This window comes from Leptothrix mechoopdaensis (SeqCode), assembly GCF_053893855.1.
Window position 1 is genome coordinate 2,270,292 of sequence record NZ_CM132699.1, and the last position, 115,343, is coordinate 2,385,634.

The 115,343-nt window shown below is 67.0% G+C and carries 81 protein-coding genes, 5 tRNA genes and 3 pseudogenes (2 of these 89 cut by a window edge); 41 read left to right on the forward strand and 48 right to left on the reverse strand.

What is annotated here, in order from left to right; all coding sequences use genetic code 11:
- From ACWA7K_RS09980 to ACWA7K_RS10010, 7 genes are all read right to left on the reverse strand, one after another.
- A protein-coding gene (locus ACWA7K_RS09980) for an Ig-like domain-containing protein (RefSeq protein WP_456168094.1) crosses the window boundary here: on the reverse strand, positions 1-12,826 show its 5' portion. Its footprint begins 8,444 nt before the window's first position; 12,826 of the gene's 21,270 nt are visible here — the first part of the coding sequence; its start codon is at positions 12,824-12,826; its stop codon lies off the left edge, out of view.
- A 265-nt stretch (positions 12,827-13,091) separates the two neighbouring features.
- Positions 13,092-15,284 (reverse strand): glycoside hydrolase family 31 protein, encoded by a 2,193-nt coding sequence (locus tag ACWA7K_RS09985; protein WP_456168096.1) that lies wholly within the window; start codon positions 15,282-15,284, stop codon positions 13,092-13,094.
- Entirely contained in the window at positions 15,281-16,321 is a 1,041-nt protein-coding gene (locus tag ACWA7K_RS09990) for an ABC transporter ATP-binding protein (protein ID WP_456168098.1), read from the reverse strand. The genes ACWA7K_RS09985 and ACWA7K_RS09990 overlap by 4 nt, the downstream gene beginning before the upstream one ends.
- Positions 16,322-16,376: 55 nt before the next feature.
- Positions 16,377-17,453, reverse strand: a complete 1,077-nt coding sequence (locus tag ACWA7K_RS09995; RefSeq protein WP_456168100.1) for a carbohydrate ABC transporter permease — start codon at positions 17,451-17,453, stop codon at positions 16,377-16,379.
- Between the two features lie 10 nt (positions 17,454-17,463).
- Entirely contained in the window at positions 17,464-18,438 is a 975-nt protein-coding gene (locus tag ACWA7K_RS10000; RefSeq protein ID WP_456168102.1) for a carbohydrate ABC transporter permease, read from the reverse strand.
- Positions 18,439-18,475: 37 nt separating this feature from the next.
- Positions 18,476-19,741: an ABC transporter substrate-binding protein gene (locus tag ACWA7K_RS10005; protein WP_456168104.1), complete on the reverse strand. Its 1,266-nt coding sequence runs from the start codon at positions 19,739-19,741 to the stop codon at positions 18,476-18,478.
- Between the two features lie 117 nt (positions 19,742-19,858).
- A complete protein-coding gene (locus ACWA7K_RS10010; protein ID WP_456168106.1) occupies positions 19,859-20,992 on the reverse strand; it encodes a Gfo/Idh/MocA family protein in 1,134 nt (377 codons plus the stop codon).
- A 515-nt stretch (positions 20,993-21,507) separates the two neighbouring features.
- Here ACWA7K_RS10010 and ACWA7K_RS10015 point away from each other — a divergent pair.
- From ACWA7K_RS10015 to ACWA7K_RS10025, 3 genes are read left to right on the forward strand one after another with little or no spacing between them, the layout of a single operon-like run.
- Positions 21,508-21,807, forward strand: a complete 300-nt coding sequence (locus tag ACWA7K_RS10015; RefSeq protein WP_456168108.1) for a hypothetical protein — start codon at positions 21,508-21,510, stop codon at positions 21,805-21,807.
- A 26-nt stretch (positions 21,808-21,833) separates the two neighbouring features.
- Entirely contained in the window at positions 21,834-22,277 is a 444-nt protein-coding gene (locus ACWA7K_RS10020) for a lytic transglycosylase domain-containing protein (protein ID WP_456168110.1), read from the forward strand.
- 9 nt (positions 22,278-22,286) lie between these two features.
- Positions 22,287-23,663 carry a hypothetical protein gene (locus ACWA7K_RS10025; RefSeq protein WP_456168112.1) on the forward strand — a complete coding sequence of 459 codons (1,377 nt, stop codon included), beginning with the start codon at positions 22,287-22,289 and terminating at the stop codon, positions 23,661-23,663.
- A gap of 569 nt (positions 23,664-24,232) precedes the next feature.
- On the opposite strand, the pseudogene ACWA7K_RS10030 reads toward ACWA7K_RS10025, so the two are convergent.
- A pseudogene (locus ACWA7K_RS10030) lies at positions 24,233-25,430 on the reverse strand (IS256 family transposase).
- A gap of 58 nt (positions 25,431-25,488) precedes the next feature.
- Here ACWA7K_RS10030 and ACWA7K_RS10035 point away from each other — a divergent pair.
- The gene (locus ACWA7K_RS10035) at positions 25,489-25,893 is read left to right on the forward strand and encodes a hypothetical protein (protein ID WP_456168114.1); all 405 of its coding nucleotides are present in this window, start codon (positions 25,489-25,491) and stop codon (positions 25,891-25,893) included.
- A 198-nt stretch (positions 25,894-26,091) separates the two neighbouring features.
- Here the strand turns inward: ACWA7K_RS10035 and ACWA7K_RS10040 are convergent.
- The 14 genes and pseudogenes from ACWA7K_RS10040 to ACWA7K_RS10105 form a co-directional block, all read right to left on the reverse strand.
- Positions 26,092-27,198, reverse strand: a pseudogene (locus ACWA7K_RS10040) (IS5 family transposase).
- An 88-nt stretch (positions 27,199-27,286) separates the two neighbouring features.
- A pseudogene (locus ACWA7K_RS10045) lies at positions 27,287-27,391 on the reverse strand (IS30 family transposase); the annotation flags it as partial.
- A 414-nt stretch (positions 27,392-27,805) separates the two neighbouring features.
- Positions 27,806-28,912, reverse strand: coding sequence for a S8 family serine peptidase (locus tag ACWA7K_RS10050; RefSeq protein WP_456210435.1), 1,107 nt, complete (start codon positions 28,910-28,912; stop codon positions 27,806-27,808).
- Between the two features lie 261 nt (positions 28,913-29,173).
- Entirely contained in the window at positions 29,174-31,081 is a 1,908-nt protein-coding gene (locus ACWA7K_RS10055) for a helicase HerA domain-containing protein (protein ID WP_456168118.1), read from the reverse strand.
- Positions 31,082-31,085: 4 nt separating this feature from the next.
- Positions 31,086-31,589: a TcpQ domain-containing protein gene (locus ACWA7K_RS10060; protein ID WP_456168119.1), complete on the reverse strand. Its 504-nt coding sequence runs from the start codon at positions 31,587-31,589 to the stop codon at positions 31,086-31,088.
- A 10-nt stretch (positions 31,590-31,599) separates the two neighbouring features.
- Positions 31,600-32,238 (reverse strand): hypothetical protein, encoded by a 639-nt coding sequence (locus ACWA7K_RS10065; RefSeq protein ID WP_456168121.1) that lies wholly within the window; start codon positions 32,236-32,238, stop codon positions 31,600-31,602.
- Positions 32,216-33,667 carry a type 4b pilus protein PilO2 gene (gene pilO2, locus ACWA7K_RS10070; protein WP_456210437.1) on the reverse strand — a complete coding sequence of 484 codons (1,452 nt, stop codon included), beginning with the start codon at positions 33,665-33,667 and terminating at the stop codon, positions 32,216-32,218. The genes ACWA7K_RS10065 and pilO2 overlap by 23 nt, the downstream gene beginning before the upstream one ends.
- Before the next feature lie 61 nt (positions 33,668-33,728).
- A complete protein-coding gene (locus ACWA7K_RS10075) occupies positions 33,729-35,327 on the reverse strand; it encodes a hypothetical protein (protein ID WP_456168125.1) in 1,599 nt (532 codons plus the stop codon).
- A gap of 78 nt (positions 35,328-35,405) precedes the next feature.
- Positions 35,406-36,485, reverse strand: a complete 1,080-nt coding sequence (locus ACWA7K_RS10080) for a hypothetical protein (RefSeq protein ID WP_456168127.1) — start codon at positions 36,483-36,485, stop codon at positions 35,406-35,408.
- Between the two features lie 2 nt (positions 36,486-36,487).
- Complete coding sequence (locus tag ACWA7K_RS10085) at positions 36,488-38,128, reverse strand: GspE/PulE family protein (protein ID WP_456168129.1); 1,641 nt, start codon at positions 38,126-38,128, stop codon at positions 36,488-36,490.
- Positions 38,129-38,142: 14 nt separating this feature from the next.
- Entirely contained in the window at positions 38,143-38,871 is a 729-nt protein-coding gene (locus tag ACWA7K_RS10090; protein WP_456210439.1) for a type 4 pilus major pilin, read from the reverse strand.
- Positions 38,808-39,485: a type 4 pilus major pilin gene (locus tag ACWA7K_RS10095; protein WP_456168133.1), complete on the reverse strand. Its 678-nt coding sequence runs from the start codon at positions 39,483-39,485 to the stop codon at positions 38,808-38,810. Before ACWA7K_RS10095 ends, ACWA7K_RS10090 begins: the two co-directional genes overlap by 64 nt.
- Before the next feature lie 19 nt (positions 39,486-39,504).
- A complete protein-coding gene (locus ACWA7K_RS10100; RefSeq protein WP_456168135.1) occupies positions 39,505-40,191 on the reverse strand; it encodes a type 4 pilus major pilin in 687 nt (228 codons plus the stop codon).
- A 427-nt stretch (positions 40,192-40,618) separates the two neighbouring features.
- On the reverse strand, positions 40,619-43,024 hold the full coding sequence (locus tag ACWA7K_RS10105) for a helicase C-terminal domain-containing protein (RefSeq protein WP_456168137.1): 2,406 nt from the start codon (positions 43,022-43,024) through the stop codon (positions 40,619-40,621).
- 56 nt (positions 43,025-43,080) lie between these two features.
- Here ACWA7K_RS10105 and ACWA7K_RS10110 point away from each other — a divergent pair, with 56 nt between their 5' ends.
- The gene (locus tag ACWA7K_RS10110) at positions 43,081-43,593 is read left to right on the forward strand and encodes an acyl-CoA thioesterase (RefSeq protein WP_456168139.1); all 513 of its coding nucleotides are present in this window, start codon (positions 43,081-43,083) and stop codon (positions 43,591-43,593) included.
- On the opposite strand, the gene ACWA7K_RS10115 is transcribed toward ACWA7K_RS10110, so the two are convergent.
- Both ACWA7K_RS10115 and smc read right to left on the reverse strand, forming a co-directional pair.
- Positions 43,586-44,782, reverse strand: a complete 1,197-nt coding sequence (locus ACWA7K_RS10115; RefSeq protein ID WP_456168141.1) for a cell division protein ZipA C-terminal FtsZ-binding domain-containing protein — start codon at positions 44,780-44,782, stop codon at positions 43,586-43,588. The two genes, ACWA7K_RS10110 and ACWA7K_RS10115, sit on opposite strands and share 8 nt — an antisense overlap.
- Positions 44,783-44,785: 3 nt before the next feature.
- Positions 44,786-48,298: a chromosome segregation protein SMC gene (smc, locus tag ACWA7K_RS10120; protein ID WP_456168143.1), complete on the reverse strand. Its 3,513-nt coding sequence runs from the start codon at positions 48,296-48,298 to the stop codon at positions 44,786-44,788.
- A gap of 143 nt (positions 48,299-48,441) precedes the next feature.
- Here smc and dapC point away from each other — a divergent pair, with 143 nt between their 5' ends.
- The 8 genes from dapC to ACWA7K_RS10160 all read left to right on the forward strand — a co-directional run bounded on the left by dapC (position 48,442) and on the right by ACWA7K_RS10160 (position 57,278).
- Complete coding sequence (gene dapC / locus ACWA7K_RS10125) at positions 48,442-49,662, forward strand: succinyldiaminopimelate transaminase (protein ID WP_456168145.1); 1,221 nt, start codon at positions 48,442-48,444, stop codon at positions 49,660-49,662.
- Positions 49,663-49,748: 86 nt separating this feature from the next.
- A complete protein-coding gene (gene dapD / locus ACWA7K_RS10130) occupies positions 49,749-50,573 on the forward strand; it encodes a 2,3,4,5-tetrahydropyridine-2,6-dicarboxylate N-succinyltransferase (RefSeq protein ID WP_456168147.1) in 825 nt (274 codons plus the stop codon).
- A gap of 35 nt (positions 50,574-50,608) precedes the next feature.
- Positions 50,609-51,832: a PilT/PilU family type 4a pilus ATPase gene (locus tag ACWA7K_RS10135; RefSeq protein ID WP_456168762.1), complete on the forward strand. Its 1,224-nt coding sequence runs from the start codon at positions 50,609-50,611 to the stop codon at positions 51,830-51,832.
- Between the two features lie 62 nt (positions 51,833-51,894).
- Complete coding sequence (dapE, locus tag ACWA7K_RS10140; RefSeq protein WP_456168149.1) at positions 51,895-53,049, forward strand: succinyl-diaminopimelate desuccinylase; 1,155 nt, start codon at positions 51,895-51,897, stop codon at positions 53,047-53,049.
- A gap of 19 nt (positions 53,050-53,068) precedes the next feature.
- Positions 53,069-53,980, forward strand: a complete 912-nt coding sequence (gene prmB / locus ACWA7K_RS10145) for a 50S ribosomal protein L3 N(5)-glutamine methyltransferase (RefSeq protein WP_456168151.1) — start codon at positions 53,069-53,071, stop codon at positions 53,978-53,980.
- On the forward strand, positions 53,977-54,225 hold the full coding sequence (locus ACWA7K_RS10150; protein WP_456168153.1) for an RNA-binding S4 domain-containing protein: 249 nt from the start codon (positions 53,977-53,979) through the stop codon (positions 54,223-54,225). The genes prmB and ACWA7K_RS10150 overlap by 4 nt, the downstream gene beginning before the upstream one ends.
- Positions 54,226-54,313: 88 nt before the next feature.
- Entirely contained in the window at positions 54,314-55,330 is a 1,017-nt protein-coding gene (locus ACWA7K_RS10155; RefSeq protein ID WP_456168155.1) for a Tim44 domain-containing protein, read from the forward strand.
- Between the two features lie 418 nt (positions 55,331-55,748).
- Positions 55,749-57,278, forward strand: a complete 1,530-nt coding sequence (locus tag ACWA7K_RS10160) for a DEAD/DEAH box helicase (RefSeq protein ID WP_456168157.1) — start codon at positions 55,749-55,751, stop codon at positions 57,276-57,278.
- Positions 57,279-57,413: 135 nt separating this feature from the next.
- Here ACWA7K_RS10160 and ACWA7K_RS10165 read toward each other — a convergent pair whose 3' ends face one another.
- From ACWA7K_RS10165 to ACWA7K_RS10175, 3 genes are read right to left on the reverse strand one after another with little or no spacing between them, the layout of a single operon-like run.
- Positions 57,414-58,952 (reverse strand): sensor histidine kinase, encoded by a 1,539-nt coding sequence (locus ACWA7K_RS10165; RefSeq protein ID WP_456168159.1) that lies wholly within the window; start codon positions 58,950-58,952, stop codon positions 57,414-57,416.
- A 3-nt stretch (positions 58,953-58,955) separates the two neighbouring features.
- Positions 58,956-59,648 carry a response regulator transcription factor gene (locus tag ACWA7K_RS10170; RefSeq protein ID WP_456168161.1) on the reverse strand — a complete coding sequence of 231 codons (693 nt, stop codon included), beginning with the start codon at positions 59,646-59,648 and terminating at the stop codon, positions 58,956-58,958.
- A 26-nt stretch (positions 59,649-59,674) separates the two neighbouring features.
- Positions 59,675-60,283 carry a Spy/CpxP family protein refolding chaperone gene (locus tag ACWA7K_RS10175; RefSeq protein ID WP_456168163.1) on the reverse strand — a complete coding sequence of 203 codons (609 nt, stop codon included), beginning with the start codon at positions 60,281-60,283 and terminating at the stop codon, positions 59,675-59,677.
- A 204-nt stretch (positions 60,284-60,487) separates the two neighbouring features.
- Between ACWA7K_RS10175 and ACWA7K_RS10180 the strand changes: the two genes are divergently transcribed.
- Both ACWA7K_RS10180 and ACWA7K_RS10185 read left to right on the forward strand, forming a co-directional pair.
- On the forward strand, positions 60,488-61,048 hold the full coding sequence (locus tag ACWA7K_RS10180) for a sigma-70 family RNA polymerase sigma factor (protein ID WP_456168165.1): 561 nt from the start codon (positions 60,488-60,490) through the stop codon (positions 61,046-61,048).
- Positions 61,049-61,056: 8 nt separating this feature from the next.
- Positions 61,057-61,299 carry an anti-sigma factor family protein gene (locus tag ACWA7K_RS10185; RefSeq protein ID WP_456168167.1) on the forward strand — a complete coding sequence of 81 codons (243 nt, stop codon included), beginning with the start codon at positions 61,057-61,059 and terminating at the stop codon, positions 61,297-61,299.
- Positions 61,300-61,301: 2 nt separating this feature from the next.
- On the opposite strand, the gene ACWA7K_RS10190 is transcribed toward ACWA7K_RS10185, so the two are convergent.
- From ACWA7K_RS10190 to ACWA7K_RS10205, 4 genes are all read right to left on the reverse strand, one after another.
- A complete protein-coding gene (locus ACWA7K_RS10190; RefSeq protein WP_456168169.1) occupies positions 61,302-62,267 on the reverse strand; it encodes an NAD(P)H-dependent flavin oxidoreductase in 966 nt (321 codons plus the stop codon).
- On the reverse strand, positions 62,267-64,057 hold the full coding sequence (locus ACWA7K_RS10195; protein WP_456168171.1) for an acyl-CoA dehydrogenase: 1,791 nt from the start codon (positions 64,055-64,057) through the stop codon (positions 62,267-62,269). Before ACWA7K_RS10195 ends, ACWA7K_RS10190 begins: the two co-directional genes overlap by 1 nt.
- 148 nt (positions 64,058-64,205) lie before the next feature.
- On the reverse strand, positions 64,206-65,135 hold the full coding sequence (locus tag ACWA7K_RS10200; protein ID WP_456168173.1) for an electron transfer flavoprotein subunit alpha/FixB family protein: 930 nt from the start codon (positions 65,133-65,135) through the stop codon (positions 64,206-64,208).
- A 1-nt stretch (position 65,136) separates the two neighbouring features.
- Entirely contained in the window at positions 65,137-65,886 is a 750-nt protein-coding gene (locus ACWA7K_RS10205; protein ID WP_456168175.1) for an electron transfer flavoprotein subunit beta/FixA family protein, read from the reverse strand.
- Positions 65,887-66,106: 220 nt separating this feature from the next.
- Here ACWA7K_RS10205 and murI point away from each other — a divergent pair, with 220 nt between their 5' ends.
- Positions 66,107-66,940 (forward strand): glutamate racemase, encoded by an 834-nt coding sequence (gene murI / locus ACWA7K_RS10210; RefSeq protein WP_456168177.1) that lies wholly within the window; start codon positions 66,107-66,109, stop codon positions 66,938-66,940.
- A 17-nt stretch (positions 66,941-66,957) separates the two neighbouring features.
- On the opposite strand, the gene ACWA7K_RS10215 is transcribed toward murI, so the two are convergent.
- From ACWA7K_RS10215 to ACWA7K_RS10265, 11 genes are all read right to left on the reverse strand, one after another.
- Positions 66,958-67,046, reverse strand: a tRNA-Leu gene (locus tag ACWA7K_RS10215).
- A gap of 86 nt (positions 67,047-67,132) precedes the next feature.
- Positions 67,133-67,208 (reverse strand) — tRNA-Gly (locus ACWA7K_RS10220).
- A 45-nt stretch (positions 67,209-67,253) separates the two neighbouring features.
- A tRNA-Cys gene (locus tag ACWA7K_RS10225) sits at positions 67,254-67,327 on the reverse strand.
- A gap of 74 nt (positions 67,328-67,401) precedes the next feature.
- Positions 67,402-67,477 (reverse strand) — tRNA-Gly (locus ACWA7K_RS10230).
- A 115-nt stretch (positions 67,478-67,592) separates the two neighbouring features.
- Positions 67,593-70,016 (reverse strand): endopeptidase La, encoded by a 2,424-nt coding sequence (lon, locus tag ACWA7K_RS10235; RefSeq protein ID WP_456168179.1) that lies wholly within the window; start codon positions 70,014-70,016, stop codon positions 67,593-67,595.
- A gap of 119 nt (positions 70,017-70,135) precedes the next feature.
- Complete coding sequence (gene clpX / locus ACWA7K_RS10240) at positions 70,136-71,404, reverse strand: ATP-dependent Clp protease ATP-binding subunit ClpX (protein WP_456168181.1); 1,269 nt, start codon at positions 71,402-71,404, stop codon at positions 70,136-70,138.
- 97 nt (positions 71,405-71,501) lie between these two features.
- Positions 71,502-72,110 carry an ATP-dependent Clp endopeptidase proteolytic subunit ClpP gene (clpP, locus tag ACWA7K_RS10245; protein WP_305747810.1) on the reverse strand — a complete coding sequence of 203 codons (609 nt, stop codon included), beginning with the start codon at positions 72,108-72,110 and terminating at the stop codon, positions 71,502-71,504.
- A gap of 253 nt (positions 72,111-72,363) precedes the next feature.
- Positions 72,364-73,677, reverse strand: coding sequence for a trigger factor (gene tig / locus ACWA7K_RS10250; protein ID WP_456168184.1), 1,314 nt, complete (start codon positions 73,675-73,677; stop codon positions 72,364-72,366).
- A gap of 38 nt (positions 73,678-73,715) precedes the next feature.
- Positions 73,716-73,802, reverse strand: a tRNA-Leu gene (locus ACWA7K_RS10255).
- A gap of 148 nt (positions 73,803-73,950) precedes the next feature.
- Complete coding sequence (locus ACWA7K_RS10260) at positions 73,951-77,142, reverse strand: efflux RND transporter permease subunit (protein WP_456168186.1); 3,192 nt, start codon at positions 77,140-77,142, stop codon at positions 73,951-73,953.
- A 24-nt stretch (positions 77,143-77,166) separates the two neighbouring features.
- Positions 77,167-78,351: an efflux RND transporter periplasmic adaptor subunit gene (locus tag ACWA7K_RS10265; RefSeq protein WP_456168188.1), complete on the reverse strand. Its 1,185-nt coding sequence runs from the start codon at positions 78,349-78,351 to the stop codon at positions 77,167-77,169.
- 110 nt (positions 78,352-78,461) lie between these two features.
- Here ACWA7K_RS10265 and hpnC point away from each other — a divergent pair, with 110 nt between their 5' ends.
- Genes hpnC through hpnE form a run of 3 tightly spaced genes read left to right on the forward strand, consistent with a single transcriptional unit; the run spans position 78,462 to position 81,506 of the window.
- The gene (hpnC, locus tag ACWA7K_RS10270) at positions 78,462-79,319 is read left to right on the forward strand and encodes a squalene synthase HpnC (protein WP_456168190.1); all 858 of its coding nucleotides are present in this window, start codon (positions 78,462-78,464) and stop codon (positions 79,317-79,319) included.
- A gap of 29 nt (positions 79,320-79,348) precedes the next feature.
- Complete coding sequence (hpnD, locus tag ACWA7K_RS10275) at positions 79,349-80,185, forward strand: presqualene diphosphate synthase HpnD (RefSeq protein WP_456168192.1); 837 nt, start codon at positions 79,349-79,351, stop codon at positions 80,183-80,185.
- Positions 80,186-80,201: 16 nt separating this feature from the next.
- Entirely contained in the window at positions 80,202-81,506 is a 1,305-nt protein-coding gene (gene hpnE / locus ACWA7K_RS10280) for a hydroxysqualene dehydroxylase HpnE (protein WP_456168194.1), read from the forward strand.
- A gap of 56 nt (positions 81,507-81,562) precedes the next feature.
- On the opposite strand, the gene ACWA7K_RS10285 is transcribed toward hpnE, so the two are convergent.
- Positions 81,563-82,144: a superoxide dismutase gene (locus tag ACWA7K_RS10285; protein WP_456168196.1), complete on the reverse strand. Its 582-nt coding sequence runs from the start codon at positions 82,142-82,144 to the stop codon at positions 81,563-81,565.
- 119 nt (positions 82,145-82,263) lie between these two features.
- A complete protein-coding gene (gene xseA, locus ACWA7K_RS10290) occupies positions 82,264-83,610 on the reverse strand; it encodes an exodeoxyribonuclease VII large subunit (protein WP_456210441.1) in 1,347 nt (448 codons plus the stop codon).
- 374 nt (positions 83,611-83,984) lie between these two features.
- Here xseA and ACWA7K_RS10295 point away from each other — a divergent pair, with 374 nt between their 5' ends.
- The 11 genes from ACWA7K_RS10295 (at position 83,985) to ACWA7K_RS10345 (ending at position 96,594) form a co-directional block, all read left to right on the forward strand.
- On the forward strand, positions 83,985-84,605 hold the full coding sequence (locus ACWA7K_RS10295) for a MotA/TolQ/ExbB proton channel family protein (protein WP_456168200.1): 621 nt from the start codon (positions 83,985-83,987) through the stop codon (positions 84,603-84,605).
- Positions 84,602-85,027 (forward strand): ExbD/TolR family protein, encoded by a 426-nt coding sequence (locus tag ACWA7K_RS10300; RefSeq protein WP_456168202.1) that lies wholly within the window; start codon positions 84,602-84,604, stop codon positions 85,025-85,027. Before ACWA7K_RS10295 ends, ACWA7K_RS10300 begins: the two co-directional genes overlap by 4 nt.
- Positions 85,024-86,100, forward strand: coding sequence for a tetraacyldisaccharide 4'-kinase (gene lpxK, locus ACWA7K_RS10305; protein ID WP_456168204.1), 1,077 nt, complete (start codon positions 85,024-85,026; stop codon positions 86,098-86,100). Before ACWA7K_RS10300 ends, lpxK begins: the two co-directional genes overlap by 4 nt.
- 10 nt (positions 86,101-86,110) lie before the next feature.
- Positions 86,111-86,317, forward strand: a complete 207-nt coding sequence (locus ACWA7K_RS10310) for a Trm112 family protein (protein ID WP_456168206.1) — start codon at positions 86,111-86,113, stop codon at positions 86,315-86,317.
- A gap of 7 nt (positions 86,318-86,324) precedes the next feature.
- Positions 86,325-87,095 (forward strand): 3-deoxy-manno-octulosonate cytidylyltransferase, encoded by a 771-nt coding sequence (gene kdsB / locus ACWA7K_RS10315; protein WP_456168208.1) that lies wholly within the window; start codon positions 86,325-86,327, stop codon positions 87,093-87,095.
- Positions 87,096-87,318: 223 nt separating this feature from the next.
- A complete protein-coding gene (gene adk, locus ACWA7K_RS10320; RefSeq protein ID WP_456168210.1) occupies positions 87,319-87,972 on the forward strand; it encodes an adenylate kinase in 654 nt (217 codons plus the stop codon).
- 101 nt (positions 87,973-88,073) lie between these two features.
- Positions 88,074-88,832 carry a 3-hydroxyacyl-CoA dehydrogenase gene (locus ACWA7K_RS10325; protein ID WP_456168212.1) on the forward strand — a complete coding sequence of 253 codons (759 nt, stop codon included), beginning with the start codon at positions 88,074-88,076 and terminating at the stop codon, positions 88,830-88,832.
- A 79-nt stretch (positions 88,833-88,911) separates the two neighbouring features.
- A complete protein-coding gene (locus ACWA7K_RS10330; protein WP_456168214.1) occupies positions 88,912-90,747 on the forward strand; it encodes a gamma-glutamyltransferase family protein in 1,836 nt (611 codons plus the stop codon).
- Between the two features lie 42 nt (positions 90,748-90,789).
- Entirely contained in the window at positions 90,790-92,826 is a 2,037-nt protein-coding gene (gene dnaG / locus ACWA7K_RS10335) for a DNA primase (protein ID WP_456168216.1), read from the forward strand.
- A 394-nt stretch (positions 92,827-93,220) separates the two neighbouring features.
- Positions 93,221-95,530, forward strand: a complete 2,310-nt coding sequence (rpoD, locus tag ACWA7K_RS10340) for an RNA polymerase sigma factor RpoD (protein WP_456168218.1) — start codon at positions 93,221-93,223, stop codon at positions 95,528-95,530.
- Between the two features lie 128 nt (positions 95,531-95,658).
- Positions 95,659-96,594: an adenylate/guanylate cyclase domain-containing protein gene (locus tag ACWA7K_RS10345; RefSeq protein ID WP_456168220.1), complete on the forward strand. Its 936-nt coding sequence runs from the start codon at positions 95,659-95,661 to the stop codon at positions 96,592-96,594.
- 18 nt (positions 96,595-96,612) lie between these two features.
- Here ACWA7K_RS10345 and ACWA7K_RS10350 read toward each other — a convergent pair whose 3' ends face one another.
- Complete coding sequence (locus ACWA7K_RS10350; RefSeq protein WP_456168222.1) at positions 96,613-97,317, reverse strand: HAD family hydrolase; 705 nt, start codon at positions 97,315-97,317, stop codon at positions 96,613-96,615.
- A gap of 75 nt (positions 97,318-97,392) precedes the next feature.
- Between ACWA7K_RS10350 and hemH the strand changes: the two genes are divergently transcribed.
- Positions 97,393-98,490 (forward strand): ferrochelatase, encoded by a 1,098-nt coding sequence (gene hemH, locus ACWA7K_RS10355; protein WP_456168224.1) that lies wholly within the window; start codon positions 97,393-97,395, stop codon positions 98,488-98,490.
- 30 nt (positions 98,491-98,520) lie between these two features.
- Entirely contained in the window at positions 98,521-98,997 is a 477-nt protein-coding gene (locus tag ACWA7K_RS10360) for an RNA-binding S4 domain-containing protein (protein WP_456168226.1), read from the forward strand.
- A gap of 52 nt (positions 98,998-99,049) precedes the next feature.
- On the opposite strand, the gene ACWA7K_RS10365 is transcribed toward ACWA7K_RS10360, so the two are convergent.
- Entirely contained in the window at positions 99,050-100,567 is a 1,518-nt protein-coding gene (locus tag ACWA7K_RS10365) for a DUF5666 domain-containing protein (protein WP_456168228.1), read from the reverse strand.
- Positions 100,568-100,630: 63 nt separating this feature from the next.
- Positions 100,631-101,518 (reverse strand): DUF6502 family protein, encoded by an 888-nt coding sequence (locus tag ACWA7K_RS10370; RefSeq protein ID WP_456168230.1) that lies wholly within the window; start codon positions 101,516-101,518, stop codon positions 100,631-100,633.
- Positions 101,519-101,731: 213 nt separating this feature from the next.
- On the opposite strand from ACWA7K_RS10370, the gene grpE reads away from it, so the two are divergent.
- The 4 genes from grpE to ACWA7K_RS10390 all read left to right on the forward strand — a co-directional run bounded on the left by grpE (position 101,732) and on the right by ACWA7K_RS10390 (position 107,486).
- Positions 101,732-102,271: a nucleotide exchange factor GrpE gene (grpE, locus tag ACWA7K_RS10375; RefSeq protein ID WP_456168232.1), complete on the forward strand. Its 540-nt coding sequence runs from the start codon at positions 101,732-101,734 to the stop codon at positions 102,269-102,271.
- A gap of 93 nt (positions 102,272-102,364) precedes the next feature.
- On the forward strand, positions 102,365-104,311 hold the full coding sequence (dnaK, locus tag ACWA7K_RS10380; protein WP_456168234.1) for a molecular chaperone DnaK: 1,947 nt from the start codon (positions 102,365-102,367) through the stop codon (positions 104,309-104,311).
- Positions 104,312-104,472: 161 nt separating this feature from the next.
- On the forward strand, positions 104,473-105,618 hold the full coding sequence (dnaJ, locus tag ACWA7K_RS10385; RefSeq protein WP_456168236.1) for a molecular chaperone DnaJ: 1,146 nt from the start codon (positions 104,473-104,475) through the stop codon (positions 105,616-105,618).
- A gap of 188 nt (positions 105,619-105,806) precedes the next feature.
- Positions 105,807-107,486: a response regulator gene (locus ACWA7K_RS10390; protein WP_456168238.1), complete on the forward strand. Its 1,680-nt coding sequence runs from the start codon at positions 105,807-105,809 to the stop codon at positions 107,484-107,486.
- A 14-nt stretch (positions 107,487-107,500) separates the two neighbouring features.
- Here ACWA7K_RS10390 and ACWA7K_RS10395 read toward each other — a convergent pair whose 3' ends face one another.
- A complete protein-coding gene (locus tag ACWA7K_RS10395) occupies positions 107,501-108,676 on the reverse strand; it encodes a PA0069 family radical SAM protein (RefSeq protein WP_456168240.1) in 1,176 nt (391 codons plus the stop codon).
- Positions 108,677-108,891: 215 nt separating this feature from the next.
- Here ACWA7K_RS10395 and ACWA7K_RS10400 point away from each other — a divergent pair, with 215 nt between their 5' ends.
- The 5 genes in view from ACWA7K_RS10400 to ACWA7K_RS10420 are tightly spaced (at most 46 nt apart) and all read left to right on the forward strand, a layout consistent with a single transcriptional unit that may run on beyond the window.
- Positions 108,892-109,842 carry a transporter substrate-binding domain-containing protein gene (locus ACWA7K_RS10400; RefSeq protein WP_456168242.1) on the forward strand — a complete coding sequence of 317 codons (951 nt, stop codon included), beginning with the start codon at positions 108,892-108,894 and terminating at the stop codon, positions 109,840-109,842.
- Positions 109,839-113,189 carry a putative bifunctional diguanylate cyclase/phosphodiesterase gene (locus ACWA7K_RS10405; protein WP_456168244.1) on the forward strand — a complete coding sequence of 1,117 codons (3,351 nt, stop codon included), beginning with the start codon at positions 109,839-109,841 and terminating at the stop codon, positions 113,187-113,189. The genes ACWA7K_RS10400 and ACWA7K_RS10405 overlap by 4 nt, the downstream gene beginning before the upstream one ends.
- On the forward strand, positions 113,186-114,079 hold the full coding sequence (locus tag ACWA7K_RS10410) for a 3',5'-nucleoside bisphosphate phosphatase (RefSeq protein WP_456168246.1): 894 nt from the start codon (positions 113,186-113,188) through the stop codon (positions 114,077-114,079). Before ACWA7K_RS10405 ends, ACWA7K_RS10410 begins: the two co-directional genes overlap by 4 nt.
- A complete protein-coding gene (locus tag ACWA7K_RS10415) occupies positions 114,079-115,008 on the forward strand; it encodes a DMT family transporter (RefSeq protein WP_456168248.1) in 930 nt (309 codons plus the stop codon). The genes ACWA7K_RS10410 and ACWA7K_RS10415 overlap by 1 nt, the downstream gene beginning before the upstream one ends.
- Positions 115,009-115,054: 46 nt before the next feature.
- A protein-coding gene (locus ACWA7K_RS10420) for an L-threonylcarbamoyladenylate synthase (RefSeq protein ID WP_456168250.1) crosses the window boundary here: on the forward strand, positions 115,055-115,343 show its 5' portion. The gene runs 341 nt beyond the window's last position; the window shows 289 of its 630 coding nt (coding positions 1-289); it begins with the start codon at positions 115,055-115,057; the stop codon falls past the right edge of the window.

Sequence of the window (115,343 nt, forward strand, 5' to 3'; positions counted from 1 at the left end):
TGGTCGCCGCATCGGTGTACGACGCCGCCGCCACCGTGATGCTGGCGTTGCCGCTTGCCAGGCTTACGGAAGGCGTGAACGTCGCCGTATAGACCTTGGTGTCGCTCGCGCTGACCGCAAACCCGCTCAACGTGCCGTTGGTCAAAGCCACGTCGCTCTCGGCAAAGCCCGAAGGTGCCTCGCTGAACGTGAACGTGATGAGTGCCGTCTCACCGGCCTTCAACGTCGACTTGCTCGACGAGATGCTCAGCGTCGGTGCCGCCGTGTCGATGGTGATGCTCGGGCTCGTGCCAGCGCCGCCGCTGTTGGTCGCGGCATCGGTGTACGACGCTGCCGCCACCGAGATACCGGCCGTTCCGCTCGCCAGGTTCACCGTCGGCGTGAACGTCGCCGTGTAGACCTTCGTGTCAGTCGTGCTGACGGCGAAGCCGCTCAGCGTTCCGTTACTCAGGGCCACGTCGCTCTCGACGAACCCGGTAGGTGCCTCGCTGAAGGTGAACGTGATGAGCGCCGTCTCACCTGCCTTCAACGTGGACTTGCTCGACGAGATGCTCAGCGTCGGTGCCGCCGTGTCGATGGTGATGCTCGGGCTCGTGCCCGCACCGCCGCTGTTGGTCGCCGCGTCGGTGTAGGACGCCGCCGCCACGGTGATGCCAGCCGTTCCGCTTGCCAAGTTCACCGTCGGCGTGAACGTCGCGGTGTAGACCTTGGTGTCACTCGCACTGACGGCGAAGCCGCTCAATGTCCCGTTGGACAAGGCAATGTCGCTCTCGGCAAAGCCCGTCGGTGCCTCGCTGAACGTGAACGTGATCAGTGCTGTCTCGCCCGCCTTCAGCGCAGACTTGCTCGTCGAGATGGTGAGCGTCGGCGCCGCCGTGTCAATGCTGATGCTCGGGCTCGTGCCCGCGCCGCCGCTGTTCGTCGCTGCGTCGGTGTAGGACGCCGCTGCCACAGTGATGCCAGCCGTTCCGCTCGCCAGGCTCACGGACGGCGTGAACGTCGCCGTGTAGACCTTGGTGTCGGTCGTGCTGACGGCGAAGCCGCTCAAGGTGCCATTGCTCAGAACAACGTCGCTCTCGGTAAAGCCCGTGGGCGCCTCGCTGAACGTGAAGGTGATCAGCGCGGTTTCGCCTGCCTTCAACGCCGACTTGCTCGACGAGATGCTCAGCGTCGGCGCCACCGTGTCGACGGTGATGTTCGGGCTCGTGCCCGCCCCTCCGCTGTTGCCGGCCGCGTCCGTGTAGTTCGCCGCCGCCACCGTGATGCCGGCCGTTCCGCTTGCCAGGTTGACCGTCGGGGTGAACGTCGCCGTATAGACCTTCGTGTCAGTCGTGCTGACCGCAAACCCGCTCAACGTACCGTTGGACAAGGCAATGTCGCTCTCGACGAACCCGGTCGGTGCCTCGCTGAACGTGAAGGTGATCAGCGCGGTTTCGCCAGCCTTCAACGTCGACTTGCTCGACGAGATGCTAAGCGTCGGCGCCGCCGTGTCGATGGTGATGGACGGCGTCGTGCCCACGCCACCGCTATTGCCGGCCGTATCCGTGTAGTTCGCTGCGGCGACCGTGATGCTGGCGTTTCCGCTTGCCAGGTTAACCGTCGGAGTGAACGTCGCCGTATAGACCTTGGTGTCGCTCGCGCTGACGGCAAACCCGCTCAACGTTCCGTTGGACAAGGCAATGTCGCTCTCGGCAAAGCCCGTGGGTGCTTCGCTGAACGTGAACGTGATGAGCGCTGTCTCACCTGCCTTCAACGTCGACTTGCTCGACGAGATGCTGAGCGTCGGCGCAGCCGTGTCGATGGTGACGTTCGGGCTCGTGCCTGCCCCACCGCTGTTGCCGGCCGTATCCGTGTAGTTTGCAGCTGCCACCGTGATGCTTGCGTTTCCGCTCGCCAGGCTCACAGAAGGCGTAAACGTCGCCGTGTAGACCTTGGTGTCACTCGCGCTGACCGCAAAGCCGCTCAGCGTTCCGTTGCTCAGGGCCACGTCGCTCTCGGCGAAGCCTGTGGGCGCCTCGCTGAACGTGAAAGTGATCAGTGATGTCTCGCCCGCCTTCAGCGCAGACTTGCTCGACGAGATGCTGAGCGTCGGCGCCGCCGTGTCGATGGTGATGCTCGGGCTCGTGCCTGCCCCACCGCTGTTGCCGGCCGCGTCCGTGTAGTTCGCCGCCGCCACCGTGATGCCAGCCGTTCCGCTCGCCAGGTTCACGGACGGCGTAAACGTCGCCGTGTAGACCTTGGTGTCGCTTGCGCTGACCGCAAAGCCGCTCAACGTACCGTTGGACAAGGCAATGTCGCTCTCGACGAACCCGGTAGGTGCCTCGCTGAATGTGAAGGTGATCAGCGCGGTTTCACCGGCCTTCAACGTCGACTTGCTCGACGAGATGCTGAGCGTCGGTGCCGCCGTGTCGATGGTGATGGACGGCGTCGTGCCAGCCCCGCCGCTGTTGGTCGCGGCATCGGTATAGGACGCAGCAGCCACGGTGATGCTCGCGTTGCCGCTCGCCAGGTTGACCGTGGGCGTGAACGTCGCGGTGTAGACCTTGGCGTCGCTGGCACTGACCGCAAAGCCGCTCAGCGTGCCATTGGTCAGGGCAACGTCGCTCTGGGCAAAGCCCGAAGGCGCTTCGCTGAACGTGAAGGTGATGAGCGCCGTCTCGCCTGCCTTCAGCGTGGACTTGCTCGACGAGATGCTCAGCGTCGGTGCCGCCGTATCGATGGTGATGGACGGCGTCGTGCCCGCGCCTCCGCTGTTGGTCGCCGCGTCCGTGTACGACGCCGCTGCCACTGTGATGCCAGCCGTTCCGCTGGCCAGGTTCACGGAAGGCGTGAACGTCGCGGTATAGACCTTCGTGTCGCTGGCGCTGACAGCGAAGCCGCTCAGCGTGCCGTTCGTCAGAGACACGTCGCTTTCCACGAAGCCCGTGGGCGCCTCGCTGAAGGTGAACGTGATGAGCGCCGTCTCACCTGCCTTCAGCGCCGACTTGCTCGACGAGATGCTCAGCGTCGGTGCAGCCGTGTCAATGGTGATGCTCGGGCTCGTGCCCGCGCCACCGCTGTTGGTCGCCGTGTCGGTGTAGGACGCCGCCGCCACCGTGATGCTGGCGTTGCCGCTCGCCAGGTTGACCGTCGGGGTGAACGTCGCAGTGTAGACCTTGGTGTCGCTCGCGCTGACCGCAAACCCGCTCAACGTACCGTTGGACAAGGCAATGTCGCTCTCGACGAACCCGGTAGGTGCCTCGCTGAACGTGAAGGTGATGAGCGCCGTCTCGCCCGCCTTCAACGCCGACTTGCTCGACGAGATGCTGAGCGTCGGCGCCACCGTGTCGATGCTGATGCTCGGGCTCGTGCCCGCTCCGCCGCTGTTGCCAGCCGTGTCCGTGTAGTTCGCAGCAGCCACCGTGATACCGGCCGTGCCGCTCGCCAGGCTCACGGACGGCGTAAACGTGGCCGTGTAGACCTTGGTGTCGCTTGCGCTGACGGCGAATCCACTCAGCGTGCCGTTGGTCAGAGACACGTCGCTCTCGGCGAACCCGGTCGGTGCCTCGCTGAACGTGAACGTGATCAGCGCCGTCTCGCCAGCCTTCAGTGCCGACTTGCTCGACGAGATGCTGAGCGTCGGTGCCGCCGTGTCGATGGTGATGCTCGGGGTCGTGCCCGCGCCGCCACTGTTGCCGGCCGTGTCCGTGTAGTTCGCAGCTGCCACCGTGATGCCGGCCGTTCCGCTCGCCAGGCTCACGGACGGCGTGAACGTTGCCGTGTAGACCTTGGTGTCGGTCGTGCTGACGGCGAAGCCGCTCAACGTGCCGTTCGACAAGGCAACGTCGCTCTCGACGAACCCGGTCGGTGCCTCGCTGAACGTGAATGTGATCAGTGCTGTCTCGCCTGCCTTCAATGCCGACTTGCTCGACGAGATGCTGAGCGTCGGTGCTGCCGTGTCGATGGTGATGGACGGCGTCGTGCCCGCCCCGCCACTGTTGCCAGCCGTGTCCGTGTAGTTCGCAGCGGCGACCGTGATGCCAGCCGTTCCGCTCGCCAGGTTCACGGACGGCGTGAACGTCGCCGTGTAGACCTTGGTGTCGGTCGTGCTGACGGCGAAGCCGCTCAACGTACCGTTGGACAAGGCAATGTCGCTCTCGGCAAAGCCCGTGGGTGCCTCGCTGAACGTGAAAGTGATCAGTGCTGTCTCGCCAGCCTTCAACGCCGACTTGCTTGACGAGATGCTCAGCGTCGGCGCCACCGTGTCGATGGTGATGGACGGCGTAGCGCCCGCCCCGCCACTGTTGCCAGCCGTGTCCGTGTAGTTCGCAGCAGCCACAGTGATACCGGCCGTGCCGCTCGCCAGGCTCACGGAAGGCGTAAACGTGGCCGTGTAGACCTTGGTGTCGCTGGCGCTGACGGCGAAGCCACTCAGCGTGCCGTTGGTCAGAGACACGTCGCTCTCGACGAACCCGGTAGGTGCTTCGCTGAACGTGAACGTGATGAGTGCCGTCTCTCCGGACTTCAGTGCCGACTTGCTGGACGAGATGCTCAGCGTCGGCGCCACCGTGTCGATGCTGATGCTCGGGGTCGCGCCCGCGCCACCGCTGTTGGTCGCTGCATCGGTGTACGACGTCGCCGCCACCGTGATGCTCGCGTTGCCGCTTGCCAGGTTCACCGTCGGCGTAAACGTGGCCGTGTAGACCTTGGTGTCGCTGGCGCTAACGGCAAACCCGCTCAACGTCCCGTTGCTCAATGCCACGTCGCTCTGGGCGAAGCCCGTCGGCGCTTCGCTGAATGTGAATGTGATGAGCGCTGTCTCACCTGCCTTCAGCGCCGACTTGCTCGACGAGATGCTCAGCGTCGGGGCCACCGTGTCGATGCTGATGCTCGGGGTCGCGCCCGCGCCGCCGCTGTTCGTCGCTGCGTCGGTGTAGGACGCCGCCGCCACGGTGATGCCAGCCGTTCCGCTGGACAGGTTCACCGTTGGCGTGAACGTCGCCGTGTAGACCTTGGTGTCGGTCGTGCTGACGGCGAAGCCGCTCAACGTACCGTTGGACAAGGCAATGTCGCTCTCGGCAAAGCCCGTGGGCGCCTCGCTGAACGTGAACGTGATCAGTGCTGTCTCGCCCGCCTTCAGCGCAGACTTGCTCGACGAGATGCTGAGTGTCGGCGCAACCGTGTCGATGGTGATGGACGGCGTCGCGCCGGCGCCGCCACTGTTGCCGGCTGTGTCCGTGTAGTTCGCTGCGGCGACCGTGATGCCAGCCGTTCCGCTCGCCAAGCTCACGGACGGCGTGAACGTTGCCGTGTAGACCTTGTTGTCGGTCGTGCTGACGGCGAAGCCGCTCAACGTGCCGTTCGACAACGCAACGTCGCTCTCGACGAACCCGGTCGGTGCCTCGCTGAACGTGAATGTGATCAGTGCTGTCTCGCCCGCCTTCAATGCCGACTTGCTCGACGTGATGCTGAGCGATGGACCCACCGTGTCGATGGAAATCGCTGGGGTCGTACCTGCGCCGCCACTGTTGCCGGCCGCGTCCGTGTAGTTCGCAGCGGCCACCGTGATGCTGGCGTTGCTGCTCGCCAGGCTTGCTGTCGGCGTGAATGTCGCCGTGTAGACCTTGGTGTCGCTCGCGCTGACGGCAAATCCGCTCAGCGTGCCGTTGGTCAGCGCCACGTCGCTCTCGGCGAAGCCCGTCGGTGCTTCGCTGAACGTGAAGGTGATGAGCGCTGTCTCGCCGGACTTCAGTGCCGACTTGCTTGACGAGATGCTCAGGGTCGGTGCCACCGTGTCGATGCTGATCGACGGCGTCGCGCCCGCCCCGCCACTGTTGCCGGCTACGTCCGTGTAGTTCGCAGCGGCCACCGTGATGCTCGCGTTGCCGCTGGCCATATTCACCGTCGGCGTGAACGTCGCGGTATAGACCTTGGTGTCAGTCGTGCTGACGGCAAACCCGCTCAATGTCCCGTTGCTCAGGGCTACGTCGCTCTCGACGAACCCCGTGGGTGCTTCGCTGAACGTGAAGGTGATGAGCGCCGTCTCGCCAGCCTTCAGTGCCGACTTGCTTGACGAGATGCTCAGCGTCGGTGCCGCCGTGTCGATGCTGATGGACGGCGTCGCGCCCGCCCCTCCGCTATTGCCGGCCGTATCCGTGTAGTTCGCAGCCGCCACCGTGATGCTCGCGTTGCCGCTCGCCAGGCTTGCTGTCGGCGTGAACGTCGCCGTGTAGACCTTCGTGTCGCTCGCGCTGACGGCAAACCCGCTCAGCGTGCCGTTGGTCAGAGACACGTCGCTCTCGACGAAGCCGGTAGGTGCTTCGCTGAACGTGAAGGTGATCAGCGCGGTCTCGCCAGCCTTCAACGCCGACTTGCTCGACGAGATGCTGAGCGTCGGCGCCACCGTGTCGATGGTGATGGACGGCGTCGTGCCCGCCCCGCCACTGTTGCCAGCCGTGTCCGTGTAGTTCGCAGCGGCGACCGTGATGCCAGCCGTTCCGCTCGCCAGGCTCACGGACGGCGTGAACGTCGCCGTATATACCTTGGTGTCGGTCGTGCTGACCGCAAACCCGCTCAACGTGCCGTTGGTCAATGCCACGTCGCTCTGGGCGAAGCCCGTCGGCGGTTCGCTGAATGTGAATGTGATGAGCGCCGTCTCACCTGCCTTCAACGTCGACTTGCTCGACGAGATGCTGAGTGTCGGCGCCGCCGTGTCGATGGTGATGCTCGGGCTCGTGCCCGCGCCGCCGCTGTTGGTCGCCGCGTCGGTGTAGGACGCCGCCGCCACGGTGATGCCAGCCGTTCCGCTCGCCAGATTGACCGTGGGCGTAAACGTTGCGGTATAGACCTTCGTGTCGCTGGCGCTGACGGCGAAGCCGCTCAGCGTGCCGTTGGTCAGAGACACGTCGCTCTCGACGAAGCCCGTGGGCGCTTCGCTGAACGTGAAGGTGATGAGCGCCGTCTCGCCTGCCTTCAGCGTGGACTTGCTCGACGAGATGCTCAGCGTCGGTGCCGCCGTATCGATGGTGATGGACGGCGTCGTGCCCGCGCCGCCACTGTTGCCGGCTGCATCCGTGTAGTTCGCAGCTGCCACCGTGATGCTGGCGTTTCCGCTCGCCAGGCTTACTGACGGTGTGAACGTCGCGGTGTAGACCTTGGTGTCGCTCGCACTGACCGCAAACCCGCTCAACGTTCCGTTGGACAAGGCAATGTCGCTTTCGGCAAAGCCCGTGGGCGCCTCGCTGAACGTGAACGTGATCAGCGCCGTCTCGCCAGCCTTCAGTGCCGACTTGCTTGACGAGATGCTCAGCGTCGGTGCCACCGTGTCGATGCTGATGGACGGCGTCGCGCCCGCCCCTCCGCTATTGCCGGCCGTATCCGTGTAGTTCGCAGCTGCCACCGTGATGCTCGCGTTGCCGCTCGCCAGGCTTGCTGTCGGCGTGAACGTCGCCGTGTAGACCTTCGTGTCGCTCGCGCTGACAGCAAACCCGCTCAGCGTGCCGTTGGTCAGAGACACGTCGCTCTGGGCGAAGCCCGTCGGTGCCTCGCTGAACGTGAAGGTGATCAGCGCCGTCTCGCCCGCCTTCAGCGCCGACTTGCTCGACGAGATGCTGAGCGTCGGCGCCGCCGTGTCGATGCTGATGGACGGCGTCGCGCCCGCCCCTCCGCTATTGCCGGCCGTATCCGTGTAGTTCGCAGCCGCCACCGTGATGCTCGCGTTGCCGCTCGCCAGGCTTGCTGTCGGCGTGAACGTCGCCGTGTAGACCTTCGTGTCGCTCGCGCTGACGGCAAACCCGCTCAGCGTGCCGTTCGTCAGAGACACGTCGCTCTCGACGAAGCCGGTAGGTGCTTCGCTGAACGTGAAGGTGATCAGCGCGGTCTCGCCAGCCTTCAACGTCGACTTGCTCGACGAGATGCTGAGCGTCGGCGCGGCCGTGTCGATGGTGACGCCCGGGGTCGTGCCTGCCCCTCCGCTATTGCCGGCGGCATCCGTGTAGTTCGCAGCTGCCACCGTGATGTTGGCCGTTCCGCTCGCCAGGTTCACGGACGGTGTGAACGTCGCCGTGTAGACCTTCGTGTCGCTCGCGCTGACGGCGAAGCCACTCAGCGTGCCGCTGGTCAGAGACACGTCGCTCTCGACGAACCCGGTAGGTGCTTCGCTGAACGTAAACGTGATCAGTGCTGTCTCGCCAGCCTTCAGCGCCGACTTGCTCGACGAGATGCTGAGCGTCGGCGCCGCCGTGTCGATGCTGATGGACGGCGTCGTGCCGGCCCCACCGCTGTTGTTCGCTGCATCCGTGTACGCCGCCGCCGCCACCGTGATGCTGGCCGTTCCGCTGGCCAAGTTCACCGTCGGCGTGAATGTCGCGGTGTAGACCTTCGTGTCGCTGGCACTGACGGCAAACCCGCTCAGCGTGCCGTTGGACAAGGCAATGTCGCTCTCGGCAAAGCCCGTGGGCGCTTCGCTGAATGTAAAGGTGATAAGCGCCGTCTCGCCGGCCTTCAGCGCAGACTTGCTCGACGAGATGCTGAGCGTGGGCGCGACCGTGTCGATCGAGATTGAAGGCGTCGTACCCGCGCCGCCGCTGTTGCCGGCCGCGTCCGCGTAGTTCGCCGCCGCCACCGTGATGCCCGCCGTCCCGCTGGCCAGACTCACCGTTGGCGTGAACGTTGCCGTGTAGACCTTGGTGTCGCTCGCACTGACCGCAAACCCGCTCAACGTTCCGTTGGACAAGGCAATGTCGCTCTCGGCGAAGCCCGTCGGTGCCTCGCTGAACATGAAGGTGATCAGCGCGGTTTCGCCTGCCTTCAATGCCGACTTGCTCGACGAGATGCTCAGCGTCGGCGCCACCGTGTCGATCGTGATGGATGGCGTCGTGCCAGCGCCGCCGCTGTTGCCGGCTGCATCCGTGTAGTTCGCCGCAGCCACCGAGATGCCGGCCGTTCCGCTTGCCAGGCTCACCGTCGGCGTGAACGTCGCCGTGTAGACCTTGGTGTCGGTCGTGCTGACGGCAAACCCGCTCAACGTTCCGTTGGTCAGAGACACGTCGCTCTCGACGAACCCGGTAGGTGCTTCGCTGAACGTGAACGTGATGAGTGCCGTCTCGCCGGACTTCAGTGCCGACTTGCTGGACGAGATGCTCAGCGTCGGCGCCACCGTGTCGATCGAGATCGAAGGCGTCGCGCCCGCGCCGCCACTGTTTCCCGCTGCGTCTGTGTAATTCGCCGCCGCCACCGTGATGCCGGCCGTTCCGCTCGCCAGGCTCACGGACGGTGTGAACGTCGCCGTGTAGACCTTGGTGTCGCTGGCACTCACTGCAAAGCCGCTCAAGGTGCCATTGCTCAGAACAACGTCGCTCTCGGCAAAGCCCGTGGGTGCCTCGCTGAACGTGAACGTGATGAGTGCGGTTTCGCCGGACTTCAGCGCAGACTTGCTCGACGTAATGTTGAGCGTCGGTGCCAGCGTGTCGATGGAGATCGAAGGCGTCGTACCCGCGCCGCCGCTGTTGCCAGCCGTGTCCGTGTAGTTCGCAGCCGCCACCATGATGCTGGCGTTTCCGCTTGCCAGGCTGATCATTGGCGTGAACGTCGCCGTGTAGACCTTGGGATCCGCGGTCACCGTCAAGCCCGAAAGCGTGCCGTTGGCGACGGTCACGTCGCTGGCTGCAAATCCGGTCGGCGCTTCGCTGAAGGTGAACGTGATCGCTGCGGTTTCACCGGACTTCAGGGCCGGCCTGTCCGACGTGATGAGCAGCGTCGGCGCCAGCGTGTCAAGGGTGATCGTCGGGGACGCGGCGGCCACGCCTTCGTTGCCCGCTGCATCGGCATAGGCGGCGGCGGCTACCGTGATGCTCGCGCTGGCATCGCCCAGGCCCATGGTCGGCGTGAAGATGGCGGTGTAGACCTTCGGGTCTGAAGTCACCGCGAAGTTTGTCAGCACACCGTTGGAGCACTGCACATCGCTTGCGGCGAAGCCGGTGGGCGCTTCGCTGAACGTGAAGGTGATGGCGGCGTCCTCGCCGGCCTTCAGCGTGCCCTTGTCCGATGTGATGGCCAGCGTGGGCGCCACCAGGTCAAGGGTGATGGGGGGCATGGCGCCTGCGTCGCCGTCGTTGCCGGCGGCATCGGTGTAGCTCGCGGCCGCCACGGTGATGCCGGCGCGGCCACTGGCCAGTCCGGGCGTTGGCGTGAAGGTTGCGGCATAGACCTTCGCGTCTGAAGTCACAGCAAAGTTATTCAACGTGCCGTGGGTCACCACGATGTCGTTCGCGGCGAATCCTGTCGGCGCTTCGCTGAACGTGAAGGTGATGACCGCCGTCTCGCCGGCCTTCAGCACGCTCTTGTCGCTGACGATCTCGAGGCTGGGCGCCAGCGTGTCGATCGCGATGGACGGGGTCGCGCCCGCGCCGCCGACGTTGCCGGCCGCATCGGTGTACGACGCCGCCGTGACCGTGATGCTGGCCTTGCCATTGGCCACGCTCCCGGCCGACGTGAAGGTCGCCGTGTAGACCTTGGGGTCTGTCGGGCTCACGCCCAGCCCGGACAGGTGGCCATTGGTGACCGTGACATCGCTCGCGTCGAAGCCCTTCGGCGCTTCACTGAACGTGAACGTGATCAGGGCGGTCTCGCCCGACTTGACGGCGCTGCGGTCGCTCGCGATGGACACGGTCGGCGCGACGGTGTCGATGCCGATGCCCGGCGTGATGCCGGCCCGGCCACTGTTGCCCGCCACGTCGGAATAACTCGCACCGGCCACGGTGATGCTTGCGCTGCCGGCGGCCTGGCCAGCCGTCGGGGTGAACCGCGCGGTGTAGACCCTGGCGTCGCTGCCGTCGACCTGCAGACCGGACAAGGTGCCGTTGAGCACCGTGATGTCTTCCGCCGCAAAACCCTGCGGCGGCTCGCTGAACCGGAAGGTGATCGTGGCGGCGTCGCCCGACTTGACGGTACCGTGGTCCGACGAGATTTCCAACGTGGGCGCCACCGTGTCGACCGGCCGGAGTTTCAGCGGCACCGCCTCGTAGGAAATGCCGATGGCGTCCTGGCGGCTGGCATCCACCTGGATGGTTTCAGAGCCGTTGAAGGCGCCCGCTCTGGCGACATACCGATCAACGCTGCCGTCAACGACCTTCGTGAACTTCGATGCCAAGGCGGCCGCATCGAGGACGGCGCCCGCCACGGTCACCTTGACGACGTCGCCGGTCTTGACCTCGAACCCGGAAGCATGTGCCGCGCTGTCGGCGTCGGCCACCTCGGAAATGGAGACGGCCTTGTCGAAGGTGCTCAGGACATATTGACGGACGGCCTTCACTTTCGAGCCGCCAGCCAGGGTCGCCGTGGACGTGACGGTATAGATGCCGTCCTCGGTTCCCAGGGCATCTCCCCGCACGATCGCGGTCGACCAGTTGCCATCGGCTTGCACGGTGACGTTGTCGAGGGTGCCGACCAGGTCGCCACCGATGCGCCGGATCTCGAGCGCGACCGTCGAATTCGCAGGCGCCTTGCCCGTCAGTTGGAAACCATCGGTTTTCTCGGCCAGGTTGACCAGACCGTCGACCGCGATCGGCGAAATGCTGGAGGAAACATCACTCTGGGCGGCCGCCAGGTTTGTCGTGACGGTCGACACGATGCTGGCGGCCTCGCCCAGTTTGGCCTGGGCGGCCAGGCCGCCCTTGACGACGTCATTCGCGACAACACCCAGCGAGGGTTTGCCACCGGATGTCGCGGTGCTTTTCGTGATCGCGTCGGCCACGTCCTGGATGGTCTTTTCCGAGGCGGTCTGCGTCGAACCGCCCGGCATCGACTGGTTCTTGTCCATGCCGGACAAGGCCGCCAGGACCTTGCCGACATCATTGGCGCCGGCATCCACCGAACCGTCGCTCTTGATGACGGGAACGACGGGCAGGTTGGTCACGTCGCCGCTCAGACCGAAAGCCTTGGCCACGTTGGCATTGACCTGCGCGATCCTGGCCGGATCGAAGGCATCGGGCATGACGATGGTGCCGTTGGACGAATTGAATCCGGCAACCTTGGCCGCAATCGTCGTCAACGGGTTGATGCTCAGGACGGTGGTGCCGGCCTGGATGACGCTGATGGCCATCAGATCGGCGTCGAGATCCTTGCGCGCGCCGGTGCTTTCGTCGAAATAGTCGGCGCCATCACCGCCATCCACCAACTGGATCAGCACCGCTCCGGTATAGGCCCCGACCTCGACCGTGAAACTCCCGTCGGGATTCACCTTGGCCGTGCCGATGGGATTTTTCGGGTCGTCGATCTTGAAGATCCAGACGGTCAGGCCATTGCCGTCGATCACCGGACCCGCCGCGACCCTTCCTGAAATGGTGTTGGATCGGGCCAGCTCGCCCGGCATCACCACCGCCGGCGAATGGCCGCCCATCGAACCGTAGACCGCACCCGACAGCACTGCCAGCGGAACGCCGGCGTAGAACGCATCGATTTCATACCAGGGCCTGACCTGCCCGGCGTCCACGATGTGGTCTTCGTTCAAGAAGGGCGCAGCGCCGTCCGCCGCCAAGGCGGATTCGATCGAACCCGAATCGGAGCCGACACCAAACGGGGTTTCCAGCCGGTAGGCCGAGGTCGCCTCGTCGCCACCACCGGCCAGCGCCAGCATCGGCTGAAACAGTTCCAGGGGCCGGGAGGCATCCGAGAAGGCGACCAGATCATTCGGACCCGCCTCCTCCGGGGCCGGCAGACCGCAGACACGAATCGTCTTGCCCGACTTGAGCAACAGCAGCAGATCCCCTTGACTCCATCGCGCGATGGCAATGTCCGCGAATGCGACACCCTTGACCTGGATGATGTTCTGCTTTTGTGCCCGTGCCATTTTCATTCCCTTCAAGAAACTTCGAGATGCACCCCGATGTTTCTTTCTGGAAATTCACGGCCCCGAAACAGATCAACCTGAACTGCAAATCGATGGACGCCAATCATTCCAAACCAGCAAAACCCGCAGTATCAAGTCTGCAGATTCTCCAGGTCAACATCGGAGTAATCGGTCCAGTTTGCTTGAACGAATGTTCTTTGAAATGACCCAAGATCGGCAGGCCACCGACACGAACATGTAGCAATGGCATGGAGGAAAAGAGGACTCAGCGGCCGAAGCGCTCCCAAGCGCTGACCGGATCGTCGTGGCGCGGCAAGGCATCGCCGGGCGGCGAGGCCAGCGGCAGTTCGGCGCCTTCCACCACGAACAGCGGCAGGCAGTCCAGCGGCGCGTCGACCTCGTGCCACTGGCCGGAGACCAGGCGCTGCCGGTCGTGGAAGCCGATCCAGTCGCGCCCGTCCGGCAGCTGCGGCAGGTAGAGGCGGCGGCGACGTTCGCCCTCGTGCACCACGGGCGCGACGAGCAGGTGCTCGCCGAGCATGAACTCGTCGCAGTCCTGCAGGCACTGCGGGTCGTCGGGCCAGTTGAAGAAGGTTGGCCGGATGATGGGAATGTGACGTTCGCAAGCCTGTTCGAAGCAGGCCCACAGGTAGGGCAGCAGTCGGTAGCGCAGCCGGATCGCGGCGATGACCTGCGGGGTGACCTCCGGGTGCATCCACGGCAGGTTGCTGACGTTGCCGGCCTTCCACGAGTTCATGACCATGCGCGGGTTCAGCGCGCAGGCCTGCACCCAGCGCAGGAAGAGCTCGGGGCCGGGCAAGGGGCCGTAGAAGCCGCCGACGTCATGGCCGATGTTGAACAGCCCCGACAGGCCCATCTGCAGGCCGGTGCGGATGTTCCACTTCAGCGTCGCCCAGCTGGTGGTGTTGTCGCCCGACCAGGTCTGCGCATGGCGCTGGATGCCCGGCGGGCCGGCGCGCGAGACGGTGTAGACGGCCTCGTCGATGCCCCGTCCGGCCGCCCAGGCCTGCTGGGCCTCGAAGGTCGCGCGGGTCATCAGCAGCGCGTGCAGCGGCCGGCTGCGGTGCATCGGCAGGGGCTGGTCGCCGCCCTGGCTGTAGGCCTCCTCGGCCTGGATCGCGTATTCGTTGTTGTCGTTCCAGCCGACGTCGATGCCCTTGTCGAGGATCTGCTCGCGCAGCTGCTGCTGCCACCACGCGACGGCCTGCGCGCGGGTGAAGTCGAGGTGCGAGCCCTGGCCGTCCCAATACGGTTCGACGACCGGCTGGCCGCTGGCGCCGTCCTCGATGAAGGCGTGTGCATCGCGCAGCGCCGCATAGGCCGGGTGGTCGTCCAGCAGGCAGGGCTTGAGGTTGGCCACCAGCCGCATGCCGGCGGCCTGGAAGCGGGCGTTGATGCCTTCCGGGTCCGGGAACTTGCTGCGGTTCCAGGTGAAGACGTAGCGCTGCTTGCCGCGGCTCGAATAGCCCGAGCCGTAGTGGAACGACGAGATCGGCACGCCATGCGACTGGCAGGCGTCGATGAAGCTTTCGAGCTGCTGCTGCGCATCGGGCGCATCGGCCAGACCCATCGCGGTCTGCGCATAGCCCAGGCTCCAGCGCGGCGGCAGGTGGGTGCCGCCGATCAGCGCGACGAACTGGGCCACGACCTCGGCGGGCGTGCGGCCCACCATCAGGTAGGCGTCGATGTCGCCGTCGTCGATTTCGACCGTGCGGAACAGGCCGTGGTAGTTGTCGTGTTCGCAGCCCAGGTCGTAGGTGCAGGCCGCCAGCGTGTCGTGGAACAGCCCCGTCCACAGGCCGTCGGGCGTGCGTGTCAGCACGAAGGGCCAGTGCTTGTAGAGCGGGTCACCGGTCTGCGGGTCGTAGCCGATCGAGTCCTGCCCGAGGCAACGCAGCCGCCGCCCGTGCAGGTCCAGCGCGCCGGTCTTGTCGCCCAGGCCGTAATAGCGGTCGCGCGGGTCGCGTTCCAGGCAATGGCGGACCAGGCCGGTGCGGCGCTCGTGCAGGTAGGCGCTGGTGGTGCGATCGGACTGGAAGACGCGCCCGCTCAGCCCGTCGGCCGACGGCTCGCGCCAGACCAGTCGCAGCGGCTGGCCGACTGCGCCGTGCAGCGTGACGGCCAGCGCATCGGTGGCCAGCACCGGGCGGCCTTCGGCGTCGGTGCGGGCCGACACGGTCGGGCGCTCGAAACCGTCGAGGCTGGCGCGTTCACGGCCTTGCCAAGGCACGTCCGGCCGCTTGTTGCCCGATCCCACCGGCGCGATCGACCAGGTGCGCGGCTCGCGGAATCCGCCCGCCGGCTCCCAGGTGATGCGCGCCATCGTGCGCGACAGGAAGACCACGCGCAGCTCGCCGCCGCCGTCCAGCGCGGCCCGTGCATCGGCCTCGGGCTCACCCGTGCGGACCTGCCAACCGGCGGACTTCAGCGGTGTCATCGGTCGCCTCCGGACAGTCGGCGTTCATTCGTGTCGAAGGCATGCCAGCGCTGCGGCTGCGGCGTGATGTGCAGGCGGTCGCCGGCCGCCGTCGCGGTCGAGCCTTCCACCAGCACCTGCACGACCGTGCCGTCATCGAGCTGGCCGTACACCAGGCGCTGGGCGCCGAGGTACTCGCTGCTGGTCACGGTCAACGCAAGGCCATGTTCCTGCGACACCAGCTGCCAGTGTTCGGGCCGCACGCCGACCTGCGCCGCATCGGCCGGCAGGACCGTGCGCAAGGCCGGGTCCTGGCGGGCCTGCGCGGCCGGCATGAAGTTCATGCGCGGGCTGCCGATGAAGCCGGCGACGAAGACGTTGTCGGGCCGGTCGTAGAGCTGTTGCGGCGTGCCGACCTGTTCGATGCGGCCGGCGCGCAGCACGACGATGCGGTCGGCCAGCGTCATGGCCTCGACCTGGTCGTGCGTGACGTAGACCATCGTCGCGCCCAGGCGCTGGTGCAGCGCGCTGAGCTCGGCACGCATCGACACGCGCAGCTCGGCATCGAGGTTGGACAGCGGCTCGTCGAACAGGAACAGCTTCGGGTCGCGCACGATGGCCCGGCCGATCGCCACGCGCTGGCGTTGTCCGCCCGACAGCTGCGTCGGCTTGCGCTGCAGCAGCGCATCGAGCTGCAGCAGCGCGGCGGCGTCACGCACCTGGCGATCGATCTCGGCGCGCGGGGTGCCGATGTTCTCGAGCCCGAAGGCCATGTTGGCGTAGACCGTCATGTGCGGGTAGAGCGCATAGGACTGGAACACCATCGCGCAGCCGCGGTCGGCCGCGCCGATCTCGTTGACCCGCTGGCCGTCGATGCGGATCTCGCCGCCGCTGGGCAGGTCGAGCCCGGCAATCAGCCGCAGCAGCGTCGACTTGCCGCAGCCGGAAGGCCCGACGAACACGACGAACTCGCCCGGTTCCACCGCCAGGTCGATGTGGTGGAGGACCGTGACGGCGTCGAAGGTCTTGGCAATGGCACGCAGTTCGAGGGTGGACACGGCGGAGGGTCCTGACGGGAAGACGTGGAGGAGATGAAGAAGGCGGATGCCGCGTTCACTTCACCCCGGCACTGGCAATGCCGGTGGTGATGTGGCGCTGCAGAAAGGCGAACACCAGCGTGATGGGCAGCAGCGTGATCACGGTCATCGCCAGCAGGTAGTGCCACTGGGTGTTGAGCTCGCCCTGGAAGGCGTTCAGCGCGAGCTGCAGCGTGAACTGCTCGTTGCGCGACAGGACGATCAGCGGCAGCAGGAAATCGTTCCAGCGCCACATCACCGAGAAGATCGCCAGCACCGCCAGCGCCGGCGCCGACAGCGGCAGCACGATGCGCCAATAGATGCGCCATTCGCTGGCGTGGTCCATGCGCGCGGCCTCGATCAGCTCGTCGGGAATCGTCAGCATGTACTGCCGCAGCAGGAACACGCCGGTGGGCGTGGCCACCGCCGGCAGGATCACACCCCACAGGTTGTTGAGCAGCCCGACCTGGTTGATGACCAGGAACACCGGCACCAGGATGATGGTCGGCGGAATCATCAAGGTGCCGATGATCAGCAGGTAGACGGCCTTCTGCCCGGTGAAGCGGTACTTGGACAGGGCGAACGCGGCCATCGAGTTGAACAGCAGCGTCAGCAGCGTGGCCACCACCGTGATGAACACGCTGTTCCACAGGTAGGTGCCGAAGGTGAACTTGCCGAACAGGTCGCCGTAGTTGGACCAGGCGAAAGCCAGCTCGCGCACCGGTTCGCGCTGGCGGATGTTGACCTTGACGGTGTCCTGCGGGTTGGCCGGATCGACCATCGTGGCCTGGATGCCGATGCGGCTGACCTGCGCCATCTCGCGCGTGCGGCCGTCCGGCGTCGTGACGCGGTACAGCGGCAAGGGCTGCGCCTGCCCTTCGACCCGCACCATCTTCTGCGCATACGGCAACAGCGTCGGCGGGAACTGGCCGAGCGCCGATTCGGTCTTGAACGACGACAGCACCAGCCACAGCACCGGCGCGAACAGCGTGAACAGGCCGACCATCAGGTAGGCGTAGCTCAGCACATCGGTCCAGTGAAGGCGGCGCCGACCGCGCGTGCGCAGCAGGAAGTCGGACCAGCGGCCGATGGCCTTCATGCCGATGCCCCGCATGCCGACGCCTTCATGCGCGAGGCTCCTTGCGGCCAGCTTCGGCCGCACGCGTGAGCCGCAGCTGCGCCAGCGTCAGCACCATCAGGAAAGCCGCCAGCGCGAGCGAGGCCGCCGCGGCCAGGCCGTACAGGTGGATCTGCTCGGCAAAGCCGGTCTGGTAGATGAACTGCACGATGAAGGTGGTGGCCGAACCCGGGCCGCCGCCGGTGAGCACGAAGACCTCGTCGAAGACCTGCACCGCCCGGATCGCCGCCAGCACCAGCACCACGATCAGGTTGGGCGCGAGCAGCGGCAGCGTGATCCGCGTGAGCACGCGCCACGGGCTGGCGCGGTCCATCTCGGCGGCCTCGTAGAGATCACGCGGAATGGCCTGCAGACCCGCCAGCAGGATCAGCGTGTAGAAGCCCATGTGGGCCCAGATCGACACGAACACGGTCCAGAAGAAGGCCCAGCCGGCGTCGGTCAGCCAGTCCACCGGCGACATCCCGGCCGATACCAGCACCGCGTTGAAGACGCCCTGGCTTTGCAGCAGCCACTTCCAGATCAGCGCCACGACCACCGGCGACAGCAGCACCGGATAGAAGAACACGCCGCGCCAGAAGCCGCGCCCGATGATCTTGCGGTTCAGCACCAGCGCCGTCACCAGCGACAACAGCACCATCAGGGCCACCTGCAGGACGCTGAACTTCAGCGTGTTGCCGATGGCGCGCCAGAACACGTCCTTGCGGCAGGTGGAGAGGTCGAGGTAGTTGCCGCACTCGAACAGGGTCTGGAAGTTCTCGGCGCCGGTCCACGGCCGCTGCAGCGGCTGCAGGTTGACGCCGCCGGTCAGCGCGTAGACGACGTTGATCAGGATGGGCAGGAAGGTGAACAGCCCGAACACCAGCAGGTTGGGCGCGACGAACAGCCAGCCCAGCCGTGACAGGCCGAGCCAGCGCTGGCCGAGCCGGAACAGCGGCTCGAACAGGTCGAAGAAGAAACGCACCGTGGACCGGACGCAGTGAAGGCAGCCGAGGCGGCGCTTACTTCTGCGCCTGCTTGATCGCGTCCTGCATGTCGGCGGTGATCTTGCCGACCGCCTCGTCCACGCTCATCTCGCCGACGATGGCCTGCGTCACCCGTGCGACCGTCGGCAGCATGATCGCGCGGTTGAACTTGTAGCCCTGGAACTGGTAGGCCACCGGCGCCAGGCTGGCCACGCCCGAGCCGAACACGCCCAGCGCCGCACGGGCAGCGGGCTGCGCTGCGGGGTAGCTGACCTTGCCGGCCAGACCGGCATGGGCGGGGATGTTGGCGGTGCGGCTGGTGAACTCCTGGTAGGACGCCTCCGAGGCCATGAACTCCAGGAACGCCGCCGTCTCCTTGGGCGACTTGGCGGTCTTGAGCGCCACCCAGGCGGCACCGCCCGGGATGCCCGAACAAGCGGCCGGGCCACAGGGGTTGGGCACGGCAATCCAGTCGAACTTGCTGCCCACGTCACGCTGCAGGCGGTTGATCTGCCAGCTGCCCGACAGCACCATCACCACGTTGCCGTTGACGAACTCGCCGATCGAGTCGGCATAGGTCGATCCGCCGGAGCCGGCCCAGACGTCGCGCAGCATCGTGCCGTCCTTGTGCCAGGCGACGAATTTCTGCACGGTGGCCTTGTAGCCGTCGTCGATCACCGGATTGCCCTGCCCATCGAACAGCTTGGCGCCCTGGCTGATGGCCGGTCCGGCGAAGCGGTGGCCGGAGCGGTCCCAGGCCACGGCGGCCTTGGTCTCGGTCGCACGGGCGACCTTGCGGGCGGCCGCCATCCAGTCATCCCACGTGGCCTTCGGGCCGGGCAGCGGCACCTGCGCCTGCTCGAACAGCGTCTTGTTGACGTAGGGGCCCGTCATCGTCAGCTGCGACATGAAGCCGTAGATGCCCTTGTCGGCGGGCGTCGGCCGCAGCCAGGCGGCAGTGGCACCGAACTGGGTGTCGAAGTACTTGCGGTCCTTCAGCTCGCCGGAGATGTCGAGATAGAACTTCGACAGGCCGCCCAGGTCGGTGACACGGGCGATGTCCGGCCCCTGCCCTGCCGCCAGTTGCACCGGCAGCTGCTCGACGATGGTCTTGTAGGGCACGGTGTCGACGATCACCTTGGTGCCCGCGTTGCGCGACTCGAAGCGGCGCGCCAGCTCGTTGGTGACGTCGCACTCGATGCCGTCCTGGTAGCACATGACACGAACCTCGCCCGCATGGGCCAGGTTCGCGAGGGCCAGACCCGCCATCAGCGCGAGGGTCTTCAGATTCATGGCGTGCATCGATGTCTCCAGCGTTTGTCGTTGTTCGGGCCCCGGAACCAGTGGCCAGGATTCGCCAAAAATGTAGGCGCAGCGCCTCGGATCTCGCCCGCTGGTTTACACGAATGATGGAGGACTTCAGGCCGCGAGACGGGCCAGCGAGTAGTCGCCGCAGGTCAGGTCGACCGCCTGCCCGGTGCGCGCCGACTCCTGCGCCGCGAGCCCCATCAGCACGGCCGCGAGACCGTCGCCAAGGCTGACGTCGACGGGCCCCTGCCCGCGAACCGCCGCGACAAAACGCTGGTGCTGCACGAGGGTCGAGCCGTTGTGGTCCCCTGCCGCGAGCGCTACCGGGTCGACCGGCACGACGATCTCGCGCGGGCCCTTGGGCTCACGCGGGCTCAGCACCAGCCGAGGTTCGGGCGCCGGACCGAGATGAGCCGGCCAGAAGCGCCCTGGCCCGGGCACGAAACACTCCACCTTGCCGCGCGGGCCGACGGCCGAGATCTCCTCCTGGTAGCGCGAACCCTCGGCAAACATGCACAGATCGAGGCTGGCCCGCTGACCCCCTGCGAAATCGACCGTCACGAAGGCGTTGTCGATGATGTCGGGGATGCCATCGGCATGACGCTCGTCAAGGTGGTTGTGTGCCACCGACGCCGATGCGTAGATGCGCACCGGTTCGCAGCGCATCAGCAGGCGCATCAGGTCGAAGAAATGACAGCACTTCTCGACCAGCGTGCCGCCGGTGTAGCGGTTGAAGCGGTTCCAGTCACCGACCTTGACCAGGAAGGGAAAGCGGTGTTCGCGGATGGCCAGCATCACCATCGGGCCCAGGTCCTGCTGTGCGTGAACCTGTTCGACCAAGCGCGCCACCGGGGGCATGTAGCGGTATTCCATCGCGACCCAGAGCGGGGCCGGGTAATCGCGCTGCAACGCCGCCAGCGCGAACACATCCGCCAGTGACGTGCAGGCCGGTTTTTCCAGCAGCACCGGCAACGGACGACGCTCGGCGATGTGCTGCAACTGCTCCGCATGGCGAAAGTTCGGGCTGGCGATCAGCAGGCAATCGACGTCCGGCGCCAGCACCACCTCGTCGAGGCTGGCCGCTCGGCAAGCGCCCGGAGCCAGCGCGAGGCTGGCGCGGCACATGGCGTCATCCGGCTCGAAGATCCGGCTCACCGACACCCCCGGCAGCAGTGCGATGTTGCGCAGGTGCTCCTGTCCCATCATCCCGCTGCCGACCAAGCCATAGCGCACCGCGTTGTGCATCGAACGATCTCCTGAACGGGCCGCACCCACGGCGGCGAAACCGGATGTTCGCCGAGCGCCTCACGGATCGTCCTGAGGGTGTTCACGCGGACGACTGCCGCACCAGCTGCGGTCGAAAGAAGGCCGACACCCGACAAACAAATGTCGGATCCAGCCTTCAACCACTCGTTTAGGCCATACAAATTCGCAGATTAGGTGATGGCCTCTCATTTACCCTGGTTACAAAATCACCGCCGGACCCCGTTATTGGCCTCAGAGCAAAAGATTCAGAGTATCCGACGACGATCCGGAATCCATGATTCAGATTGAATGACCCGGACCCATATCGGGTACTGACATCGCAAGCTACGCAATCAACCACGCCGCAATGGACAAGATGACGGAAGCGGCGAATGGCACGACAGCATCCGGTCACGAAACCCGACCCATTGACAAGCGGTCGATCCCGAAATGGGCGATCAGGACCGGAACAGTTCAACAGCAAGCGCCCGCCAAAACCCCAAGGAACAACATCCGTGCCAGCCGACTTCCTCATCTACACCATCATTCTGTATGTCGTCCTGTCGCTTGGCACGCCCTTGCTCCTGGGTCTTTGTCTGAGCCTGTTCTTCGGCCGATCCAGAAAACCGGCACCTGGCTGGCAAAAGGCTGTGGCGCAGAGCCTCGTCGCCTTGGGCTTGGGAATCGCCTACATCCTGGGCAGCAATCAGATCCTGAGTTATCCGGCCAGCCTGATCCTGGGCGCTCTACTCTACGCACCGGGTCTGTTCATGCTGGGATTTCAAGCACGACTGAAAGCATCACCCCAGGAATGAAGTGCATTTTCTCAAGGATTCGGCACGTGGGCCTGGGCATTCTGTTGTCAACGACCGTCCCTGTCCTCGCAAACACTGAATCGGTCGAACCTGCGTGTTTTGAAGAAGCAGGAGCACGCCACGGCATCGCGCCCGTACTTCTGGAGGCGATTGCTCTTCAAGAATCGTCCATGAACGCGAACGCAAGGAACCGCAATCGCGACGGAAGTTGGGATGTCGGCCTGATGCAAATCAACTCTCGGTGGTTTCCCACTCTTGCCCGATACGGAATCAATCCCGATCAACTATGGGATCCATGTGTCAGCGCTCACGTCGGCGCGTGGATACTGGCAGGAAACTTTCAACGACTTGGCACCAATTGGGATGCGGTAGGTGCCTACAACGCCAGAGATCCATTGCTTCGTCGCCGATATGCGCAAGCAATCAGCCGAAAAGTGGAACTCATCTCCATTCAATACCGCCCCAACTAAGGCAGAAACATGAATAAATCGGTTGCATCGGCAATTGAGGATCACACCCCATTGAGGGCCGTGATCGCCGCCTCCATGCTGTTCACGCTTGGCGCGTGTACCACCGGGCCGACACGCCCACCGTTCCGTCCCTCGACGGCCACGGCACCCGCTGCGGCAAAGCCCGTGAACCAGGTCGCAGCCACCAAGCCAGCGCCTAAACAGTCGCCGCAGGTCAAGGTCACACCGCTGCAGCAACCTGCCACGACGAAACAGGATGCTCCGATCGACGAGACCGCCGCGTCAAAACCCGAAACAACCAAACCTCCTCTTTTTACTGCCGCACAGATCGCTGCGAACAATGTCATCCCCGCATCTCGCCCAGAAGTGACGGAAGACGGGGCAAGCAAGAAGACTGACGCCGAAGCCATCACTCCGCTGAAGCCACCTGCCATGGCAGCCCAGACTCAGGACCTCGCGGGCCAGGAAACTGCACGCATGACTCCGGTTTCCGCTGCACCGACATCGCAAATGGATACCAACCAATGCTGGGGTCAGCTCACGATCGTACCGAAATCGACGCGCAAGACTGTTCAACTTGTCACTGAGCAAGCACATACGCGCTACAAGGTGGCCCAAGCGCGATTGCGCAACGAACAATTGCCAGTCGTCGTCAAGGATGCAGCGCAGACCTATAAGCTCGCGGAACCCCAGTACGTTCAGGTAACGGAATCGGTGAAGGTGCAAGAAGAATATACGCGCCTGCGAGTTGATCCTGCCGTTTACAAGACCGACGAAGAGGAAGTGCTCATCGAATCCGCCAGGATCGGCCTGCGGCCATGTGCGGCCGTCGGACCTCGCTTGACCAAGATCGTCACCAACCCCCAGACGAGCGCGCAGTGCTCCTATGAGATTCCTGCACGGTATCGAAAGGTACTCGTGCAGACATTGGTCAAGCCTGAAACCGTACGGGAAGAAGTCGTACCCGCCGTCTACAAGAACATCACCAAGATGGTTCTGGCCGAACCAGCCAAGGTTTCTGCGGTTGACATCCCTGCAAAAACGATTCAGATGCCCTTTTCGAGTGTTGAAACACCATCGGCGGCAACACCTGAAGATGTCAAAGCCGTCACCCTGAAGCTGGATGTGACAGAGCACGAGAAAAAATCTCCGCAAATCACATGGTCTCGCGTCATCTGTGAAGGCGACCTGAATGCAGATCTGATTCGCGATCTGCAGAAGGGCCTGCAACGCGAGGGCAAGATGCCTGGAACCCTCGACGGGAAAATGGGACTCCAGACTCTGCTGGCAGCAAAGGACTATCAGCGCAGCAAGGGAATCGAATCCAACTACATCACCTACCAGATACTGGAGTGGCTGGGCATTCAAACAAACAGCACAAAGTGAGAATGGCGGATTCAAGACTGAAGTGTGACATCTCACCTCCCGGTAAGGCGTGAAGCGGACGTCGGGAGACTGCAACTGCAGCTCGAAGAACACGTGACGCTGGCAACCCTGCGTCAGCCGGGAAACAGTCTGCGTTCGAGTGCCAAGGTACTCGAACGCAGTTCTGTTCCTTCACCTGCGAAAAGGCCCGTCAGGCGGTGCGCCGGTGTATGCGCCACAACCGGCACGGAAGACCGCGTTGGCGCGTCATGCACGTAGCCACCCGTCCCTCCGGTTCTACACTGAAGGCAGCGTGTGGTACTTCGGCCGGATAAACCATAAAAGAATGCCCGATTGACCTACCTGCCCCGTCTAGAGATGGTCCGAGACATCTCCGGACGTGGCCTGTCGGCGTCAGAAGCCGCAGCGCGTGAGGGGGCCGACGCTGCGACAGCGCAAAAGTAGCGGGCTAGCCCCACTGTCGGTGGGGCCGAGAAGTAGGTCGATCCGTTCCCACGGCCGAAGTGGTGGTGATGTCCCAGCGCGTGGTGTAAGTCCACAGCCCGGACAGGCTGGGATGCGCGGGTTACTCAGCGTGCCACTGCAGACAGCCGAGTCGGGACAGTATCACTGAGGGCCTGCAGGCCTTCGAGCTGCATGTAGCGCCGGGTCAGGCTCCACTCGTCGTTCTGCTCGAGCATCATGGCCCCGACCAGTCGAGTGATGGCGTTGTCATTGGGGAAGATGCCCACGACGTTGGTCCTGCGCTTGATCTCCGCGTTGAGCCTCTCCAGCGGGTTGGTGCTGTAGATCTGCTGGCCAATGCGCCCTGGGGAAACCCATGAAGGCCAGCACGTCGTTCTCGGCCTCGTCCATCATGGCGCTGAGCTTGGGCAGCTTCTCGCGGAACTGGTCGGCCACGCTGCGCCATTGCATCCTTGCCGCCTCGGCCGTCTCCTGCACGAACACCGTGCCGATGGCCGCGCTCACCATACGCCGCTGCGTCTTGTTGGCATAGGCCAGGACGTTGCGCATGAAGTGCACGCGGCATCGCTGCCAAGTGGCCTTGAGCGTCTTTGCCGCGGCCGCCTTGATGCCTTCGTGGCTGTCGCTGATGACGAGCTTGACGCCCCGCAGTCCGCGTCGGTTCAGGCTGCGCAAGAACTCGGTCCAGAACGGCTCTGCCTCGCTGGCCCCGACCTTGATGCCCAGCACCTCACGCTGCCCCTCGGTGTTCACGCCCACAGCCACTATCACCGCGACACTCACGATGCGGCCCGCCTCGCGCGTCTTCACGTAGGTGGCGTCGATCCAGAGGTACGGCCAGTCGCCTTCGATCTGCCGGTTCAAGAACGCGCCGACACGCTCGTCGAGTTCGGCGCAAAGGCGCGACACCTGGCTCTTGGACACGCCGCTCATGCCCATGGCCTTGACCAGGTCGTCCACCGAGCGCGTGGAGATGCCCTTGATGTAAGCCTCCTGGATCACCGCCGTGAGCGCCTTCTCGGCGGTTCTGCGCGGCTCCAGGAACTCGGGGAAGTAGCTGCCTTGGCGCAGCTTGGGGATCTTGAGTTCGACACTGCCGGCACGCGTCTCCCAGGTGCGATCCCGGAAGCCGTTGCGGCTGTTCAAACGCTCAGCGCTCTTCTCGTCGTAGCCGGCGCCGCAGCGCCCCTCGACGTCGATCTCCATGAGCCTCTGGGCCATGAACTGCACCATCTGGCGCAGCACATCAACGTCGGCTCCCTTCTCGGCCAGTTCGGCCAATGCCATAGTGGAGGTGGTCATCGTGATTTCCTTTGGACAAGGGTTGGTGGGTCGCACCTCAACCTTATCCGGGACCACGATGGCCACCCTCTACGGGCCGCCTCGCCTAAAAACTTACACCACCTCGCGGGGCATCACCGAAGTGGTCGCCACGTGGCACCGCCAGTTGCTTCTGCAGCCCAACATCGCCTCGTGCACGGGCATATACCAGGCCACCGTCAGCCTCGTGCTGCGACGTGCCGGGATGTCTCGGCTGGGTGACCTGCGTCGGCAAGATCCGGTGCAGAGTTACGAGCGCAAGAGACCCGGCGAGCCGCTGCAAATCGGCACCAACAAGCGCGGGGGCGGATTCAAGTCTGAAGCGCAACTCCCGCTACTTCACTGGAATGTCGCACCGGCTTTCTATGCATCCACCTGCATCAATTGCCTGAGAACCTGGGTAGGCGTCTGCGAGAGTCCAAGTACTTGCGAGGTCGGTCGATGAGCAGACCAGCCATGGAATCAAGGGCTGCCTGAACATGGATCGACAAGTCGGTACCCTTTGCAGGCTGCTGAAGTACCCCCCCCCCGAAGCACGCCAACAGCCCACTTCTGAAGCTTCTGTCTTCATCTCGCCCCGATGTCCACCGCCGCGAGGCCATTTCAGCCCGTCCTGAGGCATTTCCAGGCTGATTTCTCGCCCTCATCGCGCCACTGGACGGACTTCTCCCAAGCTCCACAACCGCACCAGGTTGTAGATCGTCATCGTCATCACGAACAACTGGTCGACCTTGCGGATACCGCGCACCATCATCTGACGGATCGGACCCACGAACTTGGCCCAGTCATATCCTTGTTCGATCAGCTTGCGCTTGCGCTGCGACAGCGCGTAGCCCTCGGTCGAGGCAATCTCGTCGGGCATGGCCAATCGGCGGCCGGACTTGTTTTGCGCGATGTGCGGGGTGACCTTCATGCGATGCAGTTCTTCGACGAACTCGGTCGCGTCATACCCCTTGTCGGCACTCAGCGTGACCTCGGTGTCGGCGTCGCCGACGGCCTGCCGGGCGTCGTGGATCACCACATTGGCGGCTTCGCGTTCGGCGTATCCATCGGCCTGGGTGACCATCGCATGGACGACCAATCCGTGGCGGTTGTCGGTCAGAGTATGGCCTATGAATCGCAACTCGCTGGCGGTCTTGCCCTTGCGAAACAGGCGTGCATCCGGATCGGTCTTCGATTCGTGCGTCTTGTTGCTGCGCGCGGTGCCCCTAAATCCACCCGGCCCACCGCAGTCGTCCGAATCCTTGTCGGCGTCCTTGCGCACGAAACTCTTGTGGCCAGTCCACGCCTGGATCAGCGTGCCGTCGACGCTGAAATGCTCGCCCGACAACCAGTGCTTCTTGTGGGCGGTCTGAATCACTTCATTGAAGAAGACAACGACCACGTCGTGTCCGATCAGGCGCTGACGATTCTTGGTGAAGACCGTGGGTACCCAGACCGGGTCGTCCATCGCCAGGCCAATGAACCAGCGGAAGAGCATGTTGTATTGGATCTGCTCCATCAACTGCCGCTCGGAGCGCACGCTGAACAGGATCTGCAGCAGAATGGCGCGCATCAGCCTCTCGGGCGCAATACTAAGGCGACCGCCCTTGGTGTCGGCCTCATACATGACCGAGAACAACCCGTCCAACTTGGCCAGCGCCTCGTTAGCCATGACGCGGACGCGTCGCTAGGGATGGTTGCCTGGCATAAAGTCATCGAGTCGACACATCGTGAACAAACCTCCGGTGAACGTGTCGGGTCCCCGCATGGGGTGGATCTTTCGAGGTCGTCAGGTGATGCCCATCCGGAGTGTCAGCGGAGGAAGCGGCGGAAGGTACTTCAGCAGCCTGCTAGTGCGGACGGCGCGTGTTTGGGACCTGACGCCGGCGTGCCACCAGCGCCTGGCGCAACTCGCCCTTGGGGTGGGCGTAGAAGGCGTTGTAGATCGTCTCGTGCGAGACAATCTACAACGCACCATCGGCGTACAACTCGGGCGGCGGTCGACTCCGCACCCGACGCGCCAAAGCGGCCTGTCGGGCCGTTTGGGACGCATACCAAGCCGCGCCGACACTGCTGGCCACTTCGCGGCCCAGGGAACCGAGGCTGCGCTCAAGCACCTTGAAAATCGCACGATGGCTATCTACCTGCTGACGAAGACTCGCCAGCCTCACGCGCTGTTCAAGCTGCGGCAGTCGATATCTTGTCATCATCTTCACCCCTTACCGGGTGGTTGAGGTGTTGCGCATCAGACTTGAAACCACTACCGATAAACGAACACCGCTACCCACACCCTAAGGTCGCTCACCCCTGGAACGCGCCCCTAAGCACCACGTTTCAGGCGCAGCGAGGCACTGGATGTCTCTCCGTGTATTGAATTACTTGTCAGGATAACGCTCAGCCGCCAATTTCAACGCATTACCCAAACTCAACTTGCCTCTACCCCAAGTCTGACTGGCGCCCTTGAAATCTGGAATCCCATCGTTATCCATATCCCGATCAGCGGAATCCAGAAGTAGGGAAACAATTTCTTCTGAAGTCAAACTCGGATATTTACCCCGAAGCAAAGCCGCTGCGCCAGCAACCCTTGGAGCAGCAAAGGACGTACCTTGAGCCCACCCATCTCCACCAACAGGCAACGTATCTGAATCGCCAGATGCCCAGAGAAAGCTATTTGCGAGGTACCCGGGCAAGTTTGAGTAAGTAGGAATCTTCTGCGCACGCCCGACACCTTCAAGTGCGCCTACAACTATTGTCGAATTCTTCGAAGTGTCTTGACTCAACATCGCCACAGCCACCAGATTGCAACCAAGTAGATTTTCCACAGCACAAGGCAAACCACTATTCCCCGCAGCCACTGTAATGACTGCATCCACAGCAGTGGCGATAGGAAAATCGCGCACAGCACTCTCAATGACCGCAGTTCGCGTAACAGAAGAGGCTCCGATCTCCGAACCAAGACTCATGTTCACGACGCGAATGGAATGCTGAGGATCAGAGAGCGCATTCGAAAGATGTCCCAAAATGGTACCCAATTGCTGTTTGGCATCCTTCGTGGTACCTAATACAACCGGATACCGTTGCACTGAGGCACCTGAAGCCACACCCGCTGTGGAAGCAATCTTCAATTGCGCTTCAAGTCCGACGCTCAAGGAAGCATAGAATTTGTCGACGCACGAAGGATTGACGGTGTAGTTGGTCAGCGCCAGAGTAACTGCACGAGTCTGCTCGGAACTCTTGCCACCAGATATCTGCTCAACCAGTTCCCCGTGAGTCCACTTGGTACTCCACTCATGCGGCAGAGAACAAGTAGTGGTTGTTGTCGACCCCGAGCTTGTTGATGACGTTGTTGCAGCTTTTGTGACCTTCTGACGAGTGAGCGACGGAAACCTGAAGACTGCATCATGGGTCGTCGTGAAGTCATCTATCACACCAATCCAGACCCCTTTGCCGGTCAAACCAGAGTTTCCTCCTTCATCAGACATAAAGGAGGATGGACCAAGATAAACACTCTGGGACGCCGCAACAAAAGTATCTGACCCAGAAGTGGCCCAAGGAAAACTAAGCGTTGCGTTCGGCACTGCGCCAGAAGGCAACGACGCCCCCACATTCACTCCGTCAGTCGCTTGACCACTCGTCCCGCCGCACCCAGTGACGGCAACAAGTAGCATCACACAAGAAGCCGATAAACAAGATCTATAAATCATCATCATTACCCGCCCCGAAAATCAAATCATCAACCAAAGTCAACGCTGCTCAACCGACGATGCATCGAACACTCGCGCCTGTACTGGAATCACATATCGATGAGAATGCGTCAACACTTGCATATATCCAGGCTGACGATATCTCAAAACCGTCTCACCCACACCCGTGAATGTGTTTTGAACCTCGCCAAGCAACTCAAATTCTCGTTTGTTGGAGATATGGCCAATGAAAAAGTTTTCAGTCTGAGAGAGCAATTCCGAATTCACGGTTGACGGAGACTGGGTCGAATAAACGATTCCTATATGGAACTTCGCACCCTCCTTGGCAAAGCGAGAATATATATCCGTCACCTGCCCCGGCTTGTTCGCCGGAAAAATCATGTGCGCCTCCTCGAAATACAATTGAACAAATCGATTCTTCAGCTGATTGGTCACGAACTTCGCCTCCTGATGACGGAACACTGCAACCGATAAAGTCCGCGAAAAGAACTGAAGAACAACTTGATTGGCGCTTCCGAGGTCAACAATGACAGTCCTACCCTGATCAAGCGAACTAATAATGTCATTCAGGAAATCAGTCGCAAACTCAGAGTGATAGGGAATACACGAAGCCAACATGCGAGGACCGACCCCAAACTCAGGAACAATGAAACGCATAGCGATTTCTTCTTCCTTGTCCATCAGTGGCACACCGCCCTCAACCAGGTTGGGGTCGTTCTGATATGACAAACAGAATCTTGAAAAGATCTCCATTTCACGAGCCATCTCTTTCAGATTGGCTGGCGCGCGAGGAACAGGCTTCCCGACGATCGACTGATACATCGCCATGCGCAATGGCTGGGAAAATCTCGGATTAAAAAGGTCAGCCCGTTTCCATTTGCCTTCAGAGACCTTTACAAGGTTATCTTCCGAGTATGAGAAACCCGCCATGTAAAGTATCGTCCAGAGCAACTGGATGCGCCGCAACAATCGGAGAGTGGCATTGCCCGGCGCATGCGTATTGACGTAGCCCGAGAAACTCGGGAACTCAAGTTGCAAGAAATACCGCAACGTCTCGTTGTTCAAAACACCCGAGTCAAGCAACTCCGTCATCAACGCACCGCATTCGCTGGTGCGCTCATAGAAGTTGTATCGTATATAACGCCGAACCGAGCTGATCTTGTCATCCATATCCCGATGAGCCAAGAAATAGACATCAGTACGATGTTCGTAAGTACTAGCAATCGAACGATTTCCATCCTGCGGGTTATCGTTCGCATATTCACCATTGACGTCGAACACCAGTTGACCAACATCTTGGCTGTGAGCAGTCATTTCCAACATGCCCTGCATCAGCAACTTCACTGCATTCGATTTTCCAAGACGGGTCTTCCCAAACATCGCAGTACGCTTGCCGCGAATGTCGGGCATGTGTATGAACATGGAACTCTGAGTTCGCGGAGACACCATCACGGATTCAGCTTGGCGCAATAATCCGAATTGAATCTTGAATCCTTCACCGAGTGTCCCATTGACAATGAAGTCGAGCAGAGCAGGCGAAGGCATGAACGCAAAATAGTGAGACGCGCCTTGAATCCGCCCAATGTCACGGCTGAAATGCACGCCCGTATGCACCTCAGAAGTCGCAAACATACCGAGCAAAGACAACTTCAAACTCAGCGGAGAATTGAAGGCAACGTCCGACTTCAAACTGGTGAAACCGTCGATTCGGCACACCAAAGCTTGCGGCAACACTTCTGAAATATTTTGTGGCCGAGATGCCACCTCCGGGGTATGCAGCAATACAAGAAAGGCGCCCACCTTCAATTGCGTAGCGACATCAAAATCCAGCGCGACACTGTCAACGGATATCCTCGCCTTGTCATCACTGATTTCTTCAACAGGTGAAAGAAACGCCACAGCGCTGCAGACCGTCTCTTGAAGCGCTGACAGGAAAACTGATTTCAAGATATCACCTGGCCTGACCATTGAGAAAGCGCACGACCCTGATCAGACGAATATCCGCATTGATGCTTGCCTGTACAGGTGCATCGGTCTCCGACAAGGACTTCACCACCAGCCAGACAACATCACGAAAACTCCCCTGCAGATTCATCTCAACCTCGATGGGGTAATCACGAGGAACATCCCATAGCAATTGATAGCCCGCCTCTGATGACCACCTCGCCAGCATGCGCCGGACTGTGCCGTCACTGAATTGAACCGCCCAAGATCTTTCAGTTGCATCTTTCAGCCGCAATGCCGCAAGCACGTCAGGGCCGGCTGCACGATTCGCCTCATCGCCCCAGGGTGACCTGGAAAACGGGGCCGAATGAATCGGCATACGCTTCGAGACATCCCATTCCACCAACACCTCTTCCTTTTCAGGGCTGAGCTGTTGTGCATGAAGACTCGCAGGCCCCATTCCTCCAATCAAGAAGACAAGAGATGCGGAGGCAAGTACAACTTTATTCATGGCGATTCCTTCAACGAGGCAGCGGCAACGGCGGCAGATTTCCCGCATTGGGTGACGAAGACCTGTTTGAACTCACTGCCACGGGTGCTGGCAATCCACTGCTGGCCTTGTTCGCCGTCAAGATCAGGCAGTTCGAATTTTTCAAGCCCAACTTGTTGCAGTTGATCATTCGGCCCTGCGCATCAATACCCAAACCAGCAAGAAGGCCGACCTGCCTCGAATTCAAAGGCAAGCGACTCAACACCACTCCATCACGAAAAACATGGCCGTAAGTCCAAGGCCCCACTTCGATTCGAACCTCATCGGAATATATTGAGTATGAGACACCATCAAGCACCAACTCGGCTTCAATCAACTGATTGACGCCGTAAATGGCACGCAAACTTGGAAGCGCTTGAACCGGGGCAGCAACCATCGGCGGCTCTATCGATCTGGTCGTTGGTTTAGGGACCGGCATCTCTGGCGTGGGACTCTGCTTGTAGGCATCAGTCAAAGACTTGCTGAGTTCCTGCAACTTCACTTGCTTTGCCGTCTCTACAACATCAAGAAGAGATGGTGCCTGGGCCTTGGTGGAGCCGACAAACACAAAGAACAACAAAAACCCCCAACCAAGCAGAAGGGGCAAATCAGAATGTTTTCCCTTTGGCATAGTATTTACCTGTTAATTTGTAATGTTTCACGCCCTTGGCAACTTCAGCCTTGGGGGGCAAATCAATTGAAAGCGTTTCAACCAACACGTAGTCAGGCAAAACGAGCGAATCCATCGACCACAGGGGCAGCTCCATGGACCAGGTGCCGCTCACGACAGGCTTGAAAATCGGAGCAATATCGGTCACCCCCGTTGGAAAAGGAACGGGAGCTGCGACCTGTACCCTTGCATCGATCAGCGAATAATCCTGAAGCCGACTGACGAACTCTGATTGAACTTGCGGAACTCCGGGGAGGGCTTCCCGACGCAACTTGCCAGCAGAAGCAGCGTCAGAATCGGGCACGGCAGCGACAGGATGCCTCGTCTTGAGTTGTGTTCCCTTGACATCACCAGCGATAAAACCATAGTCTGGCTTCTGCTTCACTTCCGGGGGGAGCTTTTCATCGAAGTCTGCAAAGTTTCCGGACTGCCGAGCCCACGTCGCAAGACATTCGCCAGACTGGCAGACCACATTACTCAAACTCCAACCCGCGATCTCTAACGGAATACCTGAGAGTGTTGCGACGAATGCCTTGAGCCCAGGCGTACCCAATCCCTTGATGGATGCGGCCGAAGTTTCATAATTTCGCTCGTACTGGGCGTTCGGATCGTTTTCCCGTTGAAGTCGTTCAGCCTCAGCTTTGGATTCAAAGTATGACCAACCCATCCAGCCCGACAATGCAACCAAACCAAACAGAGCGAGAATGGCAACACGCAAGAATATCTTGCGCATATCAGGAATCGCCTTGACGCGAGGCTGATTTCGATCCAGTCCGGCAAGAGCAGCAGCGAACTCAAAAAATTCCGCTCCACTTAGTATCTCTGCATCACCACAGCGTCGAACCTCGTTCTTGTGGGGCAGACTCAGATAACTTCGCGCCGCATCAGCGATCATTTCGGGCTGGCCAATGAGATCGAATCCTGGAACAGGCATCGAGTTCTTGAGCGCCACGAGGGCATGTCGCGTCTCGTCCACCCTGAAGACGAAGACTTCGTCACCCCCGAGCGAAACGGTCTCGGAAAGCAACAATGCAGCGGAGTAGATCGGCTTCTTCTCGCGTTGAGATGGTGAGAGCTTCAGGAAACCCATCAGATCAGACTCGAGTCCGATCACAACGTGGGTGTACCCGTCCGCCAGTGCCTTCGACTGCAACTTCTGCCGCTGACCTTCTTGCAGCAACTGCCACGTCAGCTCAAAGGCGACCCAATCGTCATTGTGGGAAAGCAGTACCTTGGATTCTTCAGAGTCAAGCGGTGCGCTCTTGACTCTTGGCTCTTGCTGACGGACGCTTGATGTACCCCGAACTCGGCTCCAGAGCACCCGAAAGGAACTCTCGTTTTTCGAACCTCTACCCGCAGCCCTTGCAGCCGTATCTGACGTCACGGTCATGGCCTCGTTGAACGGAGGCTCGATCCGAGGCGTCGACTTATTTCTTTTCCACCACACCATGTCAAAGATCCGAAATGCGTGGCGTGATCAGGATCACGATGGATTGCTTGTTTCCGTTTCCGGATTTTCCAGTGATGAGTTGACCGTACGGCCCGTTGGTTGTCGATCCTGTGCGGGCCTGGTCGTAACCCATCACGACCATCGTCTGGCCAGATGGAATGGCCATTCGCTGCACCATCGTAAAGGTATCCACATTGGGTAGCTGGATACTTTGCTGACTCGATCCTGTGCCCACATCAAAGCGCGTCAAGTCCTTGAGAGAAGCAATCGAAACCGAACACTGCATGAGTACTTGATTCGATTCCATGATCATGGGAAGCAGCAAGATGTTGGTCCCTGTGGTGACCTGTCCCGGCGTCAATCCTGTGCCCGTGTTTGTAGACGTGGAGCCCGCGCTCACGAAAACTGGGGCGGTCTGCTTCACATACGCCATGGTGTTCGTCACCGAGATCGGAGCCGGTGTTCGATTGGACGTCACCACCACGCCTGAATAGGCACTGCTCACCTGCCCAAAGGTTTGCAAGGCGCGTAGCAGCGCACTCTTTCCGTTGAGTCCTGCAAATTCGATGCTGAATGGCGTGCCCGCAACTGCGGTGGCAGGTGGCGAGGTGTAGGCAATGCTTCCGATGCTCAGATTGGCGACTGCCTGCCAATCGATGCCTGCAGCGTGGGCCTCATTCAGATCAACCGTGACGACCTCGACCTCCAAAGTGATCTGCCTCATCATGAGTTGATTCATTTGGGCAACATACTGCTCGACCATTGTGAGAACTTCGGTTCCATCGGTCACAACCAATATTCCGGCATTCTTGTCGAGATTCATTTTTCCAGAACTTGACAGTATGGCCTTGAGATTGGCTTCCAGACCGGTCCAGAAGTCTGCCTGGTTTTCAGTCTCACCGCCCACTCCACTTCCACCACCTCCGCCGCTCCCCCCACCACCGCCAGCAGCCACCGACGTTGTCAGCTTGAAGGAACCCGGCAGGGTCTTGATGGCGAAGCTCCTCGTCTGTGCTCGATACAACAGCAGTCGGCCATCTTCGTATTTCCAATTCAGGCTCGCCATCGCGCCGATCTTGTCCAACAGACCATCCAGGGGTCCGTCATAACTGAGTTCGAAAGTGCGTTGATAGTCTGTCGAATTGACCACCAATGTCCCGAGTTCAGAACCCCCTGAAAAGGCAGGTGATACGCCCGGCTGTGGAGGTGGGGTCTGGAGTCCGCCAGTTGCCGCCGCTGCGCCGCCTCCCCCGGAACCGGGAGCGAAGCTGCTGGGAGGTTTCAGCGCATCCGGCGACAAGATGATGGGAATGCCGATCTCACGAGAGATCCGCTCAGTCAGAGTTGTCAGCGTCTGACGCCCGGGGAACTTGAACAACACCCGTTTGATGTGGGAAGGAAGTGCAGCATCGCGAGCAAGAGGAACAGATTTGGTGCTGATCACCACCGCCTTGTCGTCGATGACGAAATCGGGCTGTGGCTGCGGTTGTCGAAGCACGGACCACGCCTCACGGGAGCGAGTCACGTTTTCAGTGAATCTCTTGTCATAGGGTTCACTGCTCTGGCTGGCACATCCCGCCAGGGCCAAGGAAACCAACATCGCATGTCCTGCGAAGCTCGTACGGATTGCTTTTCGTACCGACAAACAGACACGAAGACTTGATCTATTTTTCATGATTCACCGGACTGACTGTACTTGGGTACGAAGTGCTGCATTGAGCTGCTGGGTGGTGGCCATGAAGCCGAGCATCATTCCACCCAACACAAAGCCGCAGAACATCAACATGAAGCTGTTGATTCGACCGGCCGACGACTCAATCGAGACGGCAATACGGTCAATCGATCCAACACCGATCTTGACAAACGCCTGAACAGGATCTTGCCGTTCTGAGGCATCTGTTATTCGTTCCTCCAATTCGACGCTCAAGACCCCCGTTGCAAACGCATGGCCGAACCCTGCTGAACTGCTGGCTGAGAGTCGGGTCAGGATTTTCCGGACATGCCACTTCATCCACGGATTCGCGTAAAGGGAAGCCTGCTCCAACGCAGATCTCAGTGAAACGCCTGAACGCATCAAGGATGCCAGTGAAACGATCAGCAAGGCGCCGGAGTAGTCGCGATAGAGGCTGTACGGCAGATAGCGATCCATTCGGACACGCACATTACCCGTCCAGTTGCCAAGCGAATAGAAGAAGATCCCCAACGTGCTCACGAATCCAAGGGCAAGGAAGACGCCATAATTTCGGATCAAAAGTGAAACCGCGTGCAGGGCTTTACCTGCTGCGGGCCACTTGTCGACCGTCATGATCTCTTCCAGGACAGGAACTGCGAAGTATGAGAAGCCTGTGGCGATTGCCGCCATCAGGATCAACAGGAACAACGGGTAGTTGACGGCGCCCCGAATCACCCGAGTCATCCGTTCGGTCTTTTCGACTGTTTCCGAGAGGAAACGAAGGCCCGAGGCAACACTCTCATCCCCGCTGATCTGTGCGGCGTTCAGCACCATCAGTTCGCTAGGCGGGGCCACACCCCGCATCGCATCAGCCAGCGAACCCTTCATGGAGTTGCGCAGGATCTGTCGATACAACAAGGCCAGAGCCGGATCACGCTTGCGAGCCCGGACTTCGTATTTTTTGAGAGTCGAATACAGGGGGATACGGTCTTCCAGCGCCATCGAGAGGTCCAGGTACCAGTCTGCGCGACGTTTGCGCAAGGCACTTCTGGCTCTTGAAATCTGGATGCCTTCCAGGAATTTCACACTCATGTCCGCGCTGCCTTGAGTATGCCTTCAAACCCCATAGGGTACCCGAAGGTATTGACGAAGAAGTAGGGGTCGATGATTCCCTGCGAAACGCCGTAGAGGGCGTGTCCCCAGGCGTCTTTTCCCGTCATGTCGGGAACGTCAAATGCTGCGAGGCGACTTGCCATTCGATATCGGCGCGCCTCGAAGTCGTGGCCTTCGGCGAGCAATTGAAGCAAGTGCATGTCGGGTGGCACCACTTCTGCGGCCACTGTCATGCCAGCAACACCCAGGCGAGACCCTTTTTCGGCATGTTGTTCCATGCCTGGAATTCGGCATTTCGCACAACCCGCGTCGCTGGCACAGAAGAACTTTCTCGGATCGAGTTCGAAAATGCGCTCGAAATCTTGAAGCTCGGCTGCGTCCATGACCTCGGTGGCTGGCGTTCTGCAGTTCATGCAGTTGCGTGGCATCAGGACTTGATAGACCAGTGCCGAGATGAATTCAGGGTTGCAGACCGTCGAGCGGTCAATGCCGATCATTCGTGAACTGAGTCGACCGATGATGCCCAGCGCCGACGTGGCATGGACTGTCGTGAAGATCTTGTGTCCAGTTTCAATAGCCGACTGGGCGATCTCACCCGAGATCCGGTCGCGAATTTCGCCGAACATGCCCACGTCGGGATCCAGTCGCAAGAACGCACGCATGGCACCCATGAACGGGTTGTTTGCCTCGGTGTCGCTCTGGGATCGTTGGATGGACAGATGGGAAACGCCCTTGACCACGTACTCCACGGGATCTTCGATCGACACGATCTTGCGGCCACCTGTTCGAACCAGCATGTCGAGCATCGTGTTGAGCGTGGTCGTCTTGCCTGAGCCGGTGATGCCGGCAATGAAGACGCCGCCCCAGGCGGACGCAATCGACAGCTTCAGTTTCTCGCACTGGTCGGGCAGGTAACCGAGGCGTTCGAGCGATCGAGGTGTGCTCGACTGCGTCAGGTGCAGGATGCGCAGGACGGCGTCGAGACCACCGACGGTCGGGTGGCTCTGGTACCGCAGCGCATAGGCCTTGCCCTTGTGGACCAGCGGAATCATCGCGGCCTGTGCCAGCCTTTGATTGAAGGCTGCATCAGAGCGAGACAGCTCTTCCGCCAGCACCGTGAATGCCGCGCCCAGTGCATCCAGCATCATGTCGCGGGGATATGACTTGTAGTGACGCATGACGCCGTGAAGACGAACCTTCACGGCCGCGAGATCATTTCGCACCTCCAGGTGGACGTCACTGGTGCCAATGTCGATCAACTCACCGATGATCCGCTTGAAATTCCGAACCGGTTCAGAGCCCTGGATCAGTTCGTCAATCGCTGCATTTTCCTTTGACCGAGTTGAGCTTCCGGTACCACCGTAAATGAGTTCCTTCAACAAGCTGCGGTCACCCGTGGCCGCAGAACCGATTTCATAGCCCTGCTTGAGTAGCGTGCTTCGAAACTGAAACCATTCCATTCCACCCGCTGTCTCGCTGTCGGACAACAGAATGAGCAGTTGTGGTGCAATCTCGAGCGCCAGCATTTGCGGTTCAGCGGCCAGCTCGGGCCACTGAAACGCAATGCCCAGGAATGAAGGCACGTCATCCAGGGAAAGCCAATGCTGATCGCTCACTTGTCGGTCTTTTCTCAAGGTCTGCGGATGATCGTCAACGAGACGAGCGAGTTTGCTCCAGCCGTACTGACGTCACAAAAATCGGCAAGATTATTCAATTTCACGTCTGTCTGCCCGGCGTACTTCAATACCTTCATGCCGGTCGGCGCAGGCTTGGGGCCAGTCAACACTCCCAGTTCAACTGAAGGCACCTGCGTGCTGACTCCGTTTTCGCCCACTATCCCAAATGCTGGAGCCGCTTCATTTGCTCCGGTATGAAGCATCATGACAAACTTGGCGCACACATCCCTTGGTACAGCGGTATAGGTGAGCGCGTACGCGTTTTCGACACCGTCGAGGCTCATTGGGGCAACGTAAACATTGCCACTGAAGCCGTTTTTGACGACCGTGACGCCGACGACCGATGTATCGAGGTATGCGGGCGGAATCGAGTTCAACGTTCCGAATATCAAATTGGTGAGCTTTGAATATCGGTCGCCGTTCTGCCCTCTCGCGCTCTCGATATCTTTCAATACACCAACGACCCAGGCGCTTTCATATTGCAGGTGTTTGTATTGAAGATCCGCACTTTCCTTGCGGAGCGCAAGGATGACGCCCACAGAAGCGATTGCCAAAGCAATGGAGAGCTCGAGTAACGACAATCCCAACTGTGATTTCGAAAAACTGATTCGCGGCATCTCTACAGCCTTTTGAAAATCAATGCCAATCCGAAGGCTTTTTCCGACCCAGTTACCGCTTGGCAAGCTTCCGTGATCTGGGTGACTGTCGGCACCTCCGATCTCGCTGCTTTCAGGAGGCTGTATCCGACCGGGAATCCACTTATCTTCCCGTTGATGATCGTGAGTTTAGAACCCGAAGTTCCCCAATCAAGAAAAGATGTCGAAGCAGACGCACCGCCCGGATCCGCAACCACGGCCACCGAATAGGCCAGGGTCATTGCCCGTTGCACAATTGGCACACACGTACCCGCAGGTAGACGTGCATAGTGGAGACCCCAGGCACCATTCCCAAAGGCAACACCCGACAAGGCGCCGAGCGTCATGTTTTGGTTATAGAGATGCGACGCCGTCGCTGAGGCGATCAACGTTTCTCCGGAATATCGCTCGTACTTGATCAGGCCCAGTTGAATAGCCGTCTTCAGCGTCAGGTCTGAGTAGTTGTTTCGGCCGCTATACATGCTTTCAACGTCTTGGATCAGGTACTCCATGCGTTGGCCGAAGCTTTCTGCCCGGTAGTCTGCCCAGACGTATGCGCCGATCGCCACCACCCCCGTGGTAATGACTCCCGCCACGCTGACGGTGATTGCCAGTTCGACTAGCGTGTAGCCGGCGGCGGCTTGCCTGCCAAATCGACGCATGCTACACGCCACGTTTATGTCACTTCCAGTTGACAAAGGTCAGCGCAACGGTTGCCCTGTCCGTGCCGCACCCGGTATTACCCATGGTGCTCGGAATACTCAAGTTTGACATGGACGCATCCATGGCAATTGCGGTTCCTGCAGGAGTCGGCGTCAGTGCTCCGTCGGCAGCCAAGGCCGGCGGGATGATCGGCGCTGCCGTAACCGCAGCTTCAGGGGTAATCATGATCCCGCGAATGCCTGCGCCGGCTGCAGCCGTCACCAGATCGGCACAGACCGTGGTGGGAATGCCCGCGAAGGTCAGCACGTATCCACGGCCTGCACCTGCGGTTGGCAAGTTCGGTGCGACACCAACGAAGATGTTTCGATTGAATTTGCTGGTGACGGCGGTCACCACATTGTTAGAGGCCGGGTTTCGTGTGACCTGCATTCCGTTGAAAACGCCAGCTGCGCCGGCCGCAGCAATGTTGAGTCCGTTGTAGTCCGCCTGATCCGCCCAGATCTTGTCGATCTGCGCCATCGCCTTGATCAGCAAGGTGGTGGTCTCATTCGCACGATTCGTCGTCAGCACCGTCTGAACCAGACCGATTGCCGACACCAGCAGCACGCCGGCGATGGCCACGGCGATCGACAGTTCGACGATCGTGTAACCCGCCTGGGCGGACTTGCGCTTCATGTTGAAAGACGACATTTTGTTGAGCTTCATTTTCGTTCCCATTCTCCAGATCAAGGAGTCTTTACCAGTCTGTAGCGAGGCTGGACCTGCCGGCCACCCCACCCCGAATATCGAAACCACGATTCGCCGACGGATATTCGACATGAACGCCCGCAGGCTCATATCTTCCCGGTGTTTTCGGGTATTCGAGTGACCGCAGTGTCTGCAGCGAGACTGGCATCAACAATTACGCCAATCCAGTAACTGGCTACCTATATTTGTAGAATCAGGGGCATCCAGTTGCGTCTGACGATGGTTTCTGTGCCATATCAAGACGTGCGCCGATTTCTGGCCGCACATAATCTTGTACAGCCTGACAAATACTGGTTGTTGTATTCGGGAAGCCCGTTTTGCCAGCCACACGCGTGCGTGAGGCGCAGACGTACGCACCAGACGATCTGGCGGGTCGACCGCTTGATCAGGCCAGGCGCCACCAGGCCGGCAGCAGCGCTCTCACCTCGGGGCGGCCGTAGCGGTCGTCCAGCAGATGCAGGACGCCTCGGTCCTGGGTCGTGCGGATGACCCGACCGGCCGCCTGCACGACCTTCTGCAGACCTGGGTAGAGGTAGGTGGCGTCCCAGCCGTCGCCGAACAGCGCGTCGAGTCGCTCGCGCATCTGTTCATTGACCGGGTTGACCTGAGGGAGCCCCAGCGTGGCGATGAAGGCGCCGATCAGGCGGTCGCCGGGCAGGTCGATACCTTCGGCGAAGGAGCCGCCGAGCACGGCCAGCGCGATGCCCTGGCCGCCGGCGTCGAAGCCGGCCAGGAAGGCGGCCTGCTCAGGTTCGCTCATGCCGCGACGCTGGGCGCGCAGTGGCAGGTCGGGGTGTTCGCGGGCGAGCGCTTCGTGGACCTGGGCCAGGTAGTCGAAGCTGCTGAAGAAGGCCAGATAGTGGCCCGGCCGCTCGCGGTACTGATCCGCAATGCGTGCGACGACACGCGGCAGCGAGCGCGAGCGGTGCTGCCAGCGGGTCGACACATCCGGCGCGATGTGCACGGCCAGCTGGTCGGACGAGAACGGCGCCGCCACGTCGAGCCAGCCGCTGTCGTCGGGCAGACCCAGCAAGGCCTGGTGATGGGCGGGCGGCTGCAAGGTGGCCGAGAACAGCGTCAGGCTGTGCGCCGCCGCGAGGCGGGCCCGCAGGTGCGGTGCAGGCACGACGTTGCGCAGGGTCAGCCGGACGTCGACCGGCTCGCCACCGCGCCCCTTCACGCGCTCGAGATCGATCAGCGTGTGCGTGCCGAACACTTCCGCGAGCCGGACCCATTGCAGCGCGTCGAAGCCGAACTGGAGCAGCCCCGGGTCGACCGAATCGGGCGCGTCGACCAGCCGGTCGATGACGGCCGTGGCGGCCTGCTGCAAGGCTTCGACCAAGTCCTCGGGCGGCTCGTCCAGCACGAGGTAATCGGCATCCGACAGGGCCGGCGCCTCGACTCCGGCCTTCGTCCTGGCCGCCATCCAGCCATGTGCGACCAGCAGGGCCTTCCAGCGCTTCTGGACCTTGTCCAGCGCCTTGCGCACCGGCCCGGCCGCGTTCAGGCGGGTCCGGCGGATCTGCTCGCCCGACAGGCTGGCGCTGTACATCGCCCGGGCCCGCTCGATCAGGTTGTGGGCCTCGTCGACCAGCAGCGCGACGCGCCAGCCGTCCTGCTGCGTCAGCGCGTGCAGCAGCGCCGTGCCGTCGAAGAAGTGGTTGTAGTCGCCGACGGTGACATCGGCCCAGTGCGCCAGTTCCTGGGCCAGGTAATACGGGCAGACCTGGTGCGCGGCCGCATGGCTGCGCAGCGTCTCGCGGGTCCAGTCCGGCAGGTCGCAGGCGGACGCACGTGCGCCGGGCAGGCGGTCGTGGAAACCACGCGCCAACGGGCAGGATTCGCCGTGGCAGGCCTTGTCGGGGTGCTCGCAGGCCTTGTCGCGGGCGACCAGTTCCAGCACGCGCAGGGGTGTCGATCCGGCCGGGCTGCGAAGACGAGCCAGCGCATCGATCGCCAACGCGCGCCCGGAGGTCTTGGCGGTCAGGAAGAAGACGCGGTCCAGCCCCGCATCGGGCATCGCCCGCAGCAGCGGGAACAGCGTGCCGATGGTCTTGCCGATGCCGGTGGGCGCCTGCGCCAGCAAGGTCCTGCCCCCCTTGGCGCCCTTGTAGACCGCCTCGGCCAGGGCGCGCTGACCGGGCCGGAAGTCGTCGTGCGGGAAGGCCAGCGTCGCCATCGCGGCATCGCGTGCGGCCCGGTGCGCGGCCTCGGCGCGGACCCACGCCAGCGCGCGTTCGCACAGGCCCTCGAAGTGACGGCGCAGCGCGTCGGCCTCGTGGCGTTCGGCCAGCACGGTCTCGGTGCCGTGGTCGACATCGAGGTAGACCAGCGCCAGCTCGATCGCATCGAGCCCTTCGGCCGCGCACAGCATCCAGCCGTAGACCATGGCCTGGGCCCAGTGCAGCGCGCGCTGGCCGGGGTTCTGGCGGGCCAGCTTGCCGCGATGGGTCTTGACCTCTTCCAGGCGGCGCGCGGCCGGATCCCAGCCATCGGCACGCCCGCGCACCAGCAGGTCGCCGTGACGGGCGCTCAGGCCGACCTCGGTCAGGCGCTGGGCGCCACGTCGGCGGGCGATCAGGGCGTGGCCGTCGATGCCTTGTTGCGCGGTCGGTGCAGGCGTGTTGCGCAGGTCGAGGTCACCACGCCGGGCGACCAGTTCGCACAGCGCGCGCACGGCCAGCACGTGCAGTGGGCCGTCGTCGTCCGGATAGGGTCGATCGTGTTCGGTCACGGCAGCCACGAACCTGCGCGAGACCGGCGGCATACGCACTTGGCACAACGTCTGCATGCCTTCGGCCCACCTAGACTGCGCGCCTCGCGTCGACCCCGGAGCCCTGCACGACCATGGACCTGCCCGCCCACCAGCTCACGATGACGGTGCTGATGACGCCCGACACCGCCAACTTCGCCGGCAACGTGCACGGCGGCACGATCCTCAAGCTGCTCGACCAGGTGGCCTATGCCTGCGCCAGCCGCTACGCCGGGCGCTACGTGGTCACGCTCAGCGTCGACCAGGTGATGTTCCGCCAGCCGGTGCATGTGGGCGATCTGGTCAGCTTCCTCGCCAGCGTCAACCACACCGGGCGGACGTCGATGGAGATCGGCATCAAGGTGATCGCCGAGAACATCCGCACGCAGGAGAAGCGCCACGTCAACAGCTGCTTCTTCACGATGGTGGCGGTCGACGACGAGCGCAAGCCGGTCGAAGTGCCGCCGCTGCGGCCGTTCTCGCCGGACGAGCGCCGCCGCCATGCCGCCGCCGAGCTGCGCCGACAGCTGCGGCAGGAGTTCCGCAACCGTTTCGACGCGGTCCGGGCGGCCGGTCACGGTCACGACAAGGCCGACGACCTCAGCTGAACAGCCGCCGCGCCGCCAGCGAGCCGGCGGAGAGGTCGCGTTCGGACAGTTCGGCATAGAGCTGGGCCAGGTCCTCGCCGATCTGCGGGAAGGCGGCCGGGCTGAGCGGCTGGTCCTGGTCGTCGGAGACCTGGGCGTCCAGCGCGATGGCCAGCGCCTGGCCGGCGGCGCACCAGGCGTTGTAGGGCTCGTCGCTGGCGGGCGTCTGCGGCACGTCGAACATCAGCGTGATCTCGCTGACCTGGGCGTCGCGGGCGTTGTCGGCCATGGCGGCCTGGGCGTCGAACTGCAGCGCCAGCATCGGCGGGGCGCCTTCTTCGGACGACGGCAGCACCAGCCGGCCGGCCGTCGCGCCCGGCACGAAGCCGTGGCGGGCGGCGTGCTGGGCCACCCAGCCGATCGGCCAGGCGGCCTTGCGGGCGCGCAGGCGCATCGCCAGCTGGGCGTCGTGGCCGCTGGCGAAGGCGTCGAGTTCGCGGCCGCGGGCGACGACGTCGAGCATGTCGGGGAAATCGGGCACCGCGCCGATCGCGTCGGCAAAGGCCTGGACCTTCTGGACGAACTCGGAGTACTCGATCTCGTTGATCGGCCCGAGCCGGTTGGCCAGTTGCACGCCCGCCTGCACCTCGTCATACCAGGCGTTCAGCTGGGGCGATTCCCATTCGCCGCTGGCGACGTCGCGGGCCTCGATCAGGAAGGGCTTGCCACCGGCACGGCGGGTCGGCGGCAGGTGCTGCAACAGCGTCTCGCCGGACAGGCGGCCCTCGAAGCCGAGGCTGGCGATGCCGTCGATCAGCGCGTCGATGCGCGGCACATAGGCATGGCGGCGCAGCGGCGGCAGGCCGATCTCCGGGTCAAGGCGGGCTGACGTGGCCACGACCGGCGGATTCGGAGGCGTGGCGCCGGGGATCTCGTCGTCGAGCACCGGCAGGGCGATGTCGGGCGGCGTCGCGGTCGGCGAGTCGTCGTCGAAGCGCGGTTCGCGCGGTTCATGGCTGAAGGCCGGCTCGCCAAACGTGGGTTCCTGCGCGACCCGCACCGCCGACGGCGGCACCGGCGCGGCGGGGCCGGCCTCGGGCCAGCGCGCGCCACCGGACGAGGTGCGGCGCGACTGCAAGACGTAGTTGGCGACCAGCGCGATCAACACGAGAGCGCCGACGACACCGAGCCAGAACTGCAGGGTGTTCATCGCTCAGGTCTCCGCCATCGCCAGGGCCGATTCCATGTCGACCGCGACGATGCGCGAGACGCCCTGTTCCTGCATCGTCACGCCCACCAGCTGTTCGGCCATTTCCATCGCGATCTTGTTGTGCGAGATGAAGAGGAACTGCGTGCCGCTGGACATCTTCTTGACCAGCCGCGCGTAGCGTTCGGTGTTGGCGTCGTCCAGCGGCGCGTCGACCTCGTCGAGCAGGCAGAACGGCGCCGGGTTGAGCAGGAAGATGGCGAACACCAGCGCGATCGCGGTCAGCGCCTTCTCGCCACCGGACAGCAGGTGGATGGTGCTGTTCTTCTTTCCCGGCGGCTGGGCCATGACCTGCACGCCCGCGTCGAGGATCTCGTCGCCGGTCATCACCAGCCGGGCCTGGCCGCCGCCGAACAGGCTCGGGAACATCTGGCCGAAACCCTCGTTGACCTGGTCGAAGGTGCCCTTGAGCAGGTCGCGCGTCTCGGCGTCGATCTTGCGGATGGCGTCCTCCAGCGTGGTCATCGCGCGGGTCAGGTCCTCGTTCTGCGCGTCCAGGAAACCCTTGCGCTCGCGCGCGGCGGCGAGCTCGTCCAGCGCGGCCAGGTTGACGGCACCGAGCGCGGCGATCTCGCGGTTGATGCGGTCGATCTCGGTCTGCAGGCCATGCAGCTTGACCGCGTCGGCCTCGATCTGCGCGGCCAGCGCGGCCAGGTCGACCTCGGCGGCGACCAGCTGTTCCATGAACTGCGCGCCGCCCAGTTGCGCAGCCTGTTCCTCCAGCTGCAGACGGGTGATCTCGTCGCGCATCGGCTGCAGGCTGCGCTCGAAGGACATGCGCTGCTCGTCGGCGCGACGCAGCTGGCCCGACAGGTCGTCGTAGCGGCTGCGCGCGGCGCCCAGCGCCTGCTCGCGTTCGAGCCGCAGCGCCAGCGCTTCCTGCAGGCCGCCTTCTGCGGCGGCGTCGTCGAAGCGGGCCAGTTCTTCCTGCAGCTGCTCGGCATTGCGGGCGTTGGCGGCCTGCTGCTGCTCGGCGGTCTCGATGCTGCGTTGCAGCTCGCCACGCCGGGCGGCCATCGCGCGGACCGAGAACTGCGCCTCCTGCGCCTCGCGTTCGGTGCGGCGCAGCTGCTCGCGGGCATCGGCGGCGCGGCGCTCGGCGGCGATCACGGCCTCCTCGAGTTCGGCGTGGGCTTCCTGCTCGGTCGCCAGCGACTGGTCGAGTTCCTCGAAACGGGCCTCGCCGGTCATGCGGCGTTCCTCGATGTCCTCCAGCTGCGCGTCGATCTCGGCCAGCTCGGCATCGAGCTGCTCGCGTCGCTGGCTGGCCTGTTCGGCCTGCTGGCCCAACCGCAGCACCTCGACCTGCAGCTGGTGGGTGCGGGTCTGACCATCCTGGGTCTCGCGGCGCAGACGGGCCAGGCGCAGGCTGGCGTCGGTGTAGGCGGCCTCGGCGCGGACCTGTGCGCCGCGCGCCTCGTCGGCCAGCAGCGCCTGGGCACGGCCCTGGCGGTCCAGGTTCTCGATCTCCTGGGCCCGCGCCAGCATGCCGGCCTGCTCGGAATCGGGCGCGTAGAAGGCCACCGCGTACTGGCTGACGGCATGGCCGGCCGGCGTCATGATGATCTCGCCGTGGGTCAGCCGGCCACGTGCAGCCAGGGCCTCGTCGAGATTGGCGGCGGTGTAGACACCTTCGAGCCAGTCGTTGAGCAGCGCCTTCAGGCCGGCGTCGCCCAGGCGCAGCAACTCGCTCAAGCGCGGCAAGGTCTGGTGGGTGTTGGCGATGGCGCCGTGCGGCGGCGTGTAGAAGGCCAGCCGGGCCGGCGGCGCGTCGTGTTCGAAGGCCTTGACGGTCTCGATGCGACCGACCTCCAGGGCGCCCAGGCGCTCGCGCAGCGCCGCTTCCAGCGCGGTCTCCCAGCCGGCCTCGATGTGGACGCGGGTCCACAGGCCGGTCAGGGCGTCCAGGCCATGCCGGGCCAGCCAGGGCTTGAGCTTGCCTTCGGTCTGGACCTTGTCCTGCAGCGCCCGCAAGGCTTCGAGCCGGGCCTTGATCTGCGCGGCGCGGGCGGTCTCGGCGTTGACGGCCTCCTGCTTCAGGCGGCGTTCGTCTTCCAGCGCCGGCACCTCGGCGGCGAGTTCCTGCAGCTGCGCATCGGACTCGTCACGCAGGGCCTCGGCCTCGGCCAGTTGCTCGCGCAGCGCGGCCAGATGATCGGCATCGGGCGCGACCAGGTTGCGTTTCTCGCCGACCAGTCGATCGCGGCGCTGGTTCAGCTCGCGGCGGCGTTCATCGAGGTTGCGCGACTGCGCCGCCAGCAGCTGGATCTGCTGCTGCACCTCGGCGGCCTTGCCACGCTGCGTGTTGGCGCGCTGCTGGGCCTCGCGCACGGCGTCTTCCCAGCGCGGCAGCTCGGCGGCCTGGTCCTCGGCCTGGGCCGACAGGATCTCGCCCTGCTCGTCGGCTGCGGCGATCTGCTCGGCCAGCTGGTCCAGCTCGTCGTGGGCGGCGGCGGCACGTTCGGTCCACTGCGCGTTCTGCGTCTCCAGATCGGCCAGACGCTGCTGCGCGCGGGCGCGGCCCTCGACGACGTGGCGGATGCGTTCCTCCAGCCGGCTGACCTCCATCGCGGCCTCGGCCAGCGCGCCCTGCGCGGCGTGCAGCTCGTCGTTGGCGGCGTAGTGCTGCTGGCGGACCTCTTCCAGCTCGGCCTCGACGTGGCGCAGCTCGGCGGTGCGCGCCTCCAGCGCGTTGGTCGCCGTCAGCACGGCCTCGTGGGTGCGCTGCTGCTCGGTGCTGGCGTCGCGGTGCTTCAGGAACCACAGCTGGTGCAGCTTGCGCGTGCCGCTGTCCTGCAGGCCCTTGTAGCGGGTGGCGACCTCGGCCTGGCCGACCAGCCGTTCGAGGTTGCTGTCGAGCTCGCGCAGGATGTCGTCGACGCGGGTCAGGTTCTCGCGCGTGTCCTTGAGCCGGTTCTCGGTCTCGCGGCGGCGTTCCTTGTACTTCGAGACGCCGGCGGCCTCTTCCAGGAACAGGCGCAGTTCCTCGGGGCGCGACTCGATGATCCGGCTGATGGTGCCCTGGCCGATGATGGCGTAGGCGCGCGGGCCCAGGCCGGTGCCGAGGAACACGTCCTGCACGTCGCGGCGCCGGACCGGCTGGTTGTTGATGAAGTAGCTGGAGGTGCCGTCGCGCGTCAGCACGCGCTTGACGGCGATCTCGCTGAACTGGTTCCACTGGCCGCCGGCGCGGGCGGTCGTGTTGTCGAACACCAGTTCGACGCTGGCCCGTCCGGCCGGCTTGCGGTTGCCGCTGCCGTTGAAGATGACGTCCTGCATCGACTCGCCGCGCAGCTCGCTGGCCTTGCTCTCGCCGAGCACCCAGCGCACCGCGTCCATGATGTTGGACTTGCCGCAGCCGTTGGGGCCGACCACGCCCACGAGCTGGCCGGGCAGCTGGAAGTGGGTCGGATCGGCAAAGGACTTGAAGCCGGAAAGCTTGATGGAATGCAGTCGCATGGGGCGGTCGGAAGCGGGCCGGATGATAGCGGCGGGGTCCCGCCGGAAGCCCGCCCGGAGCCGGGGGGACGGCGCGACAAGGTGACAACAAGCGACGGGGCCGGACGCGCGGCGCGCCTGGGTCGTGCGGATAATGCCGCCCCATGAATCCGCTCCTCCAGCGCCTGCAGCCCTACCCCTTCGAGCGCCTGCGCGCCCTCGTCAAGGACGTGACGCCCAACCCGGCCCTGCGGCCGATCAGCCTGGGCATCGGCGAACCGCGCCATGCCGCGCCGAAGCTGCTGACCGACACGCTGGCCGCGTCGCTGTCGGGCCTGTCGGCCTACCCCGCAACGGCCGGCCTGCCGGAGATGCGACAGGCCTGTGCCGACTGGGTGCAACGCCGCTACGGCGTGGCCGTCAACCCGGCCACCGAGGTCCTGCCGGTCAACGGCTCGCGCGAGGCGCTGTTCGCGCTGGCGCAGACGGTGATCGACCCGGGCACCCATGCCGAGGCCGGCGGCCCGGTGGTCGTCTGCCCGAACCCGTTCTATCAGATCTACGAGGGCGCGGCCTTCCTGGGCGGGGCGACGCCGGTGTTCGCCAACAGCGACCCGGCGCGCAATTTCGCCGCCGACTGGAAGCAGATCGACGCGGCCACCTGGGCCCGCACCCAGCTGCTCTACGTCTGCTCGCCGGGCAACCCGGCCGGTGCGGTGGTGCCGCAAGACGAGTGGCGCGAGCTGTTCGAGCTGTCCGACCGCTACGGCTTCGTGATCGCCTCGGACGAGTGCTACTCCGAGATCTACTTCCGCGACGAACCGCCGCTGGGCGCGCTGCAGGCCGCGCAGGCGCTGGGCCGCACCGACTGGCGCCGGCTGATCGTGCTGACCAGCCTGTCCAAGCGCTCGAACGTGCCTGGGCTGCGCTCGGGCTTCGTGGCCGGCGACGCCGAGATCCTGAAGAACTTCCTGCTCTACCGCACCTACCACGGCAGTGCCATGAGCACGACGGTGCAGCAGGCCAGCATCGCGGCCTGGAACGACGAGGCCCATGTGGTCGACAACCGGGCCCAGTACCGCGCCAAGTTCGCCCAGGTCACGCCGCTGCTGGCCGAGGTGATGGACGTGGCCCTGCCCGACGCCGGCTTCTACCTGTGGGCGCGTGTGCCCGAACGGGTCTGCGGCGGCTCGGACACCGCCTTCGCCCGCGAACTGCTGCGTCAATACAATGTCGCGGTGCTGCCCGGCAGCTACCTGGCGCGAGAGGCGCACGGCCTGAACCCCGGCGCCGGACGCATCCGGATGGCGCTGGTCGCCGAGGTCGACGAATGCCTCGAAGCCGCGCACCGCATCGTGCGTTTCATCCGCGAGCAGCAGGGCTGAAGCCCGTCCGCCCAGGCGCTGCGGCGCCCGCCTCCACGGATCATCCGATCACCGATTTCCTTCCTCACTCCAAGAGCCTCCACACCATGTCCAGCCAGCTCCAAGCCGTCATCGAAGCCGCGTGGGAAGACCGCGCCAACCTGTCCGTGGCTGCCGCGCCGGCCGAGGTCCGCGACGCCGTCAACCACGCCATTTCCGAGCTGGATGCCGGCCGCCTGCGTGTCGCCGAACGCCAGGGCGTGGGCCAGTGGCAGGTCAACCAGTGGCTCAAGAAGGCCGTGCTGCTGAGCTTCCGCCTGAACGACAACGTGCCGATGGGCAGCGGCGACCTGACCTTCTTCGACAAGGTGCCGACCAAGTACGCCGGCCTGTCGGACGCCGAACTGCGCGCCACCGGCGTGCGCGTGGTGCCGCCGGCCGTCGCGCGTCGCGGCAGCTTCGTCGCCCCGGGCGCGATCCTGATGCCGTCCTACGTGAACATCGGCGCCTACGTCGACTCGGGCACGATGGTCGACACCTGGGCCACCGTCGGCTCGTGCGCCCAGATCGGCAAGAACGTCCACCTGTCGGGCGGCGTCGGCATCGGCGGCGTGCTGGAGCCGCTGCAGGCCAACCCGACCATCATCGAGGACAACTGCTTCATCGGCGCCCGCTCGGAAGTCGTCGAGGGCGTGATCGTCGAGGAGAACTCGGTCATCTCGATGGGCGTCTACATCGGCCAGAGCACGAAGATCTACGACCGCGCCACCGGCGAGGTCAGCTACGGCCGCATCCCCGCCGGCTCGGTCGTCGTCAGCGGCAATCTGCCCTCGTCGGACGGCAAGTACAGCCTGTACTGCGCGGTCATCGTCAAGCGCGTCGACGCCCAGACCCGCGCCAAGACCAGCATCAACGACCTGCTGCGCGGCTGATCGAACCCGGCATGGCCACCTCACCGAGCAGCGGCATGAACCGCAACATGGAACGCATCCTCCGGCTGATGGCCGAGAAGCGCGCATCGGACGTGTTTCTCTCGGCCAACATGCCGGTGCTGATCAAGATCCATGGGCAGATGCTGCAGCTCACGCAGGAACAGCTGACCCCCGTCCAGCCGCGCCAGCTGCTGGCCGAGGTGCTGACGGCCACGCAGCTCGAGGAGCTCGACGACACCGGCGAGCTGAACTGCGCCGTGGCCGTGCCCGGCGTCGCCAGCTACCGGCTGTCGGCCTTCAAGCAGCGCGGCACGGTGGCGGCGGTGTTCCGCTGCATCCCCACCGACATCCCCGAGCTGGACGGCCTGAAGCTGCCGGAGATCCTGCCCTCGCTGGCACTGGCCAAGCGCGGGCTGGTGCTGGTGGTCGGTGCGACCGGCAGCGGCAAGAGCACGACGCTGGCGTCGATGCTGCAGCAGCGCAACCGCACGGTGACGGGCCACATCCTGACGATCGAGGACCCGATCGAGTTCCTGTTCACCAACCAGAAGTCGCTGGTCAACCAGCGCGAGGTCGGCCGCGACACGCAGTCGCTGCAGATCGGCCTGAAGAACGGCATGCGGCAGGCGCCGGACTGCATCTTCATCGGCGAGATCCGCGACCGCGAGACGATGAGTGCGGCGCTGTCCTACGCGCTGTCGGGCCATCTGGTGCTGTCGACGCTGCACGCGAACAACAGCCAGCATGCGCTGAACCGCATCATGAGCTTCTACACGCCGGAGTCGCGTCCGGCGCTGCTGTCGGACCTGGCCTCGGGCCTGAAGGCGATCGTGTCGCAGCGGCTGCTCAAGGCCGTTGCCGGTGGCCGGGTGCCGGCCTGCGAGGTGCTGCTCAACACGCAGCTGATCGCCGAACTGATCGACCAGGGCAACTTCGCGGGCATCAAGGACGCGATGGAACGCTCGATCGCCGAGGGTTCGCAGACCTTCGAGGAAGACCTGGCCCGGCTGCTGGCCGAAGGGCTGGTCACCCGCGAGGAAGCGCTGACCAACGCCGACTCGCCGACCAACCTGCTGTGGCGGCTGCAGAACGAGCAGACCGGCGGACGCCGTCAGGCCGAGGCCGAACCCGAGGCCGAACCCGGCCCGTCCTTCACCGAGATCACGCTGGACGTGCATGCGCAGCAGGCCAACAAGGGCCGCCGCAACCCGGCCCTGCGCCCGGTGCAGACCAAGCCCGGCGGCCTGTCGTCGAGCTGATCGACGCCCGCCGCTGCCGTCCCGGGCGCCTGCCCGGACGTTTGCCACGACCCGAATCCGCCATGTCCCTGAACACCCTCACGCTGCTGGAGGCGCTGATCGCGCGCCGCTCGATCACGCCCGACGACGCCGGCTGCCAGACGCTGATCGGCGACCGGCTGGCGGCGCTGGGCTTCACCTTGCATCACCTGCCGTACGGGCCGGCCGATGGCCGCGTCGACAACCTCTGGGCGGTGCGCGATGGCGGCCTGCCCGGACCGACGCTGGTCTTCGCCGGCCACACCGACGTCGTGCCGACCGGGCCGCTGTCGGCCTGGCACAGCGACCCCTTCGTGCCGACCCACCGCGACGGCCAGCTCTACGGCCGCGGTGCTGCCGACATGAAGGCCTCGCTGGCCGCGATGGTCGTCGCCACCGAAGCCTTCGTCGCCGGGCGGCCGCAGCACGCCGGCCGCATCGCCTTCCTGCTGACCAGCGACGAGGAAGGCCCGTCGGTCGACGGCACCGTCAAGGTCTGCGAGTGGCTGGAAGCGCGAGGCGAGCGGCTGGACGCCTGCATCGTCGGCGAGCCGACGTCCGTCAAGGCGCTCGGCGACATGATCAAGAACGGCCGGCGCGGTTCGCTGTCCGGCCGCCTGACGGTGCAGGGCCTGCAGGGCCACATCGCCTACCCGCACCTGGCGCGCAACCCGATCCACCTGGCCGCGCCGGCACTGGCCGAACTGGCCGCGACGGCCTGGGACGCCGGCAACGACCATTTCCCGCCGACCAGCTGGCAGATGTCGAACATCCACGCCGGCACCGGCGCGACCAACGTCATCCCCGGCGAGCTGGTGGTCGACTTCAACTTCCGCTATTCGACCGAGTCGACGCCCGAATCGCTGCAGCAGCGTGTGCAGGCGGTGCTGGACCGTCACGGCGTGCCGCACCGGATCGACTGGACGCTCGGCGGCCGGCCCTTCCTGACCCGCCCGGGCACGCTGATCGCGGCGCTGGCCGGCGCGATCCGCGAGGTCACCGGCATCGACACCGAGCTGTCGACCACCGGCGGCACCTCCGACGGCCGCTTCATCGCCCGCCTGTGTCCGCAGGTGGTCGAGTTCGGACCGATCAACGCGACGATCCACCAGGTCGACGAACATGGCGCCGTGGCCGACCTGGAGCCGCTGGCCGAGATCTACCGCCGCACCCTGGCGGCCATGCTGCCGGCGGCCTGACACGAGAACCCACTTGACGATGAACAGCCCCGCAAGCAGCACCGACCGCCCGACCCTGGCCCAGGTGGTCGAGCAGATGGCCATCCGGATGACCGCCGCCGGCGTGGTCTTCGGCCACGGCACCCACAACGCCCGCGACGAGGCGATCTGGCTGACGATGTGGCGCCTGGGCCTGCCGCTGGACGGCTACGACGAGCTGGCCTCCGGGCCGGTCTCGGCCGAGCAGCTGGCCGACGTGTCGGCGGTGGTCGACGAACGCATCACCAGCCGCAAGCCGGCCGCCTACATCACCCACGAGGCCTGGCTGCAGGGCGTGCCCTTCTTCGTCGACGAGCGCTGCATCGTGCCGCGTTCCTACATCGCCGAGCTGCTGGGCAATCCCGACTACGGCCACGCGCTCGACACCTGGCTGAGCGACCGCACCCGCCACGTGCTGGACCTGTGCACCGGCAACGGCAGCCTGGCGGTGCTCGCAGCGATGGCCTTCCCGGACGTGCAGGTCGATGCCTCGGACCTGTCGACCGACGCGCTCGACGTGGCGCGCATCAACGTCAACCGGCATCACCTGGGCGAACGCATCTCGCTGATCGCCAGCGACGGACTGGCCGAGGTGCGGGGGCCGTATGACCTGATCCTGTGCAACCCGCCCTATGTGAACGCCCGCTCGATGGCCGCGCTGCCACCCGAGTTCCGCGCCGAGCCCGAGATGGCGCTGGCCGGCGGCCTGGACGGCATGGACTTCATCCGCCACCTGCTGCGCGACGCGCCGGCCCGCCTGAGCGACATCGGCGTGCTGGTGATCGAGGTCGGCCACGAGCGGCCGTACTTCGAGGCCGCCTTCCCGCGCCTGCCGGCGGTCTGGCTCGAGACCAGCGCCGGCCATGACCAGGTGCTGTTGCTGACGCGCGATGCGCTGAACGGAGTCCGATGAGCACGACCGAATTCGCCGTGCGCGGCGACCACATCACGCTCGACGCGCTGCTCAAGGTCTGCGGCCTGGTGCCCAGCGGCGGTGCCGCCAAGACCGCGATCGCCGCTGGCGAGGTCCAGGTCGACGGCGAGGTCGAGCTGCGCAAGACCCGCAAGCTGCGCCCGGGCGCCGAGGTGCGGTTCGCCGGCGAGTGCATCCGGATCGTCGCCGAGGACGCCGGCGCGGAACTTCCGGACCGGCCGTGAATCCGAAGCGACGCAAGGGCAGGCCCTTGCGAGCGAGGCTCATGGCCTCACCTGCACCATTCTTCGAATCAGAACTGAGGAAGACACGATGAAACAAGGCTGGATGGCCGCCCTCGCGGTGGCCGTTGCAATGGGAACCTGGACGGTCGAGGCCGACGCTGCGAAGCGACTGGGCGGCGGCGGTTCCGCCGGCATGCAGCGCAGCCTGCCCGCGCGCTCCCAGCCGGCCGACGTCGGCAGCATGCCGGCCAAGCCGATGCAGAACCAGCAGGCCGCGCCCGCGCAGCAGGCCCAGCCCGGCGCGGCGGCCACCGCCGGTGCGCCGGCTGCCGCTGCCGCGCCGAAGCGCAACTGGCTCGGCCCGATCGCCGGCATCGCCGCCGGCCTGGGTCTGGCCGCGCTGCTGAGCCATTTCGGCATGGGCGAGGCGGTCGCCAACTTCCTGATGATGGCGCTGCTGGCCGTCGCGGTCGTCTTCCTGGTGAGCTGGCTGGTGCGTCGCTTCGCCGGCAAGGGTCAGGCCCAGGGCTCTGCCGGCCGCGAGCCGGCCTACGCCTACGCGGGTTCGCAACCCGCCGCCGAGCCGGCACCGTTCCAGCCGGCCGCCGCGCCTGAACTGCAGCGCAACGCCCTGCCGGGCAGTGCAGCCGACAGCTTCCGGATGGACGGCGGCGCCCCCGTGTCTGCGGCAGCCGCGTCGCCTGCCGCGAACACGTACGCTGCGCCGACCCTGCCGGCCGACTTCGACGCCGCCGCGTTCGAGCGGATCGCCCGGATGATCTTCATCCGCATGCAGACCGCCAACGACCGCGGTGACCTCGATGACCTGCGCCAGTTCACGACGCCGGAGCTGTTCGCCAGCATCCGCCTGGACCTGCAGGACCGGGGCAGCCAGCCGCAGCAGACGGACGTCGAGCAGGTCGCGGCCCAGGTGATCGACTTCGCCCACGAGACCGGACGCGATGTCGTCAGCGTGCGTTTCCACGGCCTGATCCGCGAGGAAGCCGGCGCCGCAGCCACCGGCTTCGACGAGATCTGGCACCTGGTGCGCGAGGCGTCGGCGCCGCAGGTCTGGCGCATCGCCGGCATCCAGCAGACGCACTGACGTCTTCGGGCCCGGCGCAACGCGCCGGATGACCCCAGGAAGCCGCCCGACCGGGCGGCTTCTTTCTTTTCTTGTGCAACGCAACAAGAACCCGAGCGATGCGCTACACTTCGCGCCGCTCGCCCCACCCGTTGGGGCGATGCTGTTTCGTTCATCCCCTCTGACCTTCCTCTTTCCCCTCATCCTCCGGCGGTCGACCTTCACGGTCAGGTCCGCGGGGCTGCAGGCGCGGTCGGCGGCGATGCTGTTCGACCCGGGCGGGCTCCTTCCCCCTTAGAGCTTCTGTACCGCTACCGCGCGTTGTTGGATGCCGCGCGGGCTGTGCTTTTGCCTGCCCAAGACCGATCACCAACCGGTGATGCGGCGACCGAGACGTTCGGCGGCGATCCCTCCGCGCGTCAGAAAGACTGAAGTCATCATGAGTTTTGCAGACCTCGACCTGAACCCGGCCATCCTGGCCGCCCTGACCGACGCCGGCTACACCGAGCCGACCGACGTGCAGGCCCAGACCATCCCCGCCGCGCTGACCGGCTCCGACCTGCGCGTGTGTTCCAACACCGGCAGCGGCAAGACCGCCGCCTTCGTGATTCCCGCCCTGCACCGCGTCCTGGCCGCCCGTCTGGACCCGAACCAGCGCCGTCCGCGTGGCGAAGTCAGCGGCCCGCGCGTGCTGGTGCTGGCCCCCACCCGTGAGCTGGCGCTTCAGGTCGCCAAGGCGGCCTCGAACTACGGCCGTCACATCCCCGGCCTGAAGGTCGCCACCGTCGTCGGCGGCGTGCCTTACGGTGCCCAGCTGGCCGCGCTGCGCAAGCCGCTCGACCTGCTGATCGCGACCCCCGGCCGCCTGATCGACCACCTCGACAGCGGCAAGGCCATCCTGGCCTCGGTCGAGATGCTGGTGCTCGACGAAGCCGATCGCATGCTCGACATGGGCTTCATCGAGGACATCGAGCGCATCGCCGAATCGCTGCCGGCCTCGCGCCAGACGGTGATGGTCAGCGCCACGTTCGCCGGCCAGGTCGGTCGTCTGGCCGACCAGATCCTGAAGCCTGACGCCCAGCGCATCGAGATCGCCAACCACACCGACAGCCACGAGAACATCACCCAGAAGCTGTACTGGGCCGACAGCGTCGAGCACAAGGCCGCGCTGCTGGAGCATCTGCTGACCGACCGCGAGGTCCAGCAGGCCGTCGTCTTCACCAGCACGCAGCGTGACGCTGACGAGCTGGCCGCACACCTCTACGACATCGGCCACGCGGTCGCGCCGCTGCACGGCGGCATGCCGCAAGGCCGTCGCACCCGCACGCTGATGGCGCTGCGCAGCGGCGAGCTGAAGGTGCTGGTCGCCACCGACGTCGCCGCCCGCGGCATCGACGTGCCGACGATCAGCCACGTCATCAACTTCGGCCTGCCGATGAAGGCCGAGGACTACGTGCACCGCATCGGCCGCACCGGCCGCGCCGGTCGTTCGGGCCTGGCGATCACGCTGGCCGAGCGCCGTGACGCCGGCATGATCCGCCGCATCATGCAGTTCACGACGCAGATGATCCCGATCGAGACCATCGTCGGCCTGGAGCCGACCCGCCCGGGTCCGGACCTGAGCGCGCGTCCGGCCCGCCCGGCCTTCGACCGCCGTCCGGGTGGCGCCCCGCGCCGCCATGACGAGCGCGGCGGCCCGCGTGCCGGTGGCTGGAACAACGACCGCGGCGGCCGTCCGGCCCATGCCGGTCACGCCGGTGACCGCCCGCACCACGCCGGTCACGCCCCCGGCTTCGGCCATGCGCCGGAAGCCCGCGTGTTCGACCGCCCGCACGGCGATCGTCCCCCGCACGGCCATGCCCCGCGTCCTGCCGGTGGCGAATGGCGCGGTGCCGCCCCGGCCCGTGGCCCCGGCGGCCCGAACCGCGGCTTCCGCCCGGCCCCGCAAGGCCGTCGCGGCGACCGCTGATCGACGCGGCTGATCGACGCGGCTGATCCGGTCCCCAGGCCGGATCCAATCGCCTGAAACACCAACGGCCACCTTCGGGTGGCCGTTGTGCTTTCGGGACGGGACGTCGATCGGCGTCGACCGGTGTCGCGCGCTTCAGGCCGTGGACCGTGGCCAGCGCACCAGCACCCGCAAGCCGGGTTGCGCCGCCTCGAAAGCCAGCGTGCCGCCATGCGCCTGCGCCACCAGACGACACAAGTAGAGCCCCAGGCCGACACCGCCGCTGTGACGGGTGCGCGCCGCATCGGTCCGGTAGAAGGCCTCGGCCAGGCGTGGCAGATGCTCGGGTGCGACGCCCGGGCCGTGGTCGCGCAGGCTCAGCAGCCAGTCGTCGCCGAAGGCATCGACGCGGATCGCCAGTTCGAGATCCGGCCCCGCCGGGTCAGCCGGATGGGCCGGTCGACCGTGCCGCAAGGCGTTGTCGACCAGGTTGCGCAGCAGCAGACGCCATCGCGACGGGTCGACCGCGACCTGGCTCAAGGACTGAGCCACCTCGGATGCGATGTCCCAGCTCACGCGCGGCGCGACGACATCGGCGGGTGCACCCGCCTGCCAGACCTGCAGCCGGTCGTCGACGACCTGGCGGACCAGCCCGGCCAGGTCGGTCGGCTCGGTCTGCAGCGCGGCGTGGCCAGCGCTCAGGCGCTCGCCTTCGAGCAGGTCGTTGATCAGCGCGCGCATCTCCTCCAAGTCGCGCAGCAGCGCATCGCGCGACGGCCCCTCGTCGACCAGTTCGGCGTTCAGGCGGGCGCGGGTCAGCGGCGAACGCAGCTCGTGGCTGATCGCCAGCAGCAGCGCGCGCTTGGCCTCCAGGCGCTCGCGCAGGCCGTCGGCCATCGCGTTGATCTGGCCGGCCAGCCGGCCCAGTTCATCGGGTCGGCGGATCGGGATGGGCTGCGCGAAATCGCCTTGCCCATAGCGCAAGGCGCCGCGGCCGATGTCGTCGAGCGGACGCAGCAGTCGGCGCATCGCCAGGTAGGCAAGCGCGGTGGCCAGCAGCAGTGCCGCCAGCGTGATCCAGCCGATCACGCGCGGCTGGTGCTGCAGCGGCACCTCGCCCAACGCGAAGGTGATGCGGTGGCCGTCCGGCGTCAGCCGGCTCAGGGCGACCACGCCACGTCCGCCTGGCGGTTCGTCGCGGGCATCGTCGGTATCGTCGCGACGCCAGGGCGGCGGGCCACGGCGCGGACCGCCGTCGGCGTTGGCCTGGTCGTGACGCCAGGGCAGCGGCGGGCCCATGCCCAACCCCATGCCCATGCCCATGCGCGGCCCGTCACGGTCTCGCGGCGGGCGCATCGGCAAGGGCATGGGGTGGCGCGGCAGGCCGTCGGGGTGGGACGTCCAGTTGACCGTCGGGCCCTCGATGCGGATGGCCAGCGGCAGGCGATCGGCCAGCGCCTGGGCCTTGTCGACGTCGGGCGGACTGCCCAGGTCGGCCGCCAGCCGGTCGACGTAGTCGGCCACCAGCGGCCGCACCAGCGCCCGCCAGCCGCCGCCGACGGCGCGCTGCATGCCGGTCATGAAGGCCAGCCCCATGACCAGCGCCAGCACCACGAACAGCAGCACCAGCCGCACGCCCAGGCGCCGATGGCGGGCGACCGGGCGGCTCAGCCAGGCGGTGTCGTCAGCGGCCATCGGTCACTCCGTCAGGCGGGCCGCCGCGAAGGCATAGCCGGCGTTGCGCACGGTCTTGATGCAGTCCAGCGGTTCGAGTTTCTTGCGCAGCCGGCTGACGAGGATGTCGACCGCGCGCGTGTAGAGCTCGGCCTCCTGGCCGCGCAGCCGGGTCAGGATGTCGTCGCGGCTGAAGACCTTCTGCGGCTCGCGCGCGAGCAGGCCCAGCAGCTCGAACTCGGTGCCGGTCAGCTCGACCTCGCGGCCGTGGACCTGCACCTGCCGGCGCTCGAAATGGATCGTCAGGCCGTCGAACGCGAGCTGCACCGGGCCGTGGTCGGCGTCATGCCGATCGGCCCGCTGGCGGCGCAGGATGGTCTGCAGACGGGCCGCCAGTTCGCGCGGCTCGAAGGGCTTGGGCAGGTAGTCGTCGGCGCCCAGTTCGAGGCCGATCACCCGGTCCATCACGTCACCGCGCGCGGTCAGCATCAGGATCGGGATGTCGCTGGTCTTGCGGATCTCGCGGCAGACCGCGAAGCCGTCCATCTCCGGCAGCATCACGTCGAGGATCACCGCGTCATAACGCACCGCCGCCAGCCGTGCCAGACCGGCACTGGGCCGGTCGGCATGGTCCAGCGCCAGGTCATAGCGCTGGAGGTAGGTGGCCAGCGGTGCGGCCAGATGCTGGTCGTCGTCGATCAGGAGCAGTCGGTGCATGGCCGGATGATCCCAGAGCGGCAGGCTCAGCCGCCACGCCCGCCACGGCGGTCACCGTGGCCGTCATGGCCGTCATGACCACCACGGCCCGGACCGCGCGCCAGGAACTCGCGCACCTGGGCCTGCTGCTCGGGCTTCAGGTTGTCGAAGAAGTCGGCGGCGGCGGCGATCACCTCGGGGCTGGACTTCTGGATCGCCTGCGCCTTCGCGTCGGCCTGCTGCTGGGCCTTGGCCTTGTCGAAGCGGTTGCCGGCGATCAGCGCCTGCAGGTCGTCGCGCGGGCTGGCCGGCTTGGCGGCCTCACCCGCCTTCGGCGCGGCGGCCGCCGACGAGCCGGCCGCCTGCAGCGCCTGGCGCTGGGCGTGCAGCGTGTCCAGCAGCTTGCCCAGGCGGGCCTTCTGGGCATCGTCGAGCTTGAGCTGGGTCGTGGCGCGGTCGAGCATGCGGTCGCGCATCTTCTGGTGATCGGCCTCGTTCATCGGGCCGCGATGGCCGTGGCCCATGCCCATCATGCCCATCGGGCCGCCGTCCATGCCCATCGGGGCGGCCAGCACAGGGCCGGCGGCGCCGATCAGGCCGAACGAGAGAGCGGTGGTGGCCAGGACGGTCAGGCTGCGTTGTTTCCAGGTCTTCATGGGGAACATCCTTTCGGGACGGTTGGTGGTCCGGTGCGATCGGCCCGGCGCTGCGTCGCAGCGGCTGCGGTGTGGATCGATGGAAGGGATGTTGCCGACGGGTCGACGTGGCGTCCTTGCAGCGCCGTATCGGCGTGTTTCGTTTCTTTTCACGCCACGAGTCGGGTTCCGTACACTCCGCCGGCCTCTCACCTCACGACCACGATGACCGACCTTGCCGACCAGCTGAAGACCCTGCGCGAGCCGCTGATGCGCTACGCCCGCAAGCAGCTGCGCAACGAGGCCTGGGCCGAGGACGCCGTCTCCGAGACGATGCTGGTGGCGCTGGAGAAACCGCAGTCCTTCAGCGGCCAGAGCCAGCTCAAGACCTGGCTGATCGGCATCCTCAAGCACAAGCTGATCGACCAGATCCGCCGCCACGGCCGCGAGATCTCGTCCACGCGCGAGGACGCGGAAGACCTCGACGAGCTGCTGTTCAAGCCCGACGGCCACTGGCAGGAAGCGCCGGCCGACTGGGGCAACCCGGAGGCCACGCTCGGCCAGCGGCAGTTCTTCGCGGTGCTGGACGCCTGCGTCGAACACCTGCCCGGCCAGCAGGGCCAGGTCTTCCTGATGCGGGAATGGCTGGGCCTGGAGACCGACGAGGTGTGTCAGCAATTGGGCATCAGCTCGACCAACCTGTTCGTGCTGCTGCACCGCGCCCGGCTCCGCCTGCGCGAGTGCCTGCAGTCCAGCTGGTTTGCGACGGCCCCTGCCGGCCGGTGAACGACACCATGCGACTGAAGATCGATTGCCGAGAAGCCACCCGCCTGGTGCTGGCCGCAGAAGACCGCCCGCTGGCGATGGGTGAACGCGTGGGCTTGCGCCTGCACCTGTGGGTCTGTCGGGCCTGCCCGACCTTCGTGCGCCAGACCCGCCTGATGCGCGACGCGATGGACCGCTGGCGGTCCTACCGCGACGCCGGAGACGACCCCGGCGCCGGTCCGGACGCCGATCCCGGCAACGACCGCCGCTGAGTTCAGCCCGCCCGGCCGAGCCGGTCAAGACGCTGGCGCGCCGCCGCGTACTCCTCGGCCAGCTGACGCACCCGCTCGGCCGCCGGCACCACGCGGTCGATCGCGCCGATGCCCTGGCCGCAGCCCCAGATGTCCTTCCACGCCTTCTTCGCGTCGCCACCGAAGTTCATCTTGCTCGGATCGGCCTCGGGCAGCGCGTCCGGATCCATGCCGGCGGCGCGGATGGACGGCTTCAGGTAGTTGCCGTGCACGCCCGTGAACAGGCTGCTGTAGACGATGTCGTCGCTGTTGCTGTCGACGATGCACTGCTTGTAGGCGTCGCTCGCGCGGGCCTCGTCGGTGGCGATGAAGGCCGAGCCGATGTAGGCCAGGTCCGCGCCCATCGCCTGCGCGGCCAGCACCGCGCCGCCGCTGGCGATCGAGCCCGACAGCGCCAGCGGGCCGTCGAACCACTGGCGGATCTCCTGGATCAGCGCGAACGGGCTCTTGGTGCCGGCATGGCCGCCCGCCCCCGCCGCCACGGCGATCAGCCCGTCGGCGCCCTTGTCGATGGCCTTGTGCGCGAAGGCGTTGTTGATGATGTCGTGCATCACCAGCCCGCCCCAGCTGTGCACGGCCCGGTTCAGGTCCTCGCGCGCGCCCAGGCTGGTGATCACCAGCGGCACCTTGTAACGGGCGCAGACCTCCAGGTCCTGTTCGAGGCGGTCGTTGCTCTTGTGGACGATCTGGTTGATCGCGAACGGGGCGGCCGGCGTGTCCGGATGCGCCGCATCCCAGGCCGCCAGCGCCTCGGTGATCTCGGCCAGCCACTCGTCGAGTTGCGAGGCCGGGCGGGCGTTGAGCGCCGGCATCGAACCGATGATGCCGGCCTGGCATTGCGCGATCACCAGCTTCGGGTTGCTGATGATGAAGAGGGGCGAGCCGATGACCGGCAGGCGCAGCTTGTCGAACAGGGCGGGCAGCGACATCAGAAGGCCTCCAGCGACAGGGCGCAGACCGACTCGCCGCCGTCGACCACGCTGTCGCGCAGTCCGGGCACCCGCGTCAGGATGTGGTCGCCATAGAAGCGCGCGGTGGCGATCTTGGCCTGCATGAAGGGCACGTCGTCGCCCTCGTTGATGGCGTCCTCGGCGGCCAGCAGCGCACGGCCCATCTGCCAGCCGGCCATCAGGTTGCCGGCCAGCATCAGGTAGTTGACCGAACCGGCGAAGACCTCGTTCGGATGAGCCTTGGTACGACCGGCGACGAAGTCGACCACCTCGACGAAGGCCTCGCGGGCGGCCTTCAGGCGGCGCGCATAGGCCTGCGCCGCCGCGCTCGAATGGGCGGCGAGCGCGGCCTCCGTCACCTCGATCTGGCCGGCGATGGCCTTGGCGGTCTGCCCGCCGTCGCGGGCGGTCTTGCGGCCGATCAGGTCGTTGGCCTGGATGGCGGTCGTGCCCTCGTAGATCGTCAGGATCTTGGCGTCGCGGTAGTACTGCGCCGCGCCGGTCTCCTCGATGAAGCCCATGCCGCCGTGGACCTGCACGCCCAGGCTCGTGACCTCCAGGCTCATCTCGGTGCTGTAGCCCTTCACCAGCGGCACCATGAACTCGTAGAACGCCTGGTTCACGCGGCGCGTGTCGGCATCGGGATGGTGGTGCGCGGCGTCGTAGGCGGCCCCGGCCACCAGCGCCAGCGCGCGGCAGCCCTCGCTGAGCGCGCGCATCGTCATCAGCATGCGGCGCACGTCGGGGTGGTGGATGATCGCGCCGGCCGTCGGCAGCGAGCCGTCGACCGGGCGCGACTGCACGCGGTCACGGGCGTACTGGACGGCCTTCTGATAGGCCCGGTCCGCCACCGCGATGCCCTGGATGCCGACCGCGTAGCGGGCCGCGTTCATCATGATGAACATGTACTCCAGGCCGCGGTTCTCCTGGCCCACCAGGTAGCCGACCGCGCCGCCGTGATCGCCGTACTGCAGCACGGCGGTCGGGCTGGCCTTGATGCCCATCTTGTGTTCGATCGACACGCAATGGACGTCGTTGCGCGCGCCCAGGCTGCCGTCGGCATTCACCATGAACTTGGGCACGATGAACAGGCTGATGCCCTTGACGCCCTCAGGCGCACCGACCACCCGCGCCAGCACGAGGTGGACGATGTTCTCGGCCATGTCGTGTTCGCCGTAGGTGATGAAGATCTTGGTGCCGAAGATCTTGTAGGTGCCGTCGGGCTGCGGCTCGGCGCGACTGCGCACCGCCGCCAGATCGGAGCCGGCCTGCGGCTCGGTGAGGTTCATCGTGCCGGTCCAGCGGCCTTCGATCATCGGCGGGATGTAGGTCGCCTTCTGTTCGTCGGTACCGGCGGTCAGCAGCGCCTCGATCGCGCCGTCGGTCAGCAGCGGGCACAGCGCGAAGCTCAGGTTGGCGCTGTTGAGCATCTCGATGCAGGCCGCGCCAATCGCCTTGGGCAGGCCCTGGCCACCGAACTCCGGCGGGTGCTGCAGTCCCTGCCAACCGCCTTCTGCGAACTGCCGGAAGGCGTCCTTGAAGCCGGGCGTCGTCGTGACCTGGCCGTCCTTGAAGAACGACGGGTTCTTGTCGCCTTCCCAGTTCAGCGGCGCGACGACGTCCTCGTTCAGGCGCGCACTTTCCTCCAGCACGGCCGCAGCCGTTTCCAGGCCGGCCTCCTCGAACGCCGGGATCTTCGTCAGCTGCTCAAGGCCGGCGAGTTCCTTCAGTCCGAACAGGAAATCCTTGACGGGGGCGCGGTAGGTCATGGCACGGTCTCCGGTGCGTTTGGTATGGGATTCGGGAGGGGCGAACCAGCGAGGCTCGCGGATCGAGCTGACAGGGTGCGGACATGAAAGGGGCGCCGCAACGTTGCCGCTGGGCGCCCCGGTGGTGGCCGGTCTCAGGCCACGTCGATCAGAGCGCCTTGACCAGCTCGGGCACGGCCGCGAACAGGTCCGCTTCCAGGCCGTAGTCGGCGACCGAGAAGATCGGCGCTTCCGGATCCTTGTTGATCGCGACGATCACCTTGGAGTCCTTCATGCCCGCCAGATGCTGGATCGCGCCGCTGATGCCGGCGGCGATGTAGAGCTGCGGCGCGACGATCTTGCCGGTCTGGCCGACCTGCCAATCGTTGGGCGCATAGCCCGCATCGACAGCCGCGCGGCTGGCGCCGAGGGCCGCTCCGAGCTTGTCGGCCAGCGGGGTCAGCACTTCATTGAACTTGTCGCTGCTGCCCAGCGCACGGCCACCCGACACGATGATCTTGGCGGCGGTCAGTTCAGGGCGATCGTTCTTGGCGATTTCGCTGCCGATGTAGCTGCTTGACCCCGAGTCGGCCGCAGCAGCCACGGTCTCGATGGCGGCGCTGCCACCGGTCGAGGCGGCCGCATCGAAGGCGGTGCCGCGCACGGTGATCACCTTGACCGCATCGGCGCTCTGCACCGTCGCGATCGCGTTGCCGGCGTAGATCGGGCGCTCGAAGGTGTCGGCGCTGATGACGGCGGTGATGTCGCTGATCTGGGCGACGTCCAGCAAGGCGGCCACGCGCGGCGCGGTGTTCTTGCCGCCCGCCGTGGCCGGGAACAGGATGTGGCTGTAGCCACCGGCCAGGCCGACAACCTGCGGGGCCAGCGACTCGGCCAGCCCGTGCGCCAGACTGGCGCCATCGGCATGGACCACCTTGGCGACGCCAGCGACCTGGCTCGCCTGCTGAGCCACCGCAGCCGCGTTGTGGCCGGCGACCAGGATGTGGACCTCACCCAGCTTCGCGGCGGCGCTGACGACGTTGAGCGTCGCGGGCTTGAGCGTGTTGTTGTCGTGTTCGGCAATGACGAGGACAGCCATCTCAGATCACCTTCGCTTCGTTCTTGAGCTTGTCGACCAGCGCGGCCACGTCGGCCACCTTGATGCCGGCCTTGCGGCCCGCGGGCTCGGCCACCTTCAAGGTCTTCAGCCGCGGCGTGACGTCCACGCCCAGGTCGCCGGGCGTCACCTTGTCCAGCGGCTTCTTCTTCGCCTTCATGATGTTGGGCAGCGTCACGTAGCGCGGCTCGTTCAGGCGCAGGTCGGTCGTGATGACGGCCGGCAGCGACAGGCTCAGCGTCTCCAGGCCGCCGTCGATCTCGCGGGTGACCGTGGCCTTGCCGTCGGCCACTTCCACCTTCGACGCGAACGTGGCTTGCGGCAGGTTCGCCAGCGCGGCCAGCATCTGGCCGGTCTGGTTGCAGTCGTCATCAATGGCTTGCTTGCCGAGGATCACGAGACCGGGCTGTTCCTTGTCGACCAGCGCCTTCAGCAGCTTGGCGACGGCCAGCGGCTGCAGTTCGGCGTCGGTCTCGACGTGGATGGCGCGGTCGGCGCCGATCGCCATCGCGGTGCGCAGCGTTTCCTGGCACTGGGTGACGCCGCAGGAGACGGCGATGACCTCGGTCACGACGCCCTTCTCCTTGAGTCGCACGGCTTCCTCGATCGCGATCTCGTCGAACGGGTTCATGCTCATCTTGACGTTGGCGATGTCCACGCCCGTGCCGTCGCTCTTGACGCGCACCTTGACGTTGTAGTCGACCACCCGCTTGACGGGGACGAGTGCTTTCATCGGTCTCTCTCCAATGGCCTGTGTTGAATCACGGCCGGCATTCTATGAGGCTGCGTCAACGTGTTGTCGCGTTCATGAAACATAAACGAACGATCGTGCTATTTTAGATTGAAAGCCAAGCGATGGGCAAGAAGGGCGGTCCGCCCCATCCCCGATCCGTCGCTTTCCGGCCGGTTGTTAGACTCCGCGCGCCCGCTTCCCTGGACACCCGCACGAGCGCATGAGCCCTGTTTCGCCCGCATCACCCCGCATCGGCGTGTTCGATTCCGGCTTGGGTGGCCTGTCGGTGCTGCGTTGTCTGCGCCAGCTGCGCGACGATGTGCAGTTCGTGTATGTCGCGGATTCCGGACACGCTCCCTATGGCGACAAGCCGGTCGACTTCATCGTCAGGCGCTCGCTGGACATTGCCGACTTCCTGGTCGAACAGCGGATCGACCTGCTCGTCGTCGCCTGCAACACCGCGACCGCCGCCGCCGTTCGCGCGTTGCGGGAGGCGCACCCCGGTCTGCCGATCGTCGGCGTCGAGCCCGGCATCAAGCCGGCCGCCCAACGCAGCCGCCACGGACGCATCGGCGTGCTGGCGACCGAGGCCACGCTGGCCAGCGATCGGTTCCAGTTGCTCGCGCAAGCCCACGCCGACCACGTCGAGCTGACCTTGCAGGCGGGCGTCGGGTTGGCGGCGGCGATCGAGAACCACGCCCTTGACAGCGACGAGGTGCGGCACTGCGTCGAGCGGTGCTGTGCGCCGTTGCGCGAGGCCGGCGTCGACACGGTGGTGCTGGGATGCACGCACTACCCGCTGGTCGCCGACCTGATCGCCCGACAGTTCGAGCCGGACGTCGAGCTGATCGACACCTCGGAGGCCATCGCGAGGCGGACGCTGGATCTGCTGCCTCGGCAGCAGCGCATCTCGAAGGATGACGCTCGCCTGGCGCTCTGGAGCAGCGGGGATCCTCTGCGGCTGACGCAAGCCTGCGATCGCTGGCTGAACGAGCGCCGGGAGGCCAGGCCGTTGCCCGCACGCTGGGCGACGGCCGCAACGCCGTCTGACTGAAACGCTTGACCGCGTGCTGGTGCCCAGGACGGGACTCGAACCCGTACGCCCTGCGAAAGGCCGCGGATTTTAAGTCCGCTGTGTCTACCGGTTTCACCACCCGGGCGGCGGTCCGACAGACCGGAGTATCCCGAAAATCTGCCGCTGAAAAGGCACAAGGCCGTCACACGGACGGCCTTGTCGCACTTTGACTGGAGCGGGAAACGAGACTCGAACTCGCGACCTCAACCTTGGCAAGGTTGCGCTCTACCAACTGAGCTATTCCCGCACAAACTCTTCAACTGATCGCCGAGCCCCTGACCCACAGAGATTCTGGAGGCGCGGAGTGGAGTCGAACCACCCTGGACGGATTTGCAATCCGCTGCATAACCGCTTTGCTACCGCGCCGCGGGCTCGACTGGACAACTTCATCAAGATTCTTCGGCCTCTTGAGCCGTTGAAACCGTGACACTGCCGAAATCTGGAGCGGGAAACGAGACTCGAACTCGCGACCTCAACCTTGGCAAGGTTGCGCTCTACCAACTGAGCTATTCCCGCATTTATCTTCGCCGTTCAGCGCCGCAAGTGATTGCGTTCACTGCACTGCATCGAGACCTAAAGTATAGGAGGAAATCGGCGAGGCGCGCAAGCCCCTCGGCCGATTTTCTTGGCTTCAGTGTTTCGTCGCGTCGGTGACTACCGGCGCGGCGCCGTCGGCGGCCGGCTTGGCGTCCTCGACCTTGACCTCTTCCTCCGGCAGCGCAACCGGCGCACGCGTCAGCGCGATCTCGAGGACCTTGTCGATCCACTTGACCGGCACGATCTCGAGCTGGCTCTTGACGTTGTCCGGGATCTCCGCGAGGTCCTTGGCGTTCTCTTCCGGAATCAGCACCGTCTTGATGCCACCGCGGTGGGCCGCCAGCAGCTTCTCCTTCAGGCCGCCGATCTCGGTGACTTCGCCACGCAGCGTGATCTCGCCGGTCATCGCGACATCGGCCCGGACCGGGATGCCCGTCAGTGCCGACACGAACGCCGTCGTCATCGCGGCACCCGCACTCGGTCCGTCCTTGGGCGTCGCGCCGTCGGGGACGTGAATGTGGATGTCGCGCTTCTCGAACAGTTCGTCCTTGATGCCCAGACGCTGGGCGCGGCTGCGCACCACCGTACGGGCCGCCTCGACCGATTCCTTCATCACGTCGCCCAGCGAGCCGGTGCGGATGATCCCGCCCTTGCCTGGCATGACCGTCGCCTCGATCGTCAGCAGATCACCGCCGACCTCGGTCCAGGCAAGCCCGTTGACCTGCCCGACCTGGTCCTGCTTCTCGGCCTGACCGAAGCTGTAGCGACGCACGCCCAGGAAGTCGCCGATGTTGTCGCCGGTCACCTGCACGGTGCCCACGTACTTCTTCAGCGACAGGCCCTTGACGACCTTGCGGCAGATCTTCGAGATCTCGCGTTCCAGCGACCGCACGCCCGCTTCACGGGTGTAGTAGCGGATGATGGCCCGCACCGCGTCCTCGCTGACATCAAGCTCGGCATCGGCCACGCCGTTGTTCTTGCGCTGCTTCGGCAGCAGGTAGCGCTGTGCGATCGAGACCTTCTCGTCCTCGGTGTAACCCGACAGGCGGATCACCTCCATCCGGTCCAGCAGCGCCGGCGGGATGTTCAGCGAGTTCGAGGTCGCCACGAACATCACGTCCGACAGGTCGAAGTCGACCTCGACGTAGTGGTCCGCAAAGGTGTGGTTCTGCTCGGGATCCAGCACCTCCAGCAGCGCTGACGACGGGTCGCCGCGGAAATCCATGCCCAGCTTGTCGATCTCGTCGAGCAGGAACAGCGGATTGCGCACGCCGACCTTGCCCAGGCTCTGCAGCACCTTGCCCGGCATCGAGCCGATGTACGTGCGGCGGTGGCCGCGGATCTCGGCTTCGTCGCGCACGCCGCCCAGCGCCATGCGGACGAACTTGCGGCCGGTCGCGCGTGCCACGCTCTGGCCGAGCGAGGTCTTGCCCACGCCCGGAGGGCCGACGAGGCACAGGATCGGCGCCTTGACCTTGTCGACGCGCTGCTGCACCGCGAGGTATTCGAGGATGCGTTCCTTGACCTTCTCGAGGCCGTAGTGATCCTCGTTGAGCACCTCCTCGGCCAGCGGCAGGTCGTGCTTGACCTTGCTCTTCTTGGCCCAGGGCAGGTTGACCAGCGTGTCGATGTAGTTGCGCACGACCGTGGCCTCGGCCGACATCGGCGACATCAGCTTGAGCTTCTTCAGCTCGGCATCGGCCTTCTTGCGCGCTTCCTTGGGCATGCGCGCGGAGATCACCTTCTTCTCGAGCTCGTCGAGATCGGCACCTTCCTCGCCCTCGCCCAGCTCCTTCTGGATCGCCTTGACCTGCTCGTTGAGGTAGTACTCGCGCTGGCTCTTCTCCATCTGGCGCTTGACGCGGCCACGGATGCGCTTCTCGACCTGCAGGATGTCGACCTCGTGCTCGAGCAGTTCGAGCAGCTTTTCCAGCCGCTTGGAGACCTCGACCAGGTCGAGGATCGCCTGCTTGCTCTCGAGCTTGAGCGGCAGATGCGCGGCGATGGTGTCGGCCAGACGGCCGGCATCGTCGATGCCCGCGATGGAGGTCAGGATCTCCGGCGGGATCTTCTTGTTGAGCTTGACGTACTGGTCGAACTGCTGCGTCACGGCACGGCGCAGCGCCTCGATCTCGGGCGAACCCTGGTCGGGTGGCGGCACCGGCACCAGGTCGGCGGTGAAGAACTCGCCGGCATCGTCGATCGCGGTGGTGTTGGCGCGCTGCAGGCCCTCGACCAGCACCTTCACGGTGCCGTCGGGCAGCTTCAGCATCTGCAGGATGTTGGAGACACAACCCGTCTCGAACATGTCCTCGGGCTTGGGCTCGTCCTTGCCGGCAGCCTTCTGGGCCACCAGCATGATCTGGCGACCGGCTTCCATCGCGGCTTCCAGCGCCTTGATGGACTTCGGACGCCCGACGAACAGCGGGATGACCATGTGCGGGAAGACGACCACATCACGCAGCGGCAGCAGCGGGAGCTTGATGGGGTCGGCGGGGAGGATGGGGTGACCTGACATCAGAACCTCTCTTTCTGCGTTTCCATGTGGGCGCGCAGACATCATTTGCAAGGGCGGCGATCCGACGGTTCATGACCGCCGGATGCACGCCGTTCAGCCCCTCGGGCCGTTCGTTCCGTTCAGGCGCTGGCCTTCTGTTCGCGGTAGACCAGCAGCGGCTTGGCGTTGTCCTGGATCGTCCCTTCGTCGACCACGACCTTGGCCACGCCGTCCAGCGCGGGCAGCTCGAACATCGTGTCGAGCAGCGCCTGCTCGACGATCGAGCGCAGGCCGCGCGCGCCGGTCTTGCGCTTGAGTGCCTTGGTGGCGATCGCGTTGAGCGCCGACGGGCGGATCTCCAGTTCGACGCCATCCATCGAGAACAGGCGCTGGTACTGCTTGACCAATGCGTTCTTGGGCTCGGTGAGGATCTGCACCAGCGCGTCCTCGGTCAGCTCGCCCAGAGTGGCGATGACCGGCAGACGGCCGACCAGCTCGGGGATGATCCCGAACTTGACCAGATCCTCGGGTTCGATCTCGCGGAAGATCTCCGAGACGCTGCGCTCGCTCTTGCTGCGCACCGCGGCACCGAAGCCGATGCCCGACTTCTCGGAGCGATTGGCGATGACCTTTTCCAGACCGTCGAACGCGCCGCCGCAGATGAACAGGATGTTGGTCGTGTCGATCTGCAGGAAATCCTGGTTCGGATGCTTGCGACCGCCCTGCGGCGGGACGCTCGCCATCGTGCCTTCGACCAGCTTCAGCAGCGCCTGCTGCACGCCCTCGCCCGACACGTCGCGGGTGATGGACGGGTTGTCGGCCTTGCGCGAGATCTTGTCGATCTCGTCGATGTAGACGATGCCGCGCTGGGCCCGCTCGACCTCGTAATTGCAGTTCTGCAGCAGCTTCTGGATGATGTTCTCGACGTCCTCGCCGACGTAGCCGGCTTCCGTCAGCGTGGTCGCATCGGCGATCACGAACGGCACGTTGAGCATCCGCGCCAGCGTTTGCGCCAGCAGCGTCTTGCCCGAGCCGGTCGGGCCGATCAGCAGGATGTTGCTCTTGGCGAGCTCGACGTCATCCTTGGGCTTCTCGCCCATGTGCTTCAGGCGCTTGTAGTGGTTGTAGACGGCCACCGACAGCGCGCGCTTGGCGGAGTCCTGGCCGATCACGTACTGGTCGAGCAGATCCTTGATCTCGCTGGGCACCGGCAGTTCGCCGCGCGCAGCCTTGGCGCCGGCCTCGGTCGGCGGCACCTCGTCGCGGATGATCTCGTTGCACAGCTCGATGCACTCGTCGCAGATGAAGACCGACGGACCGGCGATCAGCTTCTTGACCTCGTGCTGACTCTTCCCGCAGAACGAGCAGTACAGGATCTTGTCGCCGGAGGAGCCTTTTTTGTCGGGCATGGAGGACTGCCTAGTGAAGTGCGAATGGATGATAGGACACGGCCGCTTGGGCCCTGGCGACGCCGCGCCGGGCCAGGCCGGCGGCGGCGCCCCGCACTCAGGCGCGCTTGCTGATGACCTGGTCGATCAGGCCGTAAGTCTGCGCCTCGTCGGCCGACATGAAATAGTCGCGCTCGGTGTCGTTCTGGATCTTTTCCAGCGATTGGCCGCTGCGCTCGGCCAGGATCTTGTTGAGCTGCTCGCGCGTCTTCAGGATCTCGCGGGCGTGGATCTCGATGTCGGTCGCCTGACCCTGGGCGCCGCCCAGCGGCTGGTGGATCATGATCTTGGAGTTCGGCAGCGCAAAACGCTTGCCCTTGGCGCCGGCCGTCAGCAGGAAAGCGCCCATGCTGGCCGCCAGGCCCATGCACAGCGTCGAGACCTGCGGCTTGATGAACTGCATCGTGTCGTAGATCGACATGCCGGCGCTGACGCTGCCGCCGGGCGAGTTGATGTACAGCGAGATGTCCTTGTCCGGGTTCTCGCTTTCGAGAAACAGCAGCTGCGCGACGACCAGGTTGGCGGTCTGGTCGTTGACCGGGCCGACCAGGAAGATCACGCGCTCGCGCAGCAGGCGCGAGTAGATGTCGTAGGACCGCTCGCCGCGGCCGGACTGTTCGACGACGATGGGGACCAGGCCCAGATTGTTCGTATCGAGTGCGCTCATGTTTCTGACCCTGAGGCGGCCGCGGCCGCCGGATTGAATGATGGGGAGGCGCGGCACCCCCGCGTGAACGGCGCGGACGTGTCGCCCGGGGTCCCTGATCCCGGGTGGAGGGGCATCATACGATTGCCCGGAGAGGCCCTCGGTCGATCCCAAGCGCCCCGGATGTGACAAGGGGCGCTGTTCGCGCCCCTTGTCATCCAGGCGGACCGGCCGCAGCGCCGCAGGGCACCGCCGGCCGGATCGCGGCGGGCCGTCAGGCGGCGGCGCCCATCAGCTCGTCGAAGGGCAGCGCGACGTCGTTGACCTTGGCCTTGGCCAGGACGAACTCGGTCACGTTGGCCTCGATCACGACGGCCTCGACCTCGCCCAGACGCTGCTGGTCACCGAAGTACCAGCGCACCACTTCCTCGGGGCGCTCGTAGCTCTGGGCCATCTCGTCGACGTGGGCCTTGATCTGCTCCATCGTGGCCGACAGGTTGTTGGCGCGCACGACCTCGGCGATCGTCAGGCCCAGGCGGACGCGGCGCTCGGCCTGCGGCTGGAACATCTCGGTCGGGATCGGGGCCTTGTCGGCGTCCTTGATGCCACGCTGCTTCAGGTCGTTGCGGGCGCTCTCGACCAGGCGGGCCAGTTCGTTGTCGACCAGCGCCTTGGGCAGGTCGAACGAGGCGGCCTTTTCCAGCGCGGCCATCACGGCCTGCTTGTTGCGGGCGGCGACGCGGAACTTGACCTCGCGCTCGAGGTTCTTCTTGATGTCGGCGCGCAGGCCGTCGACCGTGGCGTCGGCGATGCCCAGCGACTCGGCGAAGGCGGCGTCGACTTCCGGCAGCTTCTGCGCCTCGATCTGGGTCAGCGTGACCAGGAAGTCAGCTTCCTTGCCGGCCACGTCCTGGCCGTGGTAGTCCTCGGGGAAGGCCAGCGGGAAGGTCTTGGACTCGCCCGCCTTCATGCCGCGCACGGCCTTCTCGAAGGCTTCGAGCATGCGGCCTTCGCCCAGGATGAACTGGAAGCCTTCGGCCTTGCCGCCCTCGAACGGCTCGCCGTCGATCTTGCCGGCGAAGTCGATGGTGACGCGGTCGTCGTCGGCCGCAGCCTCGCCCTGGGCGCGGATCGCGAAGGTGCGGCGCTGCTTGCGCAGGATTTCCAGCGTGCGGTCGATCGCGACGTCGGTCACCTCGGTCGAGACACGCTCGATCTCCAGCGTCGACAGGTCGTTCAGGACGACTTCCGGATAGACCTCGAAGGTCGCGTCGAAGGACACCTGGCCATCGGCGGCGCCTTCCTTCTCGGTGATGCGCGGCGTGCCGGCGACACGCAGCTGCGCCTCGCTGGCGGCGGTCGCGAAGGCCTGACCGACCTTGTCGTTCATGACCTCGTACTGGACCGAGTAGCCGTAGCGCTGGGCCACGACGTTCATCGGCACCTTGCCCGGGCGGAAGCCGTCGGCCTTGACGGTGCGGGCCAGCTTCTTGAGGCGGGCATCGACTTCCTTGCCGAGTTCCTCGGCGGACAGGGTCAGGGTGATGCGGCGCTCGAGCTTCTCGAGGGTCTCCACGGTAACGGCCATGTCTTGCTGCTCTTTCGGTTGCTTGTTCGTCGGAAAACTGGTGCGCGGAGCCGGACTCGAACCGGCACGCCCGTGAAGGCGTCAGGACCTAAACCTGGTGCGTCTACCCATTTCGCCACCCGCGCGTGTCCTGATTCGGCTGCCGCGGGGTGACCGGCCTGCTGCCACGCCCGGGGCCTCCGGGGCTTCGACGGATGCACGAGGCGCCGTCGCGGGCGGGGCTTTTCCGGGCGTTGCGAGGTGCGCCCCACGGCGAACCGTGAACCCGCGATTCTAGCCGGCGGCGCGGGCCTGCCCGGACGCCGGCTCACGCCGGACGCGGAACCAGGCCGCGTACATCGCCGGCAGCGCCAGCAGCGTCAGGCCGGTCGCGACGATCAGCCCGCCCATGATGGCCACCGCCATCGGGCCCCAGAAGACGCTGCGCGACAGCGGGATCATCGCCAGCACCGCCGCCGCGGCGGTCAGCACGATCGGGCGGAAGCGGCGCACGGCCGACTCGACGATCGCGTCCCAGGCCGGCACGCCACGGGCCCGGTCGGACTCGATCTGGTCGATCAGGATGACCGAGTTGCGCATGATCATCCCCATCAGCGCGATCACGCCCAGCAGCGCCACGAAGCCGAACGGCCGGTTCAGCAGCAGCAGCGCACCGGCCACGCCGGCGATGCCCATCGGGCCGGTCAGGAACACCAGCAGCGAGCGCGAGAAGCTCTGCAGCTGCAGCATCAGCAGCGTGAAGATGATGAACAGCATGATCGGCACGCCGGTGGCGATCGAGCCCTGACCCTTGCTGCTCTCCTCGGCCGCGCCGGCCAAGTGGATGTCGTAGCCCGGCGGCATCTGCGCCTTGAGCTTCATCAGGTCCGGCCACAGCTGGGTCGACACGGTCGGCCCCTGCACGCCCTCGACGACATCGCCCTGGACGGTGATCGCGTACTGGCGCCCTTCGCGCCAGATCACGCCCGGCTCCCAGGCCGGCTGCAGCCGCGCGACCTGCGTCAGCGGCACGGCCCGGCCGCTGCTGGTGGGCACGTAGGCCGACTCGAGATCGCTCAGCGCGTCGCGCTCGGCCTGCGGCTGACGCATCACCACGTCGATCAGCTTGTCGCCCTCGCGGTACTGGCCCACCGTCGTGCCGCTCAGCAGCATGCGGGTGGCCTGGGCGATCGACTGGCTGGTCACGCCCAGCGCACGCGCCTTGTCCTGGTCGATCTCCAGACGCACGGTCCGGATCGACTCGTTCCAGTTGTCGTTGACGCCGCGCATCGACGGGTTGGTGCGCAGCACCGCCTTGGCCTGGTCGGCCCAGTGGCGCAGCGCCGCGATGTCCGGCCCGGTGACGCGGAACTGCACCGGATACGGCACCGGCGGGCCGTTGGGCAGCAGCTTGACGCGGCCGCGCGCCTCGGGGAACTCGGCCGCCAGGATCGCCGGCAGGCGCTTGCGCAGCGCCTCGCGCTCGGTCAGGTCCTTGGGCAGCACGATCGCCTGGCTGACGTTGGTCTGCGGGAAGACCTGGTCGAGCGGCAGATAGAAGCGCGGCACGCCACTGCCGATCCAGGTCGACACGCTGGCCACGCCGGCCTCCTGCGCCATGCGGGCCTCGAAGCGGCGCGCCAGCGCGTCGCTCTGCTGGATCGTCGATCCTTCGGGCAGCCACAGGTCGACCAGGATCTCCGGCCGGCTCGAATCCGGGAAGAACTGCTGCTGGACCCGGCCCATGCCGGCCAGACCCGCGACGAACACCGCGATCGTCAGGCCGATCGTGATCCAGCGGTGCTGCACGCACCAGTTCACCGTGGCGCGGAAGCGCGTATAGAACGGCGTGTCGAACAGCTCGTGCGGCTGGTCCGGGTCGGCGTGCGGCTTGACCTTCAGCAGCCGCGCGCCGAGGTAGGGCACGAAGTAGACCGAGACGATCCACGAGATCAGCAGCGCCGCCGAGGTCACCGCGAAGATCGCGAAGGTGTATTCGCCGACCGTCGACTTGGCCAGCCCGATCGGCAGGAAACCCGCCGCCGTGATCAGCGTGCCGGTCAGCATTGGCTTGGCGGTCGCGTCGTAGGCATAGGTCGCGGCGTAGACGCGGTCGTAGCCCTCCTCCAGCTTGCGCACCATCATCTCGACCGCAATGATCGCGTCGTCGACCAGCAGGCCCAGCGCGATGATCAGCGAGCCCAGCGAGATCTTGTGCAGCCCGACGCCCCAGTAGTACATGGTGACGAAGGTGATCGCCAGCACCACCGGGATCGTGATGCCCACCACCATGCCGGGCCAGATGTCGATGCGCAGCGGCCGCGTGTGCAGGCCCAGGCTGATGAAGCTCACGGCCAGCACGACCACGACGGCCTCGATCAGCACCTTGACGAACTCGCCGACCGAGCGCTGCACGGCATCCGGCTGGTTCTGGATCTGCGACAGCTCGATGCCGGCCGGCAGCTGCTGGCGGATCTCGCCGGCCTTGGCCTGCAGGGCCTTGCCCAGCGCGATGATGTCGCCGCCCTTGCCCATCGACACGCCGATGGCGATGACCTCGCGGCCCTGGTGGCGCACCTTGACGGCCGGCGGGTCGACGGTGCCGCGCCGGATCGTCGCGACATCGCCGAGCTTGAGCGTGCTGGCCACGCCGGTGACCGGGTTGACGGCCCGGATCGACAGGCGCGACAGCTCGTCGACCGAATTGAACTGGCCGCCCACGCGCAGCTGCACGTTCTGGCTGCCGGCGTTGAGCACGCCCGCGCCCTCGACCGCGTTCTGCGCGCCGATCTGCGCGATGACCTGGTTCAGGTCCAGCCCGAGCTGGGCCAGCCGGCGGCCCGACAGCTCGACGAACAGCTTCTCGGGCTGCACGCCGAACAGCTCGACCTTGGCGACCGACGGCACGCGCAGCAGGTCCTCGCGGACCCGGTCGGCGAACTCGCGCAGCTCTTCCGGCGAGAAGCCGTCGGCCGACAGCGCGAAGATCGTCCCGTAGACATCGCCGAAATCGTCGTTGAAGACCGGCCCGATGACCCCGGCGGGCAGCGTCGCGCGCATGTCGCCGATGCGCTTGCGGACCTGGTACCAGACCTGCGGCACCTCGGCCGGGGCCGAGTTGTCCTTGATCTGCACGATCGTCAGCGACTCGCCCGGCTTGGTGTAGCTGCGGATGATGTCGGGGTAAGGCGCCTCCTGCAGCGTCTTCTCGATCTTGTCGGTGACCTGTTCGGCCATCTGCTGCGCGGTCGCGCCGGGCCAGAAGGCCTGCACGACCATGGCGCGGAAGGTGAACGGCGGGTCCTCGTCCTGGCCGAGCAGGAAGTAGGCGTTGAAGCCCAGCACCGTCAGCACGATCAGCAGGTAACGGGTCAGCGCCGGGTGTTCCAGCGCCCAGCGGGAGATGTTGAAGCCGCCGCCGTGTTCACCGCTGCTGGCGGTCGGCGGGGCGACGTCGGCCTGGTGGCCGGGATGGGGCGTGTGCATGGGGTGTCGCTCCGAGGTGCAGGCTCAGCGGGAAGCGGCAGATGCAGCGGCGGCGACCGGTGCGGCGGCCGGCGTGCCCGGGCGCTTCGGGTCGACGTAACGCACCACCTTCTGCCCCGGCGTCAGCACATGCAGGCCGGCGGTGACGATCTCCTGGCCCGGCTGCAGGCCCCCGGTCACGACGACCTGGTTGCCGTCCGGCGTGCCGGTCGTGACCGGCACCGGCTGGACCGCCATCGACGCGCCGTCCAGCACCCAGACGACGCTGCGGCCGCCCGCTTCGGCGACCGCGCTGAGCGGCAGCCGGCGCACGTCCTCGCGGGTCGGCCGGGCCAGGCTGACGGTGGCGGTCTGGCCCAGGCGGACCTCGCCGGCGTCCTTGCCCAGGCTGGCCTTGGCCAGGAAGGTGCGGCCGACCGGATCGGCCGCCGCCGCGACCTCGCGCAGCGTCGCCGCCAGCGGCGTGCCCTCGGCGCCCCACAGCGTCACGCGCAGCGCGCCGGCCTTGCCGAGCAGGCTGCGCAGCCCGCCGACCTGGTCCTCGGGCACCTGGAAGGCGATGTCGCGCGGGCCGTCCTGGGCCAGCCGGACGACCGGCGTGCCGGCGCCCAGCACCGCGCCGGGTTCGGCCTCGACGGCGGTCACGACGCCCGCGACGTCGGCCACCAGCTTGCTGTAGCGCGCCTGGTTGCCTTGGACTGCCGCCTGTGCCCGCGCCTGTTCCAGCGTCGCCTGCGCCGCGCGCAGCGCGTTCTGGCGCCGTTCGAGATCGGCCGCGCTGATGAAGCCCTGCGCGTGCAGGTCCTCGAAACGCTTGAAGTCCGACGCGGCCTGCTCGGCGTTGACCTGCGCGGCGCGCACGGCGGCCTGCGCCGCCTCGGCGCCCAGCCCCAGGTCGGCCACGTCCAGTTCGGCCAGCAGCTGGCCCTTGCGGACCGTCTGGCCCAGCTCGACCGGGCGGCTGGTCAGCTTGCCGGCGACCCGGAAGCCCAGCCGCGACTCGGTGCGCGCCCGCACCTCGGCGGCGTAGAGCGCCTCGCCGGCCGCCGCATCGCGCCCGACCACCATCGTGCGGACCGCGCGCAGCGGTTCGGCCGCCGGTTCCGGCTTCGAACAGGCGGCCAGCAGCAGCACGCCGCAGAGCGCGACCAGCGTCGGCAGGTGACGGGCGAGATCGTGGGCGGAAGCAGGGAAAGGACGGACGCGCATGGGCACCTCGGAGATTCGTGTTCGTTACTGACTGACCGGTCAGTAATGTACGAGTTCGCTTCGGTTCGTGTCAAACGAACGGAACGGCGGCCCACATAATCCGCGCCGCCATGAACCCGTCGCCGCGCCCCGAGCCCATCGCCCACTACGAGAACTTCCCGGTCGCCTCGATCCTGTGCCCGCCGGCGCTGCGCGCGCCGATCGCCGCGATCTACCACGTCGCCCGCACGGCCGACGACCTGGCCGACGAGGGCGACGCGACGCCCGCGCAACGCCTGGCCGACCTGGCCGCCTACCGCACCGAGCTGCGCGCCACCTTCGCCAGCGGCCACCCGCCGGCCGACGCCCGCTGGCCGCGCATCTGGGCCCCGCTGGCCGAACAGGCCCGCCGCCACGCGCTGCCACAGCCTCTGCTGGAAGCCCTGCTCGACGCCTTCGAGCACGACGTGCGAGAACCGCGCCACGCCAGCCGGGCGTCGCTGCTGGCCTATTGCACGAACTCGGCCAACCCCGTCGGCCGGCTGCTGCTGCACCTCTACGGGGTCGACGACGCGGTCGCCCTGCGCCAGTCCGATGCGGTCTGCACCGCCTTGCAGCTGATCAACTTCTGGCAGGACCTGCGCACCGACCTGCCGCGCGGCCGGCGCTACCTGCCGCTGGACGAATGCGCCGCGCACGGCTTCGATCCGGACGCCGATCCCGCCAGCTGGCAGGCCCCCGAGACCCAGGCCCGCGCCGCCGCGCTGCTGGCCGGCCTGACCGGCTGGACCCGCGCGCTGATGGCCGACGGCGCGCCGCTGGTGCACCGCCTGCCCGGCCGCGTCGGCTGGGAACTGCGCCTGGTGGTGCAAGGCGGGCTGTGCGTGCTCGACCAGATCGAGGCCCTCGGCCCGCGTGTGCTGTGGACACGGCCGCGCCTGCACCCGTGGCATGCGCCGCGCATCCTGTGGCGCGCCGCCCGCATGTGAGCGCTGCCGCACCCCGACAATCCCGCCCCATGACGCCCGAACAGTACGTGCAGGAGAAGGCCGCCGCGAGCGGCTCCAGCTTCTACTACGCCTTCCTCTTCCTGCCGCCGCCCCGCCGCGCGGCCATCACCGCCTTCTATGCCTTCTGCCGCGAGGTCGACGACGTCGTCGACGAGGTCCATGACCTCGGCGTCGCGGCGCAGAAGCTGGCCTGGTGGCGCCAGGAGGTGGCGCAGTCCTTCACCGGCCAGCCGCACCACCCGGCGATGAAGGCGCTGATGCCGCATGTCGGCGACTACGACATCCGCGCCGAACACCTGCTGGCGGTGATCGAAGGCTGCGAGATGGACCTGCAGCAGTCGCGCTACCTCGACTACGCCGGCCTGCAGCGCTATTGCCACCTGGTCGCCGGCGTGGTCGGCGAGGTCGCCTCGGGCATCTTCGGCCGGACCGAGGCCGCGACGGTCGCCTATGCCCACCGGCTCGGGCTGGCGTTCCAGCTCACCAACATCATCCGGGACGTCGGCGACGACGCCCGACGCGGTCGCATCTACCTGCCGGTCTCCGAGCTGCAGCAGTTCGACGTCAAGGCGCACGAGGTGCTCAACCGCGTCTACAGCGACCGTTTCACCGCGCTGATGCGCTACCAGGCCGAACGTGCGCAGCGCTGCTACGACGAGGCGCTGGCGCTGCTGCCCGAGGTCGACCGGCGCAGCCAGAAGCCCGGCCTGATGATGGCCAACATCTACCGCACGCTGCTGACCGAGATCGAGGCCGGCGGCTTCCAGGTGCTGCACCAGCGCATCTCGCTGACGCCGGTGCGCAAGCTCTGGATCGCGATGCGGACCAACTGGCGTGGCCGCTGAGGCACCAGCGAACCGGTTGCGCGTCGCCGTCGTCGGCGGCGGCTGGGCAGGCATCGCCGCCGCGGTTGAGGCGACCTCGCGCGGCCATGCCGTCACCCTCATCGAGATGGCGCCGCAACTCGGCGGCCGGGCCCGCAGCCTGGAGGCGGACCCCGGTGCCGCGCCACTCGACAACGGCCAGCACATCCTGATCGGCGCCTACGTCGCCACGCTGGCGCTGATGCGCCGCGTCGGCGTCGACCCAGACGCCGTGCTGCTGCGCATGCCGCTGACGCTGGTCGACGCCCACGGGCAAGGCCTGCGGCTGGGTCGCGGTCCCGTGCTGCTGGCCTTCACGCGGGCGGTCTGGGCGATGGGCCACTGGCGCTGGCGCGAACGGCTCGCTCTGTCGAACGCGGCGCTGGCCTGGCTGCTGAAGGGCTTCCGCTGCGACGACGGCTGGACCGTCGCGCGCCTGACCCGGTCCTTGCCCGAACGCGTGCGACACGAGTTCATCGACCCGCTGTGTGTCGCCGCCCTCAACACCCCCGCCCGCGACGCCAGCGCCCGCGTCTTCCTGCGTGTGCTGCACGACGCGCTGTTCAGCGGCCCCGGCGCCAGCGACCTGCTGGTGCCGCGCCGCCCGCTGGCCGAACTGCTGCCCGCACCGGCCGCCGACTGGCTGACGCGGCACGGCGCACAGCTGCGGCTCGGTCGACGGGCTCAGTCACTGAGCCACCGCCCGGATGGCCGCAGCGGCTGGTCCGTCGACGGCGAACCCTTCGACCAGGTCGTGCTGGCCTGCAGCGCCCGCGAGGCCGCCCGCCTGACCGCCACGATCTCGCCCGAGTGGTCGCGGCGCGCCAGTGCCTTCAGCTACGAGCCCATCGTCACCGCCTACGTCCAGGCCAATGGTGCCCGGCTGGCCGCGCCGATGGTCGCCCTGCCGGAAGGCCCGATGGCACCGGCCCAGTTCGCCTTCGACCACGGCGCACTCGGCGCCGAACCCGGCCGCTTCGCCTACGTGGTCAGCGGCGCCGCCGCCTGGGTCGAACGTGGTCTGGACGCCACCGGCGAGGCCGCCCTCACCCAGGCCCGCGCGACGCTGCGCGGCATCGCGCCCGGGCAGGTCCGCCTGCTGAAGGTGGTGGCCGAAAAACGCGCCACCTTCCTCTGCCTGCCGGGCCTGCAACGCCCGCCGCAACACATCGCCCCCGCCCTGACCGCCGCCGGCGACCACATCGAAGGCCCCTACCCCGCCACGCTCGAAGGCGCGGTGCGATCGGGCTTGGCGGCGGTCGAGGCCCTGCTCGAACCCCCGCAACGACAAAGCCGGCCCTGAGGCCGGCTTTGCGGGTGCAGCGTGCGGGGCGCAGGGCGCCCCGGCGTGCCGATCGATCAGGCGAAGTTGGCTTCGGCGAACGACCAGTTGACGAGGTTGTTCAGGAAGGTCTCGACGAACTTCGGACGCGCGTTGCGGTAGTCGATGTAGTAGGCGTGTTCCCACACGTCGATCGTCAGCAGGGCCTTGTCGGCGGTGGTCAGCGGGGTGCCGGCGGCGCCCATGTTGACGATGTCGACGCTGCCATCGGCCTTCTTGACCAGCCAGGTCCAGCCCGAACCGAAGTTGCCGACGGCGCTCTTGGTGAAGGCTTCCTTGAAGGCCGCGTAGCTGCCCCACTTGGCATTGATCGCCGCGGCCAGCGCGCCGCTCGGCTCGCCGCCGCCGTTGGGCTTCAGGCAGTTCCAGAAGAAGGTGTGGTTCCAGATCTGGGCGGAGTTGTTGTAGATGCCGCCGCTGGACTTGCGCACGATGTCTTCGAGCGACAGGTTCTCGAACTCGGTGCCCGGGATCAGGTTGTTCAGGTTGGTGACGTAGGCCTGATGGTGCTTGCCGTGGTGGTATTCGAAGGTTTCCTTCGACAGGTGGGGCGCGAGCGCGTCGATGGCGAACGGCAGGGCGGGCAGCGTGTGTTGCATGGTCGTGTCCTCTGGGTGTGGTGTCGTGAACCGGGTCGTCGGCGCGGGGTGCAGGGCCTGGGAGGCCCGCCGCGCCGCAACAAAAATCATTGTAGGCAAGGGTTTTCGGCCCTGCCGTGTCAGGGACTGGCGATCGCCAGCGGATCGGCCGGTGGGGGCTCGGGCGGTGCGGCCGGGTCGATGCGGTCGATGCGGGCCTCGATGCGCCCGTCGGCCAGCACGGCGTCGATGCGCTGACCCGGCGCGAGCTGGGCGACGCTGGTCAGCGCCCGGCCCTGGTCGTCGCTCAGCCACGCATAGCCGCGCTGCAGCACCCGCGTCGGATCGAGCGCCGCATGGCGGGCGGCCAGCAGCGCCAGGCCGTCCTGACGACGCGCCAGCGTGCGCCGGCCGGCGTCCAGCAGGCGCACCTGCAAGCGTTCGAGCCGGTGGCCGTGCAACGTCGCCGCGCGTTGCAGCGACTGCGCATGGCGCTGCGCCAGCAAGGCCAGACGCTGGCGGTGCCGGTGGACGAAATCAGCCGGCCGCGCCAGCCGCAGCGCCAGGTGATCGAGCCGCTGCGCGTCGCGGTCGAGCCGGTGTCCGATGCGCTGGCTCATCCAACGAGCCAGCCCGGCCAGCCGGGCCAGCGCCTCGTCGCGCAGCGGAGCGGCCAGCTCGGCGGCGGCGGTCGGCGTGGGCGCGCGCAGGTCGGCGACGAAATCGGCCAGCGTGAAGTCGCTCTCGTGGCCGACCCCGCTGATGACGGGGATCGGCGAGGCCGCGATCGCCCGCACGACCTGCTCGTCGTTGAAGGCCCACAGGTCTTCCAGCGAGCCCCCGCCGCGCACGACCAGCAGCGTGTCGACCTCGGCGCGCTCGCCGGCCGTCCGGATCGCCTGCACCAGCTGGGCCGGCGCGTCGGCGCCCTGCACGCTGGCCGGGTAGATGCGCAGCGCGACATGCGGCGAGCGGCGCCGCAGCGCGGTCACCACGTCGCGCAGGGCGGCAGCGCCGAGCGAGGTGACGACGCCCAGGGCACGCGGGTGGACGGCGATCTCGCGCTTGCGTTCGGCGTCGAACAGGCCCTCGGCTTCCAGCTTGGCCTTCAGGCGCAGGAACTGCTCCATCAGCGCGCCGGCGCCGGCCGGGCGCATGGCCTCGACGATCAGCTGCAGCTCGCCGCGGGCCTCGTAGACGGCCAGCCGGCCGCGCAGCTCGACCTGCTGGCCGTCGCGCGGCGCGAAGTCCAGCATCGACGCGGCGCGGCGGAACATCGCGCAGCGCAGCCCGGCCTGACCGTCGGCCGACTTGAGGTTGAAGTAGCAGTGGCCGCTGGCCGCCCGGCTGAAGCCGGCCAGCTCGCCACGCACCGCCACGGCACCGAATCGGGCTTGCAGCGTGTCGCCCACCGCCTGCACCAGTGCGGCGACGTCCCAGACCATCGGGCGGGCCCCGTTTTCAGGGGGAAAGGATCGGCTGGACATCGCTTCAACAAGCCCTGAAGCGGTGCATCCCGCTGGGGTCATCCACAGAAGCCGTCAAGCGTGACGCCGTGCACGAAACACCGTCACAGCCCTTTAACATCCGTGCAAGTCGTTGATTCATATGATTTTTTTGGTGCCTCACGGAGTGGCAATCCAGCCTACCCCCAGTGCTGACAGCGATTTAGCGCATTTCGCGCCAGCTTGCCCACAAAGTTATCCACAGTTTCTGGGGATAGACAGAAGGGGCTGCGGCGATGCCGGGCCCAAGCCCAACCGAAGCGGATTCTCGCCCGGCCGGTGCCGCCATAATCCCGACCGTTTTTGGCGCTGCCCGGCGGGCGGTGGCAAGAGGCCGATCCACACCGGGAGACCCCTTGATTTCGATCATTCAAGCCGCTGGCTGGCCGATCTGGCCGCTGATCATCTGTTCCATCGCCGCGCTGGCGCTCATCATCGAGCGGCTGTCGAGCCTGCGCCCGGTGCGGGTCGCGCCGGCCAAGCTGCTCGACGAGGTCCTGATCATCACGCGCCAGAGCCTGCCCAACGACGAGGTGATCCGCAAGCTGGCCGACAACTCGGTGCTGGGTTCGGTGCTGGCCGCCGGCATCCGCGCCGCCTCGCAGGACCATGTGCGTGACGAGGCCCAGCTGCGCCAGAGCTTCGAGGCCGCCGGCCGCGCCGCCGTCCACCAGCTGGAGCGCTACCTGAACGCGCTGGGCACCATCGCCTCGGCGGCACCGCTGCTCGGGCTGCTGGGCACCGTCGTCGGCATGATCGAGATCTTCGGCGCGCAGTCGCCCGCCAGCGGCGCCAACCCCGAACAGCTGGCACACGGCATCTCGGTGGCGCTCTACAACACGGCCTTCGGTCTGATCATCGCGATCCCGTCGCTGATGTTCTACCGCTACTTCCGCGGCCGGGTCGACGAGTTCGTGCTGCAGCTGGAGATGGCCGCCGAACGCCTGCTGCCCAACCTGCTGAGGCACGCCGCATGAACTTCCGCCCGCGACGCCCCGAGGAACCGGAGATCAACCTGATCCCGTTCATCGACGTGCTGCTGGTGGTGCTCATCTTCCTGATGCTGTCGACCACCTACGCCAAGTACACCGAGCTGAAGGTGACGCTGCCGGTGGCCGACGCGAACCGGCTCGACGCACCGCCGCGCGAGATCGTCGTCGCGGTGTCGGCCGAGGGCCGCTACAGCGTCAACCGCCAGCCGGTCGACGCCGGCAACCTGGAAGGCCTGATCGCCGCGATGTCGCAGGCCGCGCAGGGCGACGTCAAGCGCCCGCTGATCGTCTCGGCCGATGCGGCGGCGGCGCACCAGAGCGTGATCCTGGTGCTGGACGCGGCCCGCCGGGTCGGCCTGACCCAGCTGACCTTCGCGGCCCAGAGCGGCCGCAGCGGCAAGCCTTGAGCGAACGCGCGGCCGGCCTGTCGGCGCGGATCGAGCGCAGCTGGCTGGACGGCGGACCGCTGCAGTGGGCGCTGCGCCCGCTCGGCCTGCTGCACCTGGCGCTGGTGAGGCTGCGCCATGCGCTGTACCGCCTGGATGTCCTGACGCGCGCAGCCGCGCCGGTGCCCGTCATCGTGGTCGGCAACCGGCTGGTCGGCGGGGCCGGCAAGACACCGACGACGCTGGCGCTGGTCGCCGCGTTGCGGGCGGCCGGACGCCGGCCGGGCATCGTCTCGCGCGGTCATGGCGCCAGCCGCTCGGACGCACGGCCGGTGACGCCGGACGCCACGGCGGCCGAGGTCGGCGACGAGCCGCTGCTGATGCAACGCCGCGCGGGCGTGCCGGTCTGGGTCGGCCATGACCGCGTGGCCGCCGCGCGCGGACTGTGCGCGGCGCACCCGGAGGTCGACCTGATCGTCTGCGACGACGGCCTGCAGCACCTGCGGCTGCGGCGCGAAGTCGAGGTCATCGTGTTCGACGAACGCGGCGCCGGCAACGGCTGGCTGCTGCCGGCCGGGCCGCTGCGCGAACCGCTCTCGACGGCTTCGGCGGTGCCGCGCCACGTGCTCTACAACGCCGATCGCCCGAGCACCGCGCTGCCCGGCGGCTGCGCCCGTCGCGGTCTGGCCGGCCTGGTCGGCCTGGACGACTGGTGGGAAGGCCGGCCGGCGAGCGCCGAGGCCCTCGACACCTTGCGCGGTCGACAGCAGGCCGACGGCCTCGTCCTGCATGCCAGCGCCGGCATCGGTCAGCCGAACCGCTTCTTCGACGGCCTGCGCGCGCGTGGCCTGGCGATCGAGCCGGTCGCCCTGCCCGATCACCACGACCACGCCACGCTGCCCTGGCCGGCCGCCGCCCGCCACGTCATCGTGACCGAGAAGGACGCCGTCAAGCTGCGCCCGCAACGGCTGCGGCGGGATCGGCCGGAGCTGCAGGTCTGGGTCGCGCCGCTGCGGTTCGAGCTGCCGGACGGCTTCGTCGAATCCCTGCTCGCCGACCTGCCCGCAGCCGGGCGCCCCGCCACCTCACGCTAGGATTCCGACCATGGACACCCGACTGATGGACCTGCTGGTCTGCCCCCTCTGCAAGGGCCCCCTGGGCCACGACCACGCCACCCACGAGCTGGTCTGCGCTGCCGACCGGCTGGCCTTCCCGATCCGCGACGGCATCGCCGTGATGCTGGAGTCGGAGGCCCGCAACCTCGATGCCCCGGCGGCCGGTGCCGCGGCCGGCGACACGAACGTCGGCTGAGGTCCGCATGAGCGCTGCGATCCCCGCCTACACCGTGCTGGTGCCAGCCCGTCTGGCGTCGACCCGCCTGCCGCGCAAGCCGCTGGCCGACATCGCCGGCCTGCCGATGGTCGTGCGCGTGGCGCAGCGCTGCCTGCAGAGCCGCGCCGGCCAGGTCGTCGTGGCGACCGACAGCGACGAGGTCCTGCAGGCCTGCCAGGCCCACGGCGTGCGCGTGCTGATGACCCGCGCCGACCACCCGACCGGCAGCGACCGGCTGGCCGAGGCCTGCGAGCAGCTCGGGCTCGACGGCCGCGACATCGTCGTCAACGTGCAGGGCGACGAGCCGCTGATCGACACCGCGCTGATCGACGCCTGCGCCGCGTTGCTGGCCGAGCGCGGCGACTGCGTGATGAGCACCGCCGCGCACGCGATCGACGACGTCGCCGAATACGGCAACCCGAACGTCGTGAAGGTCGTGACCGACATGGCCGGCCGGGCGCTGTATTTCTCGCGCGCGCCGCTGCCCTGGTGGCGCGACGGCAGTGCCGGCGGCACGCTCGCGCTGCCGCAGCCCGCACCGCTGCGCCACATCGGCATCTACGGCTACAGCGCGGGTTTCCTGCGCCGTTTCCCGACCCTGCCGGTGAGCCCGCTGGAGCAGGTCGAATCGCTCGAACAGCTGCGCGTGCTGTGGCATGGCGAGCGCATCGCCGTGCACGTCAGCCCGGAGCGACCGGGCCCCGGCATCGACACGCCCGAGGACCTCGAGCGCGTGCGCCGGCTGTTCGCCGGCTGACACTCATCCGGGTGATCGACCCGACATTTCCACGCCCGGCCCGGTGCCGGGTTCCGCTGCGATTCACCTGCCCCTTTTCGAGGGCAGATCCGGGCCAGAACCCGGCGGCGGAGGGCCTCTGACGTCAGTTTCGTCACAGGGGCCACGTGATATTCTCGAAAACAGAATGCCTTCTTTAAGGCACTGAATTCTTTCGACACCGCATCGACATCCGAGGAGATCCATGAGACTGATCCTGTTGGGCGCCCCGGGCGCTGGAAAAGGCACCCAGGCCGCGTTCATCTGCCAGAAGTACGGCATTCCTCAGATCTCCACCGGCGACATGCTGCGCGCGGCCGTGAAGGCCGGCACCGAGATGGGCCTGGCGGCCGAGAAGGTGATGGACGCCGGCGGTCTGGTCAGCGACGACATCATCATCGGCCTGGTCAAGGAACGCATCGCGCAGGCCGACTGCGCCAACGGTTTCCTGTTCGACGGCTTCCCCCGCACGATTCCCCAGGCCGAGGCCATGAAGGTGGCCGGCGTCAAGCTGGACTACGTGCTCGAGATCGACGTGCCCGACAGCGCCATCATCGAGCGCATGAGCGGCCGTCGCGTGCATCCGGCCTCGGGCCGCACCTACCACGTCGTCTACAACCCGCCCAAGGTCGCCGGCAAGGACGACGCCACCGGAGAGGACCTGATCCAGCGTGACGACGACAAGGAAGAGACCGTGCGCAAGCGCCTGGAGGTCTACCAGAGCCAGACCCGCCCGCTGGTCGACTACTACTCGAACTGGGCCGCCGCCGACGCGGCCGGCGCACCGCAGTACCGCAAGATCAGCGGCATCGGCACGGTCGACGAGATCACCGGCCGCGCGATGGCCGCGCTGGGCTGATCGCCCGCCGTTCAGCCGGACAGGCCGCCTTCGGGCGGCTTTTTGATGCAGCACAATTGACGTTTACGTCAACGTCAACCAAACACCCGAGGAGCATTCCCATGGACATCCAGGACAAGGTCTTCATCGTCACCGGCGCCGCATCCGGCCTGGGCGAAGGCACCGCGCGCATGCTGGCCGGCGCCGGCGGCCGGGTCGTCATCGCCGACCTGCAGGAAGAGCGCGGCCGCGCCGTGGCCGCCGAGATCGGCGGCGCCTTCGTGCGCTGCGACGTCGCCAGCGAGGACGACGGCCGCGCCGTCGTCGCGCAGGCGGTGTCGATGGGCAAGCTGATGGGCCTGGTGAACTGCGCCGGCATCGCGCCGGCCGCCAAGACGGTCGGCAAGGACGGCGCCCATGCGCTGGCGCTGTTCAGCAAGACGATCACCGTCAACCTGATCGGCAGCTTCAACATGATCCGGCTGGCCGCCGAGGCCATGTGCCGCAACGAGCCCGAGCCGACCGGCGAGCGCGGCGTCTTGATCAACACCGCCAGCGTCGCCGCCTACGACGGCCAGATCGGTCAGGCCGCCTATGCCGCCAGCAAGGGCGGCGTCGTCGGCATGACCCTGCCGATCGCGCGCGACCTGGCCCGCAACGGCATCCGCTGCATGACGATCGCCCCGGGCATCTTCGGCACGCCGATGCTGTTCGGCATGCCCCAGGAGGTACAGGACGCGCTGGCCGCCGGCGTGCCCTTCCCGAGCCGCCTGGGCACGCCGCAGGACTACGCCAAGCTGGTCCACCAGATCGTCACCAACGAGATGCTGAACGGCGAGGTGATCCGCCTGGACGGCGCGATTCGCTTGGGCCCTCGCTGACCCGCCTTGCGGCGCCGGGCCGCGTCGGCAAGACTCCGGGCAACCCTGCAACCGACTTCCTCACGCTGGAGTTCTGCCCATGTTCCATCTTCCCGATGCCGTCCGACGCCGCCCGCTCGCCACGTGCCTGACCAGCCTGGCCGCCGCGCTGCTGCTGGCCAGCTGCGCGCAGGCACCGCGGCTGAACTACCAGCCGCCGGCACAGCCGGACCAGCCCGAGATCGCCTCGGGCATGACCGACAAGCCCGGCTGGGCCACCCGCCAGACCGCCGTGGCCGCCGCCAACCCGCTGGCCACCGACGCCGGCCTGCAGGTGCTGCGCGCCGGCGGCACGGCGGTCGACGCGGCGATCGCCGTTCAGATGGTGCTGACGCTGGTCGAGCCGCAGTCCAGCGGCATCGGCGGCGGCGCCTTCCTGATGCACTTCGACGGCCGCCAGGTGCGGGCCTACGACGGCCGCGAGACGGCGCCTGCCGCCGTCGACGAGAAGCTGTTCCTGAAGCCCGACGGCCAGCCGATGGCCTTCATCGATGCGGTGGTCGGCGGTCGATCGGTCGGCGTGCCGGGCACGCTGCGGCTGCTCGAACGCGCCCACCGCGAACACGGCAAGCTGCCGTGGGCCCAGCTGTTCGCGCCGGCCATCCTGCTGGCCGAACAGGGCTTCCGCGTCAGCCCGCGCCTGGCCACGCTGCTGGCCGCCGAGCCGCACCTGCGCAAGGACCCGGCCGCCGCCGCCTTCTACTACCCGGGCGGCGAGCCGCTGAAGGCCGGCCAGTTGCTGCGCAACCCGGCGCTTGCCGCCGTGTTGCGGCGCGTGGCCCAGGGCGGCGCGGATGCGTTCTACCAGGGGCCGGTGGCCGCCAGCATCGTCGCCAAGGTGACCGCTCACCCGACCAACCCGGGCAAGCTGGCCGAGTCCGACCTGGCGAGCTACCGGCCACGCGTGCGCGACGCGCTGTGCGGCGACTGGCGCGCCTGGCGGCTGTGCGGCTTCCCGCCGCCGTCGTCCGGCCAGGTCGCGATCCTGCAGACGCTCGGCATCCTGGAGGCCGCCGGCGGCAGCCCGCAGCCGCCGCTGGTCGACGGCCTGCCCGGCGTCGAGACGCTGCACCGCTACACCGAGTCGGCCCGGCTGGCCTTCGCCGACCGTGCCCAGTACCTGGGCGACCCCGACTTCGTCGAGGCCCCCGGCGGCCGCTGGACCAGCCTGATCGACGCGGCCTACCTGCGCGAGCGCGCCGGCCTGATCGGCGAGCAGTCGATGAAGACGGCCAAGCCCGGCGTGCCGCCCGGCGCCCGTCCGCTGGCCTGGGCGCCCCAGCCCGATCAGCCCGAGTACGGCACGTCGCACCTGTCCATCGTCGACGCGCAAGGCCATGCGGTGGCGATGACGACGACGATCGAGGACCAGTTCGGCGCCCGCCAGATCTGCGACGGCGGCACCGGCCTGCCGGGCGGTTTCCTGCTCAACAACGAGCTGACCGACTTCTCGTTCGCGCCGGCCGACGCGCAGGGCCGGCCGATCGCCAACCGGGTCCAACCCGGCAAGCGGCCACGTTCGAGCATGAGCCCGACGCTGGTGTTCGACCGCACCAGCGGCGCGCTGCAGATGAGCGCCGGCTCGCCGGGCGGCGCGCTGATCATCCATTTCACCGCCAAGACGCTGCTGGGCACGCTGGCCTGGGGGCTGAACGCACAGCAGGCGATCTCGCTGCCGAACTTCGGCACCCTCAACGGACCGACGCTGCTGGAGGCGCAACGCTTCCCGGCCGCGACGGTCGAGGCGCTGAAGGCGCGCGGTCACGAGGTCCGCGAGCTGCCGATGACCAGCGGCCTGCAGGCCATCGAGCGCACGCCCGGCGGCTGGTTCGGCGGCGCCGACCCGCGTCGCGAGGGGATCGTGCTCGGCGATTGAGTCCGGCCGGGGCTCACGGCGCGCTTGGCTAGACTGCGCGCCGTGATCCCCCAAGGCTTCATCCAGGACCTGCTCGCCCGCGCCGACATCGTCGAGGTGGTGGGCCGCCACGTCACGCTCAAGAAGGCCGGCATCAACTTCAAGGGGCTGTGCCCCTTCCACGGCGAGAAGTCACCCAGCTTCGTCGTCAGCCCGAGCCGCCAGACCTATCACTGCTTCGGCTGCGGCGTGCACGGCAACGCCGTCGGCTTCCTGATGGAACACAGCGGCCTTGGCTTCGTCGAATCGGTGCGCGAGCTGGCCGACAACATGGGCCTGCAGGTCCCTGACGACGACACCACCGCCGAGGAGCGCGAACGCGCCGCCAAGGCCCGCGAGCAACGTCTGAGCCTGACCGACGTGCTGGCCAAGGCGATGGGCCACTACCGCGACCAGCTCAAGCGCAGCGACCGGGCCATCGCCTACCTGAAGAAACGTGGCCTGACCGGCACCATCGCCGCCCGCTTCGGCCTGGGCTATGCGCCCCCCGGCAGCCATGCGCTGGCCAGCGCCTACGCCCGCTACGACGACCCGCAGCTGGTCGAGGCCGGGCTGGTCATCCACAAGCAGGAGGCGGGCGAGGAAGAACGCCGCTACGACCGCTTCCGCGACCGGATCATGTTCCCGATCCGCAACCCGAAGGGCGAGGTGATCGGCTTCGGCGGACGCATCCTCGACAGCGGCGAGCCGAAGTACCTGAACTCGCCGGAGACGCCGGTCTTCGTCAAGGGTCGCGAGCTGTACGGCCTGTACGAGGCCCGCCAGGCGATCCGCGAACGCGGTCACGTCTTGGTCACCGAGGGCTACATGGATGTGGTCGCGCTGGCGCAGCTGGGCGTGCCCAACGCGGTGGCCACGCTGGGCACGGCCTGCACGGCCGACCACATCGCCAAGCTGATGCGCTTCACCGACGCGGTGGTCTTCAGCTTCGACGGCGACGCCGCCGGCCGCCGCGCCGCCGCCCGGGCGCTGGAGGCGGTCCTGCCGCACGCGACCGACACGCGCAGCTTCCGCTTCCTGTTCCTGCCGACCGAACATGACCCGGACTCGTTCATCCGCGCCGAGGGCCGCGAGGCCTTCGAACGCTGCATCGCCGACGCGATCCCGCTGTCGGCCCAGCTGATGGCGGTGGCCGCGGTCGACTGCGACCTGGCCACGCCGGAAGGACGTTCGCGGATGCTGGCCCAGGCCCGCCCGCTGTACGACCAGCTGCCCGACGGCCTGCTGCAGGCCCAGCTGCTGGTCGAGCTGGCCCAGCGCGGCGGGCTGGCCGTCGAGGTGCTGGCCGGTCACTGGCAGCGACCGGTGCCGGGCAAGCGCCCTGCCGGTGACGGCCGAGCCCTGCGACAGGACCCGTCGTCCGACGACCGTCCTCGACAGGGCCCGCCGCCGGACTGGGTCGACGACCCGTCGCAACCACCCGGCCCGCCGCGTCGACAGGGCTGGAGCGGCGGCGATGGCACGCGGCGCTGGAAGGATCGCGACGGCCAGCGCGGCAACTGGCGCGACCGAGGCGGACGGCCGGGCGAGTCGTCGGCCAACTACCGTCGCGTCCCGCCCCGCACCGCGACCCTGCTCGACCGTGCCGCCTGGCTGATGGTGCGCGAGGCCCAGCTCTGGCTGGACCTGCCGCCGGACGAACACGAGCGGCTGGTCCAGCAACCGGCGCCCTACGGCGAGTTCTTCGCCGCGCTGGAACGCCTGCTTCATGACCAGGGCGTGCTGCCGATGTCGACCCTGCTGGCGGACCTGGCGCGCGCCGAAGGCCCGGAAGAGGACAGCTCGCGCACGCTGCTGATCGGCCGCATCCAGGCCTTCCACGAGGTTGGCGACGACGCCAGTGCCCGCGAGGAACTCGCCGCCGTGCTCAAGGCGCTGCACCTGCAGGCGGTCGACGAGGAGATCACCCTGCTGCTGGAGTCGGGCGACCTGTCCGAAGCGGCAACCGCGCGTCGCAATGCCTTGATGGCGCAGCGCGCGGCGCTCAAGGCGCCGGTCGTCGCGGCCGACACCGACGACCGCACCAGCCGCCGACGCTGATCCTTCGCCCCGCAAACAGGGGATAAACCCTGCCGTCTTTGACGGAACCTGACGGATGCGTCGATAATCGAAAGCTTGTTCCGACTCGGCAAGAGTGACTGCAGCGTCTGCCGGCCCCGGCCACCCGCGAAACGGGCACCCCATCAGGCCACCTTCCCCGCCAACGCTGCAACAACCAAGGTCACGCGAGCTTGCCAGCGCCGCAGCCCGGCCCCCCGCCCTGATACCAGGCCACGGAGGGTCGGCTGTTTGCATTGTTGCGATCGACTTTCCGAAAAAAATTTTTCGCAAGGGCCGACGCCAGCGCAGACAGATGCTGCCGCCGCCCGGATCCAGACCGCCTGGCCTTAGCCGCCACGGCCGCCACCTGCCGAGTACCCAGCCGAGGAATCGCATGACCGCGAAAAAGCGCGCCCCCGCCCCTGCCACTGAAGCCGACGAGAGCCTGAACGCCACCCCCGCCGCCGAGGCCGCACCGGCCAAGCCCGCGCGTGCCGCGAAGGCCCCGAAGGCGGCCAAGGCGGTTGTCGAAGCTGCTGAAGCCGGCGACGACGGCGCTGCCGCTCCGGCTGCGGGCGCCAAGCGCGGCCGCAAGCCGAAGGCCGCGAGCGCCGAGCCCGCCGCCAAGAAGGTCGATGCCAAGGGCGCGACCAAGCCGGCCCTGGAAGCCGAGGAAGACTTCACCGACATCGAGGCCGAACTCGAGGTCGAGGCCGAAGTCGAGGTCGAGGCCGAGGTCGAGACCGCTGCCGTCGAGGAAGTCGGCGAGGACAAGCCCAAGGCCAAGCCGCTGCGCATGAAGGTCAGCCGGGCCAAGGAACGCGCGCTGATGCGCGAGTTCGGCCTGGACGAGACGACGCTCACCGAAGAGGAAGTCAACAAGCGCCGCTCGGAGCTCAAGACCCTCATCAAGATGGGCAAGACGCGTGGCTACCTCACGCACCAGGAAATCAACGACCACCTGCCAGAGAAGCTGGTCGAGGCCGAGATCCTCGAGGCCATCGTGTCGATGCTCAATGACATGGGCATCGCCGTGTACGAGCAGGCGCCCGACGCGGCCACGCTGCTGATCTCCGGCAACAACACCAGCACGGCGACCGAAGAGGAAGCCGAGGAAGAGGCCGAAGCCGCGCTGTCCACGGTCGACTCCGAGTTCGGCCGCACGACCGACCCGGTGCGCATGTACATGCGCGAGATGGGCACCGTCGAGCTGCTGACGCGCGAGGGCGAGATCGAGATCGCCAAGCGCATCGAAGGCGGCCTGCAGGCCATGATGCTGGCGATCTCCGCATCGCCGGCGACCATCGCCGAGATCCTCGCGCTGGCCGCGCGCATCCGCTCCGGCGATGACCAGATCTCCAGCGTGGTCGACGGCTTCGTCGCCGCCGACGAGGCCGACGACTACGTCGCCGAGGAAGACTTCGACGAGTTCGACGAAGAGGACGACGACGACGGCAACGGTGGCTCCAAGGCGCTGACCAAGAAGCTCGAGGAGCTGAAGAACCAGGCGCTGGTCAAGTTCGACGCGCTCGAGGCCGACTTCGAGAAGATGCGCCGCGCCTACGAGAAGGACGGCTACAAGTCGCCGGCCTACAACAAGGCGCAGGAGGCGATCAGCACGCAGCTGATGACGATCCGCTTCACCGTCAAGACGATCGAGAAGCTGTGCGACCTGCTGCGTTCGCAGGTCGACGACGTGCGCCGCTACGAGCGCGAGCTGCGCAAGATCCTGGTCGACCGCTGCGGCATGCCGCAGGAGTACTTCATCAAGGTCTTCCCGCCCAACATGCTCAACCTGGCCTGGGCCGAGGGCGAGGTCGCGGCCGGCAAGAACTACAGCGCCATCATGGGCCGCAACCTGCCGGCGGTGCAGGAACTGCAGCAGAAGCTGATCGACCTGCAGGCCAAGGCGGTCGTGCCGATCGAGGATCTCAAGGAGATCAACAAGCGCATGAACGAGGGCGAGGCCAGCTCGCGCGAGGCCAAGCGCGAAATGATCGAGGCCAACCTGCGCCTGGTCATCTCGATCGCCAAGAAGTACACCAACCGCGGCCTGCAGTTCCTGGACCTGATCCAGGAAGGCAACATCGGCCTGATGAAGGCGGTCGACAAGTTCGAATACCGCCGGGGCTACAAGTTCTCGACCTACGCGACGTGGTGGATCCGCCAGGCCATCACCCGCTCGATCGCCGACCAGGCCCGCACCATCCGCATCCCGGTTCACATGATCGAGACGATCAACAAGATGAACCGCATCTCGCGCCAGCACCTGCAGGAGTTCGGCTACGAGCCCGACGCCCCGTCGCTGGCCGAGAAGATGGAGATGCCCGAGGACAAGATCCGCAAGATCATGAAGATCGCCAAGGAGCCGATCTCCATGGAGACGCCGATCGGCGACGACGACGACTCGCACCTGGGCGACTTCATCGAGGACACCAACAACACCGCGCCGATCGAGGCCGCGATGCAGGCCGGCCTGCGCGAGGTCGTGCGCGACATCCTCGACAGCCTGACCCCGCGCGAGGCCAAGGTGCTGCGCATGCGCTTCGGCATCGAGATGAGCACGGACCACACGCTGGAAGAAGTCGGCAAGCAGTTCGACGTGACCCGCGAACGCATCCGCCAGATCGAGGCCAAGGCGATCCGCAAGCTCAAGCACCCGAGCCGTTCGGACAAGCTGCGCACCTACCTCGACAACCTCTGACAGGGCTGTCCGCCGGCGTCGAGCCGGCGCAACTCACCCGTCTGAAAGGCCCGCAAACACGGGCCTTTTTCATTTCAGGGCATGAGGTCGTGCGATGCGTCACGCCGCTGCACGCTAAACTTTGGCGCATGTCGCAGACTGTCTCCTGCACCGTACTTTTCGCCGATCTGCGCGGCAGCACCTCGCTCTACGAGAGCCTCGGCAATGCCGAAGCGGCCTCGGTGGTCACCCACAGCGTGTCTGTGGTCGGGAGGATCATCGAAGGCCAGGGCGGCCGCGTCATCAAGACCCTCGGTGACGGCCTGATGGCCGTCTTTCCCGATCCCCTGCCCGCCGTTCGCGCGGCCGAGGAAGTCCACGAATCGATCGACCGCATCACCGGCTCGTCCAAGCCCGCGAGACGCCCCGCCATGCGGGTGCAGATCGCGATGGTTCACGGCGAGATGATCGAGGTCGCCGGTGACTGCTTCGGCGACGCCGTCAACGTCTCGGCCCGGCTGCTCGATGCGGCCGGCGACAACGAGACGCTGCTGACGACGCAGACCATCGAGCACCTGCCGGTCGACATGCGCGACCGCTTCCGCCGACTGGAGAAACTGCACCTGCGCGGCCGGCTCGAACCGGTCGAGGTCTGGCGCCTGGAGCCGCGCCGGCTGCAGGACGCGGCCTCGACGATGTTCGGCGACTCGGCGCCGGCCAGCGCGCCCGAAGGCATCCGGCTGACCTGCGACGGCGTCTCGCGCATCCACAGCGTGCGCAACCTGCCGGTCATCATCGGCCGCAGCCACGAGGCCAACTACTGCGTCGATGACAGCCGCGTCTCGCGCTCGCATTGCCGCATCGAATGGCACAGCGGCACCTTCCAGCTGACCGACCTGAGCTCGAACGGCACCTATGTGCGCTTCGGCCGGCAGTCGGAAATCATCACGCTGCGACGTGGTTCCTGCACGCTGCACGGCCGGGGCGTGATCTGCATGGGCGTCAGCCCGAACGTGCTGAACGCGCCGACGATCGGCTTCGAGGTCCTGCGCTTCGACGACACCGACCCGCAGCCGCTGCTCTGAGGCGCCGCGCCGGCGGCGTCAGTCCGACAGCAGCCGGTCGGCCAGCACGGCCAGATCCCCGATGACCCAGTGGTGCCCCTGCGGCGCCGACGGATCCACCTCCAACCGCCCGGCCAACGCCGGCTCGCGCCGCAGCCACGCGCTGTGCAGGCCGGCCGCGCGCGCGCCGACGATGTCGGCCGCATGGTCGTCGCCCACGTGCATGACCGCCTCGGGCGGGCAATCGAGCGCCGCGCAGGCCTGCCGGAAGATGCGCGGATCGGGCTTGGCGACACCCGCCTGACGGGCGCTGACCGAGCCCGCGAACCAGGCTGACAGGCCCGTCGCTTCCAGCTCCGCGTTGCCGTTGCTGACGGCCAGAAGACGGAAGCGGGAGGCCAGCCGATCCAGCGCGTCGGCCACCTCGTCGTAGAACACCACCTGCTGGCGATGGGCGAAGAAGCAGTCGAAGGCCGGCTCGGCGAGCGCCGGGTCGTCGCCTGCGGCCGTCAGCGCCTCGACCAGCGAGACGCGGCGCAGCTGGCTCAGGTCATGAGCCAGTGCCGGGTGGCGGCGACCGACGTCGGCGCGCAGCGCGCGCATCGCCTCCACGTCGTGCATCCGGGCCGTGGCGCTCGCGTGTTCGGCCAGCCAGTCGTGCATCGCCCGCTCGGCCCGCAGCAGCGTCGGCAGGAGAGGCCAGAGGGTGTCGTCGAGGTCGAGGGTCAGCGCGCGGATCGTCATCGCCGGATTGTCGGCGCCGATCGGTCGGGGTGAAGCCGCTCGGGGCGAAGCCGCTCGGCGAGAATCCGCGCCGCCATGCCATACGCCACCGAACCCACCTTCCAGCACGGCCGCGCCCCGCGTGTCGGCGTGCTGCTCGTCAACCTCGGTACGCCCGACGCACCGCAGACCGATGCGGTGCGCCGCTACCTGGCCCAGTTCCTGTCCGACCCGCGCGTGGTCGAGATCCCGCGGGCGATCTGGCTGCCGATCCTGCACGGGATCATCCTGCGCACGCGGCCGGCCAAGTCGGCCGCCAAGTACGCCAGCGTGTGGACCCCGGAAGGCTCGCCGCTGGCGGTCTGGACGCGCAAGCAGGCGACATTGCTGCAGGGCTACCTGGGCGAACGCGGCGAGCAGGTCGTCGTGTCCTGGGCGATGCGCTATGGCAAGCCCGACATGGCCGGCGCACTCGACCAGCTCAAGCAGCAGGGCTGCGACCGCATCCTCGTGCTGCCGATGTACCCGCAGTACTCGGGCACGACGACGGCCAGCGTCTGGGATGACCTGAGCGCCTGGGCGGCCACGCAGCGCAACCTGCCCGAGCTGCGCTTCATCAAGCAGTACCACGACGACCCGGCCTACATCGATGCGCTGGCCGAGCGGGTGCAGGACTTCTGGCAGCGCGAGGGCCGCGGCGATCACCTGCTGCTGAGCTTCCACGGCGTGCCCGAGCGCACGCTGCACCTGGGCGATCCCTACCACTGCCAGTGCCTGAAGACCGGCCGCCTGCTGGGTGAACGTCTGGGGCTGTCGCGTGACCAGATGAGCCTGAGCTTCCAGAGCCGCTTCGGCAAGGCCAAGTGGCTGGAGCCTTACACCGAGGCGACCCTCAAGTCGCTGGCCAAGAAGGGTGTGCGCCACCTGCAGGTCTTCTGCCCCGGCTTCCCGGCCGATTGCCTGGAGACGCTGGAGGAGATCGCGATCGAGGGCCGCCACGACTTCCTGCAGGCCGGCGGCCAGCGCTACGAGCACATCCCCTGCCTGAACGACCATCCGGCGTGGATCCGCGCGATGGTGTCGATCGTGCAGCGCCATGCCGCCGGCTGGCCGACCACGCGGGAGGAGCAGCCGCGCCCCGCCGAACTGGAATCGCAGCGCCTGCGCGCCCTGACGCTGGGCGCCCAGGCCTGAGGCTGGCGCCAGAGTCACAGGGGGACGACGATGAAGACCCACCACGCCACCGCCCGCAAGGCCGCCGAGGCCGATCGGCAACAGGAAAGCGCCGGTGTGCGGCTCGACAAGTGGCTGTGGGCGGCGCGCTTCTACAAGACCCGCAGCGTGGCCGGCGAGGCGATCGAGAAGGGCCGCGTGATGGTCAACGACCAGTTCGCCAAGGCCAGCCGCACGGTGCGCGTCGGCGACACGCTGGCGGTGCGCCAGGGCGATTGCCCGCTGGCCCGCCGCATTCTCGTCAAGGGACTGTCGGAGACCCGCGGGCCGGCGCCGGTCGCCCAGGCGCTCTACGAGGAAACCGAGGAAAGCCGCCAGGCCATCGCCACCTGGACCGCCGCCCGCCCCTATCAGGCCGATCCGGCCCAGAGCATCGAACAGGGCCGCCCGACCAAGTCGGACCGGCGCAAGCTGGTCGAGTGGCAGCGCTGGAGCGTGTCGCTGGACGACGAAAACGACAAGGGCTGAAGAACCATCGGTTCCTCAGCCCCCGGGCGACGGAAGCGGTCGCTGCGCGGGATCAGGGCGAGCTGTTCTCGGGCTTGATCTTCAGGGCCGTGATCAAGGCCGGCGAGACGCCAGCGGCGGACCCCAGGGCGCCTTCGACCTCGATCGCCACGCCGTTCGCCCATTGCGTCGCGTTGGCGGCGTCGATGGCGCGGAAGAACGTGTTGGCCTGATAGGTCACCCGGGCGATGGTCCCGCTGACGCCGACCACGTCGAAGGTCCGTGCGCTGGTGTCCAGGTTGGCCACGAAGCCGCGACGTTCGACCACCCCGCCCTGGACCTCGCTGCCACACTGGATCTTCGTCGCGACCAGACCGTCGGAGCGGATCTGGCCCTTGACCTCGACGAAGGTGCCGTCCGGCACGGCCACGCCCGCCGAGCAGCCGACGCCGCTGTAGGTCACGCCCGAAGCCGGCACCGTGACCAGCGTGTCACGCACCTGGAAGGAGGTCGTGCTGGCACCCGCGTTCGACACCGTGCCGATCAGTTCCGCCGGGTCGATCGTGCTGTCGTTGCCGTTGCGGCGCTGGATGCGCGTGGCGATGAAGTTGCCCGATGCGTCGAAGCTGCCGCGGACACGGACGTAGTCGCGGCTGGCCGGTGCGTAGTTGCTCGGGTCGAATCGCGCACCCGACAGGTTGATCGTCAGGCCGTCGATGACGATGGTGCTGCCCGAGACGCTGTCGATGACGCCGCCGAAGTGGTCCGACGTGCCGCTGGAGGAGGCGAGCGTGCGAACGCGCACCGCCTGGGCCGTCAGGGCGTTGCTGCCGCTGGTGTAGGCCGTGGAGCCAGCGAACACCGTCACGAGCTTGCCGTCGGCCAGCGTCGCACCGGCAGGCCGGATGACGGCACTGCCGCGCTGGATCGTCACGTTGCCGATCTTGAAGGTCGTGCCGCTCGATGTCGTGACGATGCCCGTCAGCCGGACATGGTCGGTGCTGGCCTTCTTCTCGACGCGGGTCGCGTCGTAGACCAGGGCGGCGCCAGTGCCACGGCGGATCGCGTGGACCTCGACGACATCACCGGCGGCGATGCCCAGCGAGAAGCCGGACAGCAGCGTCGCCGTCTGGGTCGACGTCGTGGGGATGATGTTGACCGTCTGCCCCAGCAGTCGGAACGAACTGCCGGTGACCGATTCGACCGTGCCGATCAGCGACGGTTCGACCTCGATCCGGCTGGCGGTGCCGCTGGCGTCGTCGTCGCTGCCGTTGTTCTCGACCAGCGTGCGCTGGCCCAGCTTGGCCTCCGTCAGCACGAAGGTGCCGCCCGAGGCGCCCTGTTCGACCTCGACGCGGGCCGAGCGATCGTCGAAGCGGATGCCGTCGACGATCACGCTGCCGAAGCCGTAGACCGTGCCGTTGGACACCCCCGTGCCGTTGGTGCCGACGCCGCCGTCACCGCCGCCGCCGCAGGCCGAGACGATGGCCAGCGCCAGCGTGGCGAGCCCCGCCTGCCAGGCGCGGGCCCGCCGGCGCGACGGTTGGGAAGGTGCGGCGAGGATCGAATCCGGACCGGGTCGGTCAGTCATGGGGTGCTCCGGGGAACCAGGGCGGGACGGTAGGTCGGGGATCTGACAGGCCGGCGACACCCGTCAGGAAGACCGGGACGTGGCGTCCGGCTTGCCGGCGCTGCCCTTGGGCGGCACGGGCTCGTGGTAGTAGTACACGCCAAAGCGCATGCGGAACGGCGTGTCCTCGCGGGCATTGTCGGCGCGCACGCACTCGGTCGCGGCCGCCACCATCCCATCGAATGCGGGGGCCCAGAGGTCGCGGGCGACGTTGGCCAGCTTCAGGCCCGACTCCTCGCTCAGGCCGTTGGCATAGACGCTCTGTTCCAGGAACTTGAAGCCCTGACCGGCCTGCAGGTTGTGGACGGCGGCGGCCAGATGGTCCGAGGCGTTGACGGCCAGCGTCTGGGCCGCGCTCTCGTCTTCCGGACGGCTGACGAAACGCTCGGTGCTGAGGCAGACCTGCTCGCCCTCGACCGTCACGACGCCCAGGCGCTGCAGTTCTTCCAGCAGCGTGCGCGGGTGGACGTCGCTGGACGTCTCGCGCGCCAGCGCCTCGAAGCTGGGCAGGTCGCCGTGGCGCGGCAGGCAGGTGATGACCTTGTGGGTCTCCGGATCGCGGTAGCGGGTGTCTGTCACCCAGCGGGTGAAAAGCACCGATGCCGGCGTCGGCACCAGCGGGGCGGTCGGCAGGGCCTGGGTCGACAGCGCGCGGACGTCCTTGCGGTGCACGCCCGACAGCACGCTCAGCGCCGAATCGGTCACCTTGGTGCCCTTGCGCTGCAGTTCGCTGCGCGCCTCGGCCAGGAAGACCTGCTTGAGCATCTGGGTCAGCGCGCCGTAGTGGACGCCGTGGCGCAACAGCCAGCGCACGACAGGACGCAGGACGACCGCAGCGCCATCCAGGGCCTGCTGGGCCCGGGGGTCATGACCGACGAGAGGACCGGAATCCGCTCCGGGAAGTTCGCTCATAGACTGCTGCTCGGCTGGACGGTACGGGGGTTAACTATGGGATATTTTCCCAGTAGTGTAGCGAATTTTTCCCATCCGAATCGACTGGCAATGTAACGCGACCGCCTGCCTGAATCAGAAATATCAAGCCTCTTGAAATCAGGGACTTGACCGCCAGTTGGCGACGGAACGCCCGCTGAGGCATCCGTCGGACGACACTTTTTCCCCCTCACCATGAACCAGACGCACGCAGAAGATCCCAACGCCCGGTCGATCGAGACCCAGGGCGACAGCCACGAGCAGGTCGACGACCCGATGGCCCGCATCGCCGAGCTGGAAGCCAAGAACCACGAGCTGGCCGACGCCTACCTGCGTGCCAAGGCCGAGGCCGACAACACCCGCCGCCGCGCCGACGACGAGATCGCCAAGTCGCGCAAGTTCGCGCTGGAATCGTTCGCCGACAGCCTGCTGCCGGTCAAGGACAGCCTGGAGGCGGCCATCGCCACGCACCTGAGCGGCCAGGGCACGCCCGAGCAGATGCTCGAGGGCGTGCACGCGACGCTGCGCCAGCTGAGCCAGGCGCTGGAGCGCAACAAGGTGCTGGAGGTCAACCCGCCGGCCGGCACGAAGTTCGATCCGCACCAGCACCAGGCCATCAGCATGGTGCCGGCCGATCAGGACGCCAACACCGTCGTGGCCGTCCTGCAGAAGGGCTACACGATCGCCGAGCGCGTGCTGCGCCCGGCGCTGGTCACGGTGGCCGCGCCGAAGTGAGCCCCACCCCGGCGCCGCGCGGGCTGACCCCTTGAAAGCCCCGGCGCCATCCACAGATCAACGACAACTCAACGCATTCCCCGGAGAACACACATGGGCAAGATCATCGGCATCGACCTCGGCACCACCAACAGCTGCGTCGCCATCATGGAAGGCAACAGCACCAAGGTGATCGAGAACAGCGAGGGCGCGCGCACGACGCCTTCGATCATCGCGTACCAGGAAGACGGCGAGATCCTGGTCGGCGCCTCGGCCAAGCGCCAGGCGGTGACCAACCCGAAGAACACGGTCTACGCCGCCAAGCGCCTGATCGGCCGCAAGTTCACCGAGAAGGAAGTGCAGAAGGACATCGACCTGATGCCCTACAAGATCTCCGCGGCCGACAACGGCGACGCCTGGATCGAGGTGCGCGGCAAGAAGCTGGCCCCGCCGCAGATCAGCGCCGAAGTCCTGCGCAAGATGAAGAAGACCGCCGAGGACTACCTGGGCGAGGAAGTGACCGAGGCCGTCATCACGGTGCCGGCCTACTTCAACGACAGCCAGCGCCAGGCGACCAAGGACGCCGGCCGCATCGCCGGCCTGGACGTCAAGCGCATCATCAACGAGCCGACCGCTGCGGCCCTGGCCTTCGGCCTGGACAAGCACGGCAAGGGCGACCGCAAGATCGCCGTCTATGACCTGGGTGGCGGCACCTTCGACATCTCGATCATCGAGATCGCCGACGTCGACGGCGAGATGCAGTTCGAGGTGCTGTCGACCAACGGCGACACCTTCCTGGGCGGCGAGGACTTCGACCAGCGCATCATCGATTTCATCATCGGCGAGTTCAAGAAGGACCAGGGCGTCGACCTGACCAAGGACGTGCTGGCCCTGCAGCGCCTGAAGGAAGCCGCCGAGAAGGCCAAGATCGAGCTGTCGTCGTCGACCTCCACCGACGTCAACCTGCCCTACATCACGGCCGATGCGACTGGCCCGAAGCACCTCAACGTCAAGCTCAACCGCGCCAAGCTGGAGAGCCTGGTCGAGGAGCTGATCGAGCGCACGATCGCCCCGTGCCGCACCGCGATGAAGGACGCCGGCGTCAGCGCTGCGCAGATCGACGACATCATCCTGGTCGGCGGCATGACCCGCATGCCCAAGGTGCAGGACAAGGTCAAGGAGTTCTTCGGCAAGGAGCCGCGCAAGGACGTCAACCCTGACGAGGCCGTGGCCGTCGGTGCCGCCATCCAGGGCCAGGTCCTGGGCGGCGAGCGCAAGGACGTGCTGCTGCTCGACGTCACCCCGCTGAGCCTGGGCATCGAGACGCTGGGCGGCGTGATGACCAAGATGATCGCCAAGAACACGACCATCCCGACCAAGTTCTCGCAGACCTTCTCGACCGCCGACGACAACCAGCCGGCCGTGACGATCAAGGTCTACCAGGGCGAGCGCGAGATGGCCGCCGGCAACAAGAGCCTGGGCGAGTTCAACCTCGAGGGCATCCCGCCGGCCGCGCGAGGCACGCCGCAGATCGAGGTGACCTTCGACATCGACGCCAACGGCATCCTGCACGTCGGCGCCAAGGACAAGGCGACCGGCAAGGAAAACAAGATCACCATCAAGGCGAACTCGGGCCTGTCGGAAGAAGAGATCCAGAAGATGGTGCGCGACGCCGAGGCCAATGCGGCCGAGGACAAGAAGAAGCTCGAAGTCATCCAGGCGCGCAACCAGGGAGACGCGATGGTGCACTCGGTGCGCAAGTCGCTGACCGAGTACGGCGACAAGCTCGAAGCCGGCGAGAAGGACAAGATCGAGCTGGCGATCAAGGAGCTGGAAGAAGCGCTGAAGGGCGAGGACAAGGACGCCATCGAGTCCCGCACCAACGCGCTGATGACGGCCAGCCAGAAGCTTGGCGAGAAGGTCTACGCCGACATGCAGGCGCAGCAGGCGGCGGCCGGTGGTGCGGCCGAAGGCCAGCCCGCCGGTGCGGCCGGCGGCTCGGCCAAGGCCGATGACGCCGACGTGGTCGACGCCGAGTTCAAGGAAGTCAAGAAGGGCTGACACCGGCCCGGCCCGGCGCCGCCGAGAGGCGGTGACGAGGCCCTGATCCACCGCCGCGTCAGGGCCGCAGACCGTTCTGCGACCCGGCGCGGCGTTCCCGCATCATCGACCCGCTCGACGCCGGCATGACCGGCCCGCAGCGACCAGCAGGCAGCACGCCCATGGCAAAGCGCGACTACTACGAGGTCCTCGGACTGGCCAAGAACGCCACCGAGGACGAGATCAAGAAGGCCTACCGCAAGCTGGCCATGAAGTACCACCCCGACCGCAACCAGGGCGACGGGGCCAAGGAAGCCGAGGAGAAGTTCAAGGAGGTCAAGGAGGCCTACGAGATGCTCTCCGACGCGCAGAAGCGTCAGGCCTACGACCAGTACGGCCACGCCGGTGTCGATCCGAACGCCGGCGGGGCGGGATTCCGCCCGGGCGCGGAAGGCTACGGCGGCTTCGCCGAGGCCTTCGGGGACATCTTTGGCGACATCTTCGGCCAGGGCGGCGGCGGCCGGCGCGGCGGCGGCCAGCAGGTCTACCGCGGCGCGGACCTGTCCTACGCGATGGAGATCACGCTGGAGGAAGCGGCCCACGGCAAGGAAAGCCAGATCCGCATCCCCACCTGGGAGGAATGCGATACCTGCCACGGCAGCGGCGCCAAGCCCGGCACCAGCGCCAAGACCTGCACGACCTGCCACGGCTCGGGCACGGTGCACATGCGCCAGGGCTTCTTCAGCATCCAGCAGACCTGCCCCCATTGCCACGGCAGCGGCAAGATCATCCCGGACCCCTGCACGACCTGCAACGGCGCGGGCAAGCTGAAGAAGCAGAAGACGCTGGAGGTCAAGATCCCCGCCGGCATCAACGAGGGCCAGCGCATCGCCCTGCGCGGCCACGGCGAGCCCGGCACGCATGGCGGTCCGGCCGGCGACCTGTACGTCGAGATCCGCATCAAGCAGCACGACATCTTCGAGCGCGACGGCGACGACCTGCACTGCACCGTGCCGGTGCCGCTGACCACCGTGGCGCTGGGCGGCACGATCGAGGTGCCGACGCTGAACGGCTCGGCCGAGATCGAGCTGCCCGAGGGCACCCAGCACGGCAAGACCTTCCGGCTGCGCGGCAAGGGCATCAAGGGCATCCGCTCCAGCTATCCGGGCGACCTGTACTGCCACATCGCCGCCGAGACGCCGGTCAAGCTGACCGAGCACCAGCGCAAGCTGCTCAAGGAGCTCGACGACTCGTTCCGCAAGGGCGGCGACAAGCACTCGCCCAACGCCAAGAGCTGGACCGACCGGGTCAAGGACCTCTTCAAGTGAGGCCGGCCGGCGCTGCCGGCCCCAGCCGATCGTGAACCAGGCCGCCTCGTGCGGCCTTTTTCATGCGCCGCGCCGGCGATGTGCGGGGATCTGCTCAAGTCGGCAAAGCCGGTGCCGATCTTGCAAGGGCGTGAATGGCGCCTGCGGGCGCCGGCCACACGGGACCACCCAACCGCGACCGCCCCCCCATGACAAGAGCCGACCCCGACCTGCAGACCTGCCGAGCCCTGGTGATCGACGGCAACGTGACGTCCCGGAGCACGCTCGTGGGCATGCTGCGGGAGATGGGCGTGGGCATCGTCAACCAGTGCGGTCGCACGGTCGACGCCCGCCGGCTGCTGGAACACCGCCAGTACGACGTGGTGGTCTGCGAGCAGTTCTTCGACCAGCAGGCGATGAACGGCCAGGAACTGCTCGACGAGCTGCGCCGGGCCCAGCTGCTGCCCTTCTCGACCGTGTTCGTGATGGTCACCGGCGAGGCGACCTACGCCAAGGTGGCCGAGGCGGCCGAATCCGCGCTCGACAGCTACCTGCTCAAGCCGCACAACGCCGAGGCGCTGCGCGAGCGGGTGCGCCAGGCGCGTCACCGCAAGCGGGTGCTCAAGCCGATCTTCGACGCCATCGAGCAGGGCCGGCTGATCGACGCGGCCGGCCATTGCATGACCCGCTTCAACGAACGCGGCGAGTTCTGGCTCTACGCCGCCCGCATCGGCGCCGAGCTGCTGCTGCGCCTGGACCGGCACGACGACGCGCGTGCGGTCTTCGAGGCCATCCGCGCGACCCGCGCGCTGCCGTGGGCCCGCCTGGGCATCGCCCGGGCCGAGATGGAAGGCGGCACGCCGCAGCAGGCCCGCCGCACGCTCGAGAACCTGATCAGCAACAACACCGGCTTTGCCGATGCCTACGACGTGATGGGCCGCGTGCAGGTCGAGCAGGGCGACCTGGTCGAGGCGCTGGCGACCTACCGGCGCGCCTGCGACATCACGCCGGCCAGCATCACGCGGCTGCAGAAATTCGGCACGCTGGGCTTCTACGTCGGCGAGTGGCCCGAGGCCATGAAGGCGCTGGAACGCGCGATGGTGACGGGCCTGTCGAGCAAGATGTTCGACGCCCAGTCGCTGCTGCTGCTGGCGCTGATGCGCTTCGACTCGTCCGACCCGCGGGCCTTCCAGCGCGTGGCCGGCAACCTGGACCACCTGATCGAGAAGAACCCCGGCAGTGCGCGCCTCGAACGCATGCAAGCCGTCGTCAACGTGCTGCGCACGCTGGGCGAGCGGCGCATCGGCGCGGTGGTCGAGCAGGTCCGCGAGCTGGCTGACGGGATCCACGAGGAAGACTTCGACTTCGAGGCCGCCAGCAACCTGATCGCGCTGCTGTCGCTGCTCGGCCGCACCGAGGTGCAGCTGCCGCAGGCCGAGGAATGGGTGCGCGACATCGCCCTGCGCGCCTGTGTCTCGAAGGCCGCCGTCGACCTGCTGTCGGCGGCCACGCGCGGCCATGACGCCTACCGGGGCCTGATCGCGTCGGCCTACCAGGCGGTCTCGGCGGCGGCCGAGAAGGCCATGAACCACAGCATCAAGGGCGATCCGGATGCGGCGGTGCGCACCCTCATCGGCCAGGCCCGCAAGACCCTCAACGCCAAGCTGCTGGAACTGGCCGCCAAGGTGCTGCAACGCTACGAGAGCCGCATCGCGGAGCACGCGGCCTTGCGCGACCAGGTCGACGGCCTGCTCAAGCAGCACTGCGCCAAAGGCACCCGCATCAGCCTGAACGAGAACGGCCGCAGCCCCGGCGGCCTGGCGCTGCGGCTGGACCGGGTCGTCAAGGTGGACGCGGCGCCCGAGGTACCGGCGCTGCCGACGGTGTGACCCGGGCCGGCCGCTCAGAACAGCGCCTGCTGCGGACCGCCCCCGCGACCGGACAGAACGACCGGCCGGCGCGGCGGCACGAAGGCGCTGACGTCGAGCACCGGCGTCTCGCGCACCAGGCCGACCCGCGCGGCGCCCTTCTCGACCCGCTGGCGCAGCAGCGCCGCCCAGGTGCCCTGCCCCTTCATGCGGCTGGCGAAGTTGGCGTCGTAGTCGCGCCCGCCACGCATCTCGCGGATCCGGGCCATGACGCGGTCGGCGCGGTCGGGCAGATGGGCCTGCAGCCAGTCACGGAACAGCGGCGCGACCTCCCACGGCAGGCGCACGACGGTCCAGTGCGCGCTGCGGGCGCCGGCCTCGGCGGCGGCTTCGAGGATCTGCTCGATCTCGGGCTCGTTGACGAACGGGATGATGGGCGCGACGTTGACGCCGACCCAGACCCCCGCCTGCGCCAGCGCCCGGATCGCCGCCAGCCGCCGTGCCGGCGCCGCCGCGCGCGGTTCGAGCCGGGCCGACAGGCGCGCATCCAGCGAGGTCACGCTGACGAACACGATCAGCTGCCGGCGCGCGGCCATGCGCGCCAGCAGATCGAGGTCCCGCACGATGCCGCCGGACTTGGTCACGATCGTGGCCGGGTGGCGGGTCTCGTCGAGCACCTCCAGCAGCGCACGGGTCAGCCGATGGCTGCGCTCGATCGGCTGGTAGGCGTCGGTGGCCGAGCCGATGTTGATCGGGCTGGGCCGATAACCCGGCCGCGCCAGCTCGGCGCGCAGCCGTTCGGCCGCATTCGCCTTGGCGACCAGCTGGGTCTCGAAGTCCAGCCCCGGCGACAGGTTCAGGTAGCTGTGGGTCGGCCGCGCATAGCAGTAGATGCAGCCGTGTTCGCAGCCCCGGTAGGGGTTGGCGGCCTGCTCGAAGGGCACGTCGGGCGAGTCGTTGCGGCTCAGGATGCGGCCGGCCTGCTCGATCCGCACGGTGGTGCGCGGGCCGCGTGGCGGCTCGTCGGTCGTATCGGCCGGCTCGTCATCACCGGGCCAGCCGTCGTCGACCGCCTGGCGCTGGTCGGTCTCGAAGCGGTGGGCGATGCGCCAGCCGGTGCCGCGTCCGCGCACCGGCGGCATCGGGCCGTCTGCGGGCCCGATCGCCGGAACTTCAGGCATCGCGTCGGGATCGGGTGGTTCGGCTTGCATGGCAGGGCTCCGGCGGCTATGGGCTGTATGAATATACAGCTCTCGAAACCGGGTTTCCGGCCGGTCCGGACCGCGCTGGCGCCGACGTGGCGCAGCGCGGTGCGCAATATCCCCGCTGATGGCGACGTGGCTTCCGGCCGCTCGCTTGGGCTGGAACACAATCGACCGAATGAATCATGGACGGCTGCTCCTGAGCCGCAGGGATGGAATCCGGGATGTTGAAGAGGCCTGTCGCCTGGCTGCTGCTGTCGCTGATCGCGAGCACCGTGCTCGCCCTGGGGCTGGTCTGGCGTGCCCGCCCGGGCCTGCATGACGAGCCCCGCGGGATGCCGCTGCGGGTCGGCTATGCGGTCGAGCCGCCCTATGTCGAGATCGACGAGCAGGGCCGCGTCAGCGGCGAAGCGGCCGAGGTGCTGCGCGCCACGCTGCGGGCGCTGGGCGAACCCGAGCCGGTCTGGATCCACGTGCCCTTGCCGAGGCTGATCCACCAGCTCGAACTGGGCCGCATCGACGTCATCGCGTCCGGCCTGTTCATCACCCCCGACCGCAGCCGCCGGGTCGCCTTCAGCCGCCCGACGCTGGCGGTGGGCACCGCCTTGCTGGTGCGGCGCGGCAACCCCGAGCACATCCGCAACCTGGCCGACCTGAGCGGCGACAACGGCCTGAAGATCGCCGTGCTCGAAGGGGCGGCGGAGGCCCGTCAGGCGCGCAGCCACGGGGTCGCCTCGCGCAACCTGGTGACGGTGCAGGACATCGGCGAGGCGCTGGCCGCGCTGCGGTCCGGCGACGTGGCGGCCTTCGCGCTGTCGGCGCCGTCGCTGCGCCACCTGGCGCGGCGGTCCGCAGACGTCGAGGTGATCGAGCCGGCCGATCTCGATCCCGACCGGGACATCGGCCTGCCGGCCTATGGCTGGCGACCGGGCGATCCGCGTCTGCCGGCATTCGACGCCGCGCTGGGACGTTACCTGGGCACGCCGCCCCATCTGCAGCTGGTGCGGGATCTGGGTTACACGCAGGCCGAGGTCACGCTGGCGCGCCGTCATGTCGACGCGGCCGCCCAGGCCAGCGCGCTCGGCCGACGCGACCTGCGCGTGACCGGCGAGCCGGTTGCCGCATCGGACGCCAGTGCGGTCAAGGCCGACCCGACGGCGGGAGAACTGCCTTGAGTGGCCGCCGCCCGTCGAGCTGGCGACGCGCGCTGCTGCAGGCCGGTCTGCGCGTGCCGGTCTGGGCGCTGGTGCTGTGCTGCCTGGCGACCTCGCTGGGCGGCATCGCCTGGGTCCACCAGGCCTGGTCGGACCGCTTCGAGCACATGCATGCGCTGGAAGACGCGCTCGCCGAGACGCTGCGCCATGTCGAGCAGGCCCAGGGCCTGGCACGCGAGAAGGCCGCCGCGCAGCCGACCCGCCCGACCGCGCCGCTGGTGCGGGCCGATGCACCCGCGTCCCATGCCGATGAAGGTGGAACCGGTGGTCGACCGCCGGAGGCCCGTCTGACCCAGGTCGCCGAACTGCAGACCGCGCTGTCGATGCTGGACACCTGGCAGCGCCTGGCCGAACAGGTCAGCCACGATGCCGACACCGCCCGACAGGTTGCCAGTGCCGCACGCCGCTTCCGCGACGGGATCCGCCTGCTGCACCAGCAGCTGACACACGGTCCTTCGGACTGGGTGCTGGGCCCGCAGGCCGTGGCCAGCCAGCGCGAGACGGTGGCGATGGCGATGGAGCTCGAACGGGTCGAGCACCTGGTGCTCGAACGGATCGTGCAGAGCCAGCAGCGTCAGGCCACGCTGGTGCTGCTGCTGGCCGCCCTGTCGGCCGCCACGCTGATCGGCCGCCTGCGGCTGTCGCGCAAGGCCCGGGAAGCGGCCAGCCGCCGCGCCGAGATCGTCGACATCACCCGACCGGCCGACGGTGCCCGCCGGCCCGACCTGATGCAGGACAGCCTGCCGGCGCTGCTCGACCCGCTGGATCCGCAGCCCGACCTGGCGCAGCGCGCCGCCCGGTCGCTGCCGGACCCCTACTGGGTCATCGACGGCGAAGGCCAGCGCCTGGCCGGTCCGGCACGTGACCTGCCGCTCGACCTGGCCGAACGGCCGCTGCGCGAACGCATGGTCGCCACGGTGCGCTCGGCGCTGGCCAGCGGGCGGGTCCAGAGCCTGGCCTACAGCCTCGACACCGAACAGGGACCGCGCTGGTACGAGGCCCGCGTGCAGGCGATGCCGGGCACGGCGATGGTGGTCTGGCAGTCGCGCGACGTCAGCGCCGGACAGGCCGCCGGCCAGCGTGAACAGGACCGTGGCCGGCTGCACCGCTTCAAGAGCCACGTCGACCAGGCGATCGTCTGGGCCCGTTCGGCGCATGAGCTGTTCGACCGCGTCACCCGCGTCGCCATCAGCGAGGCCGGGCTGCAGCTGGCCTGGCTGGTGGAGGCCGGCGGTCCCGGCCGCACGCCTCGCCTGCGCGCCCAGCATGGCGAGGCCGCGTTGATGGACCTGTGTGCCGCCTCGCTGCCGCCGGCCACGCACAGCCACGCCGCCGCGCTGGCCCAGGCGCAGCTCAGCGGCCTGGCGCAATGGCGTCCGGGCTGCGTGCGCACGCCGTCCGGCGAGGCGCTGGACCTGCTGGCCCTGCCGGTGCGCAACGCCGAAGCGGTCGTCGCGGTGCTGATGCTGGCCGGCGCGCGGCTGGACCCGGATGACCCCGACCAGCTCGACGTCGTGCGCGAACTGGGCCTGGACCTGTCGCACGCGCTGGCCCGGCTGAGCCGCGACGCGCGCCTGCAGGAGTCGCTGGCACGGGTGCGCCTGCATGCCGCCGCGCTGGAGAGCACGCAGGACGGCGTGATGGTGACGGACCTGCGCCCGCGCATCGTCTCGGTCAACCGCGCCTACACCGAGATCACCGGCTACACCGAGGCCGACGTGGCCGGGCAGTCGCCCAAGCTGCTGACCTCCGGCCGCCACGATCCGGCGTTCTTCTCGGCGCTGTGGGAAGACCTGCTGACCCACGGGCGCTGGCAGGGCGAGATCCAGAACCGGCGCAAGAACGGCGAGCTCTACACGCAGTGGACGTCGATCAGCACGGTGCGCAACGACCTCGGCGAGCCGACCCACTACGTCACCGTCTTCACCGACATCACCGCGCAGAAGCAGGCCGAGGCGCAGCTGCAGCACATGGCCCATTTCGACCCGCTGACGCAGCTGCCCAACCGGATGCTGGTGCTCAACCGGCTCGACCGGGCGATCGCGGCGGCCGAACGCGCGCAGCGCCGCGTCGCGGTGCTGTTCATCGACCTCGACAACTTCAAGACCGTCAACGACAGCCTGGGCCATGCCGCCGGCGACCGGCTGCTGGAAGCCGTCGCGCAGCGCCTGGTCACGCGCACGCGGCGCGAGGACACGCTCGGCCGGCTCGGCGGCGACGAGTTCATCCTCGTGCTCGAACAGCTGCACGAGGCGCCCGAGGCGGCCCAGGTCGCGCAGGAGCTGCTGGCGCTGCTGGAGGCGCCCTTCCACATCGCCGGTCAGGACGTCTACGTGCAGTCGAGCATCGGCATCAGCCTCTACCCCGAGGACGCGCATGAGGCCGGCGAGCTGGTGCGCGATGCCGACGCCGCGATGTACCAGGCCAAGCGCGCCGGCCGCGGCACCTACCGCTTCTACACCGAGAGCCTGACCGCCGCCGCGCAGAACAAGCTGACGCTCGACACCCGCCTGCGCCGCGCGCTGGAGCAGCGCGAGTTCGAGCTGTTCTACCAGCCGCTCTACCGCATCGCCGACCGCCGCCTGATCGGGCTGGAGGCGCTGGTGCGGCTGAACCAGCCGGGCCTGCCGCCGGTCGGTCCGGCCGAGTTCATCCCGGTGCTGGAGGAGACCGGCCAGATCACCGCGCTGGGCGCCTGGGTGACCCAGGAAGCGTGCCGGCAGGGCCGCGCCTGGCTGGACGAGGGCCTGGACTTCGGCCGCATCGCGATCAACCTGTCGCCGCTGGAGGTCCGGCGCGGCCAGACCGACGAGCGCATCCGCGCCGCGCTGCAGGCCAGCGGCCTGCCGGCCAGCCGGCTGGAGCTGGAGATCACCGAATCCGGCCTGATGGAACAGGGCGAACGCGCCGAGGCCTTCCTGCACAACCTGCGTTCGACCGGCGTGCAGCTGGCGATCGACGACTTCGGCACCGGCTATTCGTCGCTGGCCTACCTGCGGCGCTTCCCGGTCTCCAAGCTCAAGATCGACCGCAGCTTCGTGCGGGACCTGCCGGGTGACATCAGCGGCGCGCAGCTGGTCCAGACCATGGTCGCGATGGGCCGCAACCTCGGCATCTCGGTGGTCGCCGAAGGTGTCGAGACCGAGGAGCAGCTGGCCTACCTGCGCGAGCTGGGCTGCGAGTCGGCGCAGGGCTACCTGTTCAGCAAGCCGCGCCCGGCCTCCGAGGCGCGCGCATGGCTGCCGAAACTGGCCGACGGACCCTCCGCGCAGGTCGGGTCCAAGGGTGAACCCGCACGCGCCGGATGACGCCTTCCTACAATGGCCCGGTGAGCTTCCTCAACGCCGACCTGCACTGCCATTCCACCGTCTCGGACGGCACCCTGAGCCCCGAGGCCCTGGCCGAGCGGGCGGCCGCCAACGGCGTCGAGCTGTGGGCGCTGACGGACCATGACGAGATCGGCGGCCAGCTGCGCGCACGCGATGCTGCCCGGGCTGCCGGCGTCGCCTGGCTCAGCGGCGTCGAGGTCTCGGTCAGCTTCTGCGGCGAGACCGTCCACATCGTCGGCCTGGGCTTCGACCCCGAGGACGCGCAGCTGCAGGCCGGCCTGGGCAGCACCCGCGGCGGACGCGAGGCCCGGGCCCGCGACATGGCCGCCGGGCTCGCGGCGGTCGGCATTCCCGGCGCGTTCGAGGGCGCGCTGAAGTACGTCGGCAACCCCGACCTGATCTCGCGCACGCATTTCGCCCGCTACCTGGTCGAGGCCGGCGTCTGCCACGACACGCCCGAGGTGTTCCGCAAGTTCCTGACCGACGGCAAGCCCGGCTTCGTGCCGCACCGCTGGGCCTCGCTGGGCGACGCCGTGCGCTGGATCACCGAGGCCGGCGGCATCGCCGTCGTCGCCCACCCGGGCCGCTACCGCTTCAGCCCGACCGAGGAATACGCGCTGTTCACCGAGTTCATCGGCCACGGCGGGCGCGGCGTCGAGGTCGTGACCGGCAGTCACACGACGGCCGAATACCAGAAGTACGCCGACCTGGCGCTGGAACTCGACCTGGTCGCCTCGCGCGGCAGCGACTTCCACTCGCCGACCGAAAGCCGCATCGACCTGGGCAAGCTGCCCTGGCTGCCCGGCAGCCTGACGCCGGTCTGGGAAGCCCTCGACGCGCGCATCGTGCGGCCGGTCGCAGCGGCCTGATGAACGCCGAGGCCCGGACCCGCCCGCTGCTGGGCATCTCGCTGCTGCTGCTCGCTACCGTCTGTTTCGCCGGACTGGACAACGCGGTGCGCCACACCGGTCGCTACCTGCCGGTGCTGCTGATCCTGTGGCTGCGCTATGCGACCCAGGCCGGCGTGATGGCGGTCTGGCTGCTGCGCCAGGGCGTGGCCGGGCTGCGCACCGAACACCCGCGTTTCCAGTCGGTCCGGGGCGTGCTGCTGCTGGCCACGTCGGCGCTGAGCTTCACGGCGGTCCAGTTCATGCCGGTGGCCGAGTTCACCGCGATCAACATGCTGACGCCGGTGCTCGTCACGCTGCTGTCGGTCTGGCTGCTGAAGGAGCGCATCAGCGCCGTGCGCTGGGTGCTGGTGCTGGGCGCCTTCGCCGGTGCGCTGATCGTCATGCGCCCCGGCAGCGGCCTGTTCGGCTGGGCCGTGCTGCTGCCGCTGTGCGGCGCCTGCACCTATGCCAGCTTCCAGCTGCTGACCAGCAAGCTGGCGGCGCTGGAGAACCCGTACACGACCCACTTCTACACCGGCCTGGTCGGCGCGGTGCTGCTGCTGCCGGTGGTGCTGGCCAGCCCCTTCGACGTCGACGGCCTGCTGCTGCACGCCACGCCGCTGACCTGGGCGCTGATCGGGCTGATCGGCCTGCTCGGCACCGCCGGACACCTGCTGCTGATCCTGGCGCTGGGCTGCGCACCGGCGTCGCGGCTGGTGCCCTTCCTGTACGTGCAGATCGCCAACGCCGCGCTGATCGGCTGGCTGCTGTTCGGCGACCTGCCCGACTTCTGGGGCTGGGTCGGCATGGCCGTCATCGCGGTCTGCGGCGGCACCACCGCCTGGCTGAACACGCGCCATCGCACGGGCCCGCAGTCGGCGCTGAACGACGATCCGGTCGACGACTGAAGCGCCGGCGCAACGCCCGGCCGCAGCGCGGCGCGACAATCGCGCCATGGCCCAGTTCTTCGACGTCCACCCGGACAACCCGCAGCCGCGACTGCTCAAGCAGGCCGTCGCCATCATCGCCGCCGGTGGCATCGCGGCGATCCCGACGGACTCCAGCTACGCGCTGGTCTGCCACCTCGACGACAAGGCCGCTGCCGACAACCTGCGGCGCATCCGGGGCGTCGACGACAAGCACCACCTGACGCTGCTGTGCCGCGACCTGTCCGAGCTGGCCAGCTACGCCAAGGTCGACAACCGCCAGTTCCGCCTGCTCAAGACCGCCACGCCCGGGCCCT

Coding starts and splice junctions, on each gene's coding strand:
- ACWA7K_RS09985 (WP_456168096.1), bottom strand. CDS start 15,284: ATGACACCGCTGAAGTCCGCCGGTTGGCAGGTCCGCACGGGTGAGCCC.
- ACWA7K_RS09995 (WP_456168100.1), bottom strand. CDS start 17,453: ATGCGGGGCATCGGCATGAAGGCCATCGGCCGCTGGTCCGACTTCCTG.
- ACWA7K_RS10005 (WP_456168104.1), bottom strand. CDS start 19,741: ATGCACGCCATGAATCTGAAGACCCTCGCGCTGATGGCGGGTCTGGCC.
- ACWA7K_RS10010 (WP_456168106.1), bottom strand. CDS start 20,992: ATGCACAACGCGGTGCGCTATGGCTTGGTCGGCAGCGGGATGATGGGA.
- ACWA7K_RS10025 (WP_456168112.1), top strand. CDS start 22,287: ATGAATAAATCGGTTGCATCGGCAATTGAGGATCACACCCCATTGAGG.
- ACWA7K_RS10035 (WP_456168114.1), top strand. CDS start 25,489: ATGGCCACCCTCTACGGGCCGCCTCGCCTAAAAACTTACACCACCTCG.
- ACWA7K_RS10050 (WP_456210435.1), bottom strand. CDS start 28,912: ATGTCTGATGAAGGAGGAAACTCTGGTTTGACCGGCAAAGGGGTCTGG.
- ACWA7K_RS10060 (WP_456168119.1), bottom strand. CDS start 31,589: ATGAATAAAGTTGTACTTGCCTCCGCATCTCTTGTCTTCTTGATTGGA.
- ACWA7K_RS10065 (WP_456168121.1), bottom strand. CDS start 32,238: ATGCCAAAGGGAAAACATTCTGATTTGCCCCTTCTGCTTGGTTGGGGG.
- pilO2 (WP_456210437.1), bottom strand. CDS start 33,667: ATGACCGTGACGTCAGATACGGCTGCAAGGGCTGCGGGTAGAGGTTCG.
- ACWA7K_RS10075 (WP_456168125.1), bottom strand. CDS start 35,327: ATGTTGGTTTCCTTGGCCCTGGCGGGATGTGCCAGCCAGAGCAGTGAA.
- ACWA7K_RS10095 (WP_456168133.1), bottom strand. CDS start 39,485: ATGCGTCGATTTGGCAGGCAAGCCGCCGCCGGCTACACGCTAGTCGAA.
- ACWA7K_RS10100 (WP_456168135.1), bottom strand. CDS start 40,191: ATGAAGCTCAACAAAATGTCGTCTTTCAACATGAAGCGCAAGTCCGCC.
- ACWA7K_RS10105 (WP_456168137.1), bottom strand. CDS start 43,024: ATGCAGACGTTGTGCCAAGTGCGTATGCCGCCGGTCTCGCGCAGGTTC.
- ACWA7K_RS10110 (WP_456168139.1), top strand. CDS start 43,081: ATGGACCTGCCCGCCCACCAGCTCACGATGACGGTGCTGATGACGCCC.
- ACWA7K_RS10115 (WP_456168141.1), bottom strand. CDS start 44,782: ATGAACACCCTGCAGTTCTGGCTCGGTGTCGTCGGCGCTCTCGTGTTG.
- smc (WP_456168143.1), bottom strand. CDS start 48,298: ATGCGACTGCATTCCATCAAGCTTTCCGGCTTCAAGTCCTTTGCCGAT.
- dapC (WP_456168145.1), top strand. CDS start 48,442: ATGAATCCGCTCCTCCAGCGCCTGCAGCCCTACCCCTTCGAGCGCCTG.
- dapD (WP_456168147.1), top strand. CDS start 49,749: ATGTCCAGCCAGCTCCAAGCCGTCATCGAAGCCGCGTGGGAAGACCGC.
- ACWA7K_RS10135 (WP_456168762.1), top strand. CDS start 50,609: ATGAACCGCAACATGGAACGCATCCTCCGGCTGATGGCCGAGAAGCGC.
- dapE (WP_456168149.1), top strand. CDS start 51,895: ATGTCCCTGAACACCCTCACGCTGCTGGAGGCGCTGATCGCGCGCCGC.
- prmB (WP_456168151.1), top strand. CDS start 53,069: ATGAACAGCCCCGCAAGCAGCACCGACCGCCCGACCCTGGCCCAGGTG.
- ACWA7K_RS10150 (WP_456168153.1), top strand. CDS start 53,977: ATGAGCACGACCGAATTCGCCGTGCGCGGCGACCACATCACGCTCGAC.
- ACWA7K_RS10155 (WP_456168155.1), top strand. CDS start 54,314: ATGAAACAAGGCTGGATGGCCGCCCTCGCGGTGGCCGTTGCAATGGGA.
- ACWA7K_RS10160 (WP_456168157.1), top strand. CDS start 55,749: ATGAGTTTTGCAGACCTCGACCTGAACCCGGCCATCCTGGCCGCCCTG.
- ACWA7K_RS10165 (WP_456168159.1), bottom strand. CDS start 58,952: ATGGCCGCTGACGACACCGCCTGGCTGAGCCGCCCGGTCGCCCGCCAT.
- ACWA7K_RS10170 (WP_456168161.1), bottom strand. CDS start 59,648: ATGCACCGACTGCTCCTGATCGACGACGACCAGCATCTGGCCGCACCG.
- ACWA7K_RS10175 (WP_456168163.1), bottom strand. CDS start 60,283: ATGAAGACCTGGAAACAACGCAGCCTGACCGTCCTGGCCACCACCGCT.
- ACWA7K_RS10180 (WP_456168165.1), top strand. CDS start 60,488: ATGACCGACCTTGCCGACCAGCTGAAGACCCTGCGCGAGCCGCTGATG.
- ACWA7K_RS10185 (WP_456168167.1), top strand. CDS start 61,057: ATGCGACTGAAGATCGATTGCCGAGAAGCCACCCGCCTGGTGCTGGCC.
- ACWA7K_RS10190 (WP_456168169.1), bottom strand. CDS start 62,267: ATGTCGCTGCCCGCCCTGTTCGACAAGCTGCGCCTGCCGGTCATCGGC.
- ACWA7K_RS10195 (WP_456168171.1), bottom strand. CDS start 64,057: ATGACCTACCGCGCCCCCGTCAAGGATTTCCTGTTCGGACTGAAGGAA.
- ACWA7K_RS10200 (WP_456168173.1), bottom strand. CDS start 65,135: ATGGCTGTCCTCGTCATTGCCGAACACGACAACAACACGCTCAAGCCC.
- ACWA7K_RS10205 (WP_456168175.1), bottom strand. CDS start 65,886: ATGAAAGCACTCGTCCCCGTCAAGCGGGTGGTCGACTACAACGTCAAG.
- murI (WP_456168177.1), top strand. CDS start 66,107: ATGAGCCCTGTTTCGCCCGCATCACCCCGCATCGGCGTGTTCGATTCC.
- lon (WP_456168179.1), bottom strand. CDS start 70,016: ATGTCAGGTCACCCCATCCTCCCCGCCGACCCCATCAAGCTCCCGCTG.
- clpX (WP_456168181.1), bottom strand. CDS start 71,404: ATGCCCGACAAAAAAGGCTCCTCCGGCGACAAGATCCTGTACTGCTCG.
- clpP (WP_305747810.1), bottom strand. CDS start 72,110: ATGAGCGCACTCGATACGAACAATCTGGGCCTGGTCCCCATCGTCGTC.
- tig (WP_456168184.1), bottom strand. CDS start 73,677: ATGGCCGTTACCGTGGAGACCCTCGAGAAGCTCGAGCGCCGCATCACC.
- ACWA7K_RS10260 (WP_456168186.1), bottom strand. CDS start 77,142: ATGCACACGCCCCATCCCGGCCACCAGGCCGACGTCGCCCCGCCGACC.
- ACWA7K_RS10265 (WP_456168188.1), bottom strand. CDS start 78,351: ATGCGCGTCCGTCCTTTCCCTGCTTCCGCCCACGATCTCGCCCGTCAC.
- hpnC (WP_456168190.1), top strand. CDS start 78,462: ATGAACCCGTCGCCGCGCCCCGAGCCCATCGCCCACTACGAGAACTTC.
- hpnD (WP_456168192.1), top strand. CDS start 79,349: ATGACGCCCGAACAGTACGTGCAGGAGAAGGCCGCCGCGAGCGGCTCC.
- ACWA7K_RS10285 (WP_456168196.1), bottom strand. CDS start 82,144: ATGCAACACACGCTGCCCGCCCTGCCGTTCGCCATCGACGCGCTCGCG.
- xseA (WP_456210441.1), bottom strand. CDS start 83,610: ATGTCCAGCCGATCCTTTCCCCCTGAAAACGGGGCCCGCCCGATGGTC.
- ACWA7K_RS10300 (WP_456168202.1), top strand. CDS start 84,602: ATGAACTTCCGCCCGCGACGCCCCGAGGAACCGGAGATCAACCTGATC.
- ACWA7K_RS10310 (WP_456168206.1), top strand. CDS start 86,111: ATGGACACCCGACTGATGGACCTGCTGGTCTGCCCCCTCTGCAAGGGC.
- kdsB (WP_456168208.1), top strand. CDS start 86,325: ATGAGCGCTGCGATCCCCGCCTACACCGTGCTGGTGCCAGCCCGTCTG.
- adk (WP_456168210.1), top strand. CDS start 87,319: ATGAGACTGATCCTGTTGGGCGCCCCGGGCGCTGGAAAAGGCACCCAG.
- ACWA7K_RS10325 (WP_456168212.1), top strand. CDS start 88,074: ATGGACATCCAGGACAAGGTCTTCATCGTCACCGGCGCCGCATCCGGC.
- ACWA7K_RS10330 (WP_456168214.1), top strand. CDS start 88,912: ATGTTCCATCTTCCCGATGCCGTCCGACGCCGCCCGCTCGCCACGTGC.
- rpoD (WP_456168218.1), top strand. CDS start 93,221: ATGACCGCGAAAAAGCGCGCCCCCGCCCCTGCCACTGAAGCCGACGAG.
- ACWA7K_RS10345 (WP_456168220.1), top strand. CDS start 95,659: ATGTCGCAGACTGTCTCCTGCACCGTACTTTTCGCCGATCTGCGCGGC.
- ACWA7K_RS10350 (WP_456168222.1), bottom strand. CDS start 97,317: ATGACGATCCGCGCGCTGACCCTCGACCTCGACGACACCCTCTGGCCT.
- hemH (WP_456168224.1), top strand. CDS start 97,393: ATGCCATACGCCACCGAACCCACCTTCCAGCACGGCCGCGCCCCGCGT.
- ACWA7K_RS10360 (WP_456168226.1), top strand. CDS start 98,521: ATGAAGACCCACCACGCCACCGCCCGCAAGGCCGCCGAGGCCGATCGG.
- ACWA7K_RS10365 (WP_456168228.1), bottom strand. CDS start 100,567: ATGACTGACCGACCCGGTCCGGATTCGATCCTCGCCGCACCTTCCCAA.
- ACWA7K_RS10370 (WP_456168230.1), bottom strand. CDS start 101,518: ATGAGCGAACTTCCCGGAGCGGATTCCGGTCCTCTCGTCGGTCATGAC.
- grpE (WP_456168232.1), top strand. CDS start 101,732: ATGAACCAGACGCACGCAGAAGATCCCAACGCCCGGTCGATCGAGACC.
- dnaK (WP_456168234.1), top strand. CDS start 102,365: ATGGGCAAGATCATCGGCATCGACCTCGGCACCACCAACAGCTGCGTC.
- dnaJ (WP_456168236.1), top strand. CDS start 104,473: ATGGCAAAGCGCGACTACTACGAGGTCCTCGGACTGGCCAAGAACGCC.
- ACWA7K_RS10390 (WP_456168238.1), top strand. CDS start 105,807: ATGACAAGAGCCGACCCCGACCTGCAGACCTGCCGAGCCCTGGTGATC.
- ACWA7K_RS10395 (WP_456168240.1), bottom strand. CDS start 108,676: ATGCAAGCCGAACCACCCGATCCCGACGCGATGCCTGAAGTTCCGGCG.
- ACWA7K_RS10400 (WP_456168242.1), top strand. CDS start 108,892: ATGTTGAAGAGGCCTGTCGCCTGGCTGCTGCTGTCGCTGATCGCGAGC.
- ACWA7K_RS10410 (WP_456168246.1), top strand. CDS start 113,186: ATGACGCCTTCCTACAATGGCCCGGTGAGCTTCCTCAACGCCGACCTG.
- ACWA7K_RS10415 (WP_456168248.1), top strand. CDS start 114,079: ATGAACGCCGAGGCCCGGACCCGCCCGCTGCTGGGCATCTCGCTGCTG.